Below are 113,242 nucleotides of genomic sequence, written 5' to 3'. Positions count from 1 at the left end.
TCGACCCGGCCGGCAGACCGGTGTTGCAGCGCGGCGGGTAGGAGTCCGCGTCGGGCTGCTCGGGGTAGGTGTCGTCGAACCGGTGGATCGGGTTGCCGCACTGGGCGCGGCTGGTGCAGTCCTTCCACTTGGCCGGCTTGTTCCACCAGCACTTCAGGTACAGCGGGTTGTGCGTGTCCGGGTCGCCGGGCAGCTTGCAGGCGCCCTTGCCGGTCTCGTTGCTGTCCGTGTCGGTGATCTTGGTCGGGTCGCAGTCGATGCTCGAGCCGCAGAACAGGCCGACCGGCGGCTTGGCGGCCGTGCGGTCCACGGTCGTGTTCCACCAGGCCTGCTTGTATCCGGCCTGGAAGTCACCGGGCTTGAACATCGCGGAGATCGGACGGGCGGCCCAGCCGATCACCTTCTCCTCGTACGGCCAGTCCTGCGGGTGCGCCGCGTGCCAGTAGGCGTCCGATCCCTCGGCGGTCTCCAGGAACGGGGTGCGGTTGGCCTTCCACAGCGGGTTGGCGGGGTTGTTCGTCCAGCCCAGGCCCCACTTGCCGTTCTCCGGCTGCGACTTCTTGTGGTAGCCGGTGTTGTACGTCCACAGCGCGGCGAACCAGTTCTCGATGTACTTCGGGTTGCCGTCGTTGATGACGATCCCGTCGGCGCGGGTCTGGTTCCACTTCTCGATGAGGATGTTGACGCCGGCGGCGATGTTCGCCGCGTAGTCCAGCGCCACCGCTTCCTGCTTCGCCGGGGACAGCGCGGTCTCGCCGGGCTTCTCCTTGCCCTTCATCCGCATGCCGTCGGTCACCTGGGTGACGCCGTAGCCGCAGTCGGCCTCGCCCCACTCGATGAAGAACGGGTCGGACTGGTCGCCGTCGGCCGAGTGGGGCACGCCGTAGAAGTTGCCGATCAGCGGGTTGCCGGTGACGCCCGGGACGGTCGTCCGGGCGGCCTGCCACATGTTGGACTCCTGCGCCGTGATGCCGAGCATCACGGTCGCCGGGATGTGCCAGTCCTCACCGGAGCCGCCGTTCAGCTTGCTCAGGGGGAACAGCGACTGCGGCGCGTACGCGGCCATGCCGGTGTTCTTCCAGTTCGCGGCCCGCGTCGCGCCCTTGTTGAGCTTGCCGACGACGGCCTGGTCCACGGCCCACTCGATCTGCCGCGGGGTCGGCTGGAACGCCTGCTTCTTCGGGTCGTTGCGCGGCACGGAGCAGGAGCGGTCCGCGTCCACGCTGCCGGCCCGCGAGGAGCCCCGCTGCTTGCCGAAGGTGATCGCGGGGGTGAGGTCGTTGCCCTTGCTGTGCCGCGCCGGCGTGCCGAGCGCGACGGCGTCGGCGCTGGTGTCGACCACCGTGGTCCGACCGGTGTCCAGGGCCTTGATGTCGGTGCGCACCAGGCGCGGGGAGTCCGCCTCGGACTGGGTGATGTGCGAGGTCTTCCCGTCCGCCCAGCGCGCGGTGACGGCGGCCTGGCCCCGGCTGGAGATACGGGCGTCCTTGTCGAGTCCGCCCGGGTTGTGCAGGACGCCCGCGGACCGGGAGGTCGTCGTCGCCCGGCCGGTGACGTAGACCTCGCCCGCCGGGGTCGAGGTGAGGTCGAACGCGGCCAGCCGGCCCGATGCGAGGGCGGCGGGGCGCGCCTTGGCCTGGGGCGCCTTGATCTGCCCGGCGGTGACGCGGTTGACCGTGGCCCGCTCGTCGGCCGAGGTGCGCAGGGTGCCTCGGGACGGCTGGCGGTCGATGAAGGTGACGCCGCCGTCGGCGTCGGCCTTGAGCTGGAACGGGGTGGTCTTCGTCCGGGCCACCACGCTCACCTTGGAGCCGGCGACGCGCACGATGTGGTTGCCCTCCGCCGCCACGATGCCCTGCTTCGTGGGGATCGCGGAGGTGACCTGCCCGCTCACGGTCTGCCGTGCACGCTCCTTGCCGGTGCGGGCGTCGACGGTGACGAGCCGGGTCCGGTCCTTCGCGGCCTCGTCGTCCGTCAGCGCGGTGAACACCGCCTGCTCGCCGCTGCCGCAGCCGGGCGAGAAGTAGCCGAGCGTCGCGGTGAAGGGCAGCTTGCGCACATCGCCGTTGGACAGGTCGACGAGCGCGGTGAACGCGCCGCGCGTCATCAGCTCGGGCTTGTTGGTGAAGGCGCGGGGCGCATAGGCGACGGCCGCGTACTTCCCGGACTCCGTCAGACAGGCGTTGCCGATCCAGGTGTCGGTGTCGAAGCCGGGCTCGGAGAGGGAGGCGGCGGTCTTCCAGGCGTAGCCGTCCTTCTCGTCGGCGACCAGCACATGGAACCCGGTGCCGTCACCGATGGTCGTGAACGCCCGGTCCTTGCTGGAGCGGTAGTCCTTGCCGAGGACGCCCTCCCGCTTCTTGGCGGGAATGGCGCCCGGTTGCTCGTCGGCGCCGCGCGAGGACGGTGCCGACCATCCGTCGGCCGCACCGGGAGGTGCGGCCTCTGCGAAGGCCTGGGTGGTGGCGATGCCCGCCGACAACGACAGAACGAGTGCCGTCGTCACGGGAATGCGCGCATACCGCAGTATGTCGCGTCTCAACTTTCCTACTTTCACGATGAGTCGGCCGTACCGGACATCTGTGTGCGGGCACGGCGGAGTACCCCGTCGCCAGGTGGTACGGCGACGGGCACGCTGATGCGACGTGGGGTCAGGGGATGTCGGGAGTCTCCGCGGAGAGGAAGGTCAATTCCCTGCAAGCAGCGGTCAGTTGCAGTTTCCGACGGCGTCGATGCTGTCGATGACGACCCTGCCGCCCTTCTTCATGTACGAGTACACCTCGCCGCAGTAGCCCCTCTTCTGGCGGACGGGACCGGCGTACGTGCTGTACGTGCCGAAGTCCTCGTCGTGCGGGGTGTCGGTGTAGTTGTCCTTCAGCCGGATGCCCATGTACTGCGCGGAACCGGTCTCGTTGTGCAGGACGCCGCAGGTCGGCTTGTCGTAGATGTGCGGGCCGGTCGTGGAGCCGTCGGTGTACACGTAGACGGTCGCGTACCGGGCGCTGTCGTTCGGCAGCCGCCGCGCGGTGAGGATCTCCGTGTATCCCGCGCCGCACACCGTCGCGGCCCGTACGGCGACCCCCGGGTTCGCGGCCACGAGAGAGCGGGTGCTCCTGGACGCCTGCGGGGCGAACGTGAGGTCGTTCGCGCGGACGACGGAAGTGCCGGCCGTCGAAGTGTCAGTGGCGGCGACGGCCTGGCCGGGCACGGAGGTGCCGAGCAGCGCCAGAGCGGAAACGGCCAGGGCAGAGCAGAACGCGGTCTTTGCGCGCATGCGAAATATCCCCCATGTTGATCCATGCACGGGGGGTGAAGTGGTCAGCTGTCAGGCCCCCCGCCAGTCACAGGAGAACCTAACAGCTCTCACAAGGAACAGAAAACGTGTTCCCATTCACACAGAGTGGGCGGGAGGGCTTCACCGAGTGACCACAAACGGCAACGAGCCGGGGCGACATGGCGCGCCCCGGCTCGTTTACGGCACCCGCACGGCCGTACGCTGTTCAGCGTGACGCGTCCGTATATCGGAATCGGGTCGGCTGAGTTGCCTGCGTGTTAACGCGGTTGATGGATGTTTGCGGCGAAATGGCAGGCGGAGTCGTGCGCCTCGGGCCCGCCCGACTCCCGGAAACGCGGCGGCACCGCGAGCTCCGGTACCTCCTGGGCGCAGCGTTCCTGCGCCTTCCAGCAGCGGGTGCGGAAGCGGCAGCCGGAGGGGACGTTCGTCGGGGACGGGACGTCTCCGGTGAGGATGATGCGTTCGCGGCGTTCACGGGCCTCGGGGTCGGGGACGGGGACCGCGGAGAGCAGGGCTTGCGTGTACGGGTGCGTGGGGTGGTCGTAGATCTCGGTGTCCGTGCCGGTCTCCACGAGCCGTCCCAGGTACATGACTCCGACGCGGTCGGAGATGTGCCGGACGATCGACAGGTCGTGGGCGATGAAGACGTAGGAGAGGTCGAACTCGTTCTGCAGGCGGTCCATCAGGTTGATGACCTGGGCCTGGACGGAGACGTCCAGCGCGGAGACGGGTTCGTCGGCGACGATGACGTCCGGGCGCAGGGCCAGTCCCCGGGCGATGCCGATGCGTTGGCGCTGGCCGCCGGAGAACTGGTGCGGGTAGCGGTTGATGTGCTCGGGGTTGAGGCCGACCACGTCGAGCAGGTCCTGGACCCTGCGGCGCCGGTCGCCCTTGGGAGCCACCTCGGGGTGGATGTCGTACGGCTCTCCGACGATGTCGCCCACCGTCATACGGGGGTTGAGCGAGGTGTACGGGTCCTGGAAGACCATCTGGATGTTGCGCCGTACGGCCTTCAGCGCGCGCCCGGACAGCTTGGTGATGTCCTCGCCCCGGTAGCGGATGGCGCCGGCCGTCGGGCGTTCCAGGTTGACCAGCATCTTGGCGACCGTGGACTTGCCGCAGCCGGACTCGCCGACGATGCCGAGGGTTTCGCCGCGGTGAAGCGTGAAGTCGACGCCGTCGACCGCCTTCACCGAGCCGATCTGTTTCCTGAAGAGGATGCCCTGGGTGAGCGGGTAGTGCTTGACGAGCCCGCTGACCTGAAGAACCGGCTCAGCCATCGAGGCACTCCCTCCAGAAGTGGCAGGCGCTGCCCCGCGGGGTGTCCGGCCCGGTGACCTCGTACAGCGGGGGTACGTCCGTGCGGCACACGTCGCGGGCCATCGGGCAGCGGGGGTGGAAGGCGCAGCCCTGCGGGGTGTTCATGAGGTTGGGCGGCAGGCCCTTGATGGCGTACAGCTCCCGGCCCTTGAGGTCCAGGCGCGGGATGGAGTCCAGCAGGCCCCGGGTGTACGGGTGGGCGGGCGCCTTGTAGATGTCGTGGACCGGCGCCGACTCGACGATCCGGCCCGCGTACATCACGGCGATCCGGTCCGCGACGTCGGCGACCACGCCGAGGTCGTGGGTGATCAGGATGAGTCCCATGTTGTACTCGCGCTGCAATTCCGCGAGCAGGTCCATGACCTGGGCCTGGACGGTGACGTCGAGGGCGGTGGTGGGCTCGTCGGCGATGATGAGGGCCGGTTCCAGGGCGAGGGCCATCGCGATCATGATGCGCTGGCGCATACCGCCGGAGAACTGGTGCGGGTACTGCCTCACGCGTTCCTTGGCGGCCGGGATCCGCACCCGGTCCATCAGCTCCACGGCCCTGGTCCGCGCGTCCTTGCGCGACATCCCCCGGTGGACCACGAACATCTCGCCGAGCTGATCACCCACGGTCAGCACGGGATTCAGCGACGACAGGGCGTCCTGGAAGATCATCGCCATCTCGGTCCCCCGGAGCCTGCGCCGCTCCTCTTCCTTCAGCGTGAGCAGGTCCCGCCCCCGGAAGCGGATCTCGCCCCCGGTGATGCGCCCCGGCGGCATGTCGAGAATCCCCATCACCGCCTGCGCGGTCACCGACTTCCCGGACCCGGACTCCCCCAGCACGGCGAGCGTCTGCCCCGCCTCCACGGCGAAGTCGACCCCGTTGACGGCCTGGGCGACCCCGTCCCGCGTCCGGAACTCCACCCGCAGATCACACACTTCGAGCAACATGCCGCCGCCTCACCTCAACTTCGGATCGAGCCCCTCGCGCACGATGCGCTCCGCCGGTGGTGCCGCGACAGGCCGTCGATCGCCTGCGGCTCCGTCGTGGCTGCTCGCGCCCAACGCCGCCGCTGGGAGTGCCACGAGCAGGCCGTCGATCGGCTGACACGCCGTCGTGGCTGGTCGCGCAGTTCCTCGCGCCCCCAATCGGGCGCGGACCCAGCCGATGATGCGCACGAAGGCCCAGCAGCGCCCGCCAGGCGCACGGCACAAGCGTCACCTCAGCTTCGGCTCCAAGGCGCCGCACACCAGACGCTCCGCTGGCAGTGCCACGAGCAGGCCGTCGATCGGCTGCCACGCCGTCGTGGCTGGTCGCGCAGTTCCTCGCGCCCCTAATCGGGCGCGGTCCCAGCCGATGATGCACACGAAGGCCCAGCAGCGCCCGCCAGGCGCACGGCACAAGCGTCACCTCAACTTCGGCTCCAAGGCGCCGCACACCAGACGCTCCGCTGGCAGTGCCACGAGCAGGCCGCCGATCAGCTGACACGCCGTCGTGGCTGGTCGCGCAGTTCCTCGCGCCCCTAATCAGGCGCGGACCCAGCCGATGATGCGCACGAAGGCCCAGCAGCGCCCGCCAGGCGCACGGCACAAGCGTCACCTCAACTTCGGATCCAAGGCGCCGCACACCAAACGCTCCGCTGGCAGTGCCACGAGCAGGCCGTCGATCAGCTGACACGCCGTCGTGGCTGGTCGCGCAGTTCCTCGCGCCCCTAATCGGGCGCGGACCCAGCCGGCGATGCGTACGAAGGCCCAGCAGCGCCCGTCGGGCGCACGGCACAAGCGTCACGCCGTCACCTCAGCTTCGGGTCCAGGGCGTCGCGTACCGCGTCGCCGAGCATGATGAAGGCCAGGACCGTGATCGCCAGGGCGCCCGAGGGCCACAGGAGGGCGTGGGGGGCGTTGCGGACGTAGGGGGAGGCTGCCGAGATGTCGATGCCCCAGGAGACGCTCGGGGGTTTCAGGCCTACGCCCAGGTAGGACAGCGTGGCCTCCAGGGCGATGTAGGTGCCCAGGGCGATGGTCGCCACCACGATCACCGGGGCGACGGCGTTGGGCGCGATGTGGCGGAGCAGGATGCGGGAGTGGGAGGCGCCCAGGGCGCGGGCGGCCTGGACGTAGTCGTTCTGTCGGGCGGTGATGACCGCGCCGCGGGCGATGCGGGAGATCTGCGGCCAGCCGAGCAGCACGATGAAGCCGATGACCGGCCAGACGGAGTTGCTCGTCACGACCGACAGCAGGACCAGGCCGCCGAGGACGACCGGGATGGCGAAGAAGATGTCGGTGACGCGAGAGAGGACGGAGTCCCACAGGCCGCCGAAGAAGCCGGCCAGGGCGCCCAGCACCGAGCCGAGCACCGCCACCCCGAGCGTGGCGCAGACGCCGACCGTGACGGACGTACGAGCGCCGTAGACCGTGCGCGTGTAGACGTCGCAGCCCTGGCCGTCGTAGCCGAAGGGATGCCCGGGTGCGGAGCCCTGCTGGGCCTTGGCGAGGTCGCACTTGAGGGGGCTGCCGGGGGCGATCGCCGAGGGGAAGAGGGAGATGAAGAGCAGGAACAGGATGATCAGGGCCGAGACCAGGAAGACCGGGTTGCGGCGCAGGTCCCGCCAGGCGTCGGACCAGAGGCTGCGGGGGCGGTCGGTGGAGGCGGCGGCCGAGGGATCCGGGGCCGTCGGCTCCGCGCCGCCGTCCGGTTCCACGGGAGCCCGCCCGCCGGAGCGGCGGCCTTCGAGGATTTCCGCCTCGCCGGCGGCCACGTGCATCGCTCCGCCCGTTCCGCTGCCGGAGATCGCCCCCTCGGACTGGAACGGCTGGTCAGGCATAGCGGATCCTCGGGTCGAGTACGGCGTACAGGAGGTCGACGACCAGGTTGCAGAGGAGGAAGACGAGGACGAGGACCGTCACGAAGCCGACGACGGTCTGCGTGTTCTGGCGCAGGATGCCCTGGTAGAGCTGGTAGCCGACGCCATGGATGTTGAAGATCCGCTCGGTGACGATCGCGCCGCCCATGAGGAAGCCGATGTCGGCGCCGATGAAGGTGACCACCGGGATGAGGGAGTTGCGCAGCAGGTGCCGGGTGACGACGCGGCGGCGCGGCAGGCCCTTGGCGATCGCCGTACGGACGTAGTCGGAGCGCCGGTTCTCCGCGATCGAGGTGCGGGTCAGGCGGGTGACGTACGCCAGGGAGACCGAGGCGAGGACCAGGCCCGGGATCATCAGCTCCCCGAAGGGGGCCGCCGGGGAGACCGACGGCCGGATCCAGCCCCACTCCACGCCGAGCAGCAGCTGAAGCAGCAGGCCGGTGACGAAGGTGGGGACGGAGATGACGACGAGGGTCAGCAGCAGCACCCCGGTGTCGACGGGGCGGCCGCGGCGCAGGCCCGTGACGACGCCCAGCGTGATGCCGATCAGGACCTCGAAGAGGATCGCCACGATCGTGAGGCGGATGGTGACCGGGAAGGCCGTCGACATCAGCTCGGTGACATCCTGGCCGTTGAACGCCGTACCGAAGTCCCCGGTGAAGACGTTCCCCATGTAGGTCAGGTACTGCTGCCACACGGGCTGGTCGAGCCCGAACTCCTTCCTGAGCTGGGCGGCCGTCGCCGGGTCGCACTGCCGGTCGCCGCACAGGCCCGCGACGGGGTCGCCCATCACGTTCACCATGAGGAAGATCAGCAGCGTGGACCCGATGAACACCGGGACCATCTGCACCAGGCGCCGGACGACGTACCGCCCCATGCCGGGCTCAGCCGACCTTGATCTGGTCGTAGACGGGGACGCTGAACGGGTTCAGGGTCACGTTCGACAGCCGCTCCGACCAGCCGGCGCTGCCGTTCTGGTACCACAGCGGGATCGCCGCCATGTTGTCCCGGACGACCTCCTCGGCCTTCTGGAACATCTCCACGGCCTTCGCCGGGTCGGTCTCGGCGTTGGCCCGGTCGACGAGCCTGTCGAACTCCTCGCTCGACCACTTGCCGTCGTTGGAGGAGGCGCCCGTGTAGTAGAGCGGCTGGAGGAAGTTCTGGGTCAGCGGGTAGTCCATCTGCCAGCCCGCACGGAAGGGGCCGGAGAGCTTCTGGGTCGTGGACTTGCTGCGGAAGTCGGCGAAGGTGCCGATCGGGTTGCCGACGCAGGCCCGGTCGTTGTCGAGGGCGTTGTTGATGGAGTTGCAGACGGCGTCCACCCACAGCTTGTGCGAGCCGGTGTCCGCGTTGTAGGTGATCTTCACCTGCCCGCCGGGCAGCCCGCCGCCCTCCTTGATCAGCCGCTTCGCCGCGGCGGCGTCGTACTCGCACCACTGACCGCACAGCCCCGCCTTGTAACCGCCGTCCTTGCCGAGGACGGGTGAGGTCCAGTCGGTGGCGGGGGTGCGGGTGCCCTGGAAGATGGTCTTGGTGATCTGCTCGCGGTCGATCGCCCGGGACAGGCCCTGGCGGACCTTGACCGAGCCCGCCTTGTTCCAGTTCTTGTCGTAGAAGGGGAAGGCCAGGGTCTGGATGATGCCGGCCGGGGTGTTGAGGTAGCGGTCGCCGAGGTCCTTCCCGACGTTCTTCAGCTGCTGGGCCGGTACGTCGTCGACCAGGTCGAGGTTGCCGGCCAGCAGGTCGGTGTAGGCGGTGTTGTTGTCCGTGTAGACCTTGAGGGTGACGCCGCCGTTGCGGGCCGCGTCCTCGCCCGGGTAGGCGTCCCACTTCGTCAGATGCATCTCGGAGCCCTTGGTGTACGACTCCACGCTGTACGGCCCGTTGCCGACGGGCTTGGCCAGCCAGCCGTCGTGGTCGTCGAAGAACGCGCGCGGCAGCGGGACGAAGGCGTTGTAGCCGAGGGTGTCGGGGAAGCTGGAGAACTTCTGGCTGAGCCGGACGGTGAAGGTGCGGTCGTCGAGCACCTTCAGCCCGGACATCGTCTCGGCGCTCTGCGCGCCCTTCTCCGGGTGCACCTGGTCGTAGCCCTCGATGTAGCCGAAGAAGTAGGCGTTCTTCTGGTGGTTCTCCAGGCTCGCCCCGTAGTTCCAGGCGTCCACGAAGGACCGGGCGGTGACCTTCTCGCCGTTGCTGAAGGTCCAGCCGTCCTTGACGGTGACGGTGTAGTTCCGCGAGTCGGTGGTCTCGATCTTCTCGGCGAGCATGTTCTCGGCCTCGCCCGTCCTCGGGTCGTACTGCTTCAGACCCCGGAAGATCATGGAGAGCACCTTGCCGCCCTGCACCTCGTTGGTGTTGGCGGGCTCCAGCGGGTTCTGCGGGTCCGTCCAGGAGGAGCTGAGCACCGCGTCGCCACCCGCGCCGCTGCCTTCCCCGCCTCCGCAGGCCGTCGCCGTCGCCGCGAGGACGACCGCCACCGCACATGCGGCCCGTCCGGCGTGCGTGGCTGTGCGCATGGTGCCTCCTCGTGACGGCGCCGCCCCTGAATCGCCGCGCCCTGGCAGCAAATATCGGCAGCCGTGAGGGACTGTGCATGCGCACGGCACCCATCCGGGGCGCCGTTAGCCCGTTCGGCGTCAGGCGTTCCGGGAAACGGGAAAGCACTGCCAGGGCCCCACCAGGGGCTCTTCACCGGTGTGGACCAATGGCTGTCTCAATCTCATCACTTCGCTTTTTCCGCAGGCCAGATGGGGTTTCATGCACTGCTCACGCGCGCAGTAAATGCGCTGACAGTCCAAGAAGCCGTTCCAACCAGCCGTTCCAACCAGCCGTCCCTGTGCAAGCGATGACGCGAGGTCACGACCATGAGCACTCACGAGCAGCACAGCAGAGCGCGGCGGCTCCTCGCCGCAGCCGGAGCAGCCACCCTGACGCTGGCGGCCGGACTCGTGCCGCATCAGGCGGTGGCGGCGGACGGCGACAGGGTCCTCACCGTCGCGGTCGCACAGAGCGTCGACTCCCTGAGCCCCTTCCTGGCGTCGCGGCTGCTCAGCACGAGCATCCACCGGCTGATGTACGAGTACCTCACCAACTACGACCCGAAGGACGCCCACGCCGTCCCGGCCCTGGCGACCAAGTGGGAGTCGTCCCCGGACAAGCTGACCTGGACGTACACGATCCGCTCCGACTCCAAGTGGTCGGACGGCCGGCAGACCACCGCCGAGGACGCGGCGTGGACGTTCAACACGATGATGACCGACGAGGGAGCGGCCACCGCCAACGGCAGCTTCGTCGCCAACTTCAAGAAGGTGACGGCCCCGAGCCCGACCAAGCTGGTCATCGAGCTGAAGAAGCCGCAGGCCACGATGACGGCGCTGGACGTGCCGATCGTGCCGAAGCACATCTGGGAGAAGGCCGGCGACTTCTCGAAGTTCAACAACGACAAGAAGTTCCCCGTCGTCGGGAACGGGCCGTTCATCCTCACCGACTACAAGCCCGACAGCTACGTCCGTCTGAAGGCCAACAAGGACTTCTGGCGCGGGGCCCCGAAGTTCGACGAGCTGGTCTTCCGCTACTACAAGGACCAGGACGCCGCGGTCGCCGCCCTGCGCAAGGGCGAGGTCTCCTTCGTCGCCGGGGCACCCGCGCTGACGCCCGCCCAGGCGGCTTCCCTCAAGGGCGAGAAGGACATCCACGTCAACGACGCCCCGGGCCGCCGCTTCTACGCCCTCGCCGTCAACCCCGGCGCACGGGCGAAGAACGGCCAGAAGTTCGGTGACGGCCACCCCTCGCTGCTGGACGAGCGGGTGCGGCACGCCCTGTTCATGGCGGTCGACCGCAAGACCATCATCGACAAGGTGTTCCAGGGATACGCGGTGCAGGGCGAGGGATACATCCCGCCGCGCTTCTCCTCGTACTTCTGGAAGCCTGCCGACGGTCAGGAACTCGCCTACGACCCCGCCGAGGCCGCCCGGCTCCTCGACCAGGCGGGCTACAAGAAGAATGGCGACGGCAAGCGCGTGGACAAGGACGGCAAACCGATCACCTACCGCGTCCTGTGCCACGCCACCGACCCCAACGACAAGGCCATAGGGCAGTACCTGAAGGAGTGGTGGGGCGATCTCGGCATCGGCATGAAACTCGACTGCCTGGACAACGTCAGCGACCCCTGGCTCGCGGGCACCTACGACCTCGCCTTCGACGGCTGGTCCGTCAACCCCGACCCGGACTTCGTGCTGTCGATCCACACCTGCGGCGCGCTGCCCGCGACCCCGAAGGACACGGGCGCGACGGACAACTTCATCTGCGACAAGAAGTACGACGACCTGTACGCGCGGCAGCTCGCCGAGTACGACCCCGCCAAACGGGCGGACATCGTCAAGCAGATGGAGTCGCGGCTGTACGACCTCGGGTACATGAACGTCATGGCGTACCCGAACGCGGTCGAGGCCTACCGCACGGACCAGATCGAGTCGATCACGACGATGCCCGCGAAGGCGGGCAACATCTACGGGCAGGACGGCTACTGGAGTTGGTGGTCGGCGACCCCGGCGGACTCCGACGGTTCCTCCGGCGGCTCCGGCTCGACGGGCGTCGTCGTCGGTGTCGCCGTGGGTGCCGCCGTCCTCGTCGGTGGGGGTGTGCTCTTCGCGCTGCGCCGCCGGGCCACCGCCGAGGAGCGCGAGTAGCGCCGATGACCGCCGACGCACCCTCCGCCGCGGCCGTCAAGGCCGCCGCGCCCGCGGTCCGGGGACCGCGGGCGCGCACCACCACGCGCTATCTGCGGTACGGCGCCGGGAAGGTGGGCGGCGCCGCCGTCTCCCTGCTCGCCGTCCTCGTCACCGGGTTCTTCCTGTTCCGGCTGATCCCCGGCGACCCCGTCAAGACCATGACGGGCGGCCGCCCGATCTCCGCGGAGCAACTCGCCGCCTACCGCGAGGAGTTCGGGCTCGACCTGCCGCTGTGGCAGCAGTTCACCGACTACTGCGGCAAGGCGCTCACCGGAGATCTCGGCACCTCGTACCAGTTCCGGGCGCCCGTCATCGACAAGATCTCCGAGGCGCTGCCCAACACCCTGCTGCTCACCGGCACCGCGTTCGTCCTGTACACGCTGCTCGGCATCGTGCTGGGCACCCGCTCGGCCTGGCGGCACGGAGGACTCGGCGACCGGCTGAACACCGGCCTGGCACTGACCCTGTACTCCGTCCCGTCCTTCTGGCTGGGCCTGCTGCTGATCATCGTGTTCTCGGTGGGGATCGGCCCGATTCCCGGGCTGTTCCCGACCGGGGGCATGGAGTCGGGCGGTGAGGAGGGCTTCGCGTACGTCCTCGACGTCGCCCACCACCTCATCCTCCCCGTCGTCACGCTGGTCGCGGTCGAGTACGGCCAGACCCTGCTGGTGGCCCGCTCGGCACTCCTCGACGAAATGGGCAGCGACTATCTGACGACCGCCCGCGCCAAGGGCCTCAGGGACGACCTGGTCCGGCGCCGGCACGCCGTGCCGAACGCGCTGCTGCCGACGGTGACGCTGGTCTTCGTCAATCTGGGCCGGACGGTGGCCGGCGTGATCCTGGTCGAGACGGTGTTCTCCTGGCCGGGCCTCGGCGGGCTGTTCTACCAGGCGCTGAGCGTGCCCGATCTGCCCCTCGTACAGGGCCTGTTCCTCTTCTTCGCAGCGGCGGTGATCGTCATGAACACCCTGGCCGACCTGGTCTATCCGCTCCTCGACCCCCGGGTGGGCCGATGACGACCGAGACCGACGGGGCCAAGGCGCCCGGGACGGACGGGACGGCCGGTACCGAGGCCCGGACGGCCGGTCCGCGGGCGCTCGCGTGGCAGCGGCGGCGCCGGTCCACCGCACGCTTCTGGACGCAGTACCGCACCCATCGCGCCGGGCTGGTGGGCCTTGTGGCCCTCGCCCTGTTCGCGCTGCTGGCGCTGACCGCCCCGCTCACGGTCGGCTCGGACGTGGCCGGCGTGACGGGGGCGCCGGGGCAGCCGATGGAGGGCCCGAGCGCGGAATTCCCCCTGGGCACCGACCGGTTCGGGCGGGACCTGCTGGGCCTGGTGGTGTGGGGCTCGCGGGTGTCGCTGCTGGTCGGGCTGCTCGCCGCCGCGCTGTCGGTGGCGATCGGCACGCTGGTCGGGATCACCGCGGGGCACTTCAAGGGGGCGTACGGCACCGTGCTGATGCGGATCACCGACTGGTTCCTGGTGATGCCGACCCTGGTCCTCGCCATCGCGCTGGCCACCGTGATGTCCCGCTCGCTGGGCACGGTCGTGCTGGCGATCGGCGTGACCTCCTGGCCGACGACGGCCCGGCTGGTGCGGGCGCAGACGCTGGCGGTGGAGTCACGGCCGTACATCGAACGGGCGACGGCGCTCGGCGGCGGGCACTGGCACATCATGTCCCGGCATGTGCTGCCCAACGTCATGCCGCTGGTCCTCGCCCAGACGACGCTGATGATCTCGTCCTCCATCCTCGCCGAGGCGACCCTCGCCTTCCTGGGGCTGGGCGACCCGACCGTCGTCTCATGGGGCGGGCTGCTCCAGGACGCGCGCGAGGCCGGCGCGGTCAGCTCCGGCAACTGGAGCTATCTGGTGCCGCCGGGCATCGCGATCGCGGTGGTGGCGCTGGCGTTCACGCTGTGCGGGCGGGCGGTGGAGTCGGTGCTGAACCCGAGGCTGGGGGTGGGGCGTTGAGGCTCCTGAAGGTCCGGCATCCGGTCAACCAGGGGGTGACCTCGTGAGCCTGCTCGACGTCAGAGACCTCACGGTGACCTACCCCGGCGGGGCGGCCGCCGTGCGGGGCGTCGACCTGACGCTGGCCGCCGGGCAGAAGCTCGGCATCGCGGGCGAGTCGGGCTGCGGCAAGTCCACGCTCGCCCTCGCCCTGCTGCGGCTGCTGCCGGCCGGGACCCGGATCGGCGGGGAGATCCTGCTGGACGGCGAGGACGTCCTCACCATGAAGTGGGGGCGGGTGCGGGCGGTGCGGTGGGCCGGCGCCTCCATCGTCTTCCAGGGCGCGATGCACTCGCTGAACGCCGTCCACCGCGTCGGCGACCAGATCGCCGAGCCGATCCTGCTGCACCGGAAGGCGACGCAGGCGGCCGCGAAGCGGAAGGCGGGCGAGCTCCTGGAGCACGTGGGCCTGCCTGCGGCGCGCGCATCCGCATACCCCCACGAGCTGTCCGGCGGCCAGCGGCAGCGCGTCATGATCGCCATGGCGCTCGCCTGCGACCCCCGCCTGGTCATCGCCGACGAGCCGACCACGGCCCTGGACGTGATGATCCAGGCGCAGATTCTCCGCCTCATCCAACAACTCGTCACCGAACAGCAGTTGGGCCTGATCGCGATCAGCCACGACCTGGCGGTCCTCGCCGACACCTGCGACCGGCTGGCGGTGATGTACGCGGGCCGAGTGGTCGAGGAGGGCCCGGCCCGCACGGTCTACGAGGACGCCCGGCACCCCTACGGCAAGGCGCTGTCGGAGGCGTTCCCGAGAATCGGCGACCCGGCGTCCCGCTTCGCCCCCCGCGGCCTCCCCGGCGACCCACCGGACCCGTCCGCGGTGCCCTCCGGCTGCGCCTTCCACCCGCGCTGTCCGGTCGCGCTGGAGTCCTGCGCGGTGGACGACCAGGAACTGCGTACGGCCGACGAGGACCGCCGGGCGGCATGCGTACACGTACGGGCCACACAGGACGCGAGGCGCCGGCCATGACCCCCCTGAGCACCCGAACTCCGAGCGAGCCGGGCCGCGGCAGGCCGAAGCCGACCCGCACGCAGCTCGGTCCCGTGCCACCGACACCCGACCGGCGAGCACCCCGTCCGCACACGCAGGCACCCCCGCACGCGAGGCGCCGGCCATGACCCCCCTGAGCACCCGAACTCCGAGCGAGCCGGGCCGCGGCAGGCCGAAGCCGACCCGCACGCCGCTCGGTCCCGTGCCACCGACGCCCGACCGGCGAGCACCCCGTCCGCACACGCAGGCACCCCAGGACACGCGGAGCCGACCATGACCCTCCTCAGCGCACAAGGCCTGCACATCACGTACCCCGGCCGGCACGGCGCCCCGCCCGCCCGTGCGGTGGACGGGGTCGACCTCGACATCGGCGCGGGTGAGATCGTGGCACTCGTCGGCGAGTCCGGCTGCGGCAAGACGACGCTGGCCCGCGCGCTGCTCGGGCTGGTGCCGCCGACGCAGGGGCGGGTCGTCTTCGACGGCGAGCGACTGCGGTATTCCTCACGGGCCCTGAAGGCGTACCGGCGGCGCGCCCAGCTCGTCCTCCAGGACCCGACCGGGTCGCTGAATCCACGGCACACGGTGTACGACGCGGTGGCGGAGGGCCTGCGGATCCACGGCCACGGCGGCGACGAGCGTACGGCCGTGGCAGAGGCCCTCTCCAGGGCCGGGCTGCGGCCCCCCGAGCGCTTCTTCCTGCGTTACCCGCACGAACTCTCCGGCGGCCAGCGCCAACGGGTCGTCATCGCCGGCGCGTTGGTCCTCGAACCCGAACTCCTCGTCGCCGACGAGCCGGTGGCCTCCCTCGACGCGTCCGTACGCGGCGAGATCCTCGCCCTGCTGCTACGGCTGCGCACCGACCTCGGCCTGTCGGCCCTGGTGGTGACCCACGACCTGGGGCTGGCGTGGAACATCGCGGACCGGGTGGCGGTGATGTACCTGGGCCGGATCGTGGAGACGGGGGACGTGGAGCAGGTGCTGACGGAGCCTCGGCATCCGTACACGCAGGCGTTGTTGTCGGTCCTGCCGGAGGCCCCGGGCGACCCGGTGGTCCTGACCGGTGAACCCCCCGACCCGTCCCGCATTCCGTCCGGGTGCCGTTTCCACGCCCGGTGCCAGGTTCTGGCGAGCGGGGAGGCGGATAGGGCGGGAGTGGCCGACGCCTGCCGGACGGAGGATCCGGGGGTGCTCGGCGGAGGTGGGCAGGCGCAGGTGGCGTGTCACTGGGCGCGGGCGGGCATCACGGCCTGACGGCGGCCACCAGCTCGACCTCGAAGCCGTCCGTGTTCGTCAGGTGGGCGGCGTAGTGCCGGGGACCGCCCGCGTACGGGTATCGGTCGGCGAAGAGGGGGGTCCAGCCGTGGGCGGAGGCCTCTGCGGCCAGCGCGTCCACCTCCTCGCGGGTCAGTGCCGGTGACCGCTCCACGACGAGGTACGCAGGGCGCAACCGCCGGCTCCTCCGTTGCCTCTCTCTGCAAGCACGCGCCCCGAAAGGGGCGCGGGGAACTGCGCGACCAGCCCCCGCGGCGCCGCACCAAACGCAGAACCGTCGTCCCCCAGAACGCCAGTTCCCGGCACCCCCACAGCGGGGTGCCGGGAACGACTGCCGAGCCGTCGCAGACGCTACGCGTGGACGACGTCCTTCTCCTCGGCGAAGTGGCACGCCGACTCGTGGGCCGCCGGCGTGTCCTCGCCCTTGAAGCGCTCCGGGACCGCCAGCAGCGGGATCTCCTCGGCGCACTTGTCCTGTGCCTTCCAGCAGCGGGTGCGGAAGCGGCAGCCCGAGGGCGGGTTGGCCGGGGACGGGACGTCGCCGGTGAGGATGATCCGCTCGCGGTGGTCGCGGGCCTCCGGGTCGGGGACCGGGACCGCCGACAGCAGCGCCTGGGTGTAGGGGTGCGTCGGGTGGTCGTAGATCTGCTCGTCGGTGCCGATCTCGGCCATCTTGCCGAGGTACATCACACCGACGCGGTCCGAGATGTGCCGGACGATCGACAGGTCGTGGGCGATGAAGATGTAGGACAGGTTGAACTCGTCCTGCAGTCGCTCCATCAGGTTGATGACCTGCGCCTGGACGGACACGTCCAGCGCGGAGACCGGCTCGTCGCAGATGATGATCTCGGGGTTCAGGGCCAGGCCGCGGGCGATGCCGATGCGCTGGCGCTGACCGCCGGAGAACTGGTGCGGATAGCGGTTGATGTACTCCGGGTTGAGGCCGACGACGTCCAGGAGCTCCTGCACCTTGCGGCGCCGGTCGCCCTTCGGGGCCACCTCGGGGTGGATGTCGAAGGGCTCCCCGATGATGTCGCCCACCGTCATACGGGGGTTGAGCGAGGTGTACGGGTCCTGGAACACCATCTGGATGTTGCGGCGGACCGCCTTCAGCGCGCGCCCGGACAGCTTGGTGATGTCCTGGCCCTTGTAGAAGATCTCGCCGGCCGTCGCCTGCTCCAGGTTCATCAGGAGCTTGGCGACGGTGGACTTGCCGCAGCCGGACTCGCCCACGATGCCGAGGGTCTCGCCCTGGTACAGGTCGAAGGAGACACCGTCGACGGCCTTGACGGCGCCGACCTGCTTCTTGAACAGGATGCCCTGGGTGAGCGGGAAGTGCTTCACCAGGTTGCGCACCTGCAGGATCGGCTCGCCCCGCTCGACGGGCGCCTCGATCGCGGCGACCGCCTCCGACTCGGAGTGGGCGTCGACGACCTCGACCTCGGAGACGTTCGGCGTGGCGTCCTGCGGCTCGTCGTTCTTGCTGAGCTCAGCCATGGATCGTCTCCTTCCAGAAGTGGCAGGCCGAGCCGCGGCCGGCCAGCTCGGTGCCGTCCGGCTCCGCGACCGGGAGCAGGGCCGGGATGTCGGTACGGCAGACGTCCTGGACCTGGGGGCAGCGCGGGTTGAAGGCGCAACCGGTCGGGATGCGCAGCAGGTTGGGCGGCAGGCCCTTGATCGCGTACAGCTCCTGGCCCTTCTGGTCCAGGCGCGGGATCGAGTCCAGCAGACCCTTGGTGTACGGGTGCGCGGGGCGCTTGTACAGCTCCTGGACCGGGGCGCGCTCCACGATGCGCCCCGCGTACATCACCGCGATCTTGTCCGCGACGTCGGCGACCACGCCGAGGTCGTGGGTGATCAGGATGAGTCCCATGTTGTACTCGCGCTGCAACTCCGCGAGCAGGTCCATGACCTGGGCCTGGACCGTCACGTCGAGGGCCGTGGTGGGCTCGTCGGCGATGATCAGGTCCGGCTCCAGGGCGAGCGCCATCGCGATCATGATGCGCTGGCGCATACCGCCGGAGAACTGGTGCGGGTAGTCGCTGACGCGCGCCGCCGCGGCCGGGATCTTCACCCGGTCCATCAGCTCGATCGCCTTGGCCTTGGCGTCCTTCTTGGACATGCCCTGGTGGACCCGGAACATCTCGCCGAGCTGGTAGCCGACGGTCAGCACCGGGTTCAGCGAGGACAGCGCGTCCTGGAAGATCATGGCGATGCGCTGGCCGCGGATCTTGCGGCGCTCCTCGGCGGACATCTTCAGCATGTCCTGGCCGCGGAAGAGGATCTCGCCCTGCGGGATCCTCGCCGGCGGCATGTCGAGGATGCCCATGATGGCCTGCGCGGTGACGGACTTGCCGGAGCCGGACTCGCCGAGCACGGCGAGGGTTTCGCCGGCGTTCACGCTGTAGTTGACGCCGTTGACGGCCTTGGCGATGCCCTCGCGGGTGTGGAACTCGACGTGCAGGTCACGCACTTCGAGCAGCGGGGCACCGTCGCCGTCGCCGTCGCGGGGCGACGGCACGGGGACGACTTCTTCGATGATGGTCACGTACGCCTCCCTCAGCGCATCTTCGGGTCGAGGGCGTTGCGGACGGCCTCACCGAGCATGATGAACGCCAGCACCGTGATGCTGAGCATGATCGACGGGTAGAGCATGATCCACTGGGCCACGCGGATCTGGTTGCCGCCGTCGGAGATGTCGTTGCCCCACGAGACGCCGTTCAGGCCGAGGCCCAGGAAGGACAGCGTGGCCTCGGCGGCGATGTAGATGCCGAGCGAGATGGTGGCGACGACGATCACCGGGGCGAGGGTGTTCGGCAGGATGTGCCGGAACATGATCCGCGGGGTGCTCGCGCCCAGGGCCTTGGCGGCCTGCACATAGTCGGCCTGCTTGGTGGTGATCACCGCGCCGCGCATGACGCGGGCGATCTGCGTCCAGCCGAAGAAGCCGAGTGCGCCGATGACGATCCAGGTCGTGCGGTCCGTGAAGGAGTTGAGCACGACCATGGTGCCGAGCAGGAACGGGATGCCGAAGAAAATGTCCGTCAGGCGCGACAGGAGCGCGTCGACGATGCCTCCGAAGTAGCCGGCGACCATACCCACCAGGCCGCCCACGAGCGTGACGAGGAGGGTGGTGCCGAAACCGACGGCGACGGAGGCCCGGGTGCCGTAGATGAGGCGCGCGTAGACGCTGCGGCCCTGCTGGTCGTAGCCGAGCCAGTCGGCCGAGCCCACCTCGCCCAGCTTGGGCTTCTGCAGGTAGTGCTTGGACAGGTCGCCGAGGATCGGGTCCGTGCTGGTGAACCAGCCGGGGAAGAAGGTGATCGTCAGCAGGAACAGGATCAGCACGCTGGAGACGATGAAGATCCAGCTGCGGCGCAGGTCGACCCAGGCGTCGCCCCACAGGCTGCGGGCCTTCTCCGGCTTCGGCTCGGCAACCGTCGCGGCAGCCTGCGGCGTCGCCGCCGTCACGGCGCCCTTGACTTCGGTCTTGGTCACGTCAGGCATAGCGAATCCTCGGGTCCAGGACCGCGTAGAGCAGGTCGACGAGCAGGCTGGCGAGGAGGTAGACGAGGACCAGGATGGTCACCAGGCCCACCAGGGTGGTGCCCTCGCGGCGCACGATGGACTCGGCGATCGTGCCGCCCACGCCGTGGATGTTGAAGATGTGCTCGGTGACGACGGCTCCGCCCATCAGCGCGCCGATGTCGATGCCGAGGTAAGTGACCACGGGGATCAGCGAGTTGCGCATGACGTGCACCCCGATGACACGGCGCTTCGGCAGGCCCTTGGCGACAGCGGTGCGCACGAAGTCGGCGCGCAGGTTCTCCGCGATCGAGGTCCGGGTGAGCCGGGTCACGTAGGCCAGCGAGGCGGTCGCCAGGACGAAGGCCGGCATGATCAACTGGCCGTAGTTGGTGGCGTCGTTGACGGACGGATCCACCCAGCCGAGCTGGTCGGCGAAGACGAGCTGAAGGATGAAGCCGAGAACGAAGACCGGGATCGAGATCAGCAGCAGCGTGACCAGCAGGATCGCGTTGTCGGTGACCCGGCCGGCGCGCAGGCCCGCCACGATGCCCAGAACGATGCCCAGCACGACCTCGATGGCGAAGGCCAGCCCGGCGAGACGCAGCGTCACCGGGAAGGCGTCGCCGAGCACCTCCGTGACGGGGCGGCCGCTGGCGATCTGCGTGCCGAAGTCGGCGTGCAGCACCATGTCCTTCATGTAATTCCAGTACTGCACCAGGATCGGCTGGTCCAGGCCGTACTCATGTCTCAGGGCCGCAATGACCTGCGGGCTGCCGGCCTTGTCGCCGAAGAGCCCTCGCACGGGGTCGCCGGGCAGGGCGTAGACCATGAGAAAGATCAGCAGTGTCGTCCCGATGAACACCGGGATCATCTGGAGCAGTCGTCGTGCGACGTAGCGCCCCATCGTGCCTCCATGTCAATTCCAGCAGCGGCAGCCGACGGGCCCTTTCCACGCGCACCCGCCAAGGATGCGTGTGGAAAGGGCCCCCCAGCCGCTGCCGTCCCCCCGGGAGCGGCGCCGTCCGGCGTCGCTCCCGGGATCGCGGGCTGTCAGCGGTTACTTCTTCTTGACCTGAACGCCGGTCAGGATCGGGTCGCCGTCCTGGGCGTACGCGACGCCCGTGACGTTCTCCGAGTAGCCCGCGTTGACCTTGTAGTACCAGAGCGGGATGCTCGGCATGTACTCGGGGAGCTTCTTCTCCAGCTCCTGGTACAGCTTCTGCGACTCGTCCTGCGACTTGGCGCCGTCGGCCTGGGAGATCAGGGTGTCGATCTCCTTGTTGGAGAAGCCGCTCTGGTTGCCGGAGGACTTGGTGCCGAACAGGTCACGCAGGAAGTTGGCGTTGAAGGGGTAGTCCAGCACCCAGCCCGAGCGGTACATGGACTTGACCTCCTTCGCGTCACGCGCGTTGAGGTCGGCCTGGAAGTCGGCCTTGGAGTCGCCGGTGCACTTCACACCGACGGCCTTGGTGATGGAGTTGCAGACGGCCTCGACCCAGTCCTTGTGGCCGCCGTCGGCGTTGTACTGGATGGAGATGGCGTTGCCGGGAACGCCGCCGCCCTCCTTGATGAGCTGCTTGGCCTTGGCCGGGTCGTACTTGAAGATGTCCGTGCCGAGGTCCGGCTGGTAACCGAGGACGCCCTTGGCGACCCAGCCCGTGGCGGGCTCACGGGTGCCCTGGAGCACCGTCTTCGTGATGGTGTCGCGGTCGATCGCCATCGACAGGCCCTGCAGGACCTTGGGGTCGATGTCCTTCCACTGCTTGGTGTAGAAGGCCGGGGCGACCGTCTGGATCGCGGAGTAGGCCTGGTCCACGGCGCGGTCGCCGAGGTCCTGCTTGTAGACCGGCAGGTCCTTGGGCGCGATCTGGCGCAGGACGTCGACGTTGCCGGACTTCAGGTCCTGGTAGGCCGTCTCGAGGCTGGTGTAGTTCTTGAAGAGCACACCACCGTTCTTGGCCTTGTTCGGACCCTGGTAGTCGTCGTACCGGGCGACCTCGATCTGCTTCTTGTGGTCCCAGCTGACGAACTTGTAGGGGCCGTTGCCGATCGGCTTCTCACCGGCGGCCTTCGGGTCCTTGTAGAAGGACTCCGGCAGCGGCGAGAAGACCTCGTAGCCCAGCTTGTACACGAAGTACGGCAGCGGGCTGGTCAGGGTGATGGTGAAGGTGTTGGGGTCGACGACCTTCAGGCCGGACATCTCGGTGGCCTTCGGCTTGCCCTTCTCGGGGGCGACGTCGGAGTAGCCCTGGATGTCCGAGAACCAGAAGCTGTTGGTCTGCTTGTTCTCCGGGTTGGCCGCCCAGTTCCAGGCCTTGACGTAGGACTCGGCGGTCACCGGGGTGCCGTCGTGGAACTTCCAGCCCTGCTTCAGCTTGACCGTGAAGGTCTTGTTGTCCTTGGTGTCCACCGACTCGGCGTTCACCATGACGATCTTGCCGCTCTTGTCGTAGTCGACGAGCGTGGAGAACAGAGCACGCGTGACGATGCTGCCGTTGGACTCCATGGTGTTCGCGGGCTGCAGCGGGTTCTGCGGCTCGCCGACCTCGATCGAGAACTTGCCGTTCGGGTCGATCGCGGCCTTGCTGTCGCTTCCGCCGTCACCACTTCCACCACCACAGGCGGTCGCGCCCAGGGCCACAACCGCGGCTATCGCGACCCACTTGGCGCTCTTGGCACCGCGCATGGGTTCCTCCTCATGAGTCCATTGGTTCACCGCAAAGGGGCGCACAAGACACGCTGCCGCCACCGTCACCGGCAGCGAAGAAAGTCTGGTGCCCCCACGCTCGCGAGTCTGCGCCCCGTCAGCGCGTGACTCGTTCTTCCGAGCTCTACGCGCCTAACTATCTGTCATTGCCACATGGCCGAACCACACCCGTAAGGTCTCGGTTCGATCACACCTGGCGGCTACTTCTTCCAAAATCCGGACAAAGGGTTTGACGAAAGATCCCTGCGAAACGGACTTGTTACACATCTATCGGGAGTGAGCGTCCGCATTCCGGACGGATCGGTGTGGAAAATCGGTTGCGGCCGCCGCGGCCGTCATGCATGGCGGATTCGTCACACCCTCGCGGCAAGGCCGACCGGTCACCGTGCGTGTACGCCGACGGCGGCACAGCGGGTCCACAGAAGCCTAGTGGTCATCCGGTGAAGACCAGGCCCCTCTCCTGTAAATAGAGGGTTTTCCCTACGACTCCCCCGGGCCCTCCCTGCAGCTCCCTCCGGCCCCCTACGACGACACCGGGCACCCGCCGCTCGGCGGGTGCCCGGTGTCGTCGTGTCAGGCCGGGAGGGCCGGCGTCAGCCGTGCTTGGCGCGGCTCGCGGCGCGGGCGCGCTCGCGGGCGTCCAGGTTCACCTTGCGGATGCGGACCGCCTCCGGGGTCACCTCGACGCACTCGTCGTCGCGGCAGAACTCCAGGGACTGCTCCAGCGACAGCTTGCGCGGCGGAACGATCGACTCGGCGACATCGGCCGTGGACGACCGCATGTTGGTGAGCTTCTTCTCCTTGGTGATGTTGACGTCCATGTCGTCGGAGCGGGAGTTCTCACCGACGATCATGCCCTCGTACACCTCGGTGCCGGGCTCGACGAACAGCACACCGCGCTCCTGGAGGTTCGTCATCGCGAAGGCGGTGACGGCACCGGAGCGGTCGGCGACCAGCGAGCCGTTGTTGCGCGTCTGCAGGGCGCCGAACCAGGGCTCGTGGCCCTCGTGGATGGAGTGGGCGATACCCGTACCGCGCGTCTGGGTCAGGAACTCGGTCCGGAACCCGATGAGACCGCGGGAGGGCACGACGAACTCCATGCGCACCCAACCCGAGCCGTGGTTGGACATGTTGTCCATACGGCCCTTGCGCACGCCCATCAACTGCGTGACGGCGCCCATGTGTTCCTCGGGCACGTCGATGGTCATGCGCTCGACGGGCTCGTAGACCTTGCCGTCCACGTCCTTGGTGACGACCTGCGGCTTGCCGATGGTCAGCTCGAAGCCCTCGCGGCGCATGGTCTCGACGAGGATGGCGAGCGCGAGCTCACCACGGCCCTGGACCTCCCAGGCGTCGGGGCGGTCGGTCTCCAGGACGCGGAGGCTGACGTTACCGATCAGCTCGCGGTCGAGGCGGTCCTTGACCTGGCGGGCGGTGACCTTGCGGTCCTTCACGGCCGCCTTCGCGTCGGCGCCCTTGCCGGTGCCGCCGCGGCCGACCAGCGGGGAGGTGTTGGTGCCGATGGTCATCGAGATCGCGGGCTCGTCGACCGTGATCAGCGGCAGCGGGACCGGGTTCTCGGTGTCGGCGAGGGTCTCGCCGATCATGATGTCGGGGATACCGGCGACGGCACAGATGTCACCGGGCCCGGCCTTCTCCGCCGGCTTCCGGGTCAGCGCCTCGGTCATCATCAGCTCGGAGATCCGGACATTGCTGACGGACCCGTCACGCTTCATCCACGCGACCGTCTGGCCCTTCTTCAGCTCGCCCTGGTGGACGCGGAGCAGGGCGATACGGCCAAGGAAGTTGTCGGCGTCGAGGTTGGTGACGTGCGCCTGGAGCGGGGCGGTCTCGTCGTACGTCGGGGCCGGGATGTGCTCCAGGATGGTGGAGAAGAACGGCTCCAGGCTGGTGGAGTCGGAGGGTACGGTCCCGTCCTCCGGCTTGGTGAGCGACGCGACGCCGTCACGGCCGCACGCGTAGACGATCGGGAACTCGATCTGCTCCTCGTCGGCGTCCAGGTCGAGGAAGAGGTCGTAGGTCTCGTTGACGACCTCGTCGATCCGGGAGTCCGGCCGGTCCGTCTTGTTGATGCACAGGATGATCGGCAGCCGCTGCTGGAGCGCCTTGCGCAGCACGAAGCGGGTCTGCGGCAGCGGCCCCTCGGAGGCGTCGACGAGGAGGACGACCCCGTCGACCATCGACAGACCACGCTCGACCTCGCCACCGAAGTCGGCGTGGCCGGGGGTGTCGATGATGTTGATCGTGATCGGGTCCCCGCCGTCCTTGGGGTGGTACTTCACCGCCGTGTTCTTGGCGAGGATCGTGATGCCCTTCTCACGCTCCAGGTCGTTCGAGTCCATCATGCGGTCGTCGACGGAGTCGAGCTGGTGGGCGGCGAAGGCACCGGCCTGCTTCAGCATTCCGTCGACGATGGTCGTCTTGCCGTGGTCGACGTGGGCGACGATGGCGACGTTGCGGATGTCGTGGCGCGTGGCCATATTGCGGCGTTCTCCCGGAGTGTGAGGACGGCTCTCGCGTACGTCTGTGTTACGCGGGCCCTGCCGGGCTGGACACGCCACGGCCTCACCCCATGGTACGGGGCCGTCGCGGTAAGGGCTCGCCGGGCCGGATCGGATCAGGTGGCCCTGGTCGCCGGGGAGCCTTCCGGGCAGGTCCGGAGGGCGGCGTCATGGCCGGTCGTGATGTCCGAGGGCTCCGAAGAACAGGGGAGGAAGCCGCTGCCGCTCCCCTCCCAGGTGCGCACATGGCCCTTGATCGGGGTGCCGCTCCCGCAGGTGTACGTGAAGTCGGCGTCGACCAGCTTGAGGTACCCCCACGAGTAGTACGCGCCCTTGAGATCCCCGGTCTCCGCCTCGAAGTGCTCCTCAACCCCGTCTCCGTATTTCTCGGACGGGCCTGCGAGCGGCCACTCGACCTTCAGGTGCCTGCCCAGCGCCTTGATCACGCCGACCGCGCCGACGCCCTTGGGCGCGACGCTCACCGAGGGTCGGTAGACCGTGTCGTCCACGCGCTTGAGCTTGGACGAATACGACGCCGTCTTCTTCTCGAAGAAGATCGGGTCGGCGAGCTCGGTCAGCTTCTCGGTGCGCTTCACGCCGGACCAGGCGTACGTCCCGTCCGTGCAGGCCTCGACCCGGTCGTCCGTACCGCCGGTGCAAGCGGCGAGCCCCGCCGCCATCGCCACCGCGGCCAGTCCCGCCGCCCAGATCCGCCGTGCCGTACCCCGCATGATCGGTGCCTCTCCCCCGTGGCGCGGACGCGGTCGGCGCCCGCACCATGATCACTGTGGGACTCATGGTGCGGGCGCCGGGCAGGGGCGGCAAGGGCTTTGAGGTATCCCTGAGGTGGCCGGACCTGGGATACGGCCCCTTTCAGCCGCCCGACGACGCGCTCGCCGACGCCTTCGCCCCCTTCTCCAGGAACCCCATGTCCTCGAACACCGGCGTCCCGAAGCCGAAGGCGCCCGCGTTGGCGACGTTCTTCCGTGCCGCTGTCAGCTGGGGGCGCTGGTAGAGGGGGATCGAGCCGGCCGCCGCCCAGATGCGGGAGTCGGCCTTGCGGATCAGGGAGCGGGACTCGGACTCGTCGAGCGTGGCGATCGCCTGGTCGAAGAGCTGGTCGACCTGGTCGGTGCCGACCCGCGTGTAGTTCTGCTCGACGTTCAGGGAGCCGTCGGCGGCCGGCACCGGCTTGGCGTAGATGGGACGGGCGTCGGTGGCGGGGTAGGCGGAGGCGGGCCAGGAGTACAGGGCGAGGTCGTACTGGCCGGACGCGATGTGGTCCTTGAAGTAGCTCTCGTCCGGGACCTTGCTGATCGCGGTGCGGATACCGACCCGCTCCAGCATCAGCCCGATCCGGTCCGCCACCGTACGCAGCGTCTGCGAGCCCTCCCCCGAGGGCACCACGAAGCGCAGCAGCAGCGGCTTGCCTTTCTTCGCCAGCGGCCGGGCCGCCGCGCCCGCCGGTGCGGCGGTGCCCCGGGGGGCGTACGCGCCGGGTGCCGCGCCCTGCTCCAGTTGCTTGCTGCCGTACTGCTTGCCGTCCTGGGCGAGGTGCGCCCCCTCGCGGCCCTCGCCGCCGTCCGCCTTGCCGTCCGCCTTGTTGTCGTTCCCGTTGTCCTCCCCGACGATGTACGTCCCGTCATCGCCGTCTGCGGACTCCGAGTCCTTGTCGTGCTTGCCGTGGTTCTCGGCCTTGTGGGCCCTGTCGGCCTTCTCGCTCCGGTCGGCCTTCTCGCCGTCGTCGCCCTTGCCGGCCTTCTTCCCCTCCGGCCCCGCCGCCTTCTCCCCCTTCTTCGCCTCCTTGATCGGGCCACCCGGCACCCACCCGGCATCCGCGAGCAGTGCCTGTGCCTCCTCCGTGTCCTGGTCGCCGATCGCGCCGCTGTTGTCGGCGTACGCGACCTGGCCGGACAGCGCGAGGTGGCTGCCGACCGGCTGGGCGGGCAGGCCGAGCGGGGCGAGGACCAGCTTCGCCAGTTCCTTGCGGTCGAGCGCGCGGGCCACGGCCCGCCGGACCCGCTCGTCGGCGAGCGGGCCGTCGGCACCGTTGAGGGCCAGCTGGGTGTAGGCCGGTTCCAGGGACTTGCGCACCTCGAAGCCGCGGAAGGCGGCCGCCTCCCGGCGCTGCTTGGGGGTCATCCTGCGCCGGTCGGGGCCCATCAGGGGCGAGCCCGAGCCGACCGGCGAACCGCCGGCACTGGCGGTGGCGCTCCGCGGCGGCGAGGCGAGCGCGATGCGCCGGGCCGCGGCGGGGTCGATCTCGGCCAGGTCGAGCTGTCCGGCAGCCAGTTCGGCGGCCCGCTCGTCGCGCGGCACGGCCCGCAGCACGATCTCCTGCAGCTTGGCCCGCTCTCCCCACCAGCGGGGGTTGCGGGTGAGCCGGACCTCGTCGGCCTTGCGGTCGATCTTCTTCAAGGTGAACGGCCCCGCGGTGATCTTCAGCTTCCGCCGCGCCCCGTCGTTGAACGAGTCCGGCGTGCCCATGACCTCCTTCGGGTACAGCGGCGAGAACAGCGAACGCCAGTCGGCGTACGGCCGCCCGAAGGTGACCCGGACCTCCAGGTCGCCCTTGCCGCGCTCGATCTTCTCGATGCGGTCGTAGCCGGCGTTGCGGGCGGTCCAGTAGGCGCTGTCCTTGCCGGACAGGGCCCGCCACTGGGCGGCGAAGTCGGCGGCGCCGATCTCCCGGCCGTCGCTCCAGACGGCCGCCTGGTTGAGCTTGTAGAGGACGACCTGCTTGGGCTCGGTCTCGACGATCTTGGCGGACTCCAGGAAGTCCGGGTTGCGCTCCGGCCGCCCGCTCTCGTCGAGCCGGAACATCGAGGGCAGGGTGGCCTGCGCGATCCGGGTCGTGGTCGCGTCGGCGTCCGACTGGAAGGTGTTCAGCGTCTCCGGCATGGCGTCCACCGCCCACCGCAGCGTGCCGCCGTCGGCGACCAGGGCCCGGGCGGCCGGCGCGATGTCCTGCCCGGCGAGCGGTTTTCCGGCCGGATCGGGGTCACTGCATCCGGCGAGCAGGGACACAGCGAGCGCGCTCGCGCCGAGGACGGCGACCGACCGCATGACGGAGCGTGTTCCGACGCCGTGGGACATCTCTGGTACCTCCGGGGAGCGGCTCCCGCCGGTGAGTTGTGTACGTTTTGATCACGTTTGGCGGTATTTTGGAGTTGATCAGATCTACGGCCCCCCACTGAAGAGGAAAGGGTTCGCCCGGCGGAGACGACACGGCGGCGGAGGCGCACAAGGCCACCCGTGTGGAGCAACGCACTCCCACACGCACCTGAGCCACGCACCCCCGCCACCCCCTCGCCTCCCCGGCGCACACAGAGCGCGTGCGGGCGCGCGTCGGAGGCATGCAATCCGCCAATCGCTGCACATGCCTTCACATCGACAGGTGTGACGCGCAACACTCGCAGGCGCATGAACGTTGCCACCCAGGGCCGAACGGCCCGCGGAAGTGAGGTCACGTCATGTCCGTGCAAGACGACCTGACAACTGTCCAGCGCTGTCTCGACGACCTGGCCCGGTCCGTGGGCCGCCTGGAGAAGCAGCTCGGCACCGCCGGTCTTGAGATGCGCCGCGTCCGGACCGACGCCAACCATCTGCGCGAGAGCGTCGCGCTGCTGCGGGAGTCGGCCGTGAGCCCGGCCACGCAGCGCAAACCGGAACTCGTCACCATCCCCGACACGCCGTACGACGACTCTCTGTGGATCGACACGGACGACGAGGGTCTAGGCGCCCGGGACCGCCACGCCCCCTGAGAACCCACACCCGACCGGAGTCATGCATTGGCCACTGGTACGGAACCCCATCTGAACAGCGGCGGCGTACGCACCGGTACGCGCGCCGCGATCGCCGCCCCGCACCTGCGGACCGACCGCTGGTGGCTGGCCCCGGCCGCCACCGCGGCCGGTCTGCTGGCCTTCGTCGTGTACTCGACCTGGCGGGCCTTCGCCAACGCGGACTATTACGCGGCGCCGTACGTCTCCCCGTTCTACTCGCCCTGTCTGGCGGAGAACTGCAAGCCCATGCACGCGGGGCCGAACTGGGACCTCTTCGGGAGCTGGTGGGGCATCTCCCCCGCGATCATCATCCTGATCTTCCCGCTCGGCTTCCGCCTGACCTGCTACTACTACCGCAAGGCCTACTACCGCGGCTTCTGGATGTCGCCCCCGGCCTGCGCGGTGGCGGAACCGCACAAGAAGTACAGCGGTGAGACCCGGTTCCCGCTGATCCTGCAGAACATCCACCGGTACTTCTTCTACACCGCGATCCCGGTCGCCGGGATCCTGACCTACGACACGGTGCTCGCCTTCCGCGACGAGAACTACGAGTGGGGCCACATGGGCCTCGGCACGCTCGTCTTTCTCGTCAACATCGTGCTGATCTGGGCGTACACCCTCTCCTGTCACTCCTGTCGGCACATCGTCGGCGGCAAGCTCAAGCACTTCTCCAAGCACCCCGTGCGCTACCGCATGTGGCAGTGGATCGGGAAGCTCAACGCCCGCCACATGCTGCTCGCCTGGACATCGCTGGTGAGCGTGGCGCTCGCCGACTTCTACGTCTATCTCGTCGCGTCCGGGGTCTTCGACGATCCGCGCTTCTTCTAGATTTGGTGGGGACTGAACAGATGTCCGTGGTCGAACGGCAGGAGTGGGACGTCGTCGTGGTCGGCGCCGGCGGGGCGGGTCTGCGGGCGGCGATCGAGGCACGGGAGCGAGGCGCCCGTACGGCCGTGATCTGCAAGTCGCTGTTCGGCAAGGCGCACACCGTGATGGCCGAGGGCGGCATCGCGGCGGCCATGGCCAACGCCAACGAGCACGACAACTGGCAGGTCCACTTCCGCGACACCATGCGCGGCGGCAAGTTCCTCAACCAGTGGCGGATGGCCGAGCTGCACGCGCGGGAGGCCCCGGACCGGGTGTGGGAGCTGGAGACCTGGGGGGCGCTCTTCGACCGCACCAAGGACGGCCGTATCTCGCAGCGCAACTTCGGCGGCCACGAGTACCCGCGGCTGGCGCACGTCGGCGACCGCACCGGCCTGGAGCTGATCCGCACGCTCCAGCAGAAGATCGTCTCGCTGCAGCAGGAGGACAAGAAGGAGACCGGGGACTACGAGTCCCGCCTGAAGGTCTACCAGGAGTGCACGGTCACCCGTATCCTGAAGGACGGCAGCCGGGTCTCCGGCGTCTTTGCCTACGAGCGCGAGACCGGCCGTTTCTTCGTCCTCGAAGCCCCCGCGGTCGTGATCGCGACGGGCGGCATCGGCAAGTCCTTCAAGGTGACGTCGAACTCCTGGGAGTACACGGGCGACGGCCACGCGCTGGCGCTGCTCGCCGGGGCTCCCCTGCTCAACATGGAGTTCGTGCAGTTCCACCCGACGGGCATGGTCTGGCCGCCGTCGGTGAAGGGGATCCTGGTCACGGAGTCGGTGCGCGGCGACGGAGGGGTGCTGCGCAACTCCGAGGGCAAGCGGTTCATGTTCGACTACATCCCCGACGTCTTCAAGGAGAAGTACGCCGAGTCGGAGGAGGAGGGCGACCGCTGGTACGAGGACCCGGACAACAACCGGCGTCCACCGGAGCTGCTGCCCCGCGACGAGGTGGCGCGGGCGATCAACGCCGAGGTGAAGGCGGGGCGGGGCTCCCCGCACGGCGGCGTCTTCCTCGACGTCTCGACCCGTATGCCGGCCGAGGTCATCAAGCGCCGGCTGCCGTCCATGTACCACCAGTTCAAGGAGCTGGCGGACGTCGACATCACCGCGGAACCGATGGAGGTCGGGCCGACGTGTCACTACGTCATGGGGGGCATCGCGGTCGAGTCGGACACGGCGGCGGCGCGGAACGTACCGGGCCTGTACGCGGCCGGTGAGGTGGCGGGCGGCATGCACGGCTCGAACCGGCTCGGCGGCAACTCCCTCTCCGACCTGCTGGTGTTCGGGCGCCGCGCGGGCTGGCACGCCGCCGAGTACGCGGCCGCGCGGGCCTTCGAACGCCCCGAGGTCAGCGACCTGGAGGTCGACACGGCGGCCGCGGAGGCGCTGCGGCCCTTCTCGGCGGAAGGCCCGGCCGGGGGCGAGGACGACGGGCGCCCGCCGGAGAACCCGTACACCCTGCACCAGGAGCTCCAGCAGACGATGAACGACCTCGTCGGCATCATCCGTCGCGAGGGCGAGATGGAGCAGGCGCTGGAGAAGCTCGCGGATCTGCGCGTACGGGCCCGACGGGCTGGCGTCGAGGGGCACCGCCAGTTCAACCCCGGCTGGCACCTCGCGCTCGACCTGCGCAACATGCTGCTGGTCAGCGAGTGCGTGGCCCGGGCGGCGCTGGAGCGCACGGAGTCGCGGGGCGGCCACACCCGCGAGGACCATCCGACGATGGACCGCAAATGGCGCAACATCAACCTGCTGTGCCACCTCGCCGACCCGACGGGCGGCCTCGCGGCCACCGACCCGGAAAGCGGCCAGATCACTCTCGTACGGGAGACCACCGACCCCGTCCGCCAGGACCTGCTGGCTCTCTTCGACAAGGAGGAGCTGGTCAAGTACCTCGCTGAAGAGGAGCTCTACCAGTGAGCAGCAGCTACGAGGCCCGCTTCAAGGTGTGGCGGGGCGATGTGCAGGGCGGCGGCCTGGAGGACTTCAAGGTCGAGGTGAACGACGGCGAGGTGGTCCTCGACATCATCCACCGCCTCCAGGCCACCCAGGCCCCCGACCTGGCCGTCCGCTGGAACTGCAAGGCGGGCAAGTGCGGTTCGTGTTCGGCGGAGATCAACGGGCGTCCGCGGCTGATGTGCATGACGCGGATGTCGGTGTTCGACCGCGAGGAGACGATCACCGTCACACCGCTGCGGGCGTTTCCGGTGGTCCGGGACCTGGTCACGGACGTCGGCTTCAACTACACGAAGGCGCGTGAGGTCCCCGCCTTCGTGCCCCCCGCTGACCTGGGCCCCGGCGAGTACCGGATGATGCAGGAGGACGTGGACCGCTCGCAGGAGTTCCGCAAGTGCATCGAGTGCTTCCTGTGCCAGGACACCTGCCATGTGGTCCGCGACCACGAGGAGAACAAGACGGCGTTCGCGGGCCCGCGCTTCCTCATGCGGGTCGCCGAGCTCGACATGCACCCGCTGGACGCGGCGGGCGAGAGCGGCCTGGACCGCAAGAAGACCGCGCAGGACGAGCACGGACTCGGCTACTGCAACATCACCAAGTGCTGCACGGAGGTCTGCCCCGAGGGCATCAAGATCACGGACAATGCCCTGATCCCCTTGAAGGAACGGGCGGTCGACCGCAAGTACGACCCGTTGGTGTGGCTGGGATCGAAGATCAGGAGGCGGTCTTCGTAGCGGTACCGTCGGGGCGGCCCGGCTTCGTGGCCAGACGCTGGACATACAGGCCCAGGAAGTTCACGACCATGCCGATCAGCGCGTACCGGGCGTAGTGGCCGGTCGGCCCCTGGAGCGGGCCGAGGAAGATGAACATTCCGATCCCGATCGCGACGGCCAGCGTGCCGTACCCCCACAGCCGGGGCCGCAGTATCTTGGCGCGCCCGCTCTCCGGCCCCGGGATGATCCGGCCGGTGGTGATCGCGACCACCGCGAACACCACCCCGGCCGCCACCACCAGTGCGGCCACCGCCACCAGCGCTTCATGCATGCCGATCATGATTTCACCAGCTCCGGCACGCACAAGACATTTGACTCGGCGATGGCCCGCATCGGGCCAGGATTTGGGAAACCCGCCCCACCGGGCTCCCCTCCCGACCCCACCCGGCTCCGCCCCATCCCGGACGCACCCCGCTCGCGCGGTCGCATTCCTGCTCATACGCTCCGAAATGTGACGTCATCCTTGATCCGGGGCCGGCCGCGGCGTGGGGCCTCGCACATATCGGTGCGGGTCGTGCTTGCCCTGGTGGGTGGGCTGATCGGGGTGGTGTGGCTGGTGCTGCCCGGGTTGGTGGTCGGGGACGGGGGGCCGGTCGCGGGCGGGGCGGAGCGGCCCGTTGCCGGGGCGGTGGGGCAGGGGGAGGTCGGGGAGACGTCCGCTGTCGAGCTGGTGCTGCCGGTGCTGGCCGTGGTCGTGGTGGTGGTGCTCGCGGGGTTCGGGTTCCTGCGGCGGAGGCGGCGGGCACGGGAGCGTACGACACCCGGGGGCGCGCCGGTCCGGGTCGCCGAGCCGCAGATGGCGGAACTCGACGAGCGGGCGCGGGCCTTGCTGGTCGAGGCCGATGACTGGGTGCGGGTCGGTCGGGAGGAGCTCGGGTTCGTCGAGGGGCGGGTCGGGATCGTGGGTGTCCGGCCGGGTGCCTCGCTCGGGGCGGCGGACGTCGAGCCGTTCGCGCGGGTGCTGCGGGACGCCGAGGCCGAGCTGGCGGTCGCGTTCCGGATGCGGTGGCAGTACGAGGGCGGGGTGCCGGAGGAGAGCGCGGCCCGGCGGCATGTGCTGGCCGGGATCGTCGGGCGGGCCGAGGAGGTGGGGCGGCTGCTGGATGCGCAGGCCGCCGCGTTCGACCAGCTGCGCGGGCTGGAGGAAGGCCTGGGCGGAGGGCTGGGCGAGGCGTTGGCCGTCGCGGAGGGCCGGTTCAGGGAGCTGGCCGGGCGGGCCGGTGGTGCCGACGCGGCTGTCCGCGAGCTCCGTGAGCGGTACGCCCCCTCGGCCGTCGCCGCCGTCATGGGCCACGTCGAGCAGGCCAAGGACCGGCTGGTGTTCGCCACGGCCCGCCTCAACCACGCCCGCCAGAGCGCCGACTCGGGCGACAACGAGCGGGCCGCGGGCCAGTTGCGGTCCGCCGAGGGCGCCATCGCCCAGGCCGCCGTCTTCGTCGACGGCATCGACCGGCTCGCCGGGGAGCTCGCCACGGCGGCGGCGATGGTTCCGGCCACGCTGACGGGCGGGGAGGCGGAGATCGCCGGGGCGCGGGAGTCCTTGGCGGGGATCGGAGCCGCGTACGCGGACGTCCCTCCCGGTGAGCTGCGGGCCCGTGTCGCCCATGCCGACGTCGTCCTGGCCGTCGTACGGGAAGACCTGACCGCCGGGCCGTACGACCCCCTCGACCTGCTGCGGCGGACCGTGCGGGGCGTCGGGCCCGTGGTCTCGGGGCGGGCCGGCGTGCTTCCGGTCGCGGCGCTGGTGTGTGCGCGCAGTGCCGTCGCCGCCGCGGACGACGTGATCGCGACACACCGGGCCGCGGTGGCCGGCGAGGCCCGCGTCCGCCTGGCGGAGGCCCGGCGCCTGCTCACCTCCACGCCGCCCGGCCGGGACCCGCGCCGACAGCTCGCCGACCTCCTCACCGCCGACACCCTGGCCCAGCAGGCCCGCGAACTGGCCGAACAGGACGCCCGCATGCACGGCCACCCCATCGACGGCCCCGGCGAGGACACCGCCGGCCTCGCCGGAGCGGTCCTCGGCGGCGTCCTGCTGGCCGGGCACCCGGACGCCGGCCCTCCCGCGAGTTTTGGCGGACCCCGCACCCGGAACCGCCGCGAAGGCCCGCCGCCTGAGTGAACGGCCTCGCAACGGCCGCCCGACCACGCCCCGAACGAACCCGCACCCGCCGCCGGCGCGCCTGGCCCGCAAGGGCCACCCGCCCCCGACAGCTATGGACGCAGGGGCGGTGCGGGCGGGAACACCCTCCCAACGACGAACCCGCACCCGCCGACGGCGCGATCGCCCCCAAGCGGCCACCCGCCTGCGGCAACGAAACCCGCACGGGCGGTGCAGGCGCAAACACCACCCCATCGACGAACCCGCACCGGCCAACGGCGAAACCGCCCCACAGGGCCACCGGCCCCCGACAACGAATGCCGCACGGGCGACGGCGCGGGCGGGAAAGCCAACCCGCACGGACGGTGCGGGCGGGAACACCATCCCAACGGCGAACCCGCACCCGCCAACGGCGAGACCGCCCCACAAGGGCCACCCGCACCCGGCAACGAAACCCGCACGGGCGGTGCGGGTGGGAAACACCCCCGGCCGAAGGCGAAGCCGAGGGCTCAGAACAGGCTCAGGAGCGCCTCCGCCGGATCCGCGAGCCCGTTCTCCCCGCCGGGCAACGGCAGTTCGAACCACACCGTCTTGCCGCGAGGCGTCCGCCGCGACCCCCACGCCGCACTGAGCAGTCCGACGAGCTGCAGCCCCCGGCCCCCCTCGTCCGTGTCCCGCGCCCGGCGCCGCCGCGGCTGCACCAGCCCGGAGTCCCACACCTCGCACACCAGCGTGCGGTCCAGCAGCAGCCTGAGCCGGATCTCACCCTCCCCGTACCGAAGGGCGTTGGTGACCAGCTCGCTGACCAGCAGCTCGGTCGTGTCGACGAGCGGCTCCAGGTCCCACGACAGCAGCTGCCCACGGGCGTACTCACGGGCCCGCCCCACACTGCGCGGCTCCCGCGGCAGCGTCCAGTCGCCCACCGACTCCGCCGGCAGACCCTGGACGCGGGCCATCAGCAACGCGATGTCGTCCTCGCCGTGGTGGCTGTCGAGGGTGTTGAGGACGTGATCGCAGACGTCCTCCAGAGGGCGCGTGGGATCAGTGAGCGCGCCGACGAAAGCCTGCAGCCCCTCGTCCAGCGGATGGTCGCGGGACTCGACCAGTCCATCCGTGTAGAGCGCCAGCAGCGCGCCCTCCGGCAGCTCGACCTCCACCTCCTCGAACGGCTCCCCGCCCACGCCCAGCGGCATCCCCGGCGGCACGTCCAGCATCAGCGCCGATTCACCGGGCTCGACCAGGACCGGCGGCAGATGCCCGGCGTTGGCGAAGGTGCAGCGGCGCGTGACGGAGTCGTAGACGGCGTAGACGCAGGTCGCGAGGTACACCTCGGACAGGTCGGCCTCCCGGGGCCGGCGGGCCGCACGCGTGGCCTGCTGAACGCCCCCGGGCGCGCCCAGGCCGCGCGCGATCTCGTCCAGCGCCGAGAGGACCTCGGCCGGTTCGAGGTCCAGCAGCGCCAGTGTTCGTACAGCCGAACGGAGTTCGCCCATCGCGACGGCCGCGCGCAGGCCTCGCCCCATGACGTCCCCGACGACCAACGCCGTGCGGTGGCCGGGAAGTTCTATGACGTCGAACCAGTCGCCGCCCACCTCGCTGGGCCGGTCGGAGGAGGCGTTGCCCGGCAGATACCGGCACGCGATGTCCAGGCCGGAGGCCACCGGGTCCCCCGGCGGCAGCAGCGACCGCTGCAGTATCAGCGCCCGCTCGTGCTCGCGCCGGTACAGACGGGCGTTGTCGATGCACACCGCAGCCCGAGCCGCCAGCTCCACCGCGAGGTCGCGGTCCCGGTCCCCGAACGGCTCGCTGCCCTTCGTCCGGGCGAACTGCGCCAGTCCTACGACCGTGTCGTGGGCGACCATCGGCACGGCCAGCGTGGACTGCACGAGGCCGCCCTCCTCGCCGGGCACATGCCGCGGCCGGGCGGTGCGCAGGGCGTCCGCGCAGGGCGAGTTGAAGGGGTAGTGGTGGACCGCGCCGACCGCGACGGGGGCGCCGCCGCCGACGAACGGCGCGTCCGAGACCGCGCTGGCGAAGGCGACGCGGCGCAGCTCCGCGCTGCCGTCGGCGAGGCCGGGCGGGGTCTCGTCGCCGGCCAGCAGGCCCTGGTAGAGGTCGACCGTGGCCAGGTCGCAGAAGCCGGGCACGACGACGTCGAGGAGTTCGCGGGCCGTGGTCTCCAGGTCGAGGGAGTTGCCGATCCGGGCGCCGGCCTCGTTCAGGAGGGCGAGATTGCGCCGCGCGGCAGCCGCCTCGCGGGCGGCGGCGCGGCGGGCGGTGATGTCGGTGCCGAGCCATGCGATGCCGATGGGACGGCCGCTGCCGCTGTGCACCCGGTAGAGGTTGATGGACCAGTGGCGACGCTCGTCGGAGCCGGGCAGGAAGCCCGTGACGTGCATGTCCGTGATGGAGTTGCCGCTCTCCAGGACCCGGCGCAGGGTGGCCGTGACCCGGTCGGCCTCGGGCCGGGGCAGATAGTCGTGGACGCCGCGGCCGCGGTGGTCGTCCGGTGTACCGCCGAAGAGGGAGGCGAACCGGTGGTTGACGCGGCGGACCTTGAGTTCGGGGTCGATCAGCACGAAGCCGAACGGAGATTGACCGAAAATGGACTGCGAGGCAGCCAGGTCGGTCTCCATCCGGCGCAGGGTGCGGACGTCGACGACGATGCACACGGCGGCCCTCTCGCCGTCCTCCGTCCGCGTCGGCATCACGTACACCTCGGCGAGGCCGTCCTTGCCGTGCCCCGCGTCGCCGTCGTCGGGCATCCGGAAGGGGACGACACCGGTCCACTCCCGCCCGTCCAGGATCTCGGCCATCTTGCGCTGGCCCTGCTCGCGCAGATCGGGGTCGATGAAGGTCTCTATGGGGTCCATACCCGCGGCGCGCTCGGCCGGGATGCCGAAGAGCTGCTCGGCACGCAGGCTCCACTGGTCGACCAGGCCGTCGGGGCCGATGGAGAAGGACGCGACCTTGATGTAGTCGTAGATCGAGCCGGGCGGGCTGCTCTGCCAGACCGCGTCGCCGGAACGAGCGTCGTCGGAGGCCTGTGTGTCCGGTGAGGCATGAGAGGCATTTGTGGCCGTGGAGGCCTGTGTGGCTTTGTAGGCCTGTGTGACTTCGGAGGCCTGTGTGTCGTAGGCAGTCCGCTCCCCCGCGGCCTTCGCCCTCGCGCCGTCCGACGGGTCCTCGGACCCCGTGGCCCTCGCTGGTATCTCGCTCACGCGAACCGTCCCCTCCAGCTCACCGCGTCCGGCACCGGTCACCGGCGGCGGCTGCCCGCAGTATCCAGCACTACGGCTCCGCACAACACGGTGTTCACGATCACAGCACGTTCCCGATGGTTTTCGGTCCCGGCCGCAGAAACACTTCCAGACTTCTAACCAGCGGACACGCAGTCGAATCACGCGACGGAAGACCTGCCACTGGCCTGAACCAGTCGCTCGACAGTGCGGGGGCGTACGTACAGCCGCATGGACACCTACTGACGGGTTGTCCAGGACCCCGGGGACCACCGGAGGAACCAGAGGTCACTCCGGCACCGCGAGCTCGAACCACACCGTCTTGCCGGTGCTGCGGCCCGGCCGGGTTCCCCAGCGGCGCGAGGAGTGCGCCACGAGCTGGAGTCCGCGGCCGCTTTCGTCCTCGGGCCGGGCCGTGCGTTCGCGGGGCGGGTCGGGGAGGGGGTCGGAGACCTCGACCAGGAGGACGCCGTCGAGCGAGGCGGGACGCACCAGGCGTACGCCGATGGGGCCCGTGGCGTGCCGGAGGGAGTTGGTGACCAGCTCACTGACCAACAGCGCCGCGAGGTCGGCGAGGCTGTCCAGACCCCAGTCGCGCAGCCGGCCGCGGACGGCGGCACGCGCGGCGCGCACTGCGCCCGGCTCTGCGGGAAAGCTCCACTCGGCGCAGTCGCCATGGGTGTCGATCACGCCGATCACTTCCCAGGCCAGCGGGTTCGCCCATGTCCGGTTTCGTGGGGTTAATAGGCACATACCCGATATTCGGGGGCGGGTACCGGCTTCATTCGGGGCGGGTACCCCCCTCGTTCGGGGATGTGCCCCGGCCTCGGCGCATCCCGCGGTTCGGCCTCACAGCCGCCGCGCCACCTCCCGCACGGCCGGCACATCCTGGTCCAGCCAGTCGACGTCCCACAGTTCTCCGGGACTCAGCCAGCGCAGCGCATCGTGATCCTGCAGCGGCTTGGGCTCCCCCGCCCCGGGGAGAAGACGGGCGGTCCACACCTGGAGGACATAGGGCGGCTTCAGCGGCCACTGGCCCGGCACCCGCTCGATCACCTCGACCTCGACGCCGAGTTCCTCCCGCAGTTCGCGCACCAGCGCCGCCTCGGGCGCTTCCCCGGGCTCGACCTTTCCTCCGGGCAACTCCCAGCGCCCGGCCAGGTCCTCGGGGGCACTGCGGCGCGCCGCGAGCAGGCGGCCCGCTTCCAGGAGCGCGGCACCGACCACGATCTGTTCCGTCATGCGCCGGAGCCTACGGGAGCGGCACCGCGGGCGCCGATCCGTCAGCTGTCGGCGCTGTTTCCGTTCTGAGCGATCCGCTCGACCCAGTAGAGCTGTTTGTGCCCCCGGTTATCCAGGCTGTCCGCGATCTTCTGGGCCTCCGCCCGGGTCGCGTACCGGCCCACGCGGTAGCGATTGCCGTTGTCGTCCTGCCGGACGACGAGCCAAGGAAGAGTGATCGTGCTGTCGTTCATCGCGCCCCCCTGCTCCTTCCCGCCCACGACCGCCCGAGTCCCTCCCCCAGCCTTCGGCCGGGGGGACCCCCATCTCGCTCCGCTCGCGGCCTGTGCCGTGCCCCGCCCGCTAAGGAAACCGCAATCCGCATATGCCCGAGCCTACGCCTAACCTTTACGGAGCGAATACGGCTTTTCACAAAGAGGTACGCAACCAGCCAAGTCGGCGGGGGCGCACGGCATCGAATGCGCCGTGCGCCAACATCGATGCATCCGGTCACAGGCATACCGAGGACGCCCGCTACGACCTGCGAAAACGGCCAGATTCCAACCGCGCCGGAAGGGGCGGGAGTTGGGGTTCTGACGGGGGTAACTGCCGTGAAGGTGTGCGCTACTTCACCAACGGTGTGCGCTACTTCACGGGTAGGTGGTACGCGACGCGGTAGCGGTCCGCCGGGATCACCACGTCCGCCGTCTCCACGGGGCGGCCGGACGCGTAGTAGGTGCGCTGGATGACGAGGACCACATGGCCGGGGACGCCGCCCAGCGCCAGCAGTTCCTCCGCCAGGCCGGGGCGCGCGCCGACCTCCTCCGTCACGTTGTCCACGACGACGTCGATGGCCGCCATGCGCTCGACGACGCCCATGCCGCCGAGCGGGCCCTCCTCGGGCAGCATCACGGGCGTACGGCCGGTGACGGCGAGGGGTTCCCAGGAGGTGGAGAGCATCATCGCCTCGCCGGCGTCCCGGAAGACGTACCGCGTGCACATCACGCGGTCGCCGGGCCGGATGGCGAGCCGCTCGGCGACGGCGACGCTCGCCTCGGCCTGCTCGCTGCTGGACTCCCAGGTGCCGCGGGCCTCGCCGTCGGCCTGCTCCTGACGGAAGGGGGTGGCGCCGCTCGGCGGGCGGAAGCCGGAGCGGGCGACCCGGCGGGGCACGGGACGCTCGCGCACATACGTCCCGGACCCGGAGCGGCCCTCGACCAGGCCCTCGGCCATCAGGACCTTGCGCGCCTCCAGGGCGACGGTGTCCGAGACGCCGTACTCCTCGCGGATCCTGGCCTGGGACGGGAGGCGGGTGTGCGGTGGCAGCGAACCGTCGACGATCTTCTTGCGGAGATCACCCGCGACGCGCAGGTACGCCGGCTGCTCACCGAAAGTCACTGGCCGCTCCCATCAGGTTGTACAGACAGCAACAGCGTGGCAACCGTGGGTTGTCCCGTGCAAGCAAAGGCCAGAGAATCACTCGATGTGATGACTTGTGCCCGGTGAGGGCTTTACGCAGGCGCTTTCTCCCCGCTATAGCCGCGCTCACACATCGGCTCACACAGTTCCGCCCCCACCGACACGCTCCCGCCCCCCTTGTCCGAGTCGTCCTCGTACGTCGTCGGGAGGCTGGTGTCCAGGCTCAGAGCCTTGCGCGCGGTGACGGTCGTGGGGCCGTCGACGTAGGCGTACGCCTCGTCGTAGTGCGCGTAGAACACGTCCGGGTCGTCGGTCTTCGCCGCCTGGGCCCACTCCTTGCGGGCGGCCTCCATCTCCAGCGCCAGCTCGGTGACCGGCTGGGCGGCGGTCTTCGACCAGGTGTGCCCGCGCAGCGCCGCGATCTGCTCGCCGAGCACCGCGTGGACGTCCTTGGCCCAGGCCTGGTTCGCCGCCAGGTCGTCCTCGGGCAGGTCCTCGGGCTCCTCGTACAGCACCGTGTCGACGGCGTTGGTCGCGGAGAGGAAGGCGATCTGGTCCGCGTCGAGCGTCGTCGCGTCGCTGCGCACCGAGCCGGTCAGCTTGCCGTTGTCCTCCGTGCTGCCGAACAGGCAGGTGATCTCGCGGTCGCCGAAGCGCCAGCTCTGGCGGGACGGGATGAAGTAGTAGACGTCCGCGTCGTCCGGCAGGGCCCAGGTGTCCATGGCGTAGTCGTCGGAGAGCGCGTAGCACTTGTCGTCGGCGGTCCGGGTGACCTCGTCGTCGCCGGGGAAGGCCCCGCCCGGCAGCTTGACCACCGCGAAGACCTCGCCGTCGTGGCTGCCGTCGCAGGGCACCTCTTCGACGTCGTACGCCTCCCCCTCCAGGTTGCCGCCCGGCGAGTCGAAGCAGTCGCCCTTGGCGAGCGCGTAGGCGGTGCCCTCGCCGCTCGCGGCGCCCTTGAAGCCGTCCCAGAAGTCGGAGGCGGCGCCCGTGGACAGCGCCAGCGCCCACAGCACGAGGCCTGCGGAGGACAGCACGGACCCGGCGATCGCCATGCCCTTGCCGCGCTCGCCCTTCTTCCTGATCTGCGCCAGCGCGACCAGCCCGAGCACGAGTCCCACGGCCGGCAGGAAGCACAGGAGGCCGAGGACCAGGGCGCTGATGGCGACGCCGTTGACGGGCGTCCGGCTGCCGAAGGGGCCGTACGGGCCGTAGGGGAGGTAGGCGTACGGTCCCTGGGCTCCGCCGGCGCCGTGCGGGTACGGCGCCGGCGGCGGGTACTGGCCCTGCGCGTACGGCCCTTGGGGCTGCTCCGGGGACCCTTGGGGGTGCTGGGGTCCGGAGGGCGGAGGTATGGACACGGGTACCGTGCTCCTCGTTCGGGCGGCGGGGCCGGCAGTGGAACTGGCGTGCGACTGGGCGAATCGTAAGCGTGGGGTGCGGGGGGACGTGATGCGGGTGACGAATACGACGATCCGGGCGGTGAACGGGCTGACCGCTCGATGGGCGGAGGCTTCGGGAGCCGCCGAGGGCGGGACGGTCCTGTCGGCGGCCGGTGTGTGGCCGCTGCTGGCCTTCCTGGCGGACGGTTCGGGCGGTCCGGCGCGGGAGGAGCTGGCCGACGCGGTCGGGCTTCCGGCGGAGCAGGCGGCGGGCGCGGCCCGGGAGTTGTTGGGCGCCATGGGCGCGATGCGGGGGCTGGACTCGGCGCTCGGGTTGTGGACGAAGCGGACGCTGGAGTTGCGGGAACGGTGGGAGGCGGGGCTGCCGGCGGCGGCGCACGGGGTGCTCACCGGTGACGAGCGGGCCGACAGGGCGGCGCTGGACGCGTGGGCGGTGAAGCGGACGGGCGGGTTGGTCGAGAAGATGCCCGTCCGGCTGGACGAGGACACCCAGATGGTGCTGGCGAGTGCGCTGGCGTTGCGGACGCAGTGGCTACGGCCCTTCCGGGACTGGCCGATGCGCCCGGAGGCCGGGCCGTGGAGCGACCGGACGCTGCTCGGACTCCACCGGCGGAGCACACTGCTGGACCGGGTCGGGGTCGCGGACACGCCGGCCGGCCATGTCACCGAGCTGAAGGTGCTGGGTGACAACGCGATCGACGTGCATCTGCTGCTGGGCGAGGAGGGGATGACTCCGGGGCAGGTGCTGGGGGCCGGGGTGGACGTCCTGGCGCGCAGGTGTGCGGTGGTGCCGGGGACGCATCTTCCTTACGGGGTGGTGGGGCCGGGACTGCGGGTCGTGAAGAAGCGCTCCGCGCGGCCCGAACCGCCGACGCTGGAGACAGCGACCGTGGCGTTCGGCGTGAGCGCGCAGCACGATCTGCTGGAGCTGCACCGCGTCTTCGGGCTCACCACCGCGATGGACAGGACCCGCGGCCACTTCCCCGGCGTCAGCGGCTTTCCGCTCGCCGTCGGGTCGGCCCGGCAGTCCACGACGGCGACCTTCGGGCCGCTCGGCTTCCGTGCGGCGGCGGTGACGGCCTTCGCCGCCGCGGCCGGCGGCGGCGTCCCACAGCTCCGCTGGGTGACCACCTCCGTCAAGGCCACCTTCGACCGCCCCTTCGGCTTCCTCGCCCTGCGCCGCCACACACGGCTCGTCCTCGCGGCGGGCTGGGTCACCGACCCGGAGCCGTACCGCGAGGACGAGGTGGACTGGTGACGCGGGACTAGAACTGCAGCGCCCAGGCGTCGATCCGCCCGGTGTCGAGGTTCGCGTTGTCGCTCACGCGCAGCTTCCACGTGCCGTTGGCCGCCTCGGAGGAGGCGTTCACGGTGTACGTGGTGTTGATGTTGTCCGAACTGCCGCCCGTGCCGTACGACTTGAGCGTGTACGCCGTGCCGTCCGGGGCGATCAGCTGGACCTGGAGGTCGCCGATGTACGTGTGGACGATGTGGACCTCGACGGCGAGGGCCGAGGGCGCGTTGCCGGAGACGCCGGAGACCGTCACCGGGGACTCGACCGTGGAGTTGTCGCTGATCGTGTAGTCGGCGGTGTTCTCGAAGCGCGGGCCGGGCGGGGTCGTCGTACCGCCGCCGACGTAGAGGAGCCGGTTGGGCGAGCCCGTGCCGGGGCTGGTGACGACGCCGGTGGTGGCGGCGGACGTCAGGGCGGAGCCGACCTGGGCGGGGGTGGCCGTCGGATGGTCGGCCAGGTAGAGGGCGGCGGCGCCGGCCACGTGCGGGGACGCCATCGACGTACCGGAGATGGTGTTGGTGGCCGAGTCGCTGCTGTTCCAGGCCGAGGTGATGGACGAGCCGGGGGCGAAGAGATCGAGGACCGAACCGTAGTTGGAGTAGCTCGCCTTCGCGTCGCTGCTCGTCGTCGCGCCGACGGTGATCGCCTCGCTCACGCGAGCGGGCGAGTGGTTGCTCGCGTTGTCGGTCTCGTTGCCCGCGGCCACGGCGAAGGTGATGCCGGAGGCGATGGCGTTGCGCACGGCCGCGTCGAGGGCGGTGTCGACGTCGCCGCCGAGGGACATGTTGGCGACGGCCGGCTTGACGGCGTTCTGGGCGACCCAGTCGATGCCGGCGACGACCTGCTCGGTGGTGCCCTGGCCGGAGTTGTTCAGGACCCGGACGCCGACGATCTTGGCCTTCTTGGCGACGCCGTACGCGTTCCCGGCGATCGTGCCCGCGACGTGCGTGCCGTGGCCGTGGCCGTCCTGGGCGGTGTTGTCGTTGTCGACGGCGTCGTAGCCGTAGGAGGCACGGCCGCCGAAGTCGGTGTGGGTGATGCGGACGCCGGTGTCGATGACGTACGCGGTCACGCCCTGCCCGGCCGAGTCCGGGTAGGTGTAGGAGTTGTCGCGCGGGAGGGCGCGCTGGTCGATGCGGTCCAGGCCCCAGGAGGGCGGGTTGGTCTGGGTCGCGTCGACATGGAAGGTGCGGTTCTGGACGACGGAGGCGACCGCCGGGTCGGCGGCGAGCCGCTTCGCCTCGGTCTCGGAGGCCTCGATCGCATAGCCGTTGAGGGCCTTCTTGTACGTCCGCTCGATGTCCGCGCCGTACTTCTCGACGAGGGCACGCCCCGCCGTGGAGCCCGAACGGGCATGGTCGGCCCTGAGCGTCACGATGTAGCTGTCGGCCACGGCATTGGCCGCGCCCGCGTACTGGATACGGCCCTCGGGAGCGGCCGCGGCGGGGAGAGCGGAGACGAGGCTCGCGGTGAGGGCCGCGGTGGCCGCCACGCTGAGGGCGGCAAGTCTTCGCCGGTTGTCTCTGCGGGAGTTACGCATCACTGCCATCTGAGGGGTCCTCCTCAATCGGTGGTGCGCTTGTGGGGGCGACACCCGAGTGGGCAGGGGCATGTCAATTCCCTGTGCCACTCCTGTGTGTCAGCCGAAAGATTGAGGCCTCCACAGGAATTGCACAAGGGCCCTGCACGCCGAACTCCTGGACGCGAAGGCCATGGGCGCGGCAGCGGAACTCACGCCCCCAGCCGTGCCTGCTCCTCCTCCACGATCCGGCGGGCCAGGGCGAGGTCCGAGATGTCGACGGCGTCCGGTGTCGCCTCGGCGACCGCGCTGCGGCGGGCGTACGCGTCGAACAGGCGGGACTTGTTCTCCAGCATCCGCACCAGGCGTTCGTCCACGCCTGACGTGCAGAGCAGGCGGTGCACGCGGACCGAGCGGACCTGGCCCATGCGGTGGGCGCGGGCGACCGCCTGGTGTTCGACGGTCGGCTTGAGCTGCGGCTCGCAGAGGATCACGACGGAGGCGGCCTGCATGTTGAGGCCCACTCCGCCCGCCTCGATCTGCGCGAGCAGCACGGCGTGCCCGGGCGCGGCGGCGAAGTCGTCGACGAGTTGCTGCCGGCGGGCGGGCGGCACGCTGCCCGAGATCGGCCCGAACACCCGCCCGGCCCTCGGCCCCGGCGCCCGGCCCGGGCCCGTCCGCTCCCTCGGCGCCGATACGTCCCGTACGGCGGCGATCTCCCCCTGGCCCGGTGTGTCCGGCGTGGCTGCCCTTTTCGCCACCGGGCCCCGCGCATCCGCTGCGGCTCGCCCCTCTTCGGACCCCGGCTCGTCCCGCGGGCCTGCTTCCGCCCCTGGCCCGGCCGCGTCCGTGAGCGCCTCCCGTACCACTGCCAGCACGTCCCGGAACGCCGAGAACACCACCACCTTCAGCCCGTTCTCGGCGGCCTCCCCGGCGATCTCGCGCAGCCGGTGCAGCTTGGCCGACCGCTCCGGACGCGCGTACGCCGCCCTGCGCATCGCCATGAAGTTGCCGGCGCGCACGGCCTCGCGGTAAGCGTCCTCGTCGGCCGCGCTGGGCTCCTCCCACTCGTCCGTGTGCTGCAGCGCCGGGAGTTCGGTGAGCACGTCCTGCTGGTTGCGGCGCAGATAGACCGGTGCGACCGCCTTGCGGAACGCCTTGGAACCCGCGACGCCGTCGTGCTCGTCGACGGTCCCGGCCAGCTCGGGCTGGAGGATCCGCACCAGGCTGCGGAACTCCTCGACGCGGTTCTCCATGGGCGTACCGGTCAGGAACAGCACGCGGTCGCAGTGCTCCGCCCACTCGGAGACGGTCATGGAGCGGCGGGTGCGGGGGTTCTTCACGTAGTGGGCCTCGTCCACGACGAGCATGCCCAACTCGCCGCCACCGGGCACCGGAAAGCCCCGCAGGGCGTCGAAGGTCGTGACCGCGACGCCGCCCCGCCCCTTCCAGTCGGCGAACGCGTCCTGCCGGTCGGGGCCGTGCAGCGGTGTCACGCGCAGTGCGCTGCGCTTCTCGGTCTCGCGGGTCCAGTTGATCAGCACGCTGGCCGGACAGACCACCATGAAGTGGCTCTGCCCCTCGGCGGCCAGGTGCGCGAGTGCGGCGATGGCCTGGATCGTCTTGCCCAGTCCCATCTCGTCGCCGAGGATCGTCCGGCGCTGGGCGAGGGCGAAGCGGGTGCCGAAAGCCTGGTAGCCGCGCAGGGAGACCCGGCGGTGGGTGTCGTCGAGCGTCTGAGTCCGGACCCGGTCGGCCACCTCGTCGGGCAGGAAGCCCTCGGCCGCCGCCGGGTCGGGGGCGCGGCCCGAGAGCTCGGCGAGCAGGCCGTAGTACTCGGCGGAGCGCAGCTCGAAGTCGACCAGGGCGGCCACCTCGGACTCCGGGCGGCGCAGCAGGTCGACCGAGGCCTGGGCGAGCAGTCGGGGCACGGCCTCCTGCTCGGCCTGCCCGGTCAGCGCGCGGATCTCCGCCACGGCCGCCAGCGCCCCCTCCCGTCCGGCCCGCCCCGCGAACAGCATGCGCAGCCGCCCTGCCGCGGGTGCCGCCTCGGCCAGCAGCGGGCCGAGCTGCTTCGTCAGCGCCCCGGCCGCCTCGACGGCCCGGCGTGCCTCGGGGCCGGCCTCCACCAGGACGTTCAGCGCGACGACCAGGGCGGTGGTCCGGGGTTCGGGCCGGTCGACGTCGATGTGGACGGCGATGGTGTCCCGTACGGCCTCGGCGATCCGCCGGGCTGCGGCCACCGTCTGATCGGCGGTCTGCTGCCCGACCCCGCGGAGCTGGCGCAGCCGGTACGGACCGGCGTCGAGCACCTGCCCGACCGTCCGGAACCCGCCCTTCTCCACCTCCCCCAGCCGCAGCCGGCCCTCGGTGAGGTCCTGCAGCCGGGCCACCGGGATGACGTCGAGTTCACGCCGCGCCAGCTCGTCGTGGATCGGTGCCAGAGCCCCCCGTACGGCGTCGACGGCCCGTGCGTGATCGTCGGCCACCGCCTGCGCCGCCTCGTACAGCCGCCCGCCCCGGGCCACCGCCTCCCGCTCGCTCCGCCCCATCGCGCCCCGGCCTCTCTCGCCCGCCCCTCCCCACCGCGTCCCCGCATCCTGCCATCAGGGTGGGGGCCGCATCGACGTCGAGGGCCGCGATCGACCGGCTCAGCGGCCCTGTTCGATCCTCGCCTGCTCCCGCAACTCGTCGTACGTGTCCTCGTCGAGGGCCGACTCGGGCAGCGTCGTGACCGACCACGGGACGGGGCAGGGCGGGGCGTGGTCGGGGTCGGGGCAGAGCAGCTTGGTGATCTGTTCCTGGATCTGCTCGGCCTGCTGCCGCGTGGCATAGAGGCCCAGCCGCACTTCCCAGACGCTCGGCTCTTCCGGCATTGCTCACCTTTCCCTCTATGGGCGGAGAAAAGGATAGGGGGCGGCTCTGCCGCCCCCCACCTCTTTTCGGACGCTACCAAAGGCGCTTGACGTCGCAGTGGCGCTTGTAGTGGCCGTCCGGCACGGGGACGTTGCGCTTGGCGTCGTTGATGGCGTTCTGCTGGCTGTTGCCGCTGCCGGTGCCGCGGTCGTAGCCGACGACGTGGTTGTCGCTGATGCGCACGATCTGGCACTGGACCGTGGCGTGCCAGGTCCGCTGGATCGTGATGCCGCTCTGCGGCGCGGCCTGCTGGAGGGTGTCGGCGGATGCGGCCGGCGCCGCGAGGCCGCCGAGCGCGACGGCCAGCGCGCCGACGGTGAGCGCGGTACGGAGCTTCCTCATGGATCTTCCTCGCTTCGTCGTTGGTGGTGGTGCGAGTGCGTGCCGCGGCGCCTTCGACCCTCGCACCCGGCGCCCGCCGAACGCAGCCTCCGACGGGGAGTTGGCAGTCCGGTGTCAGTCGGCAGTCCGTTCACTGCCATGGGCGGACGGCCCTGAACCGACACGGCGGACGCCGCTACGTACTGGGCGTACCGACAGCGGTCACGGAGGAGAACACATGGCGTACGACACGGCCGACACGGCCCGGCCGCCCCGCGTGGGGCAGCGCGACAACCCCTCGCTGGCGACGGTGGTGGGAACCGAACTGGCACGCAACAAGCGGGGGTTCGTCCCCTGGTACCACCTGCTCGCGCCCGTCGTCATCACCGTGCCCCTCTTCCTCGGCGCCCTCGGCTCCTCGGAGGCGAAGGCCGGCCAGACCTTCGAGGTCTTCCGCAACGTGACGCTCGAGTTCTGGGGCGTGCTGGTGCCGATGACGGCAGGGCTCGCCGCGGCGCTGACGGTCCGCGCCGACCAGGACGCCTGGCGGCTGCTGCTGTCGTACGGCGTGCCGCGCCGGCGGTACTTCATCGGCAAGGTGGCCGCCCTGGGAGTCCTCGGGTTCGTGTCCTCCACCGTTCTGCTGGTGATGCTCTCGCTCGGCGCGGTGATCAGCGGGAAGTTCCCCGAGGCGATGGGGACGGTGGCCGCGGCGGTCTATCTGCCCTGGCTGGTGGGGCTCTCCATGACGGCGATGGCCGTCCTGGTGGCCGTGATGTGGGGTACCGGGCCCAGCATCGGGGTGGGAGTCGCGGGGCTGCTGTGCGGGGCGCTCGTCTCGGACAAGGTCTTCTGGTTCCTCGTGCCCTTCTCCTGGCCGATGCGGGTGGTGCTGCCGCTGGCCGGGATCGGGCCCAACGGGGTGCCCCTGCCCGACGACAGCCCCGTGACCGACCCGTCGGCGATCCCGCTCGCGGTGGGCCTCGCCGTCGTCCTGACCGGGCTGCTGCTGATCGCCGGCAGTGCGCACATGAGCCGTAAGGAGATCTGATCATGACCGCGAACGCGACCACGGCGGTCCCCGCGCTGGCCATCGAGCAGTTGCACAAGCACTACGGCGCCCACCGGGCCCTCGATGGTGTGGATCTCACCGTGCGGCAAGGTGAGGTCTACGGTCTGCTGGGGCCGAACGGCGCCGGCAAGACGACCCTGATGAAGGCGGTGCTGGGGCTGCAACGGCCCACCTCGGGCCGTATCGAACTGTTCGGCGGACCGGTCGGGCGGGAGTCGCTCGCCGAGGTCGGGGCGCTGATCGAGGTCCCCGGCCTGTGGCCGACGCTGACCGGGCAGGAGACGCTGAAGGTCCACGCCGGTCTGCGCTGTGTGCCCGAGGAGTGGATCGAGCCGGCGCTGGAGCTGGTGAAGATGACCGAGGCGCGCGACCGGCGGGTCGGCGCCTACTCGCTCGGCATGCGCTGGCGGCTGGGCATCGCCGTCGCGCTGCTGGCCCGGCCCCGGCTGATCGTCCTCGACGAGCCCACCAACGGGCTGGACCCCGTGGGCATCCGGGAGATGCGCGGGATCATCCGGTCGCTGGCCGGCGAGGGGGTGGCGGTGCTGATCGCCAGCCACCAGCTGGCCGAGGTGGCCCAGGTCTGCGACCGGGTGCACGTGCTGGTGGCCGGACGGACGCGGTACGAAGGCCCGCTGGCCGGCCTCGCCGTGGACGGCGACCTGGAGGCCGGCTTCTTCCGGCTGCTGGAGACCGCCGACGCGGGCGTGCGCTGACGCCGGATCAGGATGCGTGTTTCGGCCGGGTCCGGTCGGTGACGGCGGCCCGGCGGCGCAGGGGAGTCGCTCCGGCCGGGGCAGACACGCGCGACACCAGTTCGGCCCGGCCCCGCACGCCGAGCTCGTCGTAGAGCCTGCGGATACGGCGGTACATGGACCGCTCGGAACAGTAGTGGCGCCGCGCGATCTCGGAGACCGTCATGGACGTACACAGCTCGCGGACCAGCTCCCGTTCGTCCCGGCGCAGTTCCGTGGCGGCCGGGAGCACGGGCCGCGGGGGCTCGTCCGTCGGGGCCTCGTCGGCTTCGTCGCCGTGCGCGTGGGCGTGGGCGGACAGCTGTGCATGCACCATGCCGATCTGACTCTCGCCGGAAATGGCCAGGTTGAAGACGAAGTTCGCCCCCGAACGGATGGCGTAGTAGGTGTGGTGGCCCGAGACGTCGTTGGTGACGGCGATCAGCAGGGCGAGCGGATGCCGTACCCGTATGGTGCGCAGTTCCTCGGCCTGGAACTCGCTGTTGACCGGGAGCAGCACCGGAAGGTCGAGCGCGCCGTCGGATGCCGCCAGGTCGTCGTCGTCCACGAAGTCGACGCGGTCAAGGCTGCGGCGGAGGGTGTCGAGTGAGGAATCCGTCGGGTGCGTCGGGTCGAAGTGGCTCTTGAGGCCGGAGTGGACCAGCACGTGAAAAGGCTGAGACTGGTGCACAGCGAATCTTTCCCCCGTGTGTTGTGAATCCCTTTGTCGTCGGAAGGTGCCGTCGGACGGTTGCCGCCGTCGGGCCTGACGGCCGGCGACGCGTGGTCAGCGCGTGCCGGCCGGGTCGGGCCGTCGGGGGTCCTGTCGTCGGGTCGTCCCGCGTCAGGTCGTCCCGCAGAGCTTCATGGTCCTGCTGAGCAGAACTCCCAGACTCACCTTGTCACCCCCCTCGCCGGTCGCGCGAACCGGTGCGATGTCGTCGTAACCCGCCTTGCGGGCCCGCTCGTTGAGCGCGTAGGTGGTGCCGTCGGGAACGGTGAAGACGGCCTGGTCGCCGGCGCGGCACTCGGCGGTGCCGCGGTCGACGGTCAGCGGCCACATGTAGCCGAGGTTCTTCTCGCTGATCACCTGCTTCGTGGAGGTCGGGCTGGGCAGGGGCGACGGGTCGTCACCGCCGGTGTCCGTGCGGCCGCCGCCACCGCAGGCGGCGAGGGACAGCAGGGTCAGGGCCGTGAGGGCGGTTGCCGCGGCGAGGGCGGTCGTGCGGTTCTTCGGGGTCGTGCGGTTCTTCATGGTCAGGTGGTTCTTCGGGGTCAGGTGGTTCTTCGGGATCATGTGGTTCTTCGGGGTCATGTGTCGGCCACCTCGTTCCGGAGGGTGCGGGTGTGGTGGAGGGCGCTGTCGGCGGCGAGCAGGGCGGCGTAGCCGTCCTCCAGGGACGGCTCGACCGGGCGGGCACCGGCGGGCGGTGTGGCGGTGACGATGCGGTACTCGGCCTCCCCGGCCGTGCTCACCGCGCTCACCACCTGGGCGCCCGGCGGGGGTCCGCTCGCCGGGCCGTCGGTCCGGACCACGTAGGTGTAGCCCGCGGCCTGGCCGACCAGTGCGGCGGTGGTGTCGTGGAAGACCAGCCGGCCCGAGGCGAGCACCGCCACCTCGGGGCAGGTCTGGGCCACGTCGTCGAGGATGTGGGTGGACAGCAGGACGGTACGGCTGCCGCCGAGTCCGGCGAGCAGGGCGCGAAAGCGCATCCGTTCGTGCGGGTCGAGGCCGGTGGTGGGCTCGTCCACGATCAGCACGGACGGGTTGCCCATCAGGGCCTGCGCGATGCCGATGCGCCGGCGCATGCCGCCGGAGAAACCGGCGAGCCGCTCGGCGGCCCGGTCGGCCAGGCCGACCTCGGCGAGGCGGTCCTCCACCTGACGGCGGCGGTCCCGCTTGTCGTTCAGGCCCTTGAGCACCCCGATGTAGTCGAGGAACTCACGTGCCGTCAGGTCGGGGTAGAGGGACAGCTCCTGCGGCAGATAGCCGAGGGTGCGTTTGGCCGCGGTGAGTCCGGCGGTCGTCGAGAGGTCGTTCCCGGCGACGCGGACCCGGCCGGAGGTGGGCCGCAGGACGCCGGTGAGAATGCGCAGCAGGGTCGTCTTGCCGGCGCCGTTGGCGCCCAGCAGACCGACGGTGCCGCTGTCGATGGCCAGGTCGACGGCGTCCAGCGCACGGCGCCCGCCACGGTAGACCTTGGTCAGCGCTTCCGTGGTGATGTTCATGATGCTCCGTGTCGTCTAATACGGGCGACGAGATGGCCGAGCGCGGAGCAGGCCAGGGCCGTCGCGAGGACGAGGGCGAGGTTGAGCAGGGCGGTCGTGTCGGTCACGGCGGGGCGCAGTGCCCCGGTGCCCTGCCGGGCCGCCCATACCTGCGGGGCGCCTGCCCAGGCCACGAGCGGGTAGCCGCCGAGCGGGGACAGGACGGTGCCGGTCGCCGTCGGGACCGGCGAGAACGCCGGAGGGAAGTGACAGGCCCACAGCCACACCACGACCAGGACGGCCCGGGCGGCCGCCACCGGCATCAGGACGCCCAGCAGGCCGCCGAGCGCCGTGGCGAGCGCGGCCGCCGGGAGTACGGCCGTGAGCAGCGCGACGGCCGCCGAGCCGAGCGGCGCCGGGGAGCCCTCCGTCGCCGTGACGAGCACCGCGTACAGCAGATACAGGGCGGCGACCGGCGTCAGCGCGGTCAGCAGCGGGCCGGCGAGGGTCCCGGCGGTGCGCGCGAGGGGTGCGGCCGGCGTGGCGGTGAGCAACTCGGGCATGCCGCGCGTCTCCACGCCGCGGCGCAGCCGGTCGGCGAGCGCGAGCCCGACGCCCAGTGCGCACAGGGTGTTGACGAGCACCGCGGCGGCGCCGGTCCGGGCCGCGGGGTCGGCGTGACCGGTGACGGCGGGCGAGGACACGGCGAGCAGCAGGCTCAGCAGGGCCAGGGGCAGCACCGCACCCCACACCACTTTGCGCCGGGCCGCCATCAGCGCCTCGTACCGCAGGGTCCACAGCAGAGCGGCCATCATGTCTCCCCGTCGGTGACGTACGCGTCGGTGTCGCGGCCGTGCCGGGCGCCCGCACCGACGGACAACTCCGGCAACGCCTGCCCACCGCCCGGCGCGACAGGTCCGGCCGGCGGTTCAGCCGGCAGTTCAGCCATCGGATCCCCCGTCGGTGCCGTACGCGTCCGAGCCCCGCCCCAGCCGGGCGCCCGGTTCGAGGGCCTTCAGGGCCCGTGCGGTGAGCAGGGCGCCGACGACCAGTTCGGGCAGTGCCCGGCCGGTGCCGTCGGGCAGGACGTGGTCGATCAGCAGGAGCTTGGCCAGGACGGCCGCGACGACCAGACCGGTGGCGGGGGCCGCCGATCCGGAGCGCGCTGTGGCCCATACCGCCGCGCCGCTCAGCAGCACGGTCAGCCCGGCCAGTTCCAGCAGGACGGTCCCGGTGTCGACGGAGTGGCCCCCCGTGAGGTTCAGCAGGGTCACCAGGGCCGGCGCCACGGCCGCCGTGACCGTGGCCGGCCAGCTCAGGCGCCGGGCGACGGTGAGGGGATAGGGGGTGGGCAGCGACAGATGCAGCTCCGGCGACGGCTCGCGCACCACGACGGCCGCACAGGCCAGTGCCGTGGCGGCGGGCAGCGCGCAGCTCAGCAGGGTGCGGCCCAGCAGCATGCCGGCGCCGGGGCCCGCGGCGTAGGCCACGTAGGCGAGGAGCGCCGCCAGCACCGGCAGCACGACGGCCTGTCTCCCGCAGCGGCGTGCTTCGTACGCCCACCACGTCGCAGCGGTCATGGTGCGGTTCCTCCCCCTTCCGTTCCGTCCTCCCGGTCGCCTCGGCCGGCGCGGGAGGTGTACCGCCGTCCGGGGTCGGCCGCGGGGGCCGGTCGACCCCGGAGCGGCGGTACACCCAGTACGTAGCGGCGCGGGCGACGACGGTTCACACAACTCGGCTACCGCGGGGGAGCCGTGCCCAGGAAGGAGCGCATCGCGCCGACGGCCCAGCCCAGCAGGACGGCGGCGAGGGCCAGTGTCCACGGCGTCGTCGCCAGCAGCGGGTTCAACAGGGCGTCGAGCGGTGTGGGGACCAGGCCCTGCGGGCCGCTCAGCACGCCCAGCAGCCACACGGTCCCGCCCGCCGCGGCCCCGGCCGCCGGACCGACCCGGACCGAGAGCGCGAGCGCGACGGACGCCGCCAGCAGTGACTCGCCGAGCCACGCCGAGACCACCGGCCACCAGCCGGGCGGACCGTCGACCAGCGTGGAACAGACCATGGCCAGCGCCACGTCGGCGCACAGCACCACCGTCAGCCGGGCCAGGAACACCGCGGCGGGCGGCACCGGAAGCGTGAACAGCACTTCGCGCCGGGGGTCCCAGCGGGGCGAGGCCGCCATCAGTGCGCCGAGCATCACCAGCAGCACCACCACGGCGGCGAAGAGCCGCAGTCCGAACCGTTCGTGGACCTGCACCGACGCCAGCAGGGCCGCTCCGACGAACGCGGCGGCGCTCAGCGGGGCCCAGCTGCGGGGCATCAACACCGCCTGCCGGGCCACCAGTTGCCAGGTCGTCCGCCAGGAGCCGGCAGCGCCCTGAGGCGCCTCGGACCGCTCCCCGGACGGTACGGCGGACCGCACGTCCGCGCCGGACCGCACGTCCGCGCCGGACAGCGCGGCGCCCAGCAGGGCGTCGAACGAGGGCGGGGAGACGGCCTGTTCCGCGGTCTGCGCCTGCACCGCCGTACCGATGTCCCGCCAGACCGCCAGTCTCGTACGGCAGTCGTCGCACCCCGCCAGGTGCCGGTCGTGCGGCGGGTCGTCCTGCGATCCGTCGGGTGCCGGGCGCGCCAGGAGGGCCAGGGCGTCGTCCGTGAGGTGTTCTGTCGTCATCGTCGTTCCGCTTCTTCCAGCCGCCGGGCGGCGAGCATGCGGCCCAACCGCTGTCGCGCCTGGGACATTCTGCTCTTGACGGTGCCCACCGGGATGGCGAGCACGGTGGCCACTTCGGGGTAGGGCAGTTCCTCGACGAGGACCAGCGCGAGCACCTCGCGCAGATGCCCCGGGAGGGCCTCGACGGCCGTCATCAGCTCGGTGTGCTCGGCGTCCCGGAGGATCTGGTCCTCCACGCCCGGCGCCGGGTCCGCCACGTCCTTCGCCTCGGCCAGGTCCGCGAACTGCGGTCTGCTGCGGCGCAGTTGGTTGTGGGCCTGCCGCCGGGCCACGCCCATCACCCACCCCTTGACCGAGGACTCGCCACGGAAGGCGGCCGCCGACCGCCACACGGCGAGCCAGGTCTCCTGGAGGATCTCCTCCGCCACCCCCTGGTCGGAGGTGAGTCTGCGCAGGAGACGCAGTACGGCGGCGGCATGCCTGTCGTAGAGGACACGCAGGGCGGTTTGGTCGCCGTCGGCCACGGCGGCGATCAGGGCTTCGTCCGGACACACACCACGTACGTATCCACAAGCGCCGCTCCGGTTCACGGGTGCGGCCGTTCCGCGTGATTCTGTCCGGAACTCGATGGGCGTCCGGTGCCGCACGGGGCGACGGCTGCCACAGGACTGCCAAGGCTGCCAATCCGGCCGAGATCTGTTGTTCCGCCGCGAACGGCCATGGTTCGGTGATGTCCGGATCGCGATTCACGCATGTTTGTTCGAATCTCGCGAAGGAGTTCAGCATGGGCATCAACACCCCTGCCGTGTCGTACAACGACACGGACCTGTTCGACCTCGACGTGGAGATCGGTGTCGAGCAGTCGGTCGCCGGCCCGGCCATCACCAGCGTCTCGTGGTGCACCCCGGGCTGCACCAGCGAAGGCGGCGGCTCCGGCTGCAGCCACTGCTGCTGACGGCTGACGACAGCGACAACAGCGCGCGCCATGGGGGCCGGGGCGCCCCGGCCCCCATGGCCATGCGCCGGCCGGCCAGAAGGCGGAAAGCCGAGAAGCCGACAAGGCGCAAAGGCGAAAAGGCCAGGAGAGCAGAAGGCCAGAGAGGGGCGAGGGACATCGTGGGGGAATCTGCACGCGAGCGCGGCAGCGGACGACAGAGCCCGTTCGAGGCCGGAGACGTCTTCCTGTACCGGGCGCCCCTGGCACCGCACAGCGCAGGCCTGCCCCTGCCCGCCGCGGGCCCCCAGGACCTGACGGCCTGCGCCGGCCTGATCGGCGCGGTCCCCGCGGACCCCGCGCTGAGTGAGGCCCTCGCGCAAGCCTCCCCCAGCCTCAGCGCCATGGTCCGCCGCGTCACCGGGCGCGGCACCGACGGAATCAAGGCGGGCCAGCTGCGCCGGGCCGCCCTCGCCGTGCTGCGCTACGACATCCGGATGCGCACCCGGCCCACCCCCTTCGGCCTCTTCGCGGGCGTGGCCACCGGCCGCTTCGACTCCGCCGCCAAGCTGGAGCGGGGCACCCGCCACCGGGCCCGTACCCACGCCGACATGCAGTGGCTGACCAGGATCGGCCACCGCCTCGAACGGGACCCGGCCGTCCTGTCCGCGCTCACCGTCCAGGCCCACCAGGCCCTGGTCGTCCGCGGCGACCGGCTGGTCCTCACCGCGTCCTCCGCGCAGGGCGTACGGCTCAGCGAGGGCGGCGAGACACGCTCCACCGTGTCGGTGCGGCTGACCCCCGTCGTCGAACGGGCCGTGGCCGAGGCCCGGGCCCCGCTGCCGTACGACGAACTGGTCGCACGCACCGCGGCCGCCTTTCCCGGCGCCCCCCTCGATCGCGTGGGCGCGCTGGTCGCCGAGCTGGTGCGGCAGGAGATCCTCATCACCGGGCTGCGCCCGCCCCTGGACGGCGGCGACCCGCTGGACCACGTACTGAACCTGCTGGCGCCGGTGGCCGACCCGTCGGAGGAGACCGGGCGCATCCACACCGCGCTGCTGGCGATGGACCGCGAGCGCCGGACGTACGACGCGGCACCGGTCGGCGCCGGGCGCGACCTGCTGGAGCGGCTGCTGCGGACGGCACGGGACGTGGAGAGCGACGACACGCCCCTGCACATCGACACCCGTCTCGACGCCACCCTCCATCTGCCGTACGCGGTGCGGGAGTCGGTCGAGCGGGCCACCGGCGTGATGTGGCGGCTGTCCCGCCCCAAGCTGGGGCTGTATTCCTTACGCGACTACCACCGCCGGTTCCTCGACGTCTACGGCGCCGACCGCCTCGTACCGGTCCTCGAACTCCTCGACGAGTCGACCGGGCTCGGCGCCCCGGCCGGCTACGGCTGGCCCAACGGGGACACGCCTCCCGTTCCGACGCCGGATCCTCCGCGCACCGCCCGCCGGGACCGCGCCATGGCCCGGCTGGTCGCCGCCGCGCAGCGCGGCGGACGGCGCGAGGTCGTCATCGGTGACGCGGACCTCGACGCGCTGTGCCACGACACCGCCGACCCGGCGGAGCTGCCCAACTCCGCGGAGGTGACGGTGCAGGTCGTCGCACCCTCGGTCCAGGCGCTGGACGACGGGGACTTCCGGGTCTTCCTGTCGCCCTCACCCGGGTCGCACCGGGCCGGGTCGACGTTCGCCCGGTTCGCCGACCTCGACCCCGGCTGGCGGGCGGAGTTCGCCGCGCTGCACAGGGCGAACCCCGTCCACGTCGAGGGCGCCGTGGCCGTCGACCTCGCCTTCCGGACCCGCTCGGGACGGGCCGCCAACCTCGCCCACACCATCCCGGCGACCGGCCGCCGTATCGCCGTCGGCGTCCCCGATCTGCCCGGAGCGTCCGGCACGTCCGACGTATCCGGCGCATCCGGCGCATCCGGCGTGGAGGAGCTGCGCCTGGCGGACATCGGCATCGGCGCGACCCTGGACCGGCTGACCGCCGTCCACGTTCCCACCGGCCGGGAGATCGTGCCCGTGCTCGGCAACATGGTCAGCGCCCCGGCCCAAGCACCCAACGCGGTACGGCTGTTGTGGGAGATCGGCCTGGAGGGGCAGCGCCTGTGGGAACCGTGGCACTGGGGGCCGCTGGCCGACGCGCCCTTCGTGCCGCGTGTGCGGTACGGCGAGTTCGTGCTGGCCTGCGCCGTGTGGCGGCTGGACGAGCTGCGCGAGCGGGCCGGGGAGGCGAGGGGCGCCGACTGGGACGGGGCGGTCGGCGGGTGGCGGGACGCGTGGGACGTGCCGCGCCGTGTCCTCGTCGTCACCACCGACCAGCGGCTGCTGCTCGACCTGGACGACGTGTGGCACCGCGAGCTGCTGCGCGACCAGGTGCTGCGGCATCCCGATCTGATCGCCCAGGAGGTTCCCGGCGAGTACGAGGGGTGGCTGGACAGCCCGCTCGCCGGGCACACCGTCGAGCTGGTCGTGCCGCTGACCCGCCGGGAGTCCGGCGTGCCCCGGCGGAGGCCGTACGCCGGCCGCCATCAGCCCGAACGTGCCGTGCACGGCCTGGGCGGCGAGTGGCTGTACCTCAAGCTGCACGGATCGAGCCGCGCCCAGGACGACCTTCTGCGCGACCACCTCCCCGAACTGGTGCGCCTGGCGGGCGAGAAGGGCAGCGACGGCTGGTTCTTCATCCGCTACACCGACGAGGCCGGCCACCACCTGCGGCTGCGCCTGCACGACGCCCGGCCCGAGCGGCTGTGGGGTTCGGTCGCGCCCGCGGTGGGCGAACTGCTGACGGGCTGGCAGCGGCAGGGCCTGGTGCGCGGCCACGCACTCGCGCAGTACGACCCGGAGACCGAGCGGTACGGCGGCCCGGCCGCCGAGCGCCTCGCCGAGCGGGTGTTCCAGTACGACAGCGAGGCCGCCGTGGCCCTGCTGCACCTGGCCAAGGACCCGGCGAACGACTACGGCGTCGACGACCTCGCGGTCATCTCCTGCGCCGCGCTGGCCCACGCCTTCGGCCCTCCGCCGCCCGGGCACCCCCTGCTCACCGAGGACTTCGGGGACGACGCGGCGGCGGCGTGGCTCTCGATGACCGGCTCCCGCCGCGACCTGCCCGCCGCCTTCCGCACCCGGGCCGCCCACTGGCGCCGCCTGATCGACCCCTACGGAGGCTGGCCCGCCCTCGCCCACGACCCCGCGGGAGCCCGGGCCCTGGCCGCGCTGAACGCCCGCGACGAGGCCGTGCGCCGGCTGGCCGCCCTCGTCCGGGAGTCCGGCGACACCCCCGAGGGCCGGGTCGTCGGCAGCCTCCTGCACATGACCTGCAACCGCCTCTTCGGCGGCGAGAGCACCCGCGAGCTGACCGTCCTCGGCATCGCCCGCGGCGCCGTCCAGGACAACCTCCACCGCCGGAGCCACACGCCATGACCACCACCACACCCAACCCCCCGGAAACGGCCACCCAAACTCCACCGGACACCCCGAGCAACACCGCCCACCGCCCGGCCCACTCCGCACGGAAGACCGCCGACACCCCCCACGGCCGAGCCATCACCAGCCTCTTGCACACGACCCGCAACCACCCCTTCGGCGGCGACAGCACCCGCGAGCAGACCACACCCGGCATCGCCGGCGGCGCCGTCCAGGACAACCCCCACCGCCGGAGCCACACACCATGACCACCACCACACCCAGCACCCGGGACGCGGTCGCCCTGGTCGCCGACCGGCTCGCCGACCCCGGGGAGGTCGCCGCGGTCGCCTCCCGTGACGACAACCGCGACCCCGTCTACGACTCCGTCATGTGGGGGCCGATGACCCTCGCCAACGGCCTGCCCGGGGTCGCCCTGCTGTACGGGGAGCTGGCCCGCACCGACGAGGCCTGGCGGCGCACGGCGCACCTTCACCTCGCGGCCGCGGCCCGGGCCATGAACTCCGCGCCGAGCCGCGGTCTGTTCTCCGGCCCCGCCGCCCTGCTCGCCGCCGCCCAGAGCTGCGCGGGCCCCGAAGGGCACTACGGTGCGCTGCGCCGGAAGCTGGCCGCCTGGGTCGCCGAGGACCAGCTGACCCGGCTGCGCACCTTCCGCGACCGTGCCGCGAGCGGCGGCAGGGGCGTCGACTGGGCGGCGTACGACCTGATCAACGGGGTGTCGGGGACGACCCGGCTGCTGCTGGACGCGGCGGCCGACCCCGCCGAGACCGGTCCCGAGGTGGAGACAGCGCTGGCCGGTTCCCTCCGTCATCTCGTGCGGCTCACCGAGCCCGTCCGGATCGACGGCCACGAGATCCCCGGCTGGTGGGTGCCCTCGGAGCTCCAGCTCGGCAAGCGGGACCGGCGGATGTATCCGCGCGGGGACTTCAACCTGGGCATGGCGCACGGCATCGCCGGACCGCTCACGGTGCTCTGCTCGGCGTACGAGGCCGGACACCAAATCCCCGGGCTGGTCGAGGCCGTGGACCGCGTCGCCGACTGGCTGCTGGGCTGGACGCTGCACGACCCGGCCGGGGCCTACTGGCCGGCCCGGGTGAGCTGGGACGACGAACTGGCGCCCGAGCGGCCGCGCGAGCTGTTCACCCGCACCGCCTGGTGCTACGGCGCTCCAGGGGTCGCCGCTGCCCTCTTCCACGCCGGGACCGTCCTGGACCGGCCGCTGTGGCGCACGGCCGCCGTGGACGCCCTGCGCGCGGCGCTGCGCCGGGACGAGTCGCTCTGGGCGATCGAGGGCGCCACCGTCTGCCACGGCTACGCGGGGCTGCTGCGGGTCGTGGCCCGCGTCGCGCAGGCCGCCGACGACCCCGAACTGCTCGCCGGGCGCGCCCGGTTGACGGAGAAGGTCCTCCAGTGCGCCGACGAGGAGGCACCCTTCGGCTTCCGCCACCTCATGCGCTTCCCGGCCGCCGCGCACTCACCGGTCCCCCACCGGGCCGTGAACACGGCCGGGATGCTCGAAGGCGCGGCCGGCGTCGCCCTGTCGCTGCTGCCGGTGGACCCGGGACCGCTGCCGTGGGACCGCACGCTGGGACTGGCCTGAACCGCTGGAGGGAATCGACGTGTCAGACGTGGCGGCATCCGCCGCACCGGCCTTCGAACTGACCGACCTCGTCGTGCGCTACGGCAAGGTGTGCGCCGTGGACGGCGTGTCCGTCAGCTCTCCCCCGGGCCGTATCACCGCGCTCCTCGGCCCCAACGGCGCCGGCAAGTCGTCCCTGCTGGGCGTGTTGTCGACGGCCTCGCGGCCGGACGCGGGCACGGTCCGCATCTTCGGCCACGACGTGCTGTCGGCCCCCATGGCCGCCCGCCGCCGGCTCGGGCTCGTCTTCCAGGAACGCACCCTGGACAAGGAGCTGTCCGTGGAGCGCAACCTGTGGTTCCACGCGCGGCTGTTCGGCATGAAGCGGGCCGACGCCCGGGCCCGCATCGGCCTCATGCTGGACCTCTTCGGGCTCACCGACCGCCGCCGGCAGCCGGTCGAGGAGCTGTCCGGCGGCCTGGCGCGACGGGTGGAGATCGCCCGCGCCCTGCTCCACCGCCCCGGGCTGATCATCCTCGACGAGCCCACCAACGGCCTGGACCCGGCCGCCCGCGCCACCGTCTGGGCCGACCTGCTGCGCCTGCGCGACCGCCTGGGCGTCACCGTCCTGTACTCGACGCATTACATGGACGAGGCCGAGTACGCCGACGAGATCGTCATCCTGCAGAAGGGACGGGTCGTCCGGCAGGGCGGCCTGGCCGGGCTCAAGAGCAGTCTGGACTCCTCCCGGATCGTGGTGAGCTGTGCGGACGACGAGGCCGCCGCCCGCCAGTTGCGTGCCGCGGGCTTCGACCCGCTGATCGAGCCCGGCGGTGTCGCGGTGCACTGCGCCGACCCGGAGGCCCGCATCGCGGAAGTGGTCCGCGCCCTCGACGTGCCCGGCCTGACCGTCGCCGTCCGCCATCCGTCCATGAACGACGTCTATCTGGCGGCCGCGTCCGAACCGGAGGGCCCCGGCCGACAGGAGAGGGTGAGCACGCCGTGACCGCAACCGCCGCTCCCACCGCCCCCGCCGCCGTCGAGGAGGGACGGCTGACCGTCGCGCTGCGCGCCGTCGGCGTCATCGCCCACCGCGACCTGCTGCGCCAGGTCAAGAAGCCGGGGATGCTCGTCAGCCAGGGCGTGCAGATCCTGTTCTTCGTCCTTGTCTACGCCGTCGGCTTCAACGGCATGATCGGCTCGGTCGGCCCGGTCTCGTTCAGCGCGTACGTCTACCCGGGGATCATCGCCATCCAGGTCGTGTCGATCGGGGTGGCCTCCGGCCAGACGTATGCCTGGGACCGTGAGTACGGCGTCCTGCGCGAGCTCCTCGTCGCCCCGGTGCCGCGGATCTGCCTGCCGCTCGGCAAGGTGGCCGCCGGGGCGGGGCTGGTGACCGTGCAGAGCGTCGTGATGCTCGCCTTCTCGCCGCTGACCGGGATCGAGCCGACGCCGGGCCGGTTCGTCGCGGCGGTCGGCGTCTACGCGCTCACCGCGGTGGTGTTCAGCGTCATCGGCCTGTGCCTCGCCACCGTCATCAAGCGGGTGCAGACCCTCCAGGCCGCCGTGCAACTGGCCATGTTCCCGATGCTGTTCCTCTCCGGCTCCGTCTTCAGCGCCCAGGACGCCCCCACCTGGCTGGCCTGGATCATGCACGCCAACCCGATGACGTACGCCGTCGACCTGGCCCGACAGACCCTGCTGGGCGGCGGCGGGCTGCTGCCGTGGTGGGTGGATCTGGGGGCGCTCGCAGGGATTCTGGCGGGGGTGCTGGCGGTGCTGCGGGTACGGAGCGCGCGATGAGCCGGAGCACGGGTGCGGGCTCGCAGGGTGCGGTGAGCTGGGCTCCGTTGCCCCCGCATGCGCGGACGGACGCGGCCGGTCATGTGGGGCTCGGTGAGGACGAGGCGGCGGAGCGGGTCCTGGCGGGCGGGCTGCACTGGATCGAGGCGCAGCTGGAGTGGTTCGAGCCCGGGCGCTGGGAGCAGTTCCTGCCCCGCCGCCCCTTCCGGCCCGGTCCCCTCCTGGAACTCCTCGGCCTGATCCGGGTCCTGGACCGCGCGGGCGTCCTGTCCAAGGCGGCACCACTGGCGACGGACGCGCTCGACCTCGCCGAGCGGGTGGCCGCCGACCCGTCCTTCGACGACGGGCTGCGCCGCGCCGACGCGTACTTCCCGTACCACCTCAACCTGATCGGCCTGCTGGAGCTGCTCGGCCGGCCCCAGCCCGCGCGGCGCACGGTGTGCGAGGCACTGCTCGCGGCGGACGCGGGCGGTCATGCCCTGCCGTACAAACCGGCCCTGAATCGCATCGAACTCCGCTACTTCGCCGACCGGGGCGGGTTCGGCGCCCCTCCGTCGCTGCCCCGGCCCGGCGCGCTGCTCGGCGAGAGCATCGCCGCTCTCGGACCGGATGTCCTCCAGCTCAGCGAGAGCGAGACCTACGCCCTCACCCATGTCGTCTTCTACGCCACCGACTTCGGCCACCACAGCCTCACGCTCGGCGGGCACGGGACGGCGGCCCGGCTGCGGGAGGCCGTACGCGTCCTGCTCGGCGTGCACCTCGCCCGCGGCAGCCTGGACCTCCTGGCCGAGCTGCTGCTGTGCACGGCGGCGCTGGACGAGGGGCACGGCACGACCCCGCTGACCCACGCGGGCTGGAACGTGCTGGCCGGCGCGGCACGGCCCGACGGCGCCCTGCCCAGCCCGGTGCACCGTCCCGAGGCCCTGGCCGGCCTCAGCGGCGACAAGGCCGCCGCGTACCTCTTCGGGACCTGCTACCACACCACGACCGCGGCGGTGCTCGCCGCGGCCGTACGGAGACATCGCGGCCAGGGCCGTACAGGGCAGAGCCCCGTTGTGGGCGGCGTCCCGCCCCTGCCGTGCGCGGATCCCGTCGAGATCCGCGCCTGGGCCCGCGAGGTGTCCGCGAGCGCCCGGACCGCCCCCGCCTCCGTACGGGCGGCATGGAGCGACCAGCTCGATCCGCTGCTGGCGCTCTGCGTCCAGGCACGCGATCCGTCCCTGCTCGGAGCACTCCTGCGCGTCGCCGACCACCTGGACCGGTCCGACCGCCCGACACCCCGCCGCGCAGCAGCCCTCCTGACCGCGTGGACGACCTGAACCCGACCTGTGCGCTACCCGCCCGCGTAATCCAGCCCGTCCGGCGTTCGAGCACGAACGGCCACCCCTCGACGCCGGCCCCCGTAATCCAGCCCGTCTGGGGGTGCCCCCTCTGGGGGAGTTTGAGGACGAGGCCCCTTCAGGGCCGAAGCGGGGGTCTGGGGGCCGCAGGCCCCCAGGGACCGGGGTCGAAGGGGCAGCGCCCCTGGGGATGGGACGGGTAGGGGCGGCGGGGGCGAGATCCGTCCGTGCTCGGCCTCACTCGTCGAAGGCGGTCGCCCGCGCGCTCTTCTCCCACGCGGCGACATCCTCGCGAACCTGATCGAGATGGCCGAGAACCGCCGTAACGCCGTCATCGCCGAGCGGCAGCCGCAGCGGTGTGCGGTCGTCCTCCAGCGCGGCCAGGATGACCGCCGCCGCCTTGGCCGGATCCCCGGGCTGGGTGCCGTCGCCGCCGGAGACGAAGCCCCGGGTCTGGCTCACCTTGGGATACAGGCCACTGTCCGTGCTGGCCCCCGCCCGCCCGGTCTCGAACAGCGCCGTACGGAAGGAACCCGGCTCGACGATCAGCACCTTGATGCCGAACTCGGCGACCTCGTCCGCGAGCCCCTCGGACATGCCCTCCAGCGCGAACTTGGTGGCGCTGTACGCCGAGAAGCCCGCGAAGGACATCTGCCCGCCCATGCTGCTCATCTGCACGATGGCTCCGGCCCGCCGCTCACGCATGTGCGGCAGCACAGCACGCGTGAGGGCGGCGGGCCCGAAGACATGCACATCGAACAGCTTGCGCAGCTCGTCCTCGGTTGTCTCCTCGAAGGCGCCCACATGGGTGCGGCCCGCGTTGTTGACCAGCACGTCGATCCGTCCGTGCCGAGCGATCACATCCCGTACGGCGGCCTCGGCGGCCCCCGTGTCGCCGACGTCCAGCCGCAGCGCCTCCACCTGATCGGGATGGGCGGCCACGAGATCGTCCAGCCCCTCGGGCCGCCGTACCGCCCCCACCACCACGTCCCCCTCGGCGAGGGCCGCCTCCGCGATGGCCCGCCCGAAGCCGCTGCTCGCGCCGGTGATCAGCCAAACCTTGTTCATGACAGCTCCTTGTCATCATGTGGTCGCGGTCGCGTCGTCCCGCATGAACAAGCCTGCTGCCCCTGCCGGTTGCGCGTCCAAGACCCACGCTGATAACCGATGGTTATGCCCATGGACGTTCATGTGCGCGACCTGCGCTATTTCCTGACGGTGGCCGAGGAACTGCACTTCACCCGCGCGGCCGAACGGCTCTACGTCTCACAGCCCGCCCTCAGCAAGCAAGTACGCGCGCTGGAGCGGCAGTTGGGCGTGGAGCTGTTCCGCCGTGAGCCGCGGGGCGTCACGCTCACCGAGGCCGGCGCGGCGCTGCTGCCGCACGCCCGACGGGTGCTGGACGCCTGGTCGCAGGGGGCGGCGGCGCTGGAGGCGGCCCGGGTCGCGGCGCGCGGCACGCTGGTGGTCGGGATGAGCACCAGCCCGGGCCGCGGCGGCCTGCTCCCGGCGATCCGCTCCCGCTTCACCGCCGCGCACCCGGACACGGTCCTGCGGCTGCGCCAGGTGAGCTGGGAGGACCCGACGGCGGGCCTGGCGGACGGCGACGCGGACGTGGCCTTCGTCTGGCTGCCCCTGCCCGGCGCCGACCGCTACGCGTGGACGGTGGTGGCGCGGGAGCCGCGCCTGGTCGCTCTCCCGGACGCCCACCCCTTGGCCTCCCGCCCGGAGATCGACTTCTCGGACCTGCTCGACGAGCCGTTCCTCGCCCTGCCGGCGAGTGCGGGGCCGTTGCGCGACTACTGGCTGGCGCTGGAGGAGCGGGGAGGCCGGCCGCCGCACATCGGGGCGGAGATCGCGAGCACGGAGGAGACGTACGAATCCCTGGTCGCCGGCCTCGGGATCTGCCTGGTGGCGACGGGCAACGCACCGCTGATCACCCTGGGCGGAGTGGTGACGCGCCCGGTGCGAGGCCTCTCGCCGAGCCGTTACGCGCTGGCCTGGCGCAGGGAGGACGAGGGCAGGCCGCTGGTGCGGGCTTATGCGGAGGCGTGTCGAAGGGTCAGCGGCGGCTGACCCCGCTCACTGCGCCACTCACTCCGCACACTCACTGCACCGATCACTGTGCCGGACGCTCAGTCCGGGCCGCTCCAGTCGAAGGGGAAGTGCTTGCTCGACTTTCCCGAGCGTTCCCAGGAGAAGCCGAACGCGTCGACACGGTCGGTCGTGGCCCGTCCCCAGGTCGCGACCTGCCCCGGCCCCACCTCCGCACCGGGCGCGCCGTGCACCTGCACCCGTACGCCCTCCGGCGTGGTCGGTCCCGTGAGCGCCTCGGCGCTCGCCGCCACGCGTCCGGGAATCTCGGCACGCCAGGTCCCGAGGTCCTCGTCGACCTCCACCTGGATGGAGGCGGTGTCCATGCCCCGCATCTCAGGGCCGAAGACCTCAAGGAACTGCGCGGGCCAGCCGCCGGCCGCGCCGCCGAAGATCGCCCCGAGTGCGTCGCGTTGCCCCTGGTCCGCCCGCTCGTCGAGGAAGACCGCGGCATACGGATCCGTGTGCTCGCGGGCCCAGACATTGCCCGTGAAGGAGGCGAGTATGAGGACGTTGAGATCGTCGAGACTCACGTCGCCGAAGTTGCCCTCCCGGATGTGCCAGGCCATCACGCCTTCGCAGTCACCGTAAGTGGGAGGCTGCGCGAAGGTGCACGGGCAGGGTATGGCGCACTTGCAGACGTCGAACCAGTCGCCGGCCAGATGCCAGCGTGTTCCGGTGGTCACCTGCTCTGTCATCTTGCTTCCCTCCTTCCGGGCCCGAAGACCCGTGCGGAGTGCGAGCCCATGTCCCGGGTCGCTCCCGGGATCGCGGGGACTCAGTTCCAGTGTGCGCCGACCGGTCGCGTCGCGGTTCGAGGCGTGCTCTCCTGGAAGTGTCCGCGGGAGGCCATGCCGATGCGTATCACCCGGCCCTTCGAGCTCGCGCCCACCCGGTCACCTGCGCCGACCGGAGCCGGCGGGGGGCTGCTGCCGAAGCGTGATCTCGCGGCCGCCTGGCTCCTCGTCGTCCTGATCGCCGCTCCCGCGTGGGCGCTCACCATCGGCCAGGCCCGGGACATGGGGGTCGAGCCCGGCACGATGGGGATGGCCCTGCCGCTGTTCCTGCTGCTGTGGGTGACGATGATGGCGGCCATGATGCTGCCGTCCATGGCGCCGGTGGCCATCACCTGGGTACGGGGGATCGGCCGCCAGTCCTCGGGCTGGACCCGGGCGGTGCGCACCGCCGAGTTCGTCGGCGGGTACCTGGTGATGTGGACCGCCTTCGGGGCGCTCGCCTACGCGGCCCTCGCCCTCACCGGTGATCTGGTGGCCGATCACCCGACCGCCGGGCGCTGGATCGGCTTCACCGCGTTCCTGCTCGCGGGTCTGTATCAGCTCGGTCCCCTCAAGAACGTGTGCCTGCGCCACTGCCGCAATCCCATGAGCCACCTGATGCACTACGCCGGCTACCGGCGTCCGGCCCGCGACCTGAGGGTGGGCGCCCATCACGGCGCCTACTGCGTCGGCTGCTGCGCCGGGCTCATGGTCGTCCTGATCCCGCTCGGTGTGATGAACGTGGCGGCCATGGCGGGGCTGGCCGTGCTGATCTTCGTCGAGAAACTGTGGCCCCGCGGCCCGGCGCTCTCCCGTGTCGCGGGCCTCGTCCTCCTCGTCCTGGCCGGACTCGCCCTGTCCCAGGACTGGTTGCTTCCGGGCCTGCAGGACTCGATGCCGTCGATGGACGGCATGTGACGCACTGACACACGGCCTGGCTCAGGCGCGTCCCGTGCCGGCCCCTCCGGTCTCCTCGCTGCTCGCGGCGGAGTCCACGACCAGGCCCACCTTCCAGTTGCCGGAGGTCAGGTGGGAAGGGAAGTGGTTGTAGAAGGCGAAGTCCACACCGGACAGGTCCAGGTCGTCCAGGTTCCCGTCCGCCGCGTGGAAGACGGCGGTGCCCAGACATTCGGTCCCGCCCTTGGTGTCCCGGGGCTGACCGTCGTAGGGGCAGCTGCACAGCCCTGTCAGGTGGCGCGGGTCTTGATGAACCGGCGTGCGATGAACAGAGCCGGCGGCGGTGGCGGGGTGGCGGCAATGCCCTTCTCGCTCTGGGCGGGGCGGGTGTCGCGCCGGAGGTGTCGGCAGCAGCAGTGGGGGCTCCGGCAGCTTCGTGAAGCGCTGGCGATGGGCCCTTCGGCGGCGGTCCCGGCAGCACCGCCGGTACGCGGGCCCCGACCGGCGGCAGGGGTGGCAGCGGTGGCACCCCTGGTGCAAGCCAGGAGGGCGGTCTCCTGCTGCACCGGCGCGGTGGAGGCTCAGTCGAGGCAGAACTCGTTGCCCTCGATGTCCTGCATCAGGATGCAGGACTCGTTCTCTTCATCGGCAAGCAGCGTTCGTACGTGTACCGCACCGAGCGCGACCAGTCGTGCGCATTCGGCCTCCAGAGCGGCGAGGCGCTCGTCACCCACGAGACCGGTGCCGACCCGCACGTCGAGATGCACCCGATTCTTGACGACCTTCCCTTCGGGAACGCGCTGGAAAAGCAGGCGCGGGCCCACACCGGTGGGATCACTGCATCCGAAGTAGACGACCTGGTCCTCGGGCGGCAGCGAGCGATGGTAGTCCTCCCACGTGGCAAACCCCTCCGGGACCGGCGGTACGACATAGCCCAGCACCTCGCACCAAAAGCCGGCGAGGCGCGCAGGTTCTGCGCAGTCGATGGTGACTTGGAACTGCTTGATCGATGGCATCGGCGCACCATAGCAGGGGGACCGAGTTCCTCATCTCCCGGCGTGGACCGGCAAGTTGTCGCGCCGAAAACCGCTGATGGTCGAACCTGTCTGCCTGCCTCTCGTTCGCCGTCGTTGTCACAGGCTCATCGACGCCCGGCTCCTCGCATCGCCCTCGACTGGGCGGGCGCCCGGCGCCTCGACACCGGCGGATCGGATCACCTGGGCCGGGAGGTGATCGACGTCTCGGTCCGCTTCGCGGCGCCGATCCCTGTCCGGCCGGTGCGGCTGATCGCTGAGGGCTGCGGTCTTTCACGGGCCGCGGTGGAAAGACTGCTCACGGACGGGAAGCTCGTGTCGGCGGTCCGGCTGAGCGGCAGGCTCTCCAGCGACTTCACCTTCACGCCCGAGCGCCGAACCGGCCCTGGGACGCCGACGCATGCCGCCGCTCACAGCGGCCAAGCGCTCAGCAGATCGCCGGGGCCGTAGGCGGCATCGAGTCCAGGGCAGTCGACACCGCTGCGTGAGACCGCCACGACCGGGAGGGGCTCGGCGGTGAGAGCAGCCCGGTGGCGGTGGAGGGCTGCCAGGTCGTGCCGGTCGAAGGGGGACCGCTCCAGCCACTTGACGGAGCCGACGAAGAGCAGCTCCTTGGCGACGGGGGCGCGGTCCGCGCCGACGATGTCGATCTCCACGTCGTTGGTGCGCGTCCAGTAGCCGCCCACCGCGGGTGCCGCGGGCAGCCGGTCGTCGGGCAGCGTCCGGGCGAGCGCCTCGCGGACGAGCGGCTCGACGGCCCGCCCGCGCCAGCTGGTCCAGTTCTCCCGGATCCGCGCCAGGGTCAGATCGCCCCGTCCCCGCTCGATCTCCTCCATGGAGGGGCCGAGAAGGTGCAGCCAGAACCGCAGGTAGGGATCGGCCACCCGGTAGCGGCGGTCCTTCGACGGCCGCGGGGACACGGGGAGTTCGGCGGCGATGATCCTCTTCTCCGTGAGCAGTTCCAGCGCCCGCTGCAGCGGGGTGGCCGCGATCCCGCCGGCCGCGCGGGCGATGTTGGTGAAGGTCCGCTCGCCACTGCCGATCGCCGCCAGCACCGTACGGGCCTGGGCCTGCGGCGGGAACTCCGCGGCCAGCGAGCGTTCGGCCGACACCAGCAGGGCCGAGACCGGGTCGTTCAGCGCCTCGCCGAGGAAGTCCCACAGGCCCGCGCCGTGCGGCCACTCCGCGCAGATCAGCGGCAGCCCGCCGGTGACCAGCGCGGCATCGAAGGCCTCCGCCGCGTCCAGCCCCAGCATCCGCCCCACCTCGGCCGGGTTCAGCGGCCCGAGCACCATCTCCCGACCGCGCTGGTGGAAGGGACGTCCGTAGCTGTTCAGCGCCTCCATCATCGACAGGTCCGAGCCGATGAGGACGAGCAGGACGGGCTTGGTCTCCAGCACCCGGTCCCAGGCCCGCTGCAGCATCCCCTCGAAGGCGCCGTCGGCATCCATCAGATACGGCACCTCGTCGATGACCAGCACGCTCGCCCGGTCGGCGGGGAGCGCCGCGGCCAGGACATCGAACGCGGCATCCCAGCTCTCCGGCCGCGCGGCGGCCACCAGCTGTGCCAGCGGAAGCGTCGAGACCCGGGCGTCCCGGGCCAGCCGCGCCAGATCGTCCCCGGCGGACGCACCGGTGGCCGCGTAGAACAAGAACGGCGCCCCGGAACGCTCGACGAACCGCTCGACCAGCCGCGACTTGCCCACCCGTCGCCGCCCACGCAGCATCACGCACCGGCCCGGCCGCTCCCCGCCGACCCCCGCGGCGACCTTGTGCAGCTCACGCTCCAGCGTCGCCAGCTCCGGCCGGCGACCGACGAACTCGACCATGACTGCCGCCCTTCACCGATACCCGACAGGAGACAAAAAACTAACACCACTGTTAGTAACAGCGATGTTAGCAACATGCCCCCGTACAAGGCCGGACAGCCAAGGGGCCCGCCCCCGATGAGCCGGACCCCTTCTGACCTAGACGTTGAAGCGGAACTCCACGACGTCCCCGTCCTGCATCACGTAGTCCTTGCCCTCCATGCGCGCCTTCCCCTTCGCGCGGGCCTCCGCGACCGAGCCGGTCTCCACCAGGTCGGCGAAGGAGATGACCTCGGCCTTGATGAAGCCCTTCTGGAAGTCGGTGTGGATGACACCGGCGGCCTCGGGGGCGGTGGCGCCCTTCTTGATGGTCCAGGCGCGGGATTCCTTGGGGCCGGCCGTGAGGTAGGTCTGCAGGCCGAGGGTGTTGAAGCCGACGCGGGCAAGGGTGGCGAGGCCGGGCTCCTCGGCGCCGACCGATTCCAGCAGCTCCATCGCGTCCGCCTCGTCGAGCTCGGCGAGGTCCGCCTCCAGCTTGGCGTTGAGGAAGATCGCTTCGGCGGGGGCGACCAGGGCGCGCTGCTCGTTCTTGAAGTCCTCGTCGATCAGTTCGTCCTCGTCGACGTTGAAGACGTAGAGGAAGGGCTTGGTGGTGAGGAGGTGCAGGTCGTGCAGGAGCTCGTTGCGCTCGGTGCCCTGGACGATGCCGTGCGCGAAGAGCGTGTCGCCCTTCTCCAGGATCTCCTTGGCCTCCTCGACCGCCTTGACCTTGGGTGCGACGTCCTTCTTGATCCGCGACTCCTTCTGGAGGCGCGGCAGGACCTTCTCGATGGTCTGGAGGTCGGCGAGGATCAGCTCGGTGTTGATCGTCTCGATGTCGTCCTTCGGCGAGACCTTGCCGTCGACGTGGACGACGTTCTCGTCCTTGAAGGCGCGGATGACCTGGCAGATGGCGTCGGACTCACGGATGTTCGCGAGGAACTTGTTGCCCAGGCCCTCGCCCTCGCTCGCACCGCGCACAATGCCCGCGATGTCGACGAAGTCGACGGTCGCCGGGAGGATCCTCTGGGAACCGAAGATCTCGGCCAACTTGGTCAGGCGCGCGTCCGGGACGCCCACGACGCCGACGTTCGGCTCGATCGTGGCGAACGGGTAGTTGGCCGCCAGCACGTCGTTCTTGGTCAGGGCGTTGAACAGGGTCGACTTGCCGACATTCGGCAGACCGACGATTCCGATCGTGAGCGACACGTTGCGACTTCCCGTACGTGAGAGGACTTCAGGGGCTGGGCTGGGGCCCGGTCCTTCTTCGATCTTCGATACAGATCGATCTTCGACGCAGATGCACGGGCCGATCCACCAGTCTACGGCGTGCCGGGCCCCGCCCCGGCGTCGTACCGAACACCTGGCCAAGGTCCGCCCCCCGGGCGTGTCTGAGGGCCGATTCGGCACATAAGCCGACCTAAGTTGGTCCAGTGGAACAACACAGGGCGCGGGCGGACAGGTACGGATCGCGGCGCGGCACGTCACCGCCGTTGCCGCCGCAGGCGGCGCGGGGTGAGGGCGGATTCGGGCGGGGTGAGGGTCGTATGGCGCGGGGTGGGGACAGATCGATGAGGGGGGAAGGGGGGTTCGCGGGCGAAGGGAGCGGTCCCGCTCGGTCCGCCCGAACCGGCCGGCCCGCACGGACCGCCCGCCCCGCCCGGCCCGACGGGCCCGTCCGCTCCACCCGACCCGTCGCCCAGCGCCGCCCGGGAGCGGCCGCGGCGGCAGCAGCCGTACGGCGCCCCGGACCGCCCCCGCCACCGCAGGCGGCGCCCCGGTTCCCCAACCCCCGGCTCACCGGCCTGGGCTGCGGTCTGTTCTGCGGTGCCGTGATGATCCTGCTCGGCTACCTCGACGCGCTGCTGTTCGGCGCGTCCCTCACGGTGTACAGCGTGCTGTTCCTGCCGGTGTGTGTGCTGACCGCGGTGTGGGTGCGCAGGGGCGACCTGCTGACCGCGCCGGTGGTCCTGCCCATCGCGTTCGCCGTGGGGCTGGTTCCGGTGGCGGACAACGGCGGGGGAATCGGCGGTCACCTGATGGAGCTCTTCACCGCCCTCGCCATGCAGGCCGGGTGGCTGTACGGGGGGACGCTGCTCGCCGGTCTCATCGTGACCGTGCGAAAGGTCCGCGTGCTGGCCCGCAGGGCAGCGGCCCGCCGCCGGTCGCTGTGACCGCCGGACAGGCCGCCTGATCCGCCGCGCGGGCGCCTGATCCGCCGACAGGCCCTAACGGCCCGTCTCCGCCGCCCGCATCGCCGCCCCCACGATCCCCGCGTTGTTCTGCAGCTGGGCCGGGACGATCTCCGCCTTGATGCCCTGGATGTGGTGCAGGAACTTGTGGGACTTCCGGCTCACCCCGCCGCCGATGATGAACAGCTCCGGAGAGAACAGCATCTCGACGTGGGCGAGGTACTTCTGGACGCGGTGGGCCCAGTGCTCCCACGTCAGTTCCTCGTCCTCCTTGGCCTTGCTGGAGGCGCGCTTCTCGGCGTCGTGGCCGTGGAGTTCGAGGTGGCCCAGCTCGGTGTTGGGGACCAGGGCGCCGTCGAGGAACAGCGCGCTGCCGATGCCCGTGCCGAACGTGAGGAGGATCACGGTGCCGCGGCGGTCGCGGCCCGCGCCGAAGTGCATCTCGGCGACGCCGGCCGCGTCCGCGTCGTTGACCACCGTCACCGGCAGGCCGCCGAGGCGCTCGCTGAACAACGCGCGCGCGTCGGTGTCGATCCAGCTCTTGTCGACGTTCGCCGCCGTACGGATCGTGGATCCGTCGGTGACGACGCCGGGGAAGGTGAGCCCGACCGGCCCCGCCCAGCCGTAGTGCTCGACGACCTGCTGCACGCCGTCGGCCACCCCGTCGGGCGTGGCCGGGTGCGGAGTGAGCACCTTGAAGCGCTCCTGAGCGAGGTCGCCCTTGTCCAGGTCCACCGGGGCGCCCTTGATCCCGGATCCACCGATGTCCACGCCGAAGATCTGCATGGCCCTACGTTACGACGGTGGACTGACAGTCACGACGGCGAGGACCGGCAGTCGCGAGGACTCAGTCGCCGGAGCCGGTGCGCTCGGCGATCAGCGCCGCCGCCTCCTCGCGCAGGTCCCGGCGCAGTTCCTTCGGCAGGGAGAAGGTGATGGACTCCTCGGCCGCCTTGACGAGTTCGACGTCGCCGTAGCCGCGCTGGGCGAGCCACTCCAGGACCTCCTCCACGAGGACCTCCGGGACGGAAGCGCCGGAGGTGACGCCCACCGTCGTCACGCCCTCCAGCCAGGCCTCGTCGATCTCGCTCGCGAAGTCCACGAGGTAGGCCTCGCGCGCGCCGGCCAGCTTGGCGACCTCGACGAGGCGCTTGGAGTTGGAGGAGTTGCGGGAGCCGACGACGATGACCAGCTCGGCCTCGGCGCCCATCTGCTTCACCGCGAGCTGGCGGTTCTGCGTGGCGTAGCAGATGTCGTCGCTCGGCGGGGAGATCAGCCGGGGGAACTTCTCCTTCAGGGCGTCGACGGTCTCCATCGTCTCGTCGACGGAGAGGGTGGTCTGCGACAGCCAGACGACCTTCGACGGGTCGCGGACCTCGACCTTGGCGACGTCCTTCGGGCCGTCGACGAGCTGGATGTGGTCGGGGGCCTCGCCGGACGTGCCGATGACCTCTTCGTGGCCCTCGTGCCCGATCAGGAGGATGTCGTAGTCCTCGTTGGCGAAGCGGACGGCTTCCTTGTGGACCTTGGTGACCAGCGGGCAGGTGGCGTCGATGGTGGCCAGCTTGCCGCGCTCGGCTTCTTCGTGGACGGTCGGGGCGACGCCGTGCGCCGAGAACATGACGATGTTGCCCGGCGGGACCTCCTCCGTCTGCTCGACGAAGATGGCGCCCTTCTTCTCCAGGGTCTGCACGACGTACTTGTTGTGGACGATCTCGTGCCGGACGTACACCGGAGCGCCGTACTGCTCCAGGGCTTTCTCGACGGCGATCACGGCGCGGTCCACGCCCGCGCAGTAGCCACGGGGCGCGGCGAGGAGGACACGGCGGCCAGGCGAAGCAGTCATGCACCCCATCGTAAGGGTGCGTCCGGGGGTCGGAGATCGCGTGGGTGACGGGGTGGTGGGGAGACTGACGGCGAGTTGTGAGGGGTGGGAAACGACGGGGGCGGACGTGGCGACGGGGCAGCGGCGCTTGGCCGTGTGCTGTCGGTGGGGGCCGTTACGCTCGGCGCATGGCTGTGAACACGTCGCCCGAATCGCCCCTGCCCGTCGGTGAGGTGTCGCGGCTCATCGGGGGGTGGATCGACCGGCTCGGGGCGATCTGGGTCGAGGGACAGATCACTCAGTTGTCGCGGCGGCCGGGCGCCGGCGTGGTGTTTCTGACGCTGCGCGATCCGTCGTACGACATCTCCGTGAGCGTGACGGCGTACCGGCAGGTGTTCGACGCCGTGGCCGACGTGGTGAGCGAGGGCGCCCGGGTCGTCGTGCTCGCCAAGCCCGAGTGGTACGCCCCGCGCGGCCAGCTCTCCCTGCGCGCCGCCGAGATAAGGCCCGTCGGCGTCGGTGAGCTGCTCGCCCGGCTGGAGATGCTGAAGAAGGCCCTCGCCGCGGAGGGGCTCTTCGCGGCGGAGCGGAAGAAGCCGCTGCCCTTCCTCCCCCAGCTGATCGGCCTCGTCTGCGGACGGGCCTCCGCCGCCGAGCGGGACGTGCTGGAGAACGCCCGGCACCGCTGGCCCGCCGTCCGCTTCGAGGTGCGCAACGTCCCCGTGCAGGGCGTGCACGCCGTACCGCAGGTCGTGCAGGCGGTCAAAGAGCTCGACGAGATCGACGACGTGGATGTCATCATCGTCGCCCGTGGCGGCGGGAGCGTCGAGGACCTGCTGCCCTTCTCCGACGAGCAGCTGGTCCGGGCCGTCGCCGCGTGCCGTACGCCCGTCGTGTCCGCGATCGGGCACGAGCCGGACAATCCGCTGCTCGACCACGTCGCCGATCTGCGCGCCTCGACCCCCACGGACGCCGCCAAGAAGGTCGTACCGGACGTCGGCGAGGAGTACGAGCGGGTACGGCTGCTGCGCGACCGCGCCCGGCGATGCGTCGAGGCCTTCATCGAGCGGGAGGAGCGCGGGCTCGCCCACGCCCTCGCGCGGCCCTCGATAGAGGATCCGCACCGGATGATCGACGAGCGGGCCGATCACGTGGCCTCGCTCCTCGACCGCGGGCGCCGCTGCCTGGGCCACCACCTCGACCGGGCCGAGTCGGAGCTGACGCACACGCACGCGCGCGTGGTGGCACTCTCGCCCGCGGCGACCCTGAAGCGGGGGTATGCGGTGCTGCAGAAGTCCGACGGGCACGTGGTGCGCGACCCGGGCGAGGTGACGGCGGACGAGGCGCTGCGGGCGCGGGTCGCCGAGGGTGAGTTCTCCGTACGCGTCGACGCACGCGTCGACGCACAGGCCGATGCATAGGGTGGGCGAATGACCGGCAAGGTGGAAGAGGCACTGGGCTACGAGCAGGCCCGCGACGAGCTGATCGAGGTCGTACGGCGGCTGGAGGCGGGCGGTACGACGCTGGAGGAGTCCCTGGCGCTGTGGGAGCGGGGCGAGGAGCTGGCCAAGGTGTGCCGGCGCTGGCTGGAGGGTGCGCGGGCACGCCTGGACGCGGCGCTCGCCGAGGAGGCCGAGGCCGAGGCGGAGCAGGGAGACGGTGCGGGCGAGGGCCGGTCGTAGCGCGAGGGCGGCGACGGGTGTCGCAGATGCGGGGCGGCACTGTGAAGAGGATCACCAGAGCCCGTCATTTGTTGAAACTTGAACTTGACTTGCGTACCGTCGACAGCGAAACCGGTCCCCGGTCCGTTTACGCGCACGACGCCAACCCGAGAAGGTTCACGCATGTCTCTCGTCCTTGACCCCGCCGCCCAGGACCTGCTGTTCCGCGAGGCCCGCACCGCGAACACCTTCACCGACGAGCCGGTGACCGAGGAGCAGGTCCAGGCGATCTACGACCTGGTCAAGTACGGCCCCACCGCCTTCAACCAGACCCCCCTGCGCATCACCCTGGTGCGCTCCGCCGAGGCCCGTGAGCGCCTCGTGCAGCACATGGCCGAGGGCAACCAGGCCAAGACCGCCACCGCCCCGCTGGTCGCGATCCTCTCCGCGGACAACGAGTTCCACGAGGAGCTGCCGCACCTCTTCCCGGCCTTCCCGCAGGCGAAGGACGTCTTCTTCAGCGAGCGCGCGGCCCGTGAGAACGCCGCCGGCATGAACGCCGCCCTCCAGGCCGCGTACTTCATCGTCGGCGTCCGGGCCGCCGGGCTGGCCGCCGGCCCCATGACCGGCTTCGACTTCGAGGGCGTCCGCAAGGAGTTCCTGGACGACGACCACACCCCGCTGATGGTCGTCAACATCGGCAAGCCGGGCCCCGACGCCTGGTACCCGCGCTCCCCGCGCCTGGAGTTCGACCAGGTCGTCACCACGGTCTGACGGACCCCGCGCACAGCGAAGGCCCCCGGCGGCAAACCCGGGGGCCTTCGTCATGTCTTCGCGGTCGCCGTCCCTGCGGCCGCTGTCCCTGCGGTCACCGCGCCCGCGGTCACGCCGTCCTCAGCGCCGACGCCAGCCGCGTCAGCTGCTCGAACGACCCCGTGCCCGCCACGACGGTCGTCGCGCCCTTCTCCCGGTACACGAGCGCGTCGTATCGGCCGCCCGTGTACCGCGTCCACGTCCGGTCGCCGATCTTCTGGGTGACCTTGGTCTCCCGCGCGCCCTGGGTGGCCTCCTCCAGGAACATCGACGGCTTCTGAGTCGACTGCTCGATCTGGACGTACTCCCCGTCGGGGGTGTGGAAGCCGAGATGCCAGGCGTCGAACTCGTCACCCTGGAAGCGGACGGAGGTCGCCTTCCAGGAGTCGGGCAGGCCCTGCGGCGCGGCCACCGGATAGGACGCCGCACGGCGGGCCGTCAGCAGCTCCACGCGGTAGTCGACGCGCGGGAGGTCGGGGTCGCCCTCCTCATGGGGAACGAAGAGATAGATGACCCCTGCCGCGAGCACGGTCACCCCGAGGGAGAGGACCATGTTCCGGACCGACTTCTGCTTGCCGTTCGAACCTGCCACGCCCCCTATCGTCGCAGGTGCCCCGGCCTGCTCATCCGTGGGGCCCCCTGCTCATTCTGCCCACCCGGGGATAGAGTCAGGGCCGTCACCCTCATCCGGCCGTCGTCGTATCAGAAAGGTGCGCTCCGATGACCGAGAATCATCATCATCTGCCGACCGAGCTCGAGGTACCCAGCGAAGCCCCCGACCGCAACCTCGCCCTGGAGCTGGTCCGCGTGACCGAAGCCGCGGCGATGGCCGCGGGCCGCTGGGTCGGGCGCGGCGACAAGAACGGCGCCGACGGTGCCGCGGTGCGCGCCATGCGGACCCTCGTCCACACCGTGTCGATGAACGGCGTCGTCGTCATCGGTGAGGGCGAGAAGGACGAAGCACCGATGCTCTTCAACGGGGAGCGGGTCGGCGACGGGACCGGTCCCGAGTGCGACATCGCCGTCGATCCGATCGACGGGACCACCCTGACCGCGAAGGGCATGCCGAACGCCATCTCCGTGCTGGCGGCCGCCGACCGGGGGTCCATGTTCGACCCGTCGGCCGTCTTCTACATGGACAAGCTGGTCACCGGTCCCGAGGCCGCCGACTTCGTCGACATCAACGCTCCCGTGGAAGTGAACATCCGCCGGGTCGCGAAGGCGAAGCGGTCGACGCCCGAGGACGTCACCGTCGTCATCCTCGACCGGCCCCGGCACGAGGGCATCATCAAGGAGATCCGGGACGCGGGTGCGCGCATCAAGCTGATCTCCGACGGAGATGTCGCGGGGTCGATCTACGCGCTGCGTGAGGGCACCGGCGTCGACATGCTGCTGGGTATCGGCGGTACGCCGGAGGGGATCATCTCGGCGTGTGCCGTGAAGTGCCTCGGCGGGACCATCCAGGGCAAACTGTGGCCCAAGGACGACGAGGAGCGGCAGCGGGCGATCGACGCCGGGCACGACCTGGACCGGGTACTGATGACCGATGACCTGGTCGCCGGGGACAACGTGTTCTTCGTCGCGACCGGGATCACCGATGGTGAGTTGCTGCGGGGTGTGCGGTACCGGTCGGAGACCGCCACGACCGACTCGATCGTGATGCGGTCGAAGTCGGGGACGGTGCGGCGGATCGATTCCGAGCATCGACTGAGCAAGCTGCGGGCTTACAGCGCGATCGACTTCGACAGGGCGAAGTGAAATAGCGCCTATCGGCTGGGGGACTGCGGGTTTTCGGCGGCTGCGGATGCGTCGTGGTTTGTCGCGCAGTTCCCCGCGCCCCTGGGGGGTCACCCGCGCCCCTGACTGAAATGCGCAGCCAATAAGGCGCCCCCGGTGCGGAGGGGGCGCCTTGTTTTTTTGCTTCTCAGCCCGCCTGCGCTATCCGGTTCGCCGTCCTCGCCGCCTTCTTCAGTTCCATTTCGCGGCGGCGGCGCCTGGCCAGGACCACTCGGCGCTCCGCCGCGGTGAGGCCGCCCCAGACGCCGTAGGGCTCGGGCTGGAGGAGGGCGTGTTCGCGACACTCGACCATGACCGGGCAGCGGGCACAGACTCGCTTGGCCGCCTCCTCGCGGGAGAGGCGGGCCGCGGTGGGCTCCTTGGACGGGGCGAAGAACAGGCCGGCCTCGTCGCGGCGGCACACGGCCTCGGTGTGCCACGGGGCGTCTTGGTCCCTGTCTCGCACTGGCACCCGCTGGGCCGGAACGGCAGCTACCTGCAGGGACGAATGCGGCGGTTGCAGCACGGTCTACTCCTGACGACGGCTTCGCGAGCGAGAGACGATGCAGCAAGGTCTACCCGCTGTGCGCGTGCCTATGCAGTCAGTTCCGAACCGCTGGATTTCGGGGGGTCCTGCGCGCCGTCGCGCGGCAGCCGGGAGAGCCCTGGAGGCGGAGAGGAATCGGTTCGATTCACAACCGTCAACGATCCAAATGCTTGCGCAAACTCCTGGTGCTCTTGTCGACGCCGCGCTGAACACGGTCGAGAATGTCCGCGACGAGTTTGCCCCGCTTCGGCCGGCCGTCGATGCTGCCGAGCACGGCCCAGCCGTCGACCTGGACGACCGGCGCCTCGGGGTCCTCCGCGTCCAGGTGGTCCACCTCGAAGCTGCCGAGCACACCGCCGCCGGTGCCGCGCAGCGAGACGTTCTCCGGAACGCGGACGTCGACGCTGCCGCAGAACGAGATCGCTCTGATCACGACCTGCTGATACTCGAAGAGCGCCTCGCTGAGGTCTATCTCCACACTGCCGAAGATCGCGTACGCATGGATACGGCGGCCCGCGCGCCAGCGGCCCCGGCGGACGGCGCTGCTGAAGACCGCGACCACGTTCTCGTCGGGGTCGGCCGGGATCGCGACCGGGGCGGGGCGGCCTGCGGCCGGGATGTGGGGGGCGCGGCGCTGGTGGGCGGCGGGCAGGTCCCGTATGAAGACGTCCAGTTCGCCGACCGTCTTGGCGGCCAGCACGCCCTCGACGCGCTCGGCGTGCTCGTCGGCGGTGAGGCGGCCCTCGGCCAGGGCCTCGCGCAGGATGTCGGCGATCCGGTCGCGATCGGCGTCGGACGCGCGTAGCTCGGTGGCGGCAGCGGGTGCGGTCTGCTTCTGAAGGTCCACGGCAGCAGCGTACCGAAACACGATAGATCGCGATACCCCCTGCAGGGGTTCGCTCGGCGGCCGCGGACAGTCGCGGAGCCGCGGAGTCGCGGAACTGAGCCCTACCTCACAAGCTCGCCGTCAGTGGCAGGTTCTACGCTGGTGGACGCTGCCAACGGAGGCCAGCCGCTGTCTGTCGAGTGAGGAATGGGCGACATGCCTGAGTTCGCGTACACCGATCTGCTCCCCATGGGAGAGGACACCACCCCGTACCGGCTGGTGACCTCCGAGGGTGTCTCCACCTTCGAGGCCGACGGTCGGACGTTCCTCAAGGTGGAGCCGGAGGCGCTGCGCAAGCTGGCCGAGGAGGCCATCCACGACATCCAGCACTACCTGCGCCCCGCCCACCTCGCCCAGCTGCGGCGCATCATCGACGACCCCGAGGCGTCGAGCAACGACAAGTTCGTCGCCCTCGACCTGCTGAAGAACGCGAACATCGCGGCGGCGGGCGTCCTGCCGATGTGCCAGGACACCGGTACGGCGATCGTGATGGGCAAGCGCGGGCAGAACGTGCTGACGCAGGGCGGGGACGAGGAAGCCCTGTCGCGCGGCATCTACGACGCGTACACCAGGCTCAATCTCCGGTACTCGCAGATGGCTCCGCTCACCATGTGGGAGGAGAAGAACACCGGCTCGAACCTCCCCGCGCAGATCGAGCTGTACGCCACCGACGGCGGCGCCTACAAGTTCCTGTTCATGGCGAAGGGCGGCGGCTCCGCCAACAAGTCCTTCCTGTACCAGGAGACGAAGGCCGTCCTGAACGAGGCCTCCATGATGAAGTTCCTGGAGGAGAAGATCCGTTCGCTGGGTACGGCCGCCTGTCCGCCGTACCACCTGGCGATCGTGGTGGGCGGTACGAGCGCGGAATACGCCCTCAAGACCGCGAAGTACGCCTCCGCGCACTACCTGGACGAGATCCCGGCCGAGGGCTCGCCGCTCGGGCACGGGTTCCGGGACAAGGAGCTGGAGGAGAAGGTCTTCGAGCTGACGCAGAAGATCGGGATCGGGGCGCAGTTCGGCGGGAAGTACTTCTGCCATGACGTGCGGGTCGTGCGCCTGCCGCGGCACGGTGCCTCGTGCCCCGTCGCCATCGCCGTGTCCTGCTCCGCCGACCGTCAGGCGGTCGCGAAGATCACCGCTGAGGGTGTCTTCCTTGAGCAGCTGGAGACGGACCCGGCGCGGTTCCTGCCGGAGACGACGGACGAGCACCTCGAGGCCGACGGCGACGTCGTCAGGATCGACCTCAACCAGCCGATGGACGACATCCTCGCCGAACTGACCAAGTACCCGGTCAAGACCCGGCTCTCGCTCACCGGCCCGCTGGTCGTGGCCCGTGACATCGCGCACGCCAAGATCAAGGAGCGCCTCGACGCGGGCGAGGAGATGCCGCAGTACCTGAAGGACCACCCGGTCTACTACGCGGGCCCGGCCAAGACCCCCGAGGGCTACGCCTCCGGCTCCTTCGGCCCGACCACGGCCGGCCGCATGGACTCCTACGTCGAGCAGTTCCAGGCGGCGGGCGGCTCCAAGGTGATGCTGGCGAAGGGCAACCGCAGCAAGCAGGTCACGGACGCCTGCGGCACGCACGGCGGCTTCTACCTCGGCTCCATCGGCGGCCCCGCCGCCCGCCTCGCCCAGGACTGCATCAAGAAGGTCGAGGTCGTCGAGTACGAGGAGCTCGGCATGGAGGCCGTCTGGAAGATCGAGGTCGAGGACTTCCCGGCGTTCATCGTGGTCGACGACAAGGGCAACGACTTCTTCCAGGACCCGGCGCCGGCGCCGACGTTCACGTCCATTCCGGTCCGGGGGCCGGGGCTGGCGTAGTGCCTTCGGGGCGGCGGAGGGTTCCCGCCCCCGCCGCCCCCACCCGTCCCATCTTCCAGGGGCTGCCGCCCAGTGCCTGGCCGGGCGGCGGGGCAGGTGTCCCGCCCACGCCGCCCAGCCTCACCTGGAGCAGGAGCCGTGACGTAGCATCAGCTCGCTTTCCGTCACGGTTCTTTACTCCCGAGGCCGCTTCATGTCAGACACCGATACGCCGCCGCCCGAGCGGGAACCCCTCACGACCCCGCTGGCGGACGACGTCATCGCCGCGGTCGTTCCCGAAGCGGTGGGTCTGGAGCGGCGGGCCCGCAACCGGAGGATCGCGGTCAGTCTGGTCTGCGCGGCGGTATTCGCGGGCCTGGGAGTCTTCGCCACCAAGATCGTCGACTCGGTGTTCGCCGAGCACGACGCTCGTGTCGCCAGTGAGGCCGACGACAAGGTGGACCGAGAGGGCCAGGCCTTCACGGCCATCGTCCGGCTGGACACGGAGGATCCCGAGGCGGCCCTCTTCGACTCACCGTTCTCCGCCGAGGACAAGCGCACGCTGCTCGGCATGACCTTGGAGGACGCCGACAGGCTCCAGCCCTTCATGGACGCCCGTCACGGCCGGGGCGTCTCGTACAGCGTCGTCGGCCACCCCGCCATGGGGGTCTCGTACCCCGGGTACTCGGAGGCCTGGCTGGTGGACCTCATCAGCGACCGGCAGGCCGGCCTCGTCGTCAACGACCTGCGGGTGAAGGGCGTCAGCTGCACTCCGGCCAAGGCGGTCGCGGTCATCGAGAGACGGGGGCAGGGAGGCGGTGGCTACGAGGGCATGCTCTTCGACCTGACACGCTCCGATCCCGTTCCGCTCGCCACCGACGAAGAGGACTTCGGAGAGCCGTTCTTCGCCCACCGGAAGATCGACCTCGGCAACGGGGCCACCCCGGGCGGACTGCGGATCGAGGTCACCTCCGGTACGAAGGACTGCACCTGGAGGGCGTTCGAGGCCACCTACGTCGACTCCGAAGGAACCCACACGCAGGAGATCACGAACAACGGCAAGGCCTTCCGGGTCCATGGCATCGCCGAACACCGCGAGCAGACGTTCCAGCTGCGTCCGACCGACCCCTTCGTGACCGAGTGCGCGATCTCCCCCCAGGGTGATCCCAGGTGCTGAGCTGCCCCGGTGCCCCGTTCAGCGCAGGCCACGGAACATCCCGGCCGTCTGCGACGCTGTACCCGGCATGAGCGACTACCGCATCGAGCACGACTCCATGGGCGAGGTCCGGGTCCCCGCCGAAGCGAAGTGGCGGGCGCAGACTCAGCGTGCCGTCGAGAACTTTCCCATCTCCGGCCAGCGGATCGAGCGGGCCCACATCGAGGCGCTCGCCCGGATCAAGGGGGCCGCCGCCAAGGTGAACGCGCGGCTCGGGGTGCTCGACAAGGACATCGCCGAGGCCATTCAGGAAGCCGCTGAAGAGGTCGCCGAAGGACGGTGGGACGAGCACTTCCCCGTGGACGTGTTCCAGACGGGGTCCGGGACCTCGTCCAACATGAACACCAACGAGGTCATCGCCACCCTCGCGACCGAGCGCCTCGGCCGGGACGTCCATCCGAACGATCACGTCAACGCGTCCCAGTCGTCCAACGACGTCTTCCCCTCCTCCATCCACATCGCCGCCACCGCCGCCGTCACCCGCGACCTCGTCCCGGCCCTGGAGCACCTGGCCGACTCCCTCACCCGCAAGGCCGAGGAGTTCGCGGATGTCGTGAAGTCGGGGCGGACCCACCTCATGGACGCCACGCCCGTGACGCTGGGGCAGGAGTTCGGCGGGTACGCCGCCCAGGTGCGCTACGGCATCGAGCGGCTGCACGCCTCCCTCCCCCGGCTCGCCGAACTCCCTCTCGGCGGTACGGCCGTAGGCACCGGCATCAACACCCCTCCCGGCTTCTCCGCCGCCGTCATCGAGGAGGTGGCCCGCGCCACCGGGCTGCCGCTCACCGAGGCACGGGACCACTTCGAGGCGCAGGGTGCCCGGGACGGCATCGTCGAGACCAGCGGGCAGCTCAGGACGATCGCGGTCGGGCTGACGAAGATCGCGAACGACCTGCGGTGGATGTCGTCCGGGCCGCGCACCGGCCTCGCGGAGATCAGTCTGCCCGACCTCCAGCCGGGGTCGTCGATCATGCCCGGCAAGGTCAATCCGGTCATTCCGGAGGCCGTGCTCATGGTCGCCGCGCAGGTCGTCGGCAATGACGCCACCGTGGCCACCGCCGGAGCCGCCGGCAACTTCGAGCTGAATGTGATGCTTCCGGTCATCGCGAAGAACGCCCTGGAATCCATCCGGTTGTTGTCCCACGTCTCGCGGCTGCTCGCCGACCGGACCGTCGACGGCATCGTCGCCCACCGCGAACGGGCCCTGGAGTACGCCGAGTCGTCACCCGCCGTGGTCACCCCGCTCAACAAGTACATCGGGTACGAGGAGGCCGCCAAGGTCGCCAAGAAGGCCCTCGCCGAGCGGAGGACGATCCGCCAAGTCGTCCTGGAGAGCGGGTACGTGGAGCGCGGTGACCTCACGCTTCAGCAGTTGGACGAGGCCCTTGATGTCCTGCGGATGACGCGGCCGTAACGAGTCGTCGGTCTGCCCTCGCTACGGCGTGAACCGTGACGGGCGCCGCAGCGTCGTATGCCTGTGGCACCTAATATCTGTGCATGGCAGACGGTGGAGCGGTGACGAGGGAAGTGGAAGCGGGCGGTTCGACGGGCTTCTGGGCGCCCGGGACGCAGATCCTGTGGCGGTACCGGGAGAACGCCGGTCGTCGCTTCCACATCGCACGTCCGGTCACCGTCGTACGGGACGACGACGAGATCCTCGCCGTATGGCTGGCTCCGGGGACGGAGTGCATCAAGCCGGTGCTCGCCGACGGAACGGCCGTGCACCTGGAGCCGCTCGAGACGCGGTACACCAAGCCGCGTGCCGTCCAGCGCGACCGGTGGTTCGGCACCGGGGTGCTCAAGCTCGCCCGGCCCGGTGAGCCGTGGTCGGTGTGGCTGTTCTGGGAGCCCGGGTGGCGGTTCAAGAACTGGTACGTGAATCTTGAGGAACCGCTGGCCCGTTGGGCGCGCGGGGTCGACTCCGAGGACCACTTCCTCGACATCTCCGTGCACCCGGACCGCAGTTGGCACTGGCGGGACGAGGACGAGTTCGCGCAGGCCCAGCGGGACGGGCTGATCGACGAGCGGCTGGCCGCGCAGGTGCGGGAGGCCGGGCGGGAGGCGGTCGAGGTGATCCGTGCCTGGGGGCCGCCGTTCGCCGACGGCTGGCCGCACTGGCGCCCGGATCCCGCCTGGGCTGTACCTTCTTTGCCTGAGGACTGGGATCGCGCACCCGCGCACATGTCCTCATGAGACCCTTGATGCGCCCCCGGGCAACAAACGTAGGATCGTCCTCCGCAAGGGCGCGCAGGGGTAACTTCCTAAGTGTGCGCCGAGCTTGACCGATCGTCACCGAGGGGCGGCAGGACGTGAGCGAGGGTTACCAGGGCGATGCCGGTACGGCCGGGAGACGGCCCACCGGTGGCACAGGAACTGCCTCTGGCCACGCGGTAATTCCGTTCCTGGGGCACGTATTCCGGGTATCGGAGTTTCGGCGGGACGAACTGCACGCATGGCGCGCAGCCCCGGACGGATGGATTCGAAAGGCGTGACGGAGCAGCCGACCTCCTTCGAACGCCCCGAGACGGGCGTCGACCCCGCGGAGCCCCGCGGGGCGCTCGTGCGTACCTCGACACCGTCGGCAGCGCATCCCACGCCGCCGCACACCCCTGGCGGAGCCTGCGGCAGCGGCACTGCCTTACCCGCGCAGGCGCGCACCGGAGAGACCCCTTCCACGCCGGGCACCACCGCACCGTCCGGCCCGAGCAAGGAGCCCCCAGTCATCGCCGGCAACGGCCCAGAGCACTCGCAGCCCTCCGTCGCCGCCGAGCCCGACACACACCGGCCGCGGCCCGTTCCGGAGGCCATACCGCCCCAGCCGGGCACCGAGCAGTCGCAGGCGTCCGCGGAGCGGCGCACCGGACAGGGGCTGCCGCCCGGGCGGCCCACGCCGATGCGGCGGGACGGGGACCGGCTGCGCTTCGTGGGCGCCGCCACGCGGCGGATCGCCCGCGGCATCGACCTGGACGAGATCGTGATGGGGCTGTGCCGGGCGACCGTGCCGACCTTCTCCGACGCGATCCTCGTCTATCTGCGCGACCCGCTGCCGGTCGGCGACGAGCGGCCCACGGGCCCCGTCGTGCTGCGGCTGCGCCGCACCGACCGCATCCCGGAGGAGCGGGACACCGAGGGCGGCTTCCTGCCGGCCCAGCAGCAGTCGGAGCCGACCGAGCTGGCCGAACTGTCCGCCGCCACCGCCGAACTGTGCGAGGTACGGCCCGGCGGCGCACTCGCCGAGGTGCTGCGCGGCGTACGTCCCGTCTTCGCCGACGCGCCCGCCGCCCGCGCCGCCCTGCCCGAACTGCTCGGCGACGACGGTGAGTTGATCATTCCTGACGGTCAGCGCGCGATCCTCGCCCCGCTGCGCGGCCGCCGCCGGGTCATCGGCGCCGCCGTCTTCCTGCGCCGCCCGGACCGCATCGCCTTCGAGCCCGACGACCTCCTGGTCGCCGCCCAGCTCGCCACGCACAGCGCGCTGGGCATCGACAAGGCGGTGCTGTACGGCCGTGAGGCGTACATCGCCGACGAGCTGCAGCGGACCATGCTCCCGGAGACGCTGCCGCGTCCGACGGGCGTACGACTGGCCTCCCGCTACCTCCCGGCGGCCGAGACGGCCCGGGTGGGCGGCGACTGGTACGACGCGATCCCGCTGCCGGGCAGCCGTGTGGCGCTGGTCGTCGGTGACGTCATGGGCCACTCCATGACATCGGCCGCGATCATGGGCCAGCTGCGGACGACGGCCCAGACCCTCGCCGGCCTCGACCTGCCGCCGCAGGAGGTCCTGCACCACCTGGACGAGCAGGCCCAGCGACTGGGCACCGACCGCATGGCGACCTGCCTGTACGCCGTCTACGACCCGGTCTCGCACCGCATCACCATCGCCAACGCCGGCCATCCGCCGCCCGTCCTGCTGCACCTGGGCGGCCGGGCGGAGGTACTGCGCGTTCCGGCGGGCGCGCCGATCGGCGTCGGCGGCGTCGACTTCGAGGCCGTGGAGCTGGACGCGCCGGCCGGGGCGACGCTGCTCCTGTACACCGACGGCCTGGTCGAGTCCCGTCTGCGTGACGTGTGGACCGGCATAGAGCAGCTGCGCGAGAAGCTCGCCGCGACCGCGCAGTTGACCGGCCCCGACCATCCGCCGCCCCTGGAAGCCCTCTGCGACGAGGTCCTCGACATGCTCGGCCCGGGCGACCGGGACGACGACATCGCGCTCCTCGCCGCCCGCTTCGACGGGATCGCGCCCAGCGACGTCGCGTACTGGTTCCTGGAGCCTGAGGACGCGGCGCCGGGGCGGGCCCGGCGGCTGGCCCGGCGCGCCCTGGCCCGCTGGGGCATGGAGGACCTCTCGGACTCGGTCGAGCTGCTGGTCAGCGAGGTCGTGACGAACGCCGTCCGCTACGCCTCCCGGCCGGTGACGCTGCGACTGCTGCGCACCGACGTCCTGCGCTGCGAGGTGGGCGACGACGTTCCCCAGCTGCCACGGCTCCGGCAGGCACGGGCCACGGACGAGGGCGGCCGCGGCCTGTACCTGGTCAACCGACTGGCCCGGCGCTGGGGCGCGACGCGGTTGAGCACCGGGAAGGTCGTCTGGTTCGAGTTGAACCGGGGGTGACGCGCACCAGGCCCCTTTGACGGTGGATCAGCTCTGCGGATATCCCCCACCCCCGCTCCGCGATATCGCATATATTTTCGAGCGCGGATGATCCGCAGACCATGAAGGGGGAACCACCGATGAACAAGATTGCCCAGCGGGGGCTTATGGCGCTGCTCGGCGCCGCGGTGCTGGCCGGCACCCAGGGGGGCCTCGCCTACGCGAGTCAGTACGACCGGACCGCCGAATCCTTCCCGGCGGGGTCGCGCGTGGACTGGAAGGAGGACGGCGACCACCTGCTCATCAAGGACACCGAGAAGGACGGGCACTCCGCGGTCGCGCTGTTCCGCTGGTGGGACGCGTCCGAGGACCGGTACCACTGGTTCACGTACTTCAACAGAGACGGCGTGAACTCGGTACGCGACGTCAACATGGACCTGTACGAGGGGACCACCATCAACTTCAAGGCCTGCATCGGCGACTGGGCCGGCAGCCTCGAAGCAAGCAGGGACTCGATCCGCAACTGCAGTGACTGGGAGGTCACGCTCGCCTGACGCGGAGCGCGAAGGGCGCCCGGCAACACGCCGGGCGCCCTTCGCGTTTCCTCACTGACCGTTGCCGGGTCTGACCGGGTCCAGGGTGACGTCGTCCGTCGGTCGGCCCGTCGGTTCCTCCGTCGGCTCCTCGGTCGTCGGCTCTTCCGTCGGCTCCTGAGTCGTCGGCTCTTCCGTCGGCTCCTCGGTCGTCGGCTCTTCCGTCGGCTCCTTGGTCGTCGGTTCCTCCGTCGGCTCCTGAGTCGTCGGCTCCTGCGTCGGTGTCGGTGTCCAGGTCGGCTGGACCGCGGCGCCCTGGTCGGTGTCGAGGTCGAACCTGGCGTCCGTCTTCGTCACGCCGAACATGTACGCCGCCCAGATCTCCGCCGGGAAGGTACCGCCGTTGACGCGCTCCTCGCCGCCGGCGCCGTACATCGCGACCTGCTTGTGCGGAGGCTTGTCGTCCTCGCCGAACAGGCCCACCGAGGTCACCAGGTCCGGTGTGTAACCGGTGAACCAGGCCGACTTGTTGTCGTCGGACGTACCCGTCTTGCCCGCGACCTTCCGGCCGTCACGCTGCGGGTTGCCGCGCACCGACTCGCGGGCCGTACCGTCGTCGACCACGCCCGTCAGCACCGAGGTCACGCTGTCGGCGGACTGAGGGCTGATGACCTGCTCGCCGATCGGGTCCGGCAGCGCGACCTCACTGCTGTTGTGCTCGGCCGCCTTGATGATGCTCGGGGTGACCTTCTTGCCGTGGTTGTCGAGGGTGGCGTACACGCCGGCCATCTGCAGCGGGCTGGCGCCCATGGTGCCCAGGGTCTGGGCGGGTACGGCCTCCTCGTTGCTGGTGTCCATGCCGAGCTTGGCGGCCACGTCCATGACGTTCTCCATGCCGACGTCGATGCCCATCTGCGCGAAGACGGAGTTGACGGACTTGTTCATCGCCGTCTGCACGGTGACGTCGCCGTAGCTGTAGTCGTCCTCGTTCTCGGGGGCGAACCCGACCTTGGAGCCGTTCTTCACGACGGGCCGCTTGCTGGTGCCGTCGTAGACCGTGTTCGCGGTGATCGGCTTGCCGTCCTGGGTCTCGGCGTTCTCCTCCAGGGCGGCGGCCAGGATGACCGGCTTGAACGTCGACGCCGGCTGGTAGTCGGTGCGGGTCGCGTTGCTGAAGTAGTGGTCGAAGTAGTCCACGCCGCCGTAGAGGGCCACGACCTTGCCCGTCTTGGGGTCGACGGAGACCGCGCCGGCCTGGATGTCCGCGTCGACCTTCCGCTTCTTCTTGTCCAGCTTGCTGGTCAGCTGTGCCTTGACGGCCTTCTCCAGCGCGGCCTGCTTCTTCTTGTCGATGTTCAGGGTGATGGTCCAGCCCTGGTCGACGACCGCCCGCTCGGCCTCGGGGCGGCTGAGGCCCTGCTGCTTCATCAGCTGGTCCTCCAGCTGACGGTTGGCGAGGTCGATCAGATAGCCCTTCTGGCCCTCCTGGCCCGCGGTGGGCTTGGGCTCCTTCGGCTTGGGGAACACCATGCCCTGGCGCTCGGACTGGCTGAGCCAGCCCTCCTCGACCATGTTGTCCAGGACGTAGTTCCAGCGGGCGGTGACCAGTTTCCTGCCGGTTTCGGACGCGGCCGTCCAGTCGTACTGGCTCGGCGCCTGCAGCAACGCGGCCAGATACGCGCCCTGTTCGACCTTGAGCTTCTTGGCGTCGACGCCGTAGTAGGCCTGGGCGGCGGCCTGGATGCCGTAGGCGTTGCGGCCGTAGTAGCTGGTGTTGATGTAGCCCGCGAGGATCTCGTCCTTGCTCATCTCCCGGTCCACCTTCAAGGAGATGACCATCTCCTTGAGCTTGCGGCTGACCGTCTGTTCCTGGCTGAGGTAGTAGTTCTTGACGTACTGCTGGGTGATCGTCGAACCACCCTGCGCGCCCTTGCCCATCAGCGTGTTGAGCACGCCGCGGGCCGTGCCCTTCAGGTCGATGCCGTTGTCGTGGTAGAAGGTCTTGTTCTCCGCCGCGACGAAGGTGCGCTGGACCGGCTTCGGCACCTTGGACAGGTCCACGATCTCGCGGTTGACCTTGCCGGCGCGGGCCAGGGTCGAGCCGTCGCTGAACTTGTAGACGTTGCTCTGGCGCTGGGCGGCCTGGGCGGCGGCGTTGTCCTTGGGGATGTCGACCATCAGGTACAGCGCGATGAAGGCCCCGATGCCGAGCAGGCACACGCCGAGGAATGTGCCGAGGATCTTCTTCCAGGTGAAGAGCCGGCGTATTCGCCCCTTGCCGCTGCCGCCCTTGCCCGCGGCCTTGGCCGCCCGGCGGGCCGCCGCCCGGCCTCCCGGGGTGCCCGACGGGCCCACCACGGTGACCGAGTCGCCGCCGGCCGCCGCCGACGGCATCTCCGACGAGCGCCGGGGCGCGGCGCGGCGCCCACCACGCTGGCGCGCTCGTCTTTCTTCCGCTCGTCCCATGGGTCCGTTCCGCTCCGATTCGCTTTTGTGTGCACTCCTGCCACACAGGTTCGTGGCCCAGGTCAGCTCAGAAAGCTAACACCGGAAGTTGTGACAAAGGACGGTCGATCCGGTCTTTTGCGGACGTGACAATCAGCACCTGTCCCAACGGAACCGACGGCTGAGGGGTGCGGAGGGTTGCTTGCGTGGGATAAAGTGATATCACTTAGCTAGACCGAAGCTAACGACGAAACGGGGGAACACCACCATGACCACCGATCGCACGTCCGCCGCAGCCGACGTACCCGCCATGCCCGCCCCACGCGTGCGCGAGTTCACCGCGCACAGCATCGGGGGCGGACTCGCCCTGCTGCTGGGCCTGGTCGGGCTGCTGCTCGGCGCGGGTCTGATCGCGAGCGCCTCGACCGTCTCCGCGGCCGGCACCCAGGCGGCGCTGATCATCACCGGCATCCTGGTCGGCATAGCCGCGCTCCTCGCCATGTCCGGGCTGAACATGGTCGCGCCGGGCGAGGCGCGGGTCGTCCAGCTCTTCGGGCGCTACCGCGGGACGATCCGGCAGGACGGACTGCGGTGGGTGAACCCCTTCACGTCCCGCACGAAGATCTCGACCCGCGTCCGCAACCACGAGACGGCGGTCCTCAAGGTCAACGACGCCTACGGCAACCCGATCGAGCTGGCCGCGGTCGTGGTGTGGAGGGTCGAGGACACCGCGCAGGCCACCTTCGAGGTGGACGACTTCCTGGAGTTCGTGTCCACCCAGACCGAGGCGGCGGTGCGGCACATCGCCATCGAGTACCCGTACGACGCCCATGACGAGGCCGGCCTGTCACTGCGCGGCAACGCCGAGGAGATCACCGAGAAGCTCGCCGCCGAACTGCACGCGCGCGTGGAGGCGGCCGGCGTGCAGATCATCGAGTCGCGCTTCACGCATCTCGCGTACGCTCCCGAGATCGCCTCCGCGATGCTCCAGCGGCAGCAGGCCGGGGCGGTCGTCGCGGCCCGGCGCCAGATCGTCGACGGGGCGGTGGGCATGGTCGAGGCGGCGCTCGCGCGGATCACCGAGCAGGACATCGTGGAGCTGGACGAGGAGCGGAAGGCGGCGATGGTGTCGAACCTGATGGTCGTGCTGTGCGGGGACCGCGCACCGCAGCCCGTGCTCAACACCGGGACGCTCTACCAGTGACGGCCCCTTCGGAGGAGTCCTCGCCGAGGCGGCGGCCGCAGCAGCGCAAGCAGGTGCTGCTGCGGCTGGACCCGTCCGTGTACGAGGCGCTGGCGCGGTGGGCGGGGGACGAACTGCGCTCGGCCAACGCCCAGATCGAGTTCCTGCTGCGGCGCGCTCTCGCGGAGGCGGGGCGGTTGCCGGGTGAGGCCAAGCCGATTCCCCGCAGGGGGCGCCCCCCGGTGGACCCGCCCGAATCCCAGTAGCAGAACCGTGACAATCGGCCCCCACCTGGGGCGCCGTACCCCGCGCCATGACCTAGGCACTCCGCGTATACATGCCGCGTATACACCCCGAGTAGAGTCATCTGTCATGTCCATTGGTCACACCCTTCTAGGGCTCCTGGAATCGGGCCCCCGCCACGGCTACGACCTGAAGCGGGCCTTCGACGAGAAGTTCGGTCACGACCGGCCGCTGCACTACGGCCAGGTCTACTCGACGATGTCCCGGCTGCTGAAGAACGGGCTGGTCGAGGTCGACGGGATCGAGCCCGGCGGTGGGCCCGAGCGCAAGCGGTACGCGATCACCGACGCCGGGATCACCGACGTACAGCGCTGGCTCGCGACGCCCGAGAAGCCGGAGCCGTACCTCCAGTCAACCCTGTACACCAAGGTCGTCCTCGCGCTGCTCACCCGGCGCAACGCGGCCGACATCCTCGACACCCAGCGTGCCGAGCACCTGCGCATGATGCGGATCCTCACCGACCGCAAGCGCAAGGGGGACCTCGCCGATCAGCTGATCTGCGACCACGCCCTGTTCCACCTCGAGGCCGATCTGCGCTGGCTGGAGCTCACCGCCGCGCGCCTCGACAAGCTGGCCGAGGTGGTGGCCAAGTGACTCCCCCTCCCGGTTCCCTGCTCGCGGCCGAAGAGCTGCGCAAGGCCTACGGCCCGACCGTCGCCCTCGACGGCGCCGAGTTCTCCATCCACCCCGGCGAGGTCGTCGCCGTCATGGGGCCCTCCGGCTCCGGCAAGTCGACGCTGCTGCACTGTCTCGCCGGGATCGTGCCGCCCGACTCCGGATCCATCACCTACAACGGGCGCGAGCTGGCCACCCTGAACGACGCCCAGCGCAGTGCCCTCAGACGCTCCGAGTTCGGCTTCGTCTTCCAGTTCGGCCAGCTCGTGCCCGAGCTGACCTGCGTCGAGAACGTCGCCCTGCCGCTGCGGCTGAACGGCACCTCCCGCAAGGAGGCCGAGAAGGCCGCCCTGACCTGGATGGAGCGCCTCGAGGTCGACGACCTGCGCAAGAAGCGGCCCGGCGAGGTCTCCGGCGGCCAGGGGCAGCGCGTCGCCGTCGCCCGCGCCCTGGTCACCAACCCGCGCGTGCTGTTCGCCGACGAGCCGACCGGCGCGCTCGACTCCCTCAACGGCGAGCGCGTGATGGAGCTGCTCACCGAAGCGGCCCGCTCCACCAACGCGGCCGTCGTCCTCGTCACGCACGAGGCCCGGGTCGCCGCCTACTCCGACCGCGAGATCGTCGTACGGGACGGCAAGTCCCGGGACATGGAGCGCGTCGTATGAGCATGGGTCAGTGGGCCAAGGATCTGGGCCTGGGGGTCCGGTTCGCCTTCGCCGGCGGACGCGAGGGATGGGTCCGGGCCCTGCTGACGGCCGTCGGGGTCGGGCTCGGGGTGGCGCTGCTGCTGCTGACGACGGCGATCCCGAACGCGCTGGCGGTGCGGCACGACCGGGAGGTGGCGCGCACCGACATCACCTACAGCGAGCCCAAGGTGAAGAAGAGCGACGGCACCCTCGTCGTCGCGAACACCGGGACGACCTTCCGCGACCAGGACATCCGCGGGCGGACGCTGGAACCCGAGGGGCCGCGGGCGCCGCTGCCGCCGGGAGTGGAGAGGCTCCCCCGGGTGGGCGAGATGGTGGTCTCCCCCGCGCTGAAGCGGCTGCTGGATTCGGACGACGGGGCGCTGCTGCGGGAGCGGCTGTCGGAGCGGATCATCGGGACCATCGGTGAAACCGGGCTGATCGGCTCGGCCGAGCTCGCCTTCTACCGGGGCGGCGAGGGACTCGCTCCGAAGATCGACGGCGGTTCGGTGACCCGCATCGACCGGTTCGGGAACGAGAACGCGACGCCGCAGGAGCGCATGGACCCGGTCCTGCTGCTGCTGATTCTCGTCGTCTTCGTGGTGCTGCTGATGCCGGTCGCCGTGTTCATCGCCGCGGCCGTACGGTTCGGCGGCGAGCGCCGCGACCGGCGGCTGGCGGCGCTCCGGCTGGTCGGCGCCGACGGGCGGATGACCCGGCGGGTGGCCGCGGGCGAGGCGATGGCGGGGGCGGCACTGGGGCTGGTCTTCGGCACCGTCTTCTTCCTGGTGGGGCGTCAGATCGCGGGCACCGTCGAGGTCTTCGGGTACAGCGTGTTCCCCAGTTACCTGAACCCCTCCCCTCTCCTGGCGCTGCTGGTCGCCGTCGCGGTCCCGGCCGCCGCCGTGCTGGTCACGCAGTTCGCGCTGCGCGGCGTGGTGATCGAGCCGCTCGGTGTGGTGCGTACGGCCAAGCCCTCGCGGCGCCGGCTGTGGTGGCGGCTGCTGATGCCGCTGGCCGGACTGGCGATGCTCTACACGATGGTCGGGCAGGGGCGCGACGAGGGCGACTTCAACCAGTACCTCGTCATCGGGGGCGTCATGCTGCTGCTGGTCGGCGTGACCGCACTGCTGCCCTGGATCGTCGAAGCGGTCGTCGCCCGGCTCGGCCGGGGTGGGGTGGCCTGGCAACTGGCCGTCCGCAGGCTCCAGTTGAGCAGCGGTACGGCGGCTCGCATGGTCAACGGCATCGCGGTCGCGGTGGCCGGCGCGATCGCACTGCAGATGCTGTTCGCCGGCGTCGAGGGCGACTACACCAAGAGCACGGGCAACGACGTGTCCCGCGCCCAGATGCAGGTGACCGTGCCGGAGGGGCTGTCGCTCGCCGCGGTGAAGGAGAAGTTCGCGGCGACCAAGGGCGTGACGAAGGTCTTCGGCTACTCCGAGGGATACGTCGGCGACAAGCCCGACAACCCCGACGGCTACGCCCAGGTGACCGTCGGCGACTGCGCCTCGCTGCGCGAGATGGCGTCGCTGCCCTCGTGCCGCGAGGGTGACACCTTCGTCGTGCGGGGTGGTCGGTACGACGACGCCACGCCCGGGATGGCCAAGCGCCGGACGCTGTACTTCGACCAGTCCTCCAGCGACCAGGAGGGGGCCAAGCCGGTCGCCTGGACCGTGCCGCGGACCATGAAGGAGGCCCGCTCGACCGGGGACCCGACCGGCTACAAGCGCGGCGGCTTCCTGATGACCCCGAGCGCCCTGCCCGAGCAGGCCGCGTCGCTGGTCCCGGGACAGGTCTACCTGCGGCTCGACGAGTCCGTACCGGACGTGCGCGACCAGGTGCGGAACACGGCGGCGCGGGTCGATCCGTTCGTGGAGCCCATGGTGTGGGTCTCCGTCGAGCGGTCCGACCGGTTCACCGCCATCCGCACCGGCCTGTTCGTCGGCGCCACCTGTGTGCTGGCGCTGATCGGCGCGAGCCTGCTGGTCTCCCAGCTGGAGCAGCTGCGCGAGCGCAAGAAGCTGCTGTCGTCCCTGGTCGCCTTCGGCACCCGGCGCAGCACGCTGAGCCTGTCGGTGCTGTGGCAGACGGCGATCCCGGTCGGCCTGGGGCTGCTGCTGGCGTCGGCGGTGGGCATGACGCTGGGCGCGGTCCTGCTGCGGATGACGGACACCTCGGTGCGCGTGGACTGGACGAGCGTGCTGTCGATGACCGGCGTCGGCGCCGCGGTCGTCCTCGTGGTGACGCTGCTCAGCCTGCCGCCGCTGCTGCGGCTGATGCGGCCGGACGGGCTGCGTACCGAGTAGACCGGGCGCGGCACGGCGGGCGGTGGGGGTTCCTTCGGGGGAGCCCCCACCGCCCTTCGCTTTCAGAGGCTGTACTCCCGTACCACCCGGCGTACCTGCGCGAACAGCATGCCCACGTTGACCGATTTGCGGCAGACGACGACGGCCACTATGTCCTGCTGCTCGTTCAGCCGCACGAACAGGTGTGTGAGGTTCTCGCTGTTGACCAGGATCTCCTGGAAGAAGTGGTTGTCACTGGCGATCCCGCGGCGCTCCTTGAAGACGTCCTCGATCATCACGACCGTACGCCCCTGGAACAGGTCGAGGGTCGCGCCCGCCAGCAGGTCCAGGACCTCCGGCGGGTGGTTCTCGACGGTCTCGTACGACAGGAGCATGCCGGTGGCCATGTCGACCACCCCGGAGGCCACGCAGTCGGGCGCGTCGGTGCGGAGGTGTTTGACCAGGCCCATCACCTGGTCGGAGAAGCCTGAGGTCATGCGCTTCGTCGCCATTCCTTCAAACCCCTTCTGCTGCCTTGTCGGTGAGGATCAGATCGATGCGTTGCAGGGCCGACTGGGTCGCCCGGTTCAGGTGGTCCACATCCATGCCCTCGTCGCCGAGCACGACCATGAGGGCGGTGTCGCCGACCGCGTAGAGGGCGGCGCATCCGTGGCTGCCGTACGTCACCGTGCGTCGCAGGCGGCCGCGGGAGGTGACTTCGGAGGTGCGCCGCGCGAGGCCGAGACCGGCCGCGGCGAGGGCGGCGAGGCCCTCGGGGTCGATGGAGTCGGCGGTGTCCGCGGCGATGAGCAGCCCGTCGGCGGCGGCGACCGCGGTATCGGTGATGCCGGTGACCTGTTCGCGCAGACCGCGCATTTCGAGTGCCAGTGCTTGGTGATCCATGTACGCGACTCTCCTCTTACTTCTCACATCTGATCGGCGGGTTCATTTCGTCGTTCCATTCCGCAGGCGGAAGAACTTGCCGGGTCTGCGACGGGGCAGGTCGGTGCGCGTCGGCGGCGGCTCCGCGGGCGCGGCTTTGCGCGGCCGGAGGGAGCGGCCCTCCGGGAGGGGGCGAACCGGAATCAGCGGGGGGAGCTCGGCGCAGACCAGGAGTCCGTCGCCGAGCATCCGCGCGACCTCGACCGTGACGATGTAGACGCCCCGGCCGAGACGGAAGGCGAGGTCCCGGGCCGTACGGCGGCCGTCGGCGTGGGCGAACAACTCGCGCCGCAGGGCGGTGAGCGAGGTGTCCGGGCCGACGGGAGCGGGCACGGGCCGTTCCCGATCGGGGTGCACGGGGTGCGGCAGCGTGCCGAGGGCGGTGAGCCTGCGGGCCGAGCCCTGTATCACGCTGAGGGGTGGCTCCCCCAGGGGGACCTGGGCGAACGGCTCGGTGGTGGGGACCCGTTCGCAGTCGTCCACCCGTCCGGCGGCGGTCGCGAACGCGGCGTCGTACAGCGCCATCGCGCACACGACCCGGAGCTGGGCGGCCCCCGTGTACCCGTGCGCGATGAGCGCGGTCGCAGGCCAGCGCGCGCCGTCGGATTCCCGCACCAGCGCGGCCCACTGCTCTTCGCTGACCCGCCCGGAGCGCAGCAGCAGCGCCTCGGGGCCGGGAGCGCCGGGGGACTCGGCGGCGACCACCCGCCCGCCGGCGAAGTGGAACGTGCCGCCGGGCGTCCCGCGGACCCTCAGCTCTCCGGTGAAGGCGTCACGCCCGCACGCGGTCAGGGCCCGTGCCAGGTGTTCGTAGCCCGACATCCCACCCCTCGCCTTTTCGCACACACGCCTGACGCATCGCGCCGAGGGGGGAATGTGTATCAGCCCACGCATATGTTCCGGGCGCGGCTGTCCAACCTGTCGCTAGTTGACGGAAGTTGAGTTTCCGGTCGGCTCAAAGAACTCTGTTCGGCGCTCATTTGACCGATCGGGGTGAATGAATTGCCGTGGGGGGCGGCCTGAAGCACTCAGTCGCACACGGACACGGGCAGCGGGCGCAGGGCCTCGCGCAGGGCGGCTGCCAGCTCCTGGTACTCCGCACCGCGGGCGGCTGCCGTGCGCATGGCGAGGGCGATGCGGCGGGTGGGCGCCGGGTCGGCGAAGTAGCCGGTCAGCAGCTGGTTGCTGCGGGTCGTCTCGACCTTCACGGCGGTGCGCGGCAGCAGGGTGACGCCGAGACCGCCGGCGACGAGCTGCACCAGGGTGGACAGTCCGGCCGCCGTGGTGGTGACGGGGGCGTCCTCGCGGCCGGCCTCGCGGCAGATGTCCAGGGCCTGGTCGCGCAGGCAGTGCCCCTCGTCCAGGAGCAGCAGATTCAGCTCCTTGAGCTCCTCGCGCGGGATGCCCTCCCGGCCGCCGAGCCAGTGGTCGAGCGGTGTGACGAGCACGAAGTCCTCGTCGAAGAGCGGGAGTTCGGCGATGCCGGGCACGCCGAGCGGCACGGCGAGGAGAAGCAGGTCCAGGCGGCCGCTGGTGAGTCCCTCGATCAGGCTCGCGGTCTGCTCCTCGTGCACCTGGAGGTCGAGGTGCGGATAGCGGTCATGGACCAGCCGCAGCACCGTGGGCAGCAGATACGGCGCCACCGTCGGGATGACCCCGAGGCGCAGCACGCCGGTGAACGGCGCCCGGACCGCCTCCGCCTCCTCCATCAGCGCTCCGACCTCCGCCAGCACCGCCTTCGCCCGTACGGCGAGACGCTCGCCGGCGGGTGACAGGAGCACCTTGCGGGTCGTGCGCTCGAGGAGCGTGACCCCGAGCGTCTCCTCCAGCGCCGAAACGGCACCCGACAGGGCGGGCTGGCTCATGCCGATCGCGGCGGCCGCGTCCCGGAAGTGGAGGTGTTCGGCGACGGCGGCGAAGGCCCGCAGCTGGGCGAGGCTGGGCTGTCTCCTCTTACCCACGGTCATCGATAGGCACCTCCGATCAACCCGACCGAGTGTAGCTATTTCCCGTATCAATGCAGCCTGTGCCAGGATCGGTAAGGTCCAACCCAAGGGAGACACCTGTCCGAACGGGTGTCTCTTCGCTGCAAGGAGAGCGTGTGCTCACTGTCGGTGACAAGTTCCCCGAGTTCGAACTGACCGCCTGCGTCTCGCTGGAGAAGGGCAAGGAGTTCGAGACGATCAACCACAAGACCTACGAGGGTAAGTGGAAGATCGTCTTCGCCTGGCCGAAGGACTTCACCTTCGTCTGCCCGACCGAGATCGCGGCCTTCGGCAAGCTGAACGAGGAGTTCGCCGACCGCGACGCGCAGGTCCTGGGCTTCTCCGGTGACTCGGAGTTCGTGCACCACGCCTGGCGCAAGGACCACGAAGACCTGCGCGATCTGCCGTTCCCGATGATGGCCGACTCCAAGCACGAGCTGATGCGCGACCTCGGCATCGAGGGCGAGGACGGCTTCGCCAAGCGTGCCGTCTTCATCGTCGACCAGAACAACGAGATCCAGTTCTCCATGGTGACCGCCGGCTCCGTCGGCCGTAACCCCAAGGAGGTCCTGCGGGTCCTGGACGCCCTCCAGACGGACGAGCTGTGCCCGTGCAACTGGACCAAGGGCGACGAGACCCTGGACCCGGTCAAGCTCCTCGCCGGAGAGTGACGGACATGTCCCTCGACTCCCTCAAGTCCCGCATACCGGACTACGCCAAGGACCTGAAGCTCAACCTCGGCTCGGTCATCGGCAACTCGGACCTCCCCGCGCAGCAGCTGTGGGGCACGGTGCTCGCCACCGCGATCGCCGCGCGCTCCCCGATCGTGCTGCGCGAACTGGCTCCGGAGGCCAGGGCGAACCTCTCGCCGGAGGCGTACACCGCGGCGAAGTCCGCCGCCGCGGTGATGGCGATGAACAACGTCTTCTACCGGACCCGGCACCTGCTGTCCGATCACGAGTACGGCAACCTGCGCGCGGGGCTCCGTATGAACGTCATCGGCAACCCCGGTGTCGACAAGGTCGACTTCGAGCTGTGGTCCTTCGCGGTGTCCGCCATCAACGGCTGCGGCCTGTGCCTGGACTCGCACGAGCAGGTGCTCCGCAAGGCGGGCGTCGACCGCGAGGTCGTCCAGGAGGCGTTCAAGATCGCGTCCGTGATCCAGGCGGTCGGCGTCACCCTCGACGCGGAGGCGGTGCTGGCCCAGCCGGCCGAGTAACCCGCCACGACAGGACAACGGCCCCTGCCCACCCACCGGTGGACAGGGGCCGTTGTCCTGCCGTTGTCCTGTCCCATGACATTCACCACTCGACCCAGCCCGGATCGGGACCAAGAGTGACCGGACGGTCGAAGATTGCCCGGTTCTTCCCGTTGTTGGAGGAAGGTCCGCACACAAGGAGTCAAAACGGAACGACATGTTCGGTTTGCGCACAGAAACCCTCTTGGACAGTGGGAGAGGGGATCTGATTGGGTCCCGGTGACTACCGTTCCATCCAGCCACCCCTGCCACTTGACCAAGGTTTCCGGGGGGCGGATGAATGCTTCCTCTGGGGGATCTCATGTCCGTGCGCAGCCGCTTTTCCGCGAGAACCGCACTTGCCGCAGCCGCGGCCACCGTGGCCACACTCGGTCTGACCGCTCCGCAGGTCGCCGCAGCCGACCAGCCCGTTGCCGGCGTTTCGGCCAAGGCCGACAAGAACACGAAGGCGATCGCGGCGGCCAAGCCCCGCTCCGTCGCCCGTGCCGGGAACGTCTGCGGCACCGGATACAAGCTCTACAAGGCAGAGCAACTGCCCGACTCAAGGCGCTTCGCGACTCTCTTCGTCTACGTAAAGGGAGACAACCCCGCGAGCAACAACGCACCCACGTGCGCCATCCTCGACAACAATCTGGGCAGCGCGAAGTGGATGAAGATCAAGCTCTGCTCGAACTGGACCGCGGACGGCTGTGAGAGTGACTCGGGCGTCTTCAGCCAGTACGCGGGGCCCGTCTACCGCGCCCGCGGCGGTTGCGGCACGGTCACCGCGCTGATGAAGAACTCCACGAGCGACAGCGTGTACATCGTCAACCGCAAGACGGACTCGACGAACTGCAACTAGGCAGCGCCGAAAGAGCCGTAATCCCAGGACTCCATGTCATCTCACGGCGTGGAGTCCTGCCATTCCGCGTGCCCGCACACTCCAGTTCTGCGTGCCCGCACACCCAACCGAACACGGGGAAAACTTCCTTGAGTCTCAAGAGACGAACGCGCGCGCCGCTTGTGGCCGTAGTGGCCTGCGCCGCCCTGACCGGCGGTCTGCTCCAGGCCGCGCCCGCCGTCGCCGCACCGAACCCGCACCCCTCCACCCACCCCGCCACACCGCCGGCGCCTTCCGGCCAGGTGAAGGATCCGGGCAAGAAGCTCGGCAAGGGCTGGAAGACCAGTCCCGACCGTGCGGTCACCGCCGCCGCTGATGCGAACGGTCTGCGCATCCTCGTCGCCGACAGCGGCAAGGCGTACTCGTGGAGGACCGCCGCCGTCCTGTCGGAGCCGGGCATGCCCGCGGATTCGTGGATCGGCAACCAGTGCCTGATGGACCACGATCACGCGGCCGTCGTCTACGCACCGCGCAGTTTCACGAACAAGCCCGACCTGATGCAGGGCGGCGCCTTCACCGCCATCGTCGATCTGACGACCGGCCAGGTGAAGAAGCTGCCGTTCAACGGGTCGTTGGCCTACTTCGACCCGTCCTGCAACACCACCACGCACACAGCCGCGTTCACCGCCTTCCGGGACATGAACGATCCCACGGCGACGCGGACTCGCGTCATCACCGTGGGCGTGGACGGCAGGACCTCGGGTACGGCCGCCGCGAAGGGCGAGATCACCAGCGCGGTTCCGGTCAAGGACGGCACGGTGGCCGCGCTCGGCAGCCGCCTCGTCCACCTCGACCGCTCCGGCAAGGTGAAGAACCTCGCGGACGCGGACGGTGCCCCGTTCGACATCCGGCCCGCCGCCGACGGCACGATCGGCTTCGTCGTCCGCAAGGGCGACTCCGCGGCGCACGCCAAGCTGTTCACCGGCAGCGGCAAGCCGAAGACCCTCGCCTCGGCCAAGCTCGGCGACCTCGACCTCGTGCAGGGCGAGGCGGGCAGGGTCTTCCTCACCGGCCACCCCAAGGGCTCCCCCGCCACCGCGGGAACCGGCGTCACGCGCCTCAACGCCCCGGCCGGCACCGATGTGTCCTCGCACGGCCGTCTCGCGATCGAGCCGGTCCTCACGCCTGGTGTGCACGCCGGCCTGGCGCACATCAAGGGCGCGGGCAAGGGCTTCACGAAGTCCGGGGAACCCGCCTCGCAGACGGCGACGCCCGCCGACGACGGCGACAAGCCCGTGACGGTCACCAGCATCGCCACCACCACCGGGACCAAGCTGACGCAGAGCGTGCAGCAGGCGGCCGGCGACGGCTCGGGGAACACTCCCTCCCCGGTCCTCCCCAAGGCCGCCGGGACGCACCGGTCGAAGGGCGCCTCCTCGAAGGCGGGCCTGACCGTGAGTCCCCCGACCGACGACGACCGCTGGTGCGCCGTGTCCCGCAACGACGTCAAGGTGCAGGCGCTGCAGCCGACGTCGAATCAGGTCGAATGGGCCGTCGACATGGCCGTGCGGGGCAACCTGCGCTCCAACTACATCCGGCAGGGCGGATACCGCTCCCAGGCCGGCCTGGGCACCATCGACCCGCAGGGCCTGTTCCCGCCGCCGACGCTGACGGGCGACGCCAAGGCCAGGATCCCCGCCAACGTGCTCCTCGGCATCATGGCCCAGGAGTCCAACCTGTGGCAGGCCGAGGGCGGGTCGATCCCCGGCCAGATGGGCAACCCGCTGGCCGCCGTGGACGGCTACTACGGCCACAAGGCCGACCCCAACGACCCGGCCGCCTACTGGCAGATCAACTGGGACAAGTCCGACTGCGGCTACGGCGTCGGCCAGGTGACCGACGGCATGCGGCTGGCCGGTCACGAGAAGGTGGACGCCAGCGGGCACAAGGAGAAGTTGCTCGACCCGGCCCTGCAGAAGCTGGTCGCGGTCGACTACGCGTCGAACATCGCCGCCTCCATGAAGATCCTCGCCGACAAGTGGAACGAGGTCCACAAGGCCGGCCAGAAGATCACCGTCAACAACGACGATCCGTCCAAGGTCGAGAACTGGTTCACCGCCGTGTGGAACTACAACCTCGGCTTCAACCCTCCGTCGGAGGCCTCGAAGCACGACGGGCACTGGGGCCTGGGCTGGTACAACAACCCGGCCAACCCCATCTACGCCAAGGGCTGGGGCCATCCGTTCATGAACACCGACGTCGACCCGTACGCCGTCAAGGACGCCGCGCATCCGCAGGACTGGCCGTACGAGTTGAAGGTGATGGGCTGGGCCGCCTGGTCCATCGACACCGGCTTCTCCTACGCCACCTCCGGCAGGCAGGACTGGCCCGGCGAGTCCGACTTCTCATCGGCCGGCTTCCGTCCCGCCTTCTGGAACGGGACGGACCTGCCCTACCTGTACGAAGGCAGCGCGCGATACAACCGGGTGCACGTCGCTCCGCCGCTCGACGCGTTCTGCAACTCCAAGAACAACTGCAATCCGAACACGCCGCCGAACTGCCCGGACGCCGAGTGCTACGCGAAGTACTGGTGGAACCAGCCCAACGTGACCTGGAAGGACGACTGCGCCAGCACCTGCGGCTTCGAGAACATCAAGTACCAGACGCTGGTGTCGGAGCCGGGACGCGGCACCCGCCTGCAGCACGGTACGCCGGTGTGCTCCGGCGCTCCGGCCGGTTCCAAGGTCGTCGCCTCCCTCCCGAACGGAACGCCGACCTGGAGTGACCAGAGCGGCTGCGCGACGGTCTCGTCCGCAGGGAGTTTCCAGTTCTCGTTCAACCCCGGCACGGAAGGCCGTTACCAAGCGAAGGCCGACCTGCACTCGGTGGGCGGCGGCTACGGCGGCCACTACTGGTGGACCCACACCCGCGACGCCGACCACTTCGGTGGCGACAACGGCTACATGACCATCAAGGGCACCTGGACCCTCGGCCAGAGCCTCAACTGGGCGCGCGTTCTGGTGCACCTTCCCGACACCGGCGCCCAGACCCGGCAGGCCAGGTACAACGTGCTGGGCTCGGACAGCCTCCACTCCCAGCGGGTCGTGCTCCAGCGCGCGGGCGGATGGGTCAGCCTGGGCGCGTTCCACTTCACCGGCACCCCGAAGGTCGAGCTGTCGAACACGACCAAGGTCGGAACCGCGGACGAGGACATCGCCTGGGACGCGGTCGCCTTCCAGCCCCTTCCGGGCAAGCCGGCCAATTCCGTCGTCGCGATGGGGGACTCCTACTCCTCGGGTGAAGGGGCGACCGGGGAGAACGGCAAGGACCTGTACGAGGAGACCGACCACAACGACAAGCAGAACAAGAACGAAATCGACAAGTGCCACCGCTCCAAGCTCGCCTGGTCGAGGCAGGCCACGCTTCCGGGGTACTCCAGCTCCATCGGGGCCATGGCCGACAGCCTTGACCCGCAGATGGACTACCACTTCGTGGCCTGCTCCGGAGCGCGCACCTTCGACATGCTCAAGGACGGCCAGTCCGGCGAGGTGGCACAGCTCGACGCCGGGTACCTGGACCAGAACACCACCCTGGTGACGCTCAGCATCGGCGGCAACGACGCCCGCTTCAGCGACATCATGAAGAAGTGCGTCGACATCGCCGACCCGCAGCTGTCCACGTGCCCGTACACGGAACTGGACAACCGCGATCCCGCAACCGGCGACACGAAGCCCGGCACGACCGGTGACCTGAAGGACTGGGCGCCGAAGTGGCTGCACGACGCCGTGCGCCCGCAGATCGTCAAGACGCTCAACGCCATTCACGGCCTGGCCCCGAAGGCGAAGGTCGTCCTCATGGGCTACCCGCGCCTGATCGAGAAGGACCACGGCTGTCTTCCCGGTGCGTACGAAACCGTCGAGAACGACTGGGTGCGCTCGCTGGCCGACAATCTCGCGACCGAGATGAAGGGTGCCACTCAGGACGCCGGATCGTGGGTGGTCTTCTCCGACCCGCGGGACCGGTTCGACGGCAAGGCGGCCTGCGGCAGTCCGGAGACCATCAACGCCATCGTGGAGAACGGGCGGGAGAAGGCGGACGAGGAGTTCCCGAATGCGTCCATGCAGTCCTTCCACCCCAAGATCGCGGGGGCTCGCCTCTACGCGGACAACCTGGAGCAGACGCTTCGGGGCATGTGACACATAGCTGATCCCGGGGGCCTGAGTATCCGTACTCAGGCCCCCGGCCATCGTTTAGGGAAGGCTGCAGGCATGAACACCCCCCGCACGGAACCACGGCCCGTGCTGCCCCGCGTGTCGGGCGCGGCCGCCACGGGCGCGGTTCTGGCCACCGGCGCCGGGACCTACCTGTCGTGGGTCAGGCAGTACGACGACCGGGCATGCGCGACCACCGCCAGCATCTGCGTCACCTGGAGGGGTGTGACAGCCATCCCCCTCACCATGACGATCGCCGTGATCGTCCTGACCGTCGTCTACAAGCGGCTGGGCATCAGGCCACGGCTCGCCGTCATCCCCCCGACCTTCCTGCTCGCGCCGCTCCCTCTGGCCGCCGCGCAGTCGGCGGCAGGCTGGTGGGCCGTCCCCCTCGCGGGCGCGGCCTGGGCCGGCTTCCTCGCGCTCGCCGCTTGGAGCCGCTACCGGATCCCGGGGGTCACGGCTTCAGGCGTTCTGCTGCTCGCCTCTCTCATCGTCCTCTACCACTGAGGGCGCGTCGGCCGCGGCGCTGTGCACGGTGGCTTCGGCCTGCGGCGCGGCCTGGTCCTCGGCCGTTGCCTGCGCCGCTTCCTGGGAGTACTGGCGCAGATACCCCACCACCGTGTTCGTCACCGCGACCAGTGGTACGGCCACCACCGCGCCGCCGATTCCGGCCACCATGGCGCCGGCCGCCACCGTGAGGACCACCGCGAGCGGGTGCACGCGCACCGCGCGGCCCAGGATGAACGGTTGCAGGATGTGCCCCTCGATCTGCTGGACCGCGAGGACGACCACGAGGGTCATGACCGCCGTGAAGATGCCCTGCGTCACCAGCGCCACGACCACGGCGAGGGCACCGGACGCCACCGCTCCGACGAGCGGGATGAAGGAGAACAGGAAGATGAAGACGGCCAGCGGGACGGCCATCGGCACGTCGAGGAAGTAGATGCCGATGCCGATGAAGACGGCGTCGATGAGGGCGACGAGGACCGTGCCGCGCACATACGCCGTGAGGGTCGCCCACGCGCGCGGGCCGGCGCCGGCGACGCCCGGGCGGGCCGCGGCCGGCACCAGCTTCAGCGTCCACTCCCAGATGCGCTTGCCGTCGTAGAGCAGGAAGAGGGTCGAGAAGGCCGCCAGCAGGATGCCGGTGAGGGTCTCGACGACGACCGTGACCCCTTCGAGGCCCGCTGAGGTGATCTCGTCGGTGTTGGCGCCGATCGCCTCCCGGAGGTTCTCGGCGATGTCGTTGATCTGCTTGTCGGTGACGTGGAAGGGGCTGTTGAGCAGCCACTTGCGCAGCTCGTCGATGCCGTCCTGGACCTGGTCGGAGAGGTTGTCGATGTTCTCCATGACCTGCCAGGTCACGAACCAGCCCATCAGCCCGATGACGACGAACCCCAGGATCGCGGTCAACGCGGTGGCGGGCCCGCGCGGCACGCCACGCCGGGTCAGCCACGCCACCGAGGGCTGCATCAGCGCGGTGAGGAGCAGGGCGATGACGAACGCCAGGACGACGAGTTGTACGGCGCTGATGACCCGCATGAGCACCCAGACCGTGCCGGCCAGCACCAGCAGCCGCCAGCCGGCCTCCGCCGCGACCCGTACGCCCCACGGGACGACCTGCGCGGGGTCGGTGCGGGGAGGCGGTGCCGCGGGGGCGTAGTCGGGGGGCCGTGGGACGTGGTCGGCGCGCGGCGGTGGGGTGTCGGCGGCCGGCGGCTCGGGCGCGACGGCGGTTGCGGGCCGCCGTTCCGGCCGGAACTCGGCGCTCTCCCGCTCCACCTCGGCGCGACGCTCGTCCAACCGCTCACTCATCTCGGTCAGTCCGGCGCCGAGCCGACCGAGCCACCCTGGCACTCGCGACATGATCCGTCCTCGTCCCCCGTCTCTCCTCACCACTCCCCCGGAGTCGTCCGTCCGACCGTACATGGCCGGGAACCCGGACATGCGACAGCCCCTCACCAAAGGACGGTGAGGGGCAGCGCAGGGTTGAGAAGCGCCCTGAAGGGGCGCGGGGAACTGCGCGACGAGCCACGACGGCGCCGCAGACAGACAACGACGTATCGCGGCCGAACCAGCGGAGCGCCTAGTACCAGTGGTTGGCCTGCCAGAACGACCAGGCCCCGCAGGGGCTGTGGTACCGGTCGTTCATGTAGTTGAGGCCCCACTTGATCTGGGTGGCCGGGTTCGTCTGCCAGTCGGAGCCGGCGGACGAGTACTTGCCGGCGGGCAGGGCCTGGAAGAGACCGTAGGCACCCGACGAGGCGTTGACCGCCTGGTAGTTCCAGCTGGACTCGTGGTCCACGATGTTGCTGAAGCACTGGAACTGGTCGGCCGGCACCATCTGGCGTGCCATCGCCTGGATCTGCGCGACGGTGTACGAGCTCTGGATCGGGAAGTCGGCGGAGGAGGACCGGGAGGCCTTCGTCTCGGCCTCTTCGCGCTCCTTGGCTTCCTTCGCCGCCTTCTCGGCGGCCTTCTGCTTCTCGATCGCGCTCTGGGCGGCAGCCTTGCGGGCGGCCTCCTCGGCATCCTTCTTGGCGCTCGCGTCCGCGGCGATGGCCTGCACGTTGGCCTGTGCCGTCAGGGACTCGGTCTGCACCTGGGCCTGCTGGCCCGCGGGTATGTCCGCGAGGAGCGTCGAATCGGCAGCCGTCGCCTCGGCGTCGTTGGTCTGCGCGGTGCTGCCCGAGGCAACGCCGACGACGCTTCCGACAGCGGTGACCGCGGTGGCAGAGGCCACTGCGAATCCCCTGACCGAAATCGGACTCACACGGTTTCCTTCCAGCATCGCCCGCTTCGGTGACCCTGGCGGACGCAATCTTGCCCCTGACGCTGGCCTCCCACCTACGGGGTCACGGGAGGCACGGGCCCGGTGGGCAACTCCCGCGAGGGGAGCGCCGCGTGGTGCTCGGGCGGCATACGACGACGCTATGGAGTTGATGTGGTGTTGCTGTTGCGCCGTACCGCTGGGGGTACAGGTGTGTCGTATGCGGGGCCTGACAGGAGTGAGACTCTGCCGTAAGCCGATGCCGCAAGGCAATTCCGAGTTGCGTGTGAAAGCTCACACCTCGTTTGTCCCAGGGGATTTCCGGAAAGCCGCACACGCCGAGGCGCCGCCCGGATAGGCTCTCCCGCCTTTCCGAACGGCGCCAACCAACGAGTAGCTACCGCAAGTTGAGCACTTGGGTCAGATCTGCCCGTCCTCCAGCATTTCGGTCACAAGGGCGGCAATTTGGGACCTCTCGGACCGCGTCAGCGTGACGTGGGCGAAGAGCGGATGCCCCTTCAGCTTTTCCACGACGGCGACGACACCGTCGTATCGCCCGACTCGCAAATTGTCCCTTTGCGCCACGTCATGGGTCAGAACAACCCGTGAATTGGCGCCGATTCGGGACAGAACGGTCAGCAGTACATTCCGTTCCAGCGACTGCGCCTCGTCCACGATCACGAACGCGTCGTGCAGCGAGCGCCCACGGATGTGCGTGAGAGGGAGCACCTCCAGCATTCCCCGTGCGGTGACCTCTTCGATGACCTCGCGGCTGGTGACCGCGGACAGCGTGTCGAAGACCGCCTGCGCCCAGGGGCTCATCTTCTCGGCCTCGGTGCCGGGCAGATAGCCGAGCTCCTGCCCGCCCACCGCGTACAGCGGCCGGAAGACCATCACCTTCTGGTGCTGACGGCGCTCCAGCACCGCCTCCAGTCCCGCGCACAGCGCCAGCGCCGACTTGCCGGTGCCGGCGCGGCCGCCCATGGACACGATCCCGACGTCCGGGTCCAGGAGCAGATCGAGCGCGATCCGCTGCTCGGCGCTCCTGCCCTTGATGCCGAAGGCCTCCCGGTCGCCGCGCACCAGACGGATGTTGCCCTCGGGTGTGATCCGGCCCAGCGCCTTGCCGCGCTCGGAGTGGATCGTCAGCCCGGTGTGCACGGGCATGCCGGCGGCCTCGGGGACGTGGATGTGACCTTCCTCGAAGAGGATGTCCACCTGTTCGCCCGGCAGGGTCAGTTCGGACATTCCGGTCCAGCCGGAGGAGTCCGTGATGGCGAGCTCGGCGCGGTACTCCTCGGCGAGGAGACCGACGGACGAGGCCTTGATCCTGAGCGGCAGGTCCTTCGACACGACGGTGACGTCGAACCCCTCGGCCTGCAGATTGCGGGCGACCGCGAGGATACGGGAGTCGTTGTCCCCCAGGCGGTAGCCGGTGGGCAGCACGCTGGGGTCCGAGTGGTTGAGCTCGACACGGACGGTCCCGCCGAGATCCCCGGTCGGAATGGGGGCATCGAGACGGCCGTACCTCACCCGGTAGTCGTCGAGCAGGCGCAGCGCCTGCCGGGCGAAGTACCCGAGTTCGGGATGATGCCGCTTGGCCTCCAGTTCCGTCACCACGACGATGGGGAGCACGACCTCGTGCTCGTCGAAGCGGCTCAGGGCGTTCGGGTCGGCCAGCAGGACGCTGGTGTCGAGAACGTAGGTGCGCCGGTCTGGCTTGTGGCGCTTTGTGCTGGTCACCACGGAAGGACGTACCCCCTCGGATGAGGTCGGGGAGCGACGGAGTGGAGCTGGACCGGTCGTCGGCCGCCCTGCACGTCACGCACGGGCCGAAAACCGGCCCTCCACTGCTTCTTCCATGCCGTGATCGCACGGTCGAGCTGGTGCAAAGGGCCTCCCGGGCGGACGGCTCCGGTGCCGCCCGCTGAGATACGACACCCGTGGTTCGGGTGTCGACCTGCTTGGCTTATGCCCTCGAACATGCGGTGCCATGCCAGCGCATATGACGGCGCGCTGGTGAACTCCTTGTTACTTCTGTCCCGTAGTGGGTGACTTACGTCTCGCCGGAGTACGGCGATGAGGCGGCCGAAAGCCGGTCGGCAGCGGCCGAAAAGGGCTCAGCCGCCGTAACGCCGGTGCCGGGCCGCGTAGTCGCGCAGGGCGCGCAGGAAGTCCACCTTGCGGAAGGCCGGCCAGAAGACCTCGCAGAAGTAGTACTCCGAGTGGGCCGTCTGCCAGAGCATGAATCCGGACAGCCGTTGCTCCCCGCTGGTGCGGATCACGAGGTCCGGGTCGGGCTGGTCGCCGGTGTAGAGGTGGCGGCCGATCAGGTCGACGCTGACGGACTCGGCGAGGTCCTCCATCGAGGTGCCCTTGTCGTGGGCGTCGACGATCATCGACCGCACGGCGTCGGCGATCTCCTGGCGGCCGCCGTAGCCGATGGCGACGTTGACCAGTATCCCGTCGACCTGCGCGGTGGCCTCCTCGGCCTCCTTGAGGGTGGTCTGCATGGCGGACGGCAGCAGGTCGGGCGTGCCGACGTGGTGCACCCGCCAGCGCCCGTCGGCGGCGAGGGTACGGACGACGTCCTCGATGATCCCGAGGAGCGGGACGAGCTCTTCCTGGGGCCGGTCGAAGTTGTCCGTCGACAGCAGCCAGAGGGTGACGACCTCGACGTCCGTCTCGCTGCACCAGCCGAGGAACTCCTCGATCTTCTCGGCACCGGCCCGGTGGCCGTGCACGGTGGAGGAGCCCGCGGCCTTCGCCCAGCGACGGTTGCCGTCCATGATCACGCCGATGTGCTTGGGCACCTGAGCGTGGTCCAGGTGGCCTTCCACCCGGCGTGCGTACAGCCTGACCAGCAGGCCGCGCAGCTTGTCGCGCAGGTTCACGTGATTGTCAGCCCCTCCGTACGGATACGGTCCCCGTGGGGGGAGCCTACCCCTGCGGGGCTCGGACCGTGTTTGCGGGGTGCTGTGGATGGGGGGCGCCTCGGGTGGGCGTGTTCCGGGGTGCGCGGGCGGACGCGGCTGGGCGGGGCTTGTCGCGCCCACGCGGCGGCACAAAAAACGGGCCGGTCCGTGGGGGGGAGACGGACCGGCCCGAGGGGGGGTTTCCACCATAACCCTTCGTAAGGGATGCTGCGCGCATTGGCGTGCCACAACTACTCTCCGAAATCGCTCGGCGACGGCGCGGTGTCCCCGAGAGGGCCCCTTCGTGGCGGAATCGTGGCCGCGTCGGGGCGGATTCCCTGGGGAAACGGGTGGGATCCGGACGGATCCATAGGGTTTGGCGCACCTTGCGGCCTGCTCGGCGACTTGTCCGAGCTTCCCTCCCCCGGGTGACCCCGACCGCGAACGTCCACTTGACGGCGTCCACGGCCATGGGCAGCGGACGCGCATTCGATGCGATGCGCGTCCAGCAGGGGCGCGTACAGGCGCGCAGCACCGCGCAACCCCCTCCGCTGCGCGGTGCCGCCGCGCAGCTTTGCTTACGCGAATTACCTTGGTCTGAACTTACGTGAGCGATGAAGGGAAAGCGAGTCGGCCGTCATAACAATGTGGAAAAGGTGAGGAGTCCTTGGATGTGCAGGGTCCGCAGGGCCTTCGCGCACGGATGCGGAGTTTGCACCTAGCCGTGCCGGGCGGGACCGCACGCGGGGGACGCCCGGGCGGACTCACGCGCCGGGCTTGCGGGCCTCGAAGAGGTGACGGGTGCTGTGCGCGACGAACGGGCCCTCGGACTCGATCCTCTCGTGCAGGGCGAGGAGCTGGGGCCGGTACGCCTCGACGGTGAAGCCGGGGACCATCCAGACCACCTTCCGCAGGAAGTGGACGACGGCCGCGATGTCGTGGAACTCGACGCGCAGTCGCTCGGCCCGCAGGTCGGTGATCTCGAGCCCGGCGGCCTCGGCGGCGGCGCGCTCGTGATCGGGGTGGCGATTGCTGCTCTGCTCCGCCGGAAGGGGGCCGAGGAAGTACTCGACGAGCTCGAAGACGCTGCGCGGCCCGACGTGCTGGGCGAAGTACGTGCCGCCGGGCTGGAGGACCCGGGTGATCTCCGCCCAGTGCGGGGTGACCGGGTGCCGGCTGCTGACGAGGTCGAAGGCGCCGTCGGCGAAGGGCAGCGGAGCGTCCTCCGGCGCGGCGACGACGGCGACGCCGTGCGGGCGCAGGAGGGCGGTGGCCTTGGCCGCGTTCGGCGGCCAGCCTTCGGTGGCGGCGGCGAGGGCCGGGACCTTCGCGTCGGCACGGCGGAGGGCGAAGTCGAGCACCTCTCCTCCCCCGGTCTGGATGTCGAGGGCGGCCGTGGCACGGGTGAGCCGCTCGGCGAGGGACGTGGCGTATCCCCACGAGGGCCGCGCCTCGGTGGCCCGCCCCTCGAACCAGGAGAAGTCCCAGCCTTCGGTGGGAACGGCGGCGCCTTCCGCGACGAGGTCGTCGAACGTACGGGGGTGCTGCGGCTCGTTCATGCCGTGATCATGCCAGGGCGGTGTCAGCGGGCGCCGCTGATTTTCACTCAGGTGCCCCGACGTCGGGGAGTACGAGCAGCACGTATCCGTCGTCGTCGTGCGGCAGGGTGCCGGTGCGCTGGAAGCCGTGGCGTTCGAGGAGCCGTACGGAGGCGGTGTTGTCGTGGAAGGGGTCGGCGTACAGGGGGCGGATCTGCTCGAGTTCCAGGAAGAGGGCGAGCGCTCTGGTGCCGATGCCGCGTCCCCAGTACGCCCGCCCGAGCCAGTAGCCGAGGAAGCGGCGGTCGCCGTCCCACCAGGAGACGACGCTGCCGGCCACGTCGTCTCCGACCGTGACCGTCTGCACGAGGTTGTTCTCGTCCCCGAGCACACGGGTCCGCCAGTGCTTCATGAAGGCGTCGCGCGGCCGGGGCGTGAAGCTCGACCGCCGGACGGCTTCCGGGTCGTGCTCGTAGGCGAGGAAGGCTTCGAGGTCGGACTCCAGGACGTCGCGGAGGCGTACGTCGGCGTTGTCGTGGCGCGGTTCATCACTCCTGGCGTTCATGTCGCTCGTGTCGCTCATGTCGAGGAGTGTGGCAGGAGCCACTGACAACGCCGTGGTGTCCGCCGACAGGGCCTAGGGAACCAGGGGCCGCACTTCCTCGGCCACGAACCGCACGAACCCCTCCGGGTCCGGCTCGTCCCCCGTCGGCTGCAGGACCACCGTGTCGGCACCGGCGTCCGCAAGCCGCTGCACCGCCTTCGCGACGGCGCCCGCGTCCCCGGCGACGCCCAGATCGGGGACGGATTCGAGCCCTTCCGCGGCGAGCTCGGCCTTGAGGCGCGCAGGCCCGTCGGGCCCGGTGGCGGCGAGGAGATACACGACGAGGTGATGCGCCTCGGTGCCGGCACCCGCGCCGGCACCCGCGCCCGCGCGCCCCGCTGTCTGCCGCCCCTCGTC

Annotated in this window: 100 protein-coding genes and 2 pseudogenes (2 of these 102 only partly in view); 44 read left to right on the top strand and 58 right to left on the bottom strand. The window is 70.6% G+C overall.

Going from position 1 to position 113,242, the window contains the following annotated elements; all coding sequences use genetic code 11:
* The 7 genes from ACIBU0_RS10205 to ACIBU0_RS10175 form a co-directional block, all read right to left on the bottom strand.
* A protein-coding gene (locus ACIBU0_RS10205; RefSeq protein ID WP_398814596.1) for a GDSL-type esterase/lipase family protein crosses the window boundary here: on the bottom strand, positions 1-2,542 show its 5' portion. 1,469 nt of this gene lie to the left of the window's left edge; the window shows 2,542 of its 4,011 coding nt (coding positions 1-2,542); its start codon is at positions 2,540-2,542; its stop codon lies off the left edge, out of view.
* 165 nt (positions 2,543-2,707) lie between these two features.
* A complete protein-coding gene (locus ACIBU0_RS10200) occupies positions 2,708-3,274 on the bottom strand; it encodes a hypothetical protein (RefSeq protein ID WP_398814594.1) in 567 nt (188 codons plus the stop codon).
* Between the two features lie 278 nt (positions 3,275-3,552).
* Positions 3,553-4,575: an ABC transporter ATP-binding protein gene (locus tag ACIBU0_RS10195; protein WP_398814591.1), complete on the bottom strand. Its 1,023-nt coding sequence runs from the start codon at positions 4,573-4,575 to the stop codon at positions 3,553-3,555.
* Positions 4,568-5,551 carry an ABC transporter ATP-binding protein gene (locus ACIBU0_RS10190; RefSeq protein ID WP_398814590.1) on the bottom strand — a complete coding sequence of 328 codons (984 nt, stop codon included), beginning with the start codon at positions 5,549-5,551 and terminating at the stop codon, positions 4,568-4,570. Before ACIBU0_RS10190 ends, ACIBU0_RS10195 begins: the two co-directional genes overlap by 8 nt.
* A gap of 842 nt (positions 5,552-6,393) precedes the next feature.
* Positions 6,394-7,425, bottom strand: coding sequence for an ABC transporter permease (locus ACIBU0_RS10185; RefSeq protein WP_398814587.1), 1,032 nt, complete (start codon positions 7,423-7,425; stop codon positions 6,394-6,396).
* Positions 7,418-8,341: an ABC transporter permease gene (locus ACIBU0_RS10180; protein ID WP_398814584.1), complete on the bottom strand. Its 924-nt coding sequence runs from the start codon at positions 8,339-8,341 to the stop codon at positions 7,418-7,420. The genes ACIBU0_RS10185 and ACIBU0_RS10180 overlap by 8 nt, the downstream gene beginning before the upstream one ends.
* Before the next feature lie 7 nt (positions 8,342-8,348).
* Positions 8,349-9,980, bottom strand: a complete 1,632-nt coding sequence (locus ACIBU0_RS10175) for an ABC transporter substrate-binding protein (RefSeq protein ID WP_398814581.1) — start codon at positions 9,978-9,980, stop codon at positions 8,349-8,351.
* Between the two features lie 348 nt (positions 9,981-10,328).
* Between ACIBU0_RS10175 and ACIBU0_RS10170 the strand changes: the two genes are divergently transcribed.
* From ACIBU0_RS10170 to ACIBU0_RS10150, 5 genes are all read left to right on the top strand, one after another.
* Positions 10,329-12,152 (top strand): ABC transporter substrate-binding protein, encoded by a 1,824-nt coding sequence (locus tag ACIBU0_RS10170; RefSeq protein WP_398814578.1) that lies wholly within the window; start codon positions 10,329-10,331, stop codon positions 12,150-12,152.
* Between the two features lie 5 nt (positions 12,153-12,157).
* The gene (locus ACIBU0_RS10165) at positions 12,158-13,210 is read left to right on the top strand and encodes an ABC transporter permease (RefSeq protein WP_398814575.1); all 1,053 of its coding nucleotides are present in this window, start codon (positions 12,158-12,160) and stop codon (positions 13,208-13,210) included.
* Positions 13,207-14,166, top strand: a complete 960-nt coding sequence (locus ACIBU0_RS10160) for an ABC transporter permease (protein ID WP_398814572.1) — start codon at positions 13,207-13,209, stop codon at positions 14,164-14,166. Before ACIBU0_RS10165 ends, ACIBU0_RS10160 begins: the two co-directional genes overlap by 4 nt.
* 43 nt (positions 14,167-14,209) lie before the next feature.
* The gene (locus ACIBU0_RS10155; protein WP_398814569.1) at positions 14,210-15,184 is read left to right on the top strand and encodes an ABC transporter ATP-binding protein; all 975 of its coding nucleotides are present in this window, start codon (positions 14,210-14,212) and stop codon (positions 15,182-15,184) included.
* A gap of 294 nt (positions 15,185-15,478) precedes the next feature.
* On the top strand, positions 15,479-16,456 hold the full coding sequence (locus tag ACIBU0_RS10150) for an ABC transporter ATP-binding protein (RefSeq protein ID WP_398814566.1): 978 nt from the start codon (positions 15,479-15,481) through the stop codon (positions 16,454-16,456).
* On the opposite strand, the pseudogene ACIBU0_RS10145 reads toward ACIBU0_RS10150, so the two are convergent.
* From ACIBU0_RS10145 to ACIBU0_RS10105, 9 genes and pseudogenes are all read right to left on the bottom strand, one after another.
* Positions 16,446-16,664 (bottom strand): annotated as a pseudogene (locus ACIBU0_RS10145) (glyoxalase); the annotation flags it as partial. The gene ACIBU0_RS10150 and the pseudogene ACIBU0_RS10145 sit on opposite strands and share 11 nt — an antisense overlap.
* A 164-nt stretch (positions 16,665-16,828) precedes the next feature.
* Complete coding sequence (locus tag ACIBU0_RS10140; protein ID WP_398814563.1) at positions 16,829-17,974, bottom strand: ABC transporter ATP-binding protein; 1,146 nt, start codon at positions 17,972-17,974, stop codon at positions 16,829-16,831.
* The gene (locus tag ACIBU0_RS10135) at positions 17,967-19,025 is read right to left on the bottom strand and encodes an ABC transporter ATP-binding protein (protein ID WP_398814560.1); all 1,059 of its coding nucleotides are present in this window, start codon (positions 19,023-19,025) and stop codon (positions 17,967-17,969) included. Before ACIBU0_RS10135 ends, ACIBU0_RS10140 begins: the two co-directional genes overlap by 8 nt.
* 11 nt (positions 19,026-19,036) lie before the next feature.
* On the bottom strand, positions 19,037-19,984 hold the full coding sequence (locus tag ACIBU0_RS10130; protein WP_398814557.1) for an ABC transporter permease: 948 nt from the start codon (positions 19,982-19,984) through the stop codon (positions 19,037-19,039).
* Positions 19,977-20,909, bottom strand: a complete 933-nt coding sequence (locus ACIBU0_RS10125) for an ABC transporter permease (RefSeq protein WP_398814554.1) — start codon at positions 20,907-20,909, stop codon at positions 19,977-19,979. Before ACIBU0_RS10125 ends, ACIBU0_RS10130 begins: the two co-directional genes overlap by 8 nt.
* Positions 20,910-21,062: 153 nt before the next feature.
* On the bottom strand, positions 21,063-22,691 hold the full coding sequence (locus ACIBU0_RS10120) for an ABC transporter substrate-binding protein (RefSeq protein ID WP_398814551.1): 1,629 nt from the start codon (positions 22,689-22,691) through the stop codon (positions 21,063-21,065).
* A gap of 614 nt (positions 22,692-23,305) precedes the next feature.
* Positions 23,306-25,213 carry a translational GTPase TypA gene (gene typA, locus ACIBU0_RS10115; RefSeq protein ID WP_398814549.1) on the bottom strand — a complete coding sequence of 636 codons (1,908 nt, stop codon included), beginning with the start codon at positions 25,211-25,213 and terminating at the stop codon, positions 23,306-23,308.
* A gap of 137 nt (positions 25,214-25,350) precedes the next feature.
* Positions 25,351-25,965, bottom strand: a complete 615-nt coding sequence (locus tag ACIBU0_RS10110) for a hypothetical protein (RefSeq protein WP_398814546.1) — start codon at positions 25,963-25,965, stop codon at positions 25,351-25,353.
* 142 nt (positions 25,966-26,107) lie between these two features.
* Positions 26,108-28,330, bottom strand: a complete 2,223-nt coding sequence (locus ACIBU0_RS10105) for an ABC transporter family substrate-binding protein (protein ID WP_398814543.1) — start codon at positions 28,328-28,330, stop codon at positions 26,108-26,110.
* A gap of 377 nt (positions 28,331-28,707) precedes the next feature.
* Here ACIBU0_RS10105 and ACIBU0_RS10100 point away from each other — a divergent pair, with 377 nt between their 5' ends.
* Genes ACIBU0_RS10100 through ACIBU0_RS10085 form a run of 4 tightly spaced genes read left to right on the top strand, consistent with a single transcriptional unit; the run spans position 28,708 to position 32,581 of the window.
* Entirely contained in the window at positions 28,708-28,998 is a 291-nt protein-coding gene (locus ACIBU0_RS10100; protein WP_398814540.1) for a hypothetical protein, read from the top strand.
* 27 nt (positions 28,999-29,025) lie between these two features.
* Positions 29,026-29,847 (top strand): hypothetical protein, encoded by an 822-nt coding sequence (locus ACIBU0_RS10095; RefSeq protein ID WP_398814537.1) that lies wholly within the window; start codon positions 29,026-29,028, stop codon positions 29,845-29,847.
* Positions 29,848-29,867: 20 nt separating this feature from the next.
* Positions 29,868-31,811: a fumarate reductase/succinate dehydrogenase flavoprotein subunit gene (locus tag ACIBU0_RS10090; RefSeq protein ID WP_398814534.1), complete on the top strand. Its 1,944-nt coding sequence runs from the start codon at positions 29,868-29,870 to the stop codon at positions 31,809-31,811.
* Positions 31,808-32,581, top strand: a complete 774-nt coding sequence (locus ACIBU0_RS10085) for a succinate dehydrogenase/fumarate reductase iron-sulfur subunit (RefSeq protein WP_398814531.1) — start codon at positions 31,808-31,810, stop codon at positions 32,579-32,581. The genes ACIBU0_RS10090 and ACIBU0_RS10085 overlap by 4 nt, the downstream gene beginning before the upstream one ends.
* On the opposite strand, the gene ACIBU0_RS10080 is transcribed toward ACIBU0_RS10085, so the two are convergent.
* On the bottom strand, positions 32,562-32,891 hold the full coding sequence (locus ACIBU0_RS10080; protein WP_398814529.1) for a hypothetical protein: 330 nt from the start codon (positions 32,889-32,891) through the stop codon (positions 32,562-32,564). The genes ACIBU0_RS10085 and ACIBU0_RS10080 overlap by 20 nt on opposite strands.
* Before the next feature lie 180 nt (positions 32,892-33,071).
* Here ACIBU0_RS10080 and ACIBU0_RS10075 point away from each other — a divergent pair, with 180 nt between their 5' ends.
* The gene (locus ACIBU0_RS10075; protein WP_398814526.1) at positions 33,072-34,739 is read left to right on the top strand and encodes a hypothetical protein; all 1,668 of its coding nucleotides are present in this window, start codon (positions 33,072-33,074) and stop codon (positions 34,737-34,739) included.
* 488 nt (positions 34,740-35,227) lie between these two features.
* Here ACIBU0_RS10075 and ACIBU0_RS10070 read toward each other — a convergent pair whose 3' ends face one another.
* From ACIBU0_RS10070 to ACIBU0_RS10045, 6 genes are all read right to left on the bottom strand, one after another.
* A complete protein-coding gene (locus ACIBU0_RS10070; protein ID WP_398814523.1) occupies positions 35,228-37,939 on the bottom strand; it encodes a SpoIIE family protein phosphatase in 2,712 nt (903 codons plus the stop codon).
* Positions 37,940-38,245: 306 nt separating this feature from the next.
* Positions 38,246-38,710 (bottom strand): ATP-binding protein, encoded by a 465-nt coding sequence (locus tag ACIBU0_RS10065; protein WP_398814520.1) that lies wholly within the window; start codon positions 38,708-38,710, stop codon positions 38,246-38,248.
* A gap of 96 nt (positions 38,711-38,806) precedes the next feature.
* Positions 38,807-39,199, bottom strand: coding sequence for a (deoxy)nucleoside triphosphate pyrophosphohydrolase (locus ACIBU0_RS10060; protein WP_398814517.1), 393 nt, complete (start codon positions 39,197-39,199; stop codon positions 38,807-38,809).
* 41 nt (positions 39,200-39,240) lie between these two features.
* Positions 39,241-39,432, bottom strand: coding sequence for an SPOR domain-containing protein (locus ACIBU0_RS10055; protein ID WP_398814514.1), 192 nt, complete (start codon positions 39,430-39,432; stop codon positions 39,241-39,243).
* A gap of 391 nt (positions 39,433-39,823) precedes the next feature.
* Positions 39,824-40,576, bottom strand: a complete 753-nt coding sequence (locus ACIBU0_RS10050; protein WP_398814511.1) for a GntR family transcriptional regulator — start codon at positions 40,574-40,576, stop codon at positions 39,824-39,826.
* 113 nt (positions 40,577-40,689) lie between these two features.
* Positions 40,690-41,958: a DUF4190 domain-containing protein gene (locus ACIBU0_RS10045; protein WP_398814508.1), complete on the bottom strand. Its 1,269-nt coding sequence runs from the start codon at positions 41,956-41,958 to the stop codon at positions 40,690-40,692.
* Positions 41,959-42,049: 91 nt separating this feature from the next.
* On the opposite strand from ACIBU0_RS10045, the gene ACIBU0_RS10040 reads away from it, so the two are divergent.
* Positions 42,050-43,258, top strand: coding sequence for a serpin family protein (locus ACIBU0_RS10040; protein WP_398814505.1), 1,209 nt, complete (start codon positions 42,050-42,052; stop codon positions 43,256-43,258).
* A 7-nt stretch (positions 43,259-43,265) separates the two neighbouring features.
* Here the strand turns inward: ACIBU0_RS10040 and ACIBU0_RS10035 are convergent, their stop codons facing one another.
* The 4 genes from ACIBU0_RS10035 to ACIBU0_RS10020 all read right to left on the bottom strand — a co-directional run bounded on the left by ACIBU0_RS10035 (position 43,266) and on the right by ACIBU0_RS10020 (position 48,071).
* Entirely contained in the window at positions 43,266-44,843 is a 1,578-nt protein-coding gene (locus ACIBU0_RS10035; protein ID WP_398814502.1) for a S8 family peptidase, read from the bottom strand.
* Between the two features lie 182 nt (positions 44,844-45,025).
* Positions 45,026-47,365 carry a DEAD/DEAH box helicase gene (locus ACIBU0_RS10030; RefSeq protein ID WP_398814499.1) on the bottom strand — a complete coding sequence of 780 codons (2,340 nt, stop codon included), beginning with the start codon at positions 47,363-47,365 and terminating at the stop codon, positions 45,026-45,028.
* A 99-nt stretch (positions 47,366-47,464) separates the two neighbouring features.
* On the bottom strand, positions 47,465-47,689 hold the full coding sequence (locus tag ACIBU0_RS10025; RefSeq protein ID WP_398814496.1) for a hypothetical protein: 225 nt from the start codon (positions 47,687-47,689) through the stop codon (positions 47,465-47,467).
* Positions 47,690-47,762: 73 nt separating this feature from the next.
* The gene (locus ACIBU0_RS10020; protein ID WP_398814493.1) at positions 47,763-48,071 is read right to left on the bottom strand and encodes a hypothetical protein; all 309 of its coding nucleotides are present in this window, start codon (positions 48,069-48,071) and stop codon (positions 47,763-47,765) included.
* Between the two features lie 217 nt (positions 48,072-48,288).
* Between ACIBU0_RS10020 and ACIBU0_RS10015 the strand changes: the two genes are divergently transcribed.
* Positions 48,289-49,101 carry an ABC transporter permease gene (locus tag ACIBU0_RS10015; RefSeq protein WP_398814490.1) on the top strand — a complete coding sequence of 271 codons (813 nt, stop codon included), beginning with the start codon at positions 48,289-48,291 and terminating at the stop codon, positions 49,099-49,101.
* A gap of 2 nt (positions 49,102-49,103) precedes the next feature.
* Positions 49,104-49,838 (top strand): ABC transporter ATP-binding protein, encoded by a 735-nt coding sequence (locus ACIBU0_RS10010; protein ID WP_398814487.1) that lies wholly within the window; start codon positions 49,104-49,106, stop codon positions 49,836-49,838.
* Between the two features lie 7 nt (positions 49,839-49,845).
* On the opposite strand, the gene ACIBU0_RS10005 is transcribed toward ACIBU0_RS10010, so the two are convergent.
* From ACIBU0_RS10005 to ACIBU0_RS09970, 8 genes are all read right to left on the bottom strand, one after another.
* A complete protein-coding gene (locus ACIBU0_RS10005) occupies positions 49,846-50,523 on the bottom strand; it encodes a helix-turn-helix transcriptional regulator (RefSeq protein WP_398814485.1) in 678 nt (225 codons plus the stop codon).
* Positions 50,524-50,700: 177 nt separating this feature from the next.
* On the bottom strand, positions 50,701-51,171 hold the full coding sequence (locus ACIBU0_RS10000) for a DUF2511 domain-containing protein (RefSeq protein WP_398814483.1): 471 nt from the start codon (positions 51,169-51,171) through the stop codon (positions 50,701-50,703).
* Positions 51,168-52,085 carry an ATP-binding cassette domain-containing protein gene (locus tag ACIBU0_RS09995; RefSeq protein WP_398814480.1) on the bottom strand — a complete coding sequence of 306 codons (918 nt, stop codon included), beginning with the start codon at positions 52,083-52,085 and terminating at the stop codon, positions 51,168-51,170. Before ACIBU0_RS09995 ends, ACIBU0_RS10000 begins: the two co-directional genes overlap by 4 nt.
* Positions 52,082-52,879, bottom strand: coding sequence for a hypothetical protein (locus ACIBU0_RS09990; RefSeq protein ID WP_398814477.1), 798 nt, complete (start codon positions 52,877-52,879; stop codon positions 52,082-52,084). Before ACIBU0_RS09990 ends, ACIBU0_RS09995 begins: the two co-directional genes overlap by 4 nt.
* Complete coding sequence (locus ACIBU0_RS09985) at positions 52,876-53,013, bottom strand: hypothetical protein (RefSeq protein WP_398814474.1); 138 nt, start codon at positions 53,011-53,013, stop codon at positions 52,876-52,878. Before ACIBU0_RS09985 ends, ACIBU0_RS09990 begins: the two co-directional genes overlap by 4 nt.
* Positions 53,006-53,644: a hypothetical protein gene (locus ACIBU0_RS09980; RefSeq protein WP_398814471.1), complete on the bottom strand. Its 639-nt coding sequence runs from the start codon at positions 53,642-53,644 to the stop codon at positions 53,006-53,008. The genes ACIBU0_RS09985 and ACIBU0_RS09980 overlap by 8 nt, the downstream gene beginning before the upstream one ends.
* Positions 53,645-53,802: 158 nt before the next feature.
* On the bottom strand, positions 53,803-54,735 hold the full coding sequence (locus tag ACIBU0_RS09975) for a hypothetical protein (protein WP_398814468.1): 933 nt from the start codon (positions 54,733-54,735) through the stop codon (positions 53,803-53,805).
* Entirely contained in the window at positions 54,732-55,289 is a 558-nt protein-coding gene (locus tag ACIBU0_RS09970; RefSeq protein WP_398814465.1) for an RNA polymerase sigma factor, read from the bottom strand. The genes ACIBU0_RS09975 and ACIBU0_RS09970 overlap by 4 nt, the downstream gene beginning before the upstream one ends.
* A gap of 230 nt (positions 55,290-55,519) precedes the next feature.
* Here ACIBU0_RS09970 and ACIBU0_RS09965 point away from each other — a divergent pair, with 230 nt between their 5' ends.
* The 7 genes from ACIBU0_RS09965 to ACIBU0_RS09935 all read left to right on the top strand — a co-directional run bounded on the left by ACIBU0_RS09965 (position 55,520) and on the right by ACIBU0_RS09935 (position 63,807).
* The gene (locus ACIBU0_RS09965) at positions 55,520-55,690 is read left to right on the top strand and encodes a gallidermin/nisin family lantibiotic (protein WP_398814462.1); all 171 of its coding nucleotides are present in this window, start codon (positions 55,520-55,522) and stop codon (positions 55,688-55,690) included.
* Between the two features lie 161 nt (positions 55,691-55,851).
* Positions 55,852-59,103 (top strand): lantibiotic dehydratase, encoded by a 3,252-nt coding sequence (locus tag ACIBU0_RS09960; protein WP_398814460.1) that lies wholly within the window; start codon positions 55,852-55,854, stop codon positions 59,101-59,103.
* Positions 59,100-59,354 carry a hypothetical protein gene (locus tag ACIBU0_RS09955; protein WP_398814457.1) on the top strand — a complete coding sequence of 85 codons (255 nt, stop codon included), beginning with the start codon at positions 59,100-59,102 and terminating at the stop codon, positions 59,352-59,354. Before ACIBU0_RS09960 ends, ACIBU0_RS09955 begins: the two co-directional genes overlap by 4 nt.
* A complete protein-coding gene (locus ACIBU0_RS09950; RefSeq protein ID WP_398814454.1) occupies positions 59,351-60,706 on the top strand; it encodes a lanthionine synthetase C family protein in 1,356 nt (451 codons plus the stop codon). The genes ACIBU0_RS09955 and ACIBU0_RS09950 overlap by 4 nt, the downstream gene beginning before the upstream one ends.
* A gap of 19 nt (positions 60,707-60,725) precedes the next feature.
* Entirely contained in the window at positions 60,726-61,691 is a 966-nt protein-coding gene (locus ACIBU0_RS09945) for an ABC transporter ATP-binding protein (protein ID WP_398814452.1), read from the top strand.
* On the top strand, positions 61,688-62,488 hold the full coding sequence (locus ACIBU0_RS09940; RefSeq protein WP_398814449.1) for an ABC transporter permease: 801 nt from the start codon (positions 61,688-61,690) through the stop codon (positions 62,486-62,488). The genes ACIBU0_RS09945 and ACIBU0_RS09940 overlap by 4 nt, the downstream gene beginning before the upstream one ends.
* On the top strand, positions 62,485-63,807 hold the full coding sequence (locus ACIBU0_RS09935; protein ID WP_398814446.1) for a DUF6895 family protein: 1,323 nt from the start codon (positions 62,485-62,487) through the stop codon (positions 63,805-63,807). Before ACIBU0_RS09940 ends, ACIBU0_RS09935 begins: the two co-directional genes overlap by 4 nt.
* Positions 63,808-64,065: 258 nt before the next feature.
* On the opposite strand, the gene ACIBU0_RS09930 is transcribed toward ACIBU0_RS09935, so the two are convergent.
* Complete coding sequence (locus tag ACIBU0_RS09930; protein ID WP_398814443.1) at positions 64,066-64,896, bottom strand: oxidoreductase; 831 nt, start codon at positions 64,894-64,896, stop codon at positions 64,066-64,068.
* Positions 64,897-65,001: 105 nt separating this feature from the next.
* Here ACIBU0_RS09930 and ACIBU0_RS09925 point away from each other — a divergent pair, with 105 nt between their 5' ends.
* Entirely contained in the window at positions 65,002-65,904 is a 903-nt protein-coding gene (locus ACIBU0_RS09925) for a LysR family transcriptional regulator (RefSeq protein WP_398814441.1), read from the top strand.
* A 59-nt stretch (positions 65,905-65,963) separates the two neighbouring features.
* Here ACIBU0_RS09925 and ACIBU0_RS09920 read toward each other — a convergent pair whose 3' ends face one another.
* Positions 65,964-66,620 carry a DUF1326 domain-containing protein gene (locus ACIBU0_RS09920; RefSeq protein ID WP_398814438.1) on the bottom strand — a complete coding sequence of 219 codons (657 nt, stop codon included), beginning with the start codon at positions 66,618-66,620 and terminating at the stop codon, positions 65,964-65,966.
* A 159-nt stretch (positions 66,621-66,779) separates the two neighbouring features.
* Here ACIBU0_RS09920 and ACIBU0_RS09915 point away from each other — a divergent pair, with 159 nt between their 5' ends.
* Positions 66,780-67,616, top strand: coding sequence for a DUF2182 domain-containing protein (locus tag ACIBU0_RS09915; protein ID WP_398814435.1), 837 nt, complete (start codon positions 66,780-66,782; stop codon positions 67,614-67,616).
* Positions 67,617-67,637: 21 nt separating this feature from the next.
* On the opposite strand, the gene ACIBU0_RS09910 is transcribed toward ACIBU0_RS09915, so the two are convergent.
* Together ACIBU0_RS09910 and ACIBU0_RS09905 are read right to left on the bottom strand one after the other, a co-directional pair.
* On the bottom strand, positions 67,638-68,135 hold the full coding sequence (locus ACIBU0_RS09910) for a DUF1326 domain-containing protein (protein WP_398814433.1): 498 nt from the start codon (positions 68,133-68,135) through the stop codon (positions 67,638-67,640).
* Between the two features lie 41 nt (positions 68,136-68,176).
* Positions 68,177-68,611: a VOC family protein gene (locus ACIBU0_RS09905; protein WP_398814430.1), complete on the bottom strand. Its 435-nt coding sequence runs from the start codon at positions 68,609-68,611 to the stop codon at positions 68,177-68,179.
* 144 nt (positions 68,612-68,755) lie between these two features.
* On the opposite strand from ACIBU0_RS09905, the pseudogene ACIBU0_RS09900 reads away from it, so the two are divergent.
* Positions 68,756-69,004, top strand: a pseudogene (locus tag ACIBU0_RS09900) (DUF1062 domain-containing protein); the annotation flags it as partial.
* Between the two features lie 35 nt (positions 69,005-69,039).
* Here the strand turns inward: ACIBU0_RS09900 and ACIBU0_RS09895 are convergent.
* Positions 69,040-70,458, bottom strand: coding sequence for an ATP-binding protein (locus tag ACIBU0_RS09895; protein ID WP_398814427.1), 1,419 nt, complete (start codon positions 70,456-70,458; stop codon positions 69,040-69,042).
* A 138-nt stretch (positions 70,459-70,596) separates the two neighbouring features.
* Complete coding sequence (ychF, locus tag ACIBU0_RS09890) at positions 70,597-71,685, bottom strand: redox-regulated ATPase YchF (protein WP_398814424.1); 1,089 nt, start codon at positions 71,683-71,685, stop codon at positions 70,597-70,599.
* 362 nt (positions 71,686-72,047) lie between these two features.
* Between ychF and ACIBU0_RS09885 the strand changes: the two genes are divergently transcribed.
* Positions 72,048-72,650 carry a DUF6542 domain-containing protein gene (locus tag ACIBU0_RS09885; protein ID WP_398814421.1) on the top strand — a complete coding sequence of 201 codons (603 nt, stop codon included), beginning with the start codon at positions 72,048-72,050 and terminating at the stop codon, positions 72,648-72,650.
* Between the two features lie 54 nt (positions 72,651-72,704).
* Here the strand turns inward: ACIBU0_RS09885 and ppgK are convergent, their stop codons facing one another.
* Together ppgK and ACIBU0_RS09875 are read right to left on the bottom strand one after the other, a co-directional pair.
* Positions 72,705-73,454, bottom strand: coding sequence for a polyphosphate--glucose phosphotransferase (ppgK, locus tag ACIBU0_RS09880; protein ID WP_398814419.1), 750 nt, complete (start codon positions 73,452-73,454; stop codon positions 72,705-72,707).
* A 61-nt stretch (positions 73,455-73,515) separates the two neighbouring features.
* Positions 73,516-74,523: a 4-hydroxy-3-methylbut-2-enyl diphosphate reductase gene (locus ACIBU0_RS09875; protein WP_398814416.1), complete on the bottom strand. Its 1,008-nt coding sequence runs from the start codon at positions 74,521-74,523 to the stop codon at positions 73,516-73,518.
* A gap of 158 nt (positions 74,524-74,681) precedes the next feature.
* Here ACIBU0_RS09875 and xseA point away from each other — a divergent pair, with 158 nt between their 5' ends.
* From xseA to ACIBU0_RS09860, 3 genes are all read left to right on the top strand, one after another.
* Positions 74,682-75,914: an exodeoxyribonuclease VII large subunit gene (gene xseA, locus ACIBU0_RS09870; protein ID WP_398814413.1), complete on the top strand. Its 1,233-nt coding sequence runs from the start codon at positions 74,682-74,684 to the stop codon at positions 75,912-75,914.
* 9 nt (positions 75,915-75,923) lie between these two features.
* The gene (locus ACIBU0_RS09865; RefSeq protein WP_398814410.1) at positions 75,924-76,175 is read left to right on the top strand and encodes an exodeoxyribonuclease VII small subunit; all 252 of its coding nucleotides are present in this window, start codon (positions 75,924-75,926) and stop codon (positions 76,173-76,175) included.
* 162 nt (positions 76,176-76,337) lie between these two features.
* Positions 76,338-76,928, top strand: a complete 591-nt coding sequence (locus tag ACIBU0_RS09860; RefSeq protein WP_398814407.1) for a malonic semialdehyde reductase — start codon at positions 76,338-76,340, stop codon at positions 76,926-76,928.
* Between the two features lie 109 nt (positions 76,929-77,037).
* On the opposite strand, the gene ACIBU0_RS09855 is transcribed toward ACIBU0_RS09860, so the two are convergent.
* Positions 77,038-77,559: a DUF4245 domain-containing protein gene (locus ACIBU0_RS09855; RefSeq protein ID WP_398814404.1), complete on the bottom strand. Its 522-nt coding sequence runs from the start codon at positions 77,557-77,559 to the stop codon at positions 77,038-77,040.
* Positions 77,560-77,687: 128 nt separating this feature from the next.
* On the opposite strand from ACIBU0_RS09855, the gene glpX reads away from it, so the two are divergent.
* The gene (glpX, locus tag ACIBU0_RS09850; RefSeq protein ID WP_398814401.1) at positions 77,688-78,725 is read left to right on the top strand and encodes a class II fructose-bisphosphatase; all 1,038 of its coding nucleotides are present in this window, start codon (positions 77,688-77,690) and stop codon (positions 78,723-78,725) included.
* Positions 78,726-78,891: 166 nt separating this feature from the next.
* Here the strand turns inward: glpX and ACIBU0_RS09845 are convergent, their stop codons facing one another.
* Together ACIBU0_RS09845 and ACIBU0_RS09840 are read right to left on the bottom strand one after the other, a co-directional pair.
* The gene (locus ACIBU0_RS09845) at positions 78,892-79,269 is read right to left on the bottom strand and encodes a WhiB family transcriptional regulator (protein ID WP_398814398.1); all 378 of its coding nucleotides are present in this window, start codon (positions 79,267-79,269) and stop codon (positions 78,892-78,894) included.
* A 175-nt stretch (positions 79,270-79,444) separates the two neighbouring features.
* A complete protein-coding gene (locus ACIBU0_RS09840; protein WP_398814395.1) occupies positions 79,445-80,137 on the bottom strand; it encodes a DUF1707 domain-containing protein in 693 nt (230 codons plus the stop codon).
* Between the two features lie 195 nt (positions 80,138-80,332).
* Between ACIBU0_RS09840 and ACIBU0_RS09835 the strand changes: the two genes are divergently transcribed.
* The 6 genes from ACIBU0_RS09835 to ACIBU0_RS09810 all read left to right on the top strand — a co-directional run bounded on the left by ACIBU0_RS09835 (position 80,333) and on the right by ACIBU0_RS09810 (position 88,340).
* Positions 80,333-82,000: a fumarate hydratase gene (locus ACIBU0_RS09835; RefSeq protein WP_398814392.1), complete on the top strand. Its 1,668-nt coding sequence runs from the start codon at positions 80,333-80,335 to the stop codon at positions 81,998-82,000.
* A 193-nt stretch (positions 82,001-82,193) separates the two neighbouring features.
* Positions 82,194-83,156: a hypothetical protein gene (locus tag ACIBU0_RS09830; protein ID WP_398814390.1), complete on the top strand. Its 963-nt coding sequence runs from the start codon at positions 82,194-82,196 to the stop codon at positions 83,154-83,156.
* Positions 83,157-83,223: 67 nt separating this feature from the next.
* Entirely contained in the window at positions 83,224-84,609 is a 1,386-nt protein-coding gene (locus ACIBU0_RS09825; protein ID WP_398814387.1) for a class II fumarate hydratase, read from the top strand.
* A gap of 83 nt (positions 84,610-84,692) precedes the next feature.
* A complete protein-coding gene (locus ACIBU0_RS09820; protein ID WP_398814384.1) occupies positions 84,693-85,388 on the top strand; it encodes a DUF402 domain-containing protein in 696 nt (231 codons plus the stop codon).
* Positions 85,389-85,683: 295 nt separating this feature from the next.
* On the top strand, positions 85,684-87,807 hold the full coding sequence (locus ACIBU0_RS09815) for a SpoIIE family protein phosphatase (protein WP_398814382.1): 2,124 nt from the start codon (positions 85,684-85,686) through the stop codon (positions 87,805-87,807).
* Positions 87,808-87,926: 119 nt separating this feature from the next.
* Positions 87,927-88,340 (top strand): hypothetical protein, encoded by a 414-nt coding sequence (locus ACIBU0_RS09810; protein ID WP_398814379.1) that lies wholly within the window; start codon positions 87,927-87,929, stop codon positions 88,338-88,340.
* 51 nt (positions 88,341-88,391) lie between these two features.
* Here ACIBU0_RS09810 and ACIBU0_RS09805 read toward each other — a convergent pair whose 3' ends face one another.
* Entirely contained in the window at positions 88,392-90,785 is a 2,394-nt protein-coding gene (locus ACIBU0_RS09805) for a transglycosylase domain-containing protein (protein WP_398814377.1), read from the bottom strand.
* 247 nt (positions 90,786-91,032) lie between these two features.
* On the opposite strand from ACIBU0_RS09805, the gene ACIBU0_RS09800 reads away from it, so the two are divergent.
* The 5 genes from ACIBU0_RS09800 to ACIBU0_RS09780 all read left to right on the top strand — a co-directional run bounded on the left by ACIBU0_RS09800 (position 91,033) and on the right by ACIBU0_RS09780 (position 95,860).
* Positions 91,033-91,968, top strand: coding sequence for an SPFH domain-containing protein (locus ACIBU0_RS09800; protein ID WP_398814374.1), 936 nt, complete (start codon positions 91,033-91,035; stop codon positions 91,966-91,968).
* Positions 91,965-92,213 (top strand): hypothetical protein, encoded by a 249-nt coding sequence (locus ACIBU0_RS09795; RefSeq protein WP_398814371.1) that lies wholly within the window; start codon positions 91,965-91,967, stop codon positions 92,211-92,213. Before ACIBU0_RS09800 ends, ACIBU0_RS09795 begins: the two co-directional genes overlap by 4 nt.
* 106 nt (positions 92,214-92,319) lie before the next feature.
* Positions 92,320-92,844 (top strand): PadR family transcriptional regulator, encoded by a 525-nt coding sequence (locus ACIBU0_RS09790; protein WP_031483740.1) that lies wholly within the window; start codon positions 92,320-92,322, stop codon positions 92,842-92,844.
* The gene (locus tag ACIBU0_RS09785) at positions 92,841-93,530 is read left to right on the top strand and encodes an ABC transporter ATP-binding protein (RefSeq protein WP_398814367.1); all 690 of its coding nucleotides are present in this window, start codon (positions 92,841-92,843) and stop codon (positions 93,528-93,530) included. Before ACIBU0_RS09790 ends, ACIBU0_RS09785 begins: the two co-directional genes overlap by 4 nt.
* Positions 93,527-95,860 (top strand): ABC transporter permease, encoded by a 2,334-nt coding sequence (locus ACIBU0_RS09780; RefSeq protein ID WP_398814364.1) that lies wholly within the window; start codon positions 93,527-93,529, stop codon positions 95,858-95,860. Before ACIBU0_RS09785 ends, ACIBU0_RS09780 begins: the two co-directional genes overlap by 4 nt.
* Positions 95,861-95,922: 62 nt before the next feature.
* On the opposite strand, the gene ACIBU0_RS09775 is transcribed toward ACIBU0_RS09780, so the two are convergent.
* From ACIBU0_RS09775 to ACIBU0_RS09760, 4 genes are all read right to left on the bottom strand, one after another.
* Complete coding sequence (locus tag ACIBU0_RS09775) at positions 95,923-96,351, bottom strand: hypothetical protein (RefSeq protein WP_398814361.1); 429 nt, start codon at positions 96,349-96,351, stop codon at positions 95,923-95,925.
* 4 nt (positions 96,352-96,355) lie between these two features.
* On the bottom strand, positions 96,356-96,742 hold the full coding sequence (locus tag ACIBU0_RS09770) for a roadblock/LC7 domain-containing protein (protein WP_398814358.1): 387 nt from the start codon (positions 96,740-96,742) through the stop codon (positions 96,356-96,358).
* 42 nt (positions 96,743-96,784) lie between these two features.
* Positions 96,785-97,603: a MarR family transcriptional regulator gene (locus ACIBU0_RS09765; protein ID WP_398814355.1), complete on the bottom strand. Its 819-nt coding sequence runs from the start codon at positions 97,601-97,603 to the stop codon at positions 96,785-96,787.
* Between the two features lie 206 nt (positions 97,604-97,809).
* Positions 97,810-98,748, bottom strand: coding sequence for a LysR substrate-binding domain-containing protein (locus tag ACIBU0_RS09760; RefSeq protein WP_398814352.1), 939 nt, complete (start codon positions 98,746-98,748; stop codon positions 97,810-97,812).
* Between the two features lie 134 nt (positions 98,749-98,882).
* Here ACIBU0_RS09760 and ACIBU0_RS09755 point away from each other — a divergent pair, with 134 nt between their 5' ends.
* The 5 genes from ACIBU0_RS09755 to ACIBU0_RS09735 all read left to right on the top strand — a co-directional run bounded on the left by ACIBU0_RS09755 (position 98,883) and on the right by ACIBU0_RS09735 (position 105,565).
* Positions 98,883-99,437, top strand: a complete 555-nt coding sequence (locus tag ACIBU0_RS09755; protein ID WP_398814349.1) for a peroxiredoxin — start codon at positions 98,883-98,885, stop codon at positions 99,435-99,437.
* A 5-nt stretch (positions 99,438-99,442) separates the two neighbouring features.
* A complete protein-coding gene (locus ACIBU0_RS09750; protein WP_398814346.1) occupies positions 99,443-99,985 on the top strand; it encodes an alkyl hydroperoxide reductase in 543 nt (180 codons plus the stop codon).
* A 340-nt stretch (positions 99,986-100,325) separates the two neighbouring features.
* A complete protein-coding gene (locus ACIBU0_RS09745) occupies positions 100,326-100,865 on the top strand; it encodes a hypothetical protein (RefSeq protein WP_398814343.1) in 540 nt (179 codons plus the stop codon).
* Between the two features lie 128 nt (positions 100,866-100,993).
* Positions 100,994-105,040 carry a hypothetical protein gene (locus ACIBU0_RS09740; protein ID WP_398814340.1) on the top strand — a complete coding sequence of 1,349 codons (4,047 nt, stop codon included), beginning with the start codon at positions 100,994-100,996 and terminating at the stop codon, positions 105,038-105,040.
* 72 nt (positions 105,041-105,112) lie between these two features.
* A complete protein-coding gene (locus tag ACIBU0_RS09735; RefSeq protein WP_398814337.1) occupies positions 105,113-105,565 on the top strand; it encodes a hypothetical protein in 453 nt (150 codons plus the stop codon).
* On the opposite strand, the gene ACIBU0_RS09730 is transcribed toward ACIBU0_RS09735, so the two are convergent.
* The 7 genes from ACIBU0_RS09730 to ACIBU0_RS09700 all read right to left on the bottom strand — a co-directional run.
* Complete coding sequence (locus ACIBU0_RS09730) at positions 105,521-106,924, bottom strand: AI-2E family transporter (protein ID WP_398814334.1); 1,404 nt, start codon at positions 106,922-106,924, stop codon at positions 105,521-105,523. The genes ACIBU0_RS09735 and ACIBU0_RS09730 overlap by 45 nt on opposite strands.
* 220 nt (positions 106,925-107,144) lie before the next feature.
* Positions 107,145-107,849 carry a transglycosylase SLT domain-containing protein gene (locus tag ACIBU0_RS09725; protein ID WP_398814332.1) on the bottom strand — a complete coding sequence of 235 codons (705 nt, stop codon included), beginning with the start codon at positions 107,847-107,849 and terminating at the stop codon, positions 107,145-107,147.
* A 399-nt stretch (positions 107,850-108,248) separates the two neighbouring features.
* Entirely contained in the window at positions 108,249-109,574 is a 1,326-nt protein-coding gene (locus tag ACIBU0_RS09720; RefSeq protein WP_398814329.1) for a PhoH family protein, read from the bottom strand.
* Positions 109,575-109,948: 374 nt separating this feature from the next.
* Positions 109,949-110,722 carry an isoprenyl transferase gene (locus ACIBU0_RS09715; RefSeq protein WP_398814326.1) on the bottom strand — a complete coding sequence of 258 codons (774 nt, stop codon included), beginning with the start codon at positions 110,720-110,722 and terminating at the stop codon, positions 109,949-109,951.
* Between the two features lie 785 nt (positions 110,723-111,507).
* Entirely contained in the window at positions 111,508-112,302 is a 795-nt protein-coding gene (locus tag ACIBU0_RS09710; RefSeq protein ID WP_398814323.1) for a methyltransferase domain-containing protein, read from the bottom strand.
* A 43-nt stretch (positions 112,303-112,345) separates the two neighbouring features.
* Positions 112,346-112,864 (bottom strand): GNAT family N-acetyltransferase, encoded by a 519-nt coding sequence (locus ACIBU0_RS09705; protein WP_398814320.1) that lies wholly within the window; start codon positions 112,862-112,864, stop codon positions 112,346-112,348.
* Between the two features lie 54 nt (positions 112,865-112,918).
* A protein-coding gene (locus ACIBU0_RS09700; RefSeq protein ID WP_398814317.1) for an LLM class flavin-dependent oxidoreductase crosses the window boundary here: on the bottom strand, positions 112,919-113,242 show its 3' end. It continues 579 nt past the right edge of the window; only the last 324 of its 903 coding nucleotides appear in the window; its start codon lies off the right edge, out of view; it ends in the stop codon at positions 112,919-112,921.

Source organism: Streptomyces sp. NPDC049627, assembly GCF_044465645.1.
Classification (GTDB): Bacteria; Actinomycetota; Actinomycetes; order Streptomycetales; family Streptomycetaceae; genus Streptomyces.
Note: the sequence above shows the minus strand (reverse complement) of the source record. Positions and strands in the feature narration are given on the sequence as shown.

What these genes read in the sequence shown, in the direction of transcription:
- ACIBU0_RS09875 (WP_398814416.1), bottom strand. Translation starts at nt 74,523, where the DNA reads ATGGGGTGCATGACTGCTTCGCCTGGCCGCCGTGTCCTCCTCGCCGCG.
- ACIBU0_RS09790 (WP_031483740.1), top strand. Translation starts at nt 92,320, where the DNA reads ATGTCCATTGGTCACACCCTTCTAGGGCTCCTGGAATCGGGCCCCCGC.
- ACIBU0_RS09950 (WP_398814454.1), top strand. Translation starts at nt 59,351, where the DNA reads ATGACCACCACCACACCCAGCACCCGGGACGCGGTCGCCCTGGTCGCC.
- ACIBU0_RS09920 (WP_398814438.1), bottom strand. Translation starts at nt 66,620, where the DNA reads ATGACAGAGCAGGTGACCACCGGAACACGCTGGCATCTGGCCGGCGAC.
- ACIBU0_RS09995 (WP_398814480.1), bottom strand. Translation starts at nt 52,085, where the DNA reads ATGAACATCACCACGGAAGCGCTGACCAAGGTCTACCGTGGCGGGCGC.
- ACIBU0_RS09745 (WP_398814343.1), top strand. Translation starts at nt 100,326, where the DNA reads ATGTCCGTGCGCAGCCGCTTTTCCGCGAGAACCGCACTTGCCGCAGCC.
- ACIBU0_RS09835 (WP_398814392.1), top strand. Translation starts at nt 80,333, where the DNA reads ATGCCTGAGTTCGCGTACACCGATCTGCTCCCCATGGGAGAGGACACC.
- ACIBU0_RS10165 (WP_398814575.1), top strand. Translation starts at nt 12,158, where the DNA reads ATGACCGCCGACGCACCCTCCGCCGCGGCCGTCAAGGCCGCCGCGCCC.
- ACIBU0_RS10110 (WP_398814546.1), bottom strand. Translation starts at nt 25,965, where the DNA reads ATGCGGGGTACGGCACGGCGGATCTGGGCGGCGGGACTGGCCGCGGTG.
- xseA (WP_398814413.1), top strand. Translation starts at nt 74,682, where the DNA reads ATGGCTGTGAACACGTCGCCCGAATCGCCCCTGCCCGTCGGTGAGGTG.
- ACIBU0_RS10000 (WP_398814483.1), bottom strand. Translation starts at nt 51,171, where the DNA reads ATGACCCCGAAGAACCACATGATCCCGAAGAACCACCTGACCCCGAAG.
- ACIBU0_RS10120 (WP_398814551.1), bottom strand. Translation starts at nt 22,691, where the DNA reads ATGCGCGGTGCCAAGAGCGCCAAGTGGGTCGCGATAGCCGCGGTTGTG.
- ACIBU0_RS09885 (WP_398814421.1), top strand. Translation starts at nt 72,048, where the DNA reads ATGAGGGGGGAAGGGGGGTTCGCGGGCGAAGGGAGCGGTCCCGCTCGG.
- ACIBU0_RS10035 (WP_398814502.1), bottom strand. Translation starts at nt 44,843, where the DNA reads ATGGCAGTGATGCGTAACTCCCGCAGAGACAACCGGCGAAGACTTGCC.
- glpX (WP_398814401.1), top strand. Translation starts at nt 77,688, where the DNA reads ATGACCGAGAATCATCATCATCTGCCGACCGAGCTCGAGGTACCCAGC.
- typA (WP_398814549.1), bottom strand. Translation starts at nt 25,213, where the DNA reads ATGGCCACGCGCCACGACATCCGCAACGTCGCCATCGTCGCCCACGTC.
- ACIBU0_RS10065 (WP_398814520.1), bottom strand. Translation starts at nt 38,710, where the DNA reads ATGTGCCTATTAACCCCACGAAACCGGACATGGGCGAACCCGCTGGCC.
- ACIBU0_RS09985 (WP_398814474.1), bottom strand. Translation starts at nt 53,013, where the DNA reads ATGGCTGAACTGCCGGCTGAACCGCCGGCCGGACCTGTCGCGCCGGGC.
- ACIBU0_RS10100 (WP_398814540.1), top strand. Translation starts at nt 28,708, where the DNA reads ATGTCCGTGCAAGACGACCTGACAACTGTCCAGCGCTGTCTCGACGAC.
- ACIBU0_RS10055 (WP_398814514.1), bottom strand. Translation starts at nt 39,432, where the DNA reads ATGAACGACAGCACGATCACTCTTCCTTGGCTCGTCGTCCGGCAGGAC.
- ACIBU0_RS10170 (WP_398814578.1), top strand. Translation starts at nt 10,329, where the DNA reads ATGAGCACTCACGAGCAGCACAGCAGAGCGCGGCGGCTCCTCGCCGCA.
- ACIBU0_RS09820 (WP_398814384.1), top strand. Translation starts at nt 84,693, where the DNA reads ATGGCAGACGGTGGAGCGGTGACGAGGGAAGTGGAAGCGGGCGGTTCG.
- ACIBU0_RS10140 (WP_398814563.1), bottom strand. Translation starts at nt 17,974, where the DNA reads ATGGCTGAGCTCAGCAAGAACGACGAGCCGCAGGACGCCACGCCGAAC.
- ACIBU0_RS10010 (WP_398814487.1), top strand. Translation starts at nt 49,104, where the DNA reads ATGACCGCGAACGCGACCACGGCGGTCCCCGCGCTGGCCATCGAGCAG.
- ACIBU0_RS10090 (WP_398814534.1), top strand. Translation starts at nt 29,868, where the DNA reads ATGTCCGTGGTCGAACGGCAGGAGTGGGACGTCGTCGTGGTCGGCGCC.
- ACIBU0_RS09810 (WP_398814379.1), top strand. Translation starts at nt 87,927, where the DNA reads ATGAACAAGATTGCCCAGCGGGGGCTTATGGCGCTGCTCGGCGCCGCG.
- ACIBU0_RS09750 (WP_398814346.1), top strand. Translation starts at nt 99,443, where the DNA reads ATGTCCCTCGACTCCCTCAAGTCCCGCATACCGGACTACGCCAAGGAC.
- ACIBU0_RS10080 (WP_398814529.1), bottom strand. Translation starts at nt 32,891, where the DNA reads ATGCATGAAGCGCTGGTGGCGGTGGCCGCACTGGTGGTGGCGGCCGGG.
- ACIBU0_RS09915 (WP_398814435.1), top strand. Translation starts at nt 66,780, where the DNA reads ATGCGTATCACCCGGCCCTTCGAGCTCGCGCCCACCCGGTCACCTGCG.
- ACIBU0_RS09925 (WP_398814441.1), top strand. Translation starts at nt 65,002, where the DNA reads ATGCCCATGGACGTTCATGTGCGCGACCTGCGCTATTTCCTGACGGTG.
- ACIBU0_RS09860 (WP_398814407.1), top strand. Translation starts at nt 76,338, where the DNA reads ATGTCTCTCGTCCTTGACCCCGCCGCCCAGGACCTGCTGTTCCGCGAG.
- ACIBU0_RS10125 (WP_398814554.1), bottom strand. Translation starts at nt 20,909, where the DNA reads ATGGGGCGCTACGTCGCACGACGACTGCTCCAGATGATCCCGGTGTTC.
- ACIBU0_RS09805 (WP_398814377.1), bottom strand. Translation starts at nt 90,785, where the DNA reads ATGGGACGAGCGGAAGAAAGACGAGCGCGCCAGCGTGGTGGGCGCCGC.
- ACIBU0_RS09735 (WP_398814337.1), top strand. Translation starts at nt 105,113, where the DNA reads ATGAACACCCCCCGCACGGAACCACGGCCCGTGCTGCCCCGCGTGTCG.
- ACIBU0_RS09705 (WP_398814320.1), bottom strand. Translation starts at nt 112,864, where the DNA reads ATGAGCGACACGAGCGACATGAACGCCAGGAGTGATGAACCGCGCCAC.
- ACIBU0_RS10020 (WP_398814493.1), bottom strand. Translation starts at nt 48,071, where the DNA reads ATGAGGAAGCTCCGTACCGCGCTCACCGTCGGCGCGCTGGCCGTCGCG.
- ppgK (WP_398814419.1), bottom strand. Translation starts at nt 73,454, where the DNA reads ATGCAGATCTTCGGCGTGGACATCGGTGGATCCGGGATCAAGGGCGCC.
- ACIBU0_RS10180 (WP_398814584.1), bottom strand. Translation starts at nt 8,341, where the DNA reads ATGGGGCGGTACGTCGTCCGGCGCCTGGTGCAGATGGTCCCGGTGTTC.
- ACIBU0_RS09830 (WP_398814390.1), top strand. Translation starts at nt 82,194, where the DNA reads ATGTCAGACACCGATACGCCGCCGCCCGAGCGGGAACCCCTCACGACC.
- ACIBU0_RS09760 (WP_398814352.1), bottom strand. Translation starts at nt 98,748, where the DNA reads ATGACCGTGGGTAAGAGGAGACAGCCCAGCCTCGCCCAGCTGCGGGCC.
- ACIBU0_RS09825 (WP_398814387.1), top strand. Translation starts at nt 83,224, where the DNA reads ATGAGCGACTACCGCATCGAGCACGACTCCATGGGCGAGGTCCGGGTC.
- ACIBU0_RS09935 (WP_398814446.1), top strand. Translation starts at nt 62,485, where the DNA reads ATGAGCCGGAGCACGGGTGCGGGCTCGCAGGGTGCGGTGAGCTGGGCT.
- ACIBU0_RS10195 (WP_398814591.1), bottom strand. Translation starts at nt 4,575, where the DNA reads ATGGCTGAGCCGGTTCTTCAGGTCAGCGGGCTCGTCAAGCACTACCCG.
- ACIBU0_RS09975 (WP_398814468.1), bottom strand. Translation starts at nt 54,735, where the DNA reads ATGACGACAGAACACCTCACGGACGACGCCCTGGCCCTCCTGGCGCGC.
- ACIBU0_RS09930 (WP_398814443.1), bottom strand. Translation starts at nt 64,896, where the DNA reads ATGAACAAGGTTTGGCTGATCACCGGCGCGAGCAGCGGCTTCGGGCGG.
- ACIBU0_RS10015 (WP_398814490.1), top strand. Translation starts at nt 48,289, where the DNA reads ATGGCGTACGACACGGCCGACACGGCCCGGCCGCCCCGCGTGGGGCAG.
- ACIBU0_RS09710 (WP_398814323.1), bottom strand. Translation starts at nt 112,302, where the DNA reads ATGAACGAGCCGCAGCACCCCCGTACGTTCGACGACCTCGTCGCGGAA.
- ACIBU0_RS09965 (WP_398814462.1), top strand. Translation starts at nt 55,520, where the DNA reads ATGGGCATCAACACCCCTGCCGTGTCGTACAACGACACGGACCTGTTC.
- ACIBU0_RS09895 (WP_398814427.1), bottom strand. Translation starts at nt 70,458, where the DNA reads ATGGTCGAGTTCGTCGGTCGCCGGCCGGAGCTGGCGACGCTGGAGCGT.
- ACIBU0_RS10040 (WP_398814505.1), top strand. Translation starts at nt 42,050, where the DNA reads ATGCGGGTGACGAATACGACGATCCGGGCGGTGAACGGGCTGACCGCT.
- ACIBU0_RS10185 (WP_398814587.1), bottom strand. Translation starts at nt 7,425, where the DNA reads ATGCCTGACCAGCCGTTCCAGTCCGAGGGGGCGATCTCCGGCAGCGGA.
- ACIBU0_RS09905 (WP_398814430.1), bottom strand. Translation starts at nt 68,611, where the DNA reads ATGCCATCGATCAAGCAGTTCCAAGTCACCATCGACTGCGCAGAACCT.
- ACIBU0_RS10025 (WP_398814496.1), bottom strand. Translation starts at nt 47,689, where the DNA reads ATGCCGGAAGAGCCGAGCGTCTGGGAAGTGCGGCTGGGCCTCTATGCC.
- ACIBU0_RS10130 (WP_398814557.1), bottom strand. Translation starts at nt 19,984, where the DNA reads ATGCCTGACGTGACCAAGACCGAAGTCAAGGGCGCCGTGACGGCGGCG.
- ACIBU0_RS09765 (WP_398814355.1), bottom strand. Translation starts at nt 97,603, where the DNA reads ATGTCGGGCTACGAACACCTGGCACGGGCCCTGACCGCGTGCGGGCGT.
- ACIBU0_RS10160 (WP_398814572.1), top strand. Translation starts at nt 13,207, where the DNA reads ATGACGACCGAGACCGACGGGGCCAAGGCGCCCGGGACGGACGGGACG.
- ACIBU0_RS10105 (WP_398814543.1), bottom strand. Translation starts at nt 28,330, where the DNA reads ATGTCCCACGGCGTCGGAACACGCTCCGTCATGCGGTCGGTCGCCGTC.
- ACIBU0_RS09990 (WP_398814477.1), bottom strand. Translation starts at nt 52,879, where the DNA reads ATGATGGCCGCTCTGCTGTGGACCCTGCGGTACGAGGCGCTGATGGCG.
- ACIBU0_RS09730 (WP_398814334.1), bottom strand. Translation starts at nt 106,924, where the DNA reads ATGTCGCGAGTGCCAGGGTGGCTCGGTCGGCTCGGCGCCGGACTGACC.
- ACIBU0_RS09865 (WP_398814410.1), top strand. Translation starts at nt 75,924, where the DNA reads ATGACCGGCAAGGTGGAAGAGGCACTGGGCTACGAGCAGGCCCGCGAC.
- ACIBU0_RS10060 (WP_398814517.1), bottom strand. Translation starts at nt 39,199, where the DNA reads ATGACGGAACAGATCGTGGTCGGTGCCGCGCTCCTGGAAGCGGGCCGC.
- ACIBU0_RS09780 (WP_398814364.1), top strand. Translation starts at nt 93,527, where the DNA reads ATGAGCATGGGTCAGTGGGCCAAGGATCTGGGCCTGGGGGTCCGGTTC.
- ACIBU0_RS10175 (WP_398814581.1), bottom strand. Translation starts at nt 9,980, where the DNA reads ATGCGCACAGCCACGCACGCCGGACGGGCCGCATGTGCGGTGGCGGTC.
- ACIBU0_RS10190 (WP_398814590.1), bottom strand. Translation starts at nt 5,551, where the DNA reads ATGTTGCTCGAAGTGTGTGATCTGCGGGTGGAGTTCCGGACGCGGGAC.
- ACIBU0_RS09980 (WP_398814471.1), bottom strand. Translation starts at nt 53,644, where the DNA reads ATGACCGCTGCGACGTGGTGGGCGTACGAAGCACGCCGCTGCGGGAGA.
- ACIBU0_RS10150 (WP_398814566.1), top strand. Translation starts at nt 15,479, where the DNA reads ATGACCCTCCTCAGCGCACAAGGCCTGCACATCACGTACCCCGGCCGG.
- ACIBU0_RS10200 (WP_398814594.1), bottom strand. Translation starts at nt 3,274, where the DNA reads ATGCGCGCAAAGACCGCGTTCTGCTCTGCCCTGGCCGTTTCCGCTCTG.
- ACIBU0_RS09725 (WP_398814332.1), bottom strand. Translation starts at nt 107,849, where the DNA reads ATGCTGGAAGGAAACCGTGTGAGTCCGATTTCGGTCAGGGGATTCGCA.
- ACIBU0_RS09800 (WP_398814374.1), top strand. Translation starts at nt 91,033, where the DNA reads ATGACCACCGATCGCACGTCCGCCGCAGCCGACGTACCCGCCATGCCC.
- ACIBU0_RS09775 (WP_398814361.1), bottom strand. Translation starts at nt 96,351, where the DNA reads ATGGCGACGAAGCGCATGACCTCAGGCTTCTCCGACCAGGTGATGGGC.
- ACIBU0_RS10030 (WP_398814499.1), bottom strand. Translation starts at nt 47,365, where the DNA reads ATGGGGCGGAGCGAGCGGGAGGCGGTGGCCCGGGGCGGGCGGCTGTAC.
- ACIBU0_RS09955 (WP_398814457.1), top strand. Translation starts at nt 59,100, where the DNA reads ATGACCACCACCACACCCAACCCCCCGGAAACGGCCACCCAAACTCCA.
- ACIBU0_RS09770 (WP_398814358.1), bottom strand. Translation starts at nt 96,742, where the DNA reads ATGGATCACCAAGCACTGGCACTCGAAATGCGCGGTCTGCGCGAACAG.